Here is a 113,852-nt window from a genome sequence, read left to right as displayed (position 1 = left end):
GCGATGGCCCACCTCATCGAGGAGTACGACCTCGATCAGCTCCTCGTGACGACGCCCGAGGGTCGCTGTCAGGACGCCATCCGGGAGACGGCGGTCGAGGGGGGCCTGCATCCCGAGGCGACGGCCTTCGTCGACCACCGCGAGGGTGCCGCCTGGGTCCACGACAGCGCGGCGGCGACGGAGAAGACCGCCCGCCTGCTGAACGCCAGACGGGAGAGCCTCGATCACGAGCCGATCTCCCGGACGGTGTCCCGCGAGGCGGGCGACGCCGTCGCCGTCGTCGGCGACGCCGAGACGGCCGCGGCCCTCGCCGACACTGCGGACGTGACTCTCGTCGCCAACGGCAGGGACTTCGACGACGCCGACGCCGACCTCGGCGACGTCTCCCTCGCCCGCGGCCGCGTCGTCGACGTCGTCGGCGAGTACGGCGACTTCGAACTCGAACTCCGCGCTCGCGTCACCGAGGACTGCATCTCGTGTATGGACTGCGTGCGCGAGGGCCCGGACGGCATGGTGACGCGCAGCCCGGTCGACATCGACCCCGACGCCCCCGACGGCGAGTGGGCGGACTGCTGTCCCGTCGACGCAATCGACCTCGACGGCGTAACCCGGACGGTCGAGGCGGACCAGGTGATCTTCCCCGGCGCGACCGGGACGGCCCGGGGCGGGCAGATCGGCCTCTACACCGGCCCCGTCGACGGCGCCACCATCGCCGCCGTCGAGGATCTGCTCGGCGGCATCACGAAGCCACAGCATCTCGACCTCGACATGGAGGTGTGTGCCGCCGGCGAGTCGAGTCAGCCGGGCTGTAACGCCTGCGTCGACGCCTGTCCCCACGACGCGGTCGACCGCCCCTACGTCGACGAAGTCGAGTTCGATCCCGTCGCCTGTCAGGACTGTGGCGCCTGTACGAGTTCCTGCCCGACCGGCGCGGTGCAGCTCCGCGACCCGTCGAACGAGCGCATCGCCCGGGAAGTCGAGACGCTCCTCGACCCCGGCACCGACGACGACGGCGGCCTCCTCGGCGGTCTCCGCGGCGGCGACGCCGCCATCGACACGCCCGTCGTCGCCTTCGTCTGCTCGGAACGCGCCGAGGACGCCCTTCGCCGCTACGGCCGCCTCGCCCGCGAGGACGACGACGTCCGCTACCCGCCGATCCTCCCGGTCGGCGTCGACTGCACCGACACCGTCGGCGAGCCCCACGTCATGCACGCCCTCGCGGCCGGGGCGGACGGCGTCGCCATCGTCGGCTGTGGCGGCGACTGCCTCCACTCCGGTCCCGATCCGAAGGCCGAACTCGTCCGCCGACTCGACCGCGCGACCGGTGACCTCGGCCTCGGCGAGCGGGTCACCTTCCTCGCGCCCGACCCTGCCGAGCCGCGGGCGTTCGTCCAGGACCTCTCCCAGTTCGTCGTCGAACTCGATCCGACGCCGGTGCCCGCGGGCGACCACGAGGCGACCGGTACCGTCCGGGAGGACAAACCCAACCCGCCGTTCAACAGCCACGACTGGACGCTGGAGAGCGTTCGCGCCCTCCTCGACCACGTCGAGCCGAACCGGGAGGTGATACGCGGCCTGACGGACTTCGGCTGGATGGAGGTGTCGGACGCCTGCAACCTCACGCCGACCTGTTCGACCCTCTGTCCGACCGACGCCATCCGCCGCACCGACGACGCCGATCTCGAGTTCAACCACGAGGACTGTGTCAACTGCGGCCTCTGCGAGGAGGGGTGTCCGGAGACGGCCATCACCATGCACGACGGTCTCGACCTCTCGAAGCTCCCCGAGAACCGCGAGGGGGAGCGCTGGGAGACGGTGTACGAGGGCGAGATGCGCGCCTGCGTCCGGTGTGGGAAACCGTTCGCCAGCGAGGGGACCGCGGAGCACGTCGCCGGCGAAGTCGGCGAGCTGGTGGAGGGCGTCGCTCCCAAGTCCGAACACAGCGTCTTCGACTACTGCGCCGAGTGTCGTGCCGTACTCCTCTTCGAGGAGGGGGGTCGCTGATGGACGAACAGGCCCTCTACGAGTCGCGACTCGAACTCGTGGACTTTCTGGTCGAGGCGCTCCACGACGCCCCCGACGAGTCGTTCGTCGAACGACTGCTCTCCGGCGACGTTCGGACGCCGGACGGCGAGGTGAACGAGCCGCTCGACCGCGGCTTCGACGCCCTCCGTACCTTCGTCGAGGAACACCAGGAGTACGACGTCTCGGAGGTGCAAGACGCCCTCGAACGGGAGTACACGCGCCTGCTCGTCGGGCCGCGCCCGCCCGTCATCGCCCACGAAACCTACTACCGGGAGGACGCCGACTACCTCGGCGAGGGGGTCGCCGAGGTGGAGGCGAGCTACGGCGCCGCCGGCTGGGCGCCGCCCGAGGAGTATCCCGAGGAGAACGACTTCGTCGTCGTCGAGCTCGCCTTCCTCCGCCACCTGATCGATCAACAGCGCCAGGGCGCCGAGGAGGCCGTCGGCTTCGAGCGCGTCTTCCTCGACGAACACGCGCTGACTTGGGTCGACGCCTTCACCGACGACCTGCGCGAACAGACGAACAGCCGATTCTACATGGCCGTCGCCGACGTCTACGCGGGCACGCTCCAGTTCGAGGACGAACTCGTCGCGGGGCTCCTCTAGTCGCGGCCGGCGAGGACGACCATCCCGACCAGCCCGACGACGAACAGTCCGAGCAGGACGAGCGTCGCCGGCATCGCCAGCGCCATCGCCTGTTCCATCCGAAAGTACCAGCGCCAGGTCTTCGCGAACTCCGCGAGCATGGCGACCGTCGCCGCCCCGAGGACGACGAGCAGGAGACCACCGCCCGAAAGCAGCGTCACCCCGCGCATGAGCCGCGACGGTCCCGGCAGGTCACTCATCGACGACCCTCCGTGCGATCACCAGCAGGGTCGCCGCGGGAAGCAACAGCGCCAACACCCCGGCGACGAAGACGCCGAGGTAGCTGACCGTCGATTCGAGGTGGATCGCCCAGTGCCACGTCCCTTTGATTTCCGCGATGATGCCGACCGTGCCGACCGCCAACAGCGCGAGCACCAGCAGCGTTCCCAGCGCGTACGTCGTCCCACGGAGGTAGGCGAGCGCCCGCACCGCCGGCGCGACGCCCTCCGGGTCGGCGTCGCTCCCGGCCGCCGTGACGGCCTCCGTCTCGCCCGGTTCGGCCTCAGCCATTCTCGTCACCCCCGGTCGACGGGGCGTACGTTCGGTACATATCGTAGACGACGAACGCCGCAACACAGGCTCCGACGAGCAGCAACGGGATCGCGAATCTGAGCGGGAGTGGGCCGTAGGTGGCACCGAAACTCTGGTGCATGGATCGTCTCGTTGTCCCCATTTGGGGGGCTCAGAGACAAATAGTCTCGGGTCGGAGTCGGCGTCGTCCGGGCGGCTTCGAGGCCGTCTACGGAGGCGAGACGCTTATTACGATCCCAGCCGTCGAGCCCACAACGAGATGACATCCCGACGTTCGGCACTCGCACGCCTGGGCGCGGTCGCTGGGACGCTCGGGCTCTCGGGGTGTGCGCAGTTCCTGGGCTCCGCCAGCAGTAGCGGCACCGACCTCCCGCCCAACCCACACGCCGACGCCCTCCCGAACCGACAGTTCGTCCAGAACCCGTACCTCCGCACCGACGACGCGGGCAACGACATGCAGGCCCGGTACCGGCGACTCCTCTTTCTGACCCTCGACGTCGAGCCATCGGCGAGCGCCGCCCGGACGGTCGAACGCGGGATGCGAACCATCGAAGCGGCCTACGACTGGCGCGCCGAGGGCCTGTTCCACGTCCTCGCCTGGGGGACCGACTACTTCCGCCGCATCGGCGAACTGGGCGCCGCCCCCATCTCGAAACCGCAGGTCATCTCCCGGACCGACAATCCCGATCTCCTCGAGTTCGACGCCGTCCTGATCCTCGAAAGCGACGTACCCTCGCAGTTGACGGCCGTCGAGAACGCCATGTTCCGGTCGGGCGGGCCGCTGAACGGCGAACCGGTCGACCACCCCCTCGGCGACGTGTTCCGCATCGCCGAGATCCGAACGGGCTTTCTCGGCGAGGGGTTACCCGCCCGCCACGCCGACGTCGAGGGGATTCCGGCCGGCGCGCTCTCCCAGGACGACCCCACGTTCATGGGGTTCTTCTCCGACCGACAGGGGACGCAGGCGAGCGAGGAGTTCGTCACCATCGACTCCGATCGGTTCGCGGGCGGCACGACGCTCCACGTCTCGCATCTGACACAGAACCTCGATACGTGGTGGGAGGGACTCGACGACGCCGGCCGCGTCGCACGGATGTTCTCGCCGGAGTTCGATCCTTCCGACATCCCCGACTTCGCCGACGACGTCCCCTTCAGCGACGCCGTCCGCGACCACGCCCGGCAGTTCGACGTGGTCGGTCACCACGAGAAAGTCGCGCAGGTGCGCCGCGACGGCGAGCCGATCATCCTCCGTCGGGACTTCAACACGACCGACGGCGACCACGCCGGCGTCCACTTCCTCTCCTTCCAGCGGAAGCTCAAACACTTCCGGGCGACCCGACGCGCGATGAACGGCTGGTACGTGCGCGACGACAGTCAGGCCATCACCGACCGCGAGAACAACGGCATCCTCAATTTCATCGACGTGCAGTCGCGGGCGAACTTCTACGTCCCCCCGCGGGACAAACGCGCCTTCCCGCTGTACTGACCGTCGAAACTACCCGCCGACCGACGACGAAATAGTCCGTTCGCGGCCGACTACAGGTCGTCGGCGTCGATGACGGAGTCCGAGTCCGACGATCCGGTGATGTCTTCGGCCCGGATGTCGCCGTCGGTTTCGCCCTCGTTGATCTCGTGGGGGGCGATGTTGTACTCCCAGACCTCGTGCCCTCTGTACGTGTCGGCGGCGCCGTCGGGTCGCCAACCGAGGTCCCTCTTTGTCATACAATGTCACGCAACGGGTTGGGAGATACTAAAACCTTCGCCGATCCGGCCCCCGCTGGGATCAGACCGGCGGCGCGTTCGGCGGGCGCTCGTCGTCGTCCGTGGAGAATGCGCCGACGAACAGGTCGACGTGGAGCCGGAGCAGCGTCGACTCGTCGAGTCCCGTCTCCGCGGCCTGGTCCGCGAGCCGTTCGGCGAGCGGGTCGCTCGGGGCGTAGTGGAGTTCGCCGGCCTCGGCGTCCACCTCGAACGACACCTCCGTGCGGCCGGAGACGAGGTACTCGATTTCGAGGAGGGCCTGCTCGGCTTTCGTCTCGATGGCCGTCTCCCGGTCCTCCAGCCGGGCTTCGGCCCACTCGTCGGCCGCGTCGACGAACCGCTGGGTCAGGTCGATGGTGAGCGTCAGAACGAGACCCCTTCCCCTTCGAACGCCGGTTCGAATCGGGCGGACTCCCCGCAGGCCGGACAGGTCTCGACGACCGAATCGCGGTCGACCAGACCGAGTCGGGTGAAATGCCCGCACTCGCTACACTCGTACTGCATCGATCACTCCCACGGCTCCGGCGCCGGCTCCGTTTCGCTCAGCTCGCCGTAGAGGACGAGCAGAAGCGCGAGCGCTCCACCGAGGACGGCCAGCCCGACGAGCCCCGAAATCGGCGTCTGTCCCACGCCGCCGCTCGACAGCGGCCCGAGCCGCCCGAACACCTGCAACATCGTCAGGACGACCCAGATCGCCGCTGCGAAGACCCCGAGAGTGACGATTCGTGCCTGTGTGAGCGCGGTTCTGATGCCCATGGTATCTCGTCACACAGATTTGGCGTCGGGAAATAAAAACTTACTCCACGTCGAGGGTCCAGCCCGCCTTCTCCGCCGCCTCTTCGAGCGGAACGAACTCCCAGTCGGCCTCGGCGGCGACGCGTTCGTCCTCGCCGGCGATGCCGACGACGACCATCCGCTTCGCGTAAAACATCGACCGGGGGCCGATTTCGGCGAGCCGCTCCCCCGGACCGGTCCCCGTGCCGCTGAAGAAGTCGGCGTCGACGCCGTTCTGACGCTGGAAGCGGTTGATGACTGGCGTGTCGACCCGGCCGACGATGCCGACCCAGTCCGCCCACGCCCCCGCATCCGAGAAGGCAGAGGCCGGATGCGCCAGCCGTTTGGCGGCCCGGTAGGTCAACGCCATCGTCATGTCGTCGGGGTCCTCGCCGTGGGGCGCCGCGCCGGTGGTGGGCTGACGGCTTTCGTTCTCGCCCTCGCCCCCGCCCTCGTCCGGGACCCCACCCTCGACGGGCTCGCGGTCGCCGGCGTGGGAGCCGCCAGCCCCGCCGCCCTCTATCGGGATACCGACGGGTTTGTCGTCGCTCTGGCGGGGCACCCGTGGCGTCGCGGCGTGGGTCCCGTCGTCACCGTCGCCCTCTTGATCGCCCGCGCCGTCGTCCCCCCACGCCCCGCTCGTCGGACCGGCGTCCGATCCCTCCTCGCGCGCCCCGGCGGTTCCGAAGGGGCCGTCCGGCTCGTCGTCCGGATCGCCCTCGCCCCGCCAGAACCAGTCCCCGCGGTTCGGCTCGTCGTCCGGTTCCTCCTCCTCGGTGTCGATGTCGTCTAGATCGATGCGGTCGGTCATGGTTGTGGTCGGCGGGGTCGCACGCGTCACCGTCCCCTCCCCGAATCGACGGTGACCCCGTGTTACCATCCCGCGCAATAAAATCTGTCGTCGGTCGGCCCCGAAAGGCGCGAATAGTTAACAGTCGGTATCCCGCATAGGTAGCTGTATGTCCGAGACGACCACACGGCTCGAACCCCTCGACCCACGTCCGCTCGCCGACCGAACCTGCCTCGTCACGGGCGCCTCGCGCGGCATCGGCCGGTCCATCGCCCTCGAACTCGCGCGCTGTGGTGCGGACGTGGTCGTGAACTACCGGAGCTCCGACGCCGCGGCCCGCGAAGTCGAGGAGATCATCGAGGCAAACGGCGAGACGGCGATGTGCGCACAGGCCGACGTGTCGGAGCCGGACGACGTGGCCCGCATGGCCGAGGAGATTCACGGCGAACTCGGCGAAGTCGACGTGTTGGTCAACAACGCCGGCATCACCATCGACCGCAAGTTCGCGGAGATGACCCACGAGGACTGGCAGACCGTCATCGACGTCAATCTCGGTGGAACCTTCAATTGCACCAAGGCCTTCTTCGACGACATCCGCGACGCCGAGGCTGGTCGCCTCATCAACATCTCCAGCGTCGTCGGCCAACAGGGAAACTACGGGCAGGCCAACTACGCCACCTCGAAGGGTGGGATGTTCGCGTTCACCCGGACGCTGGCGCTCGAACTCGCCGCGCACGATTCGACGGCCAACTGCGTCGCGCCGGGCTTCGTCAGGACGGACATGCTGGAGAAGGTGCCCGAACGCGTCCAGGAGAAGATTCGGGAGAAGATTCCGCTCAACCGCTTCGCCGACCCCGAGGACATCGTCGGCATGGTCCGCTTCCTCGCCAGCGACCACGCCAGCTACATGACCGGGCAGGTGCTCGGGGTCAACGGCGGGCTGGAGTGGTGACGTGACCGAGCAGCCGCCCACGACCACCGTCGTCGCCGTCGCGGGCAGCCTCCGCGACCACAGCTACACCCGACTCGCGCTCCGTCGCGCCCTCGACGCCGCCGCCGACGCCGGCGCCGAGGTCGATTTGCTCGACCTGCGGGCGTACGACCTGCCGCCCCTCGACCCCGATCTTGACGAGCAAGGCGACAGCACGGCCGTCGCCCGGCGCATCCGCGAGGCCGATGCCGTCCTGCTCGGCACGCCCATGTACCACGGCTCGTACTCCGGCGTGCTGAAGAACGCGCTCGACCACTGCGGGTTCGACGAGTTCGAGGGCAAGACCGTCGGTCTCCTCGGTGTCGCCGGCGGCGCCTTTCCCATCACCGCGCTCGAACACCTGCGTTCGGTCTGTCGCGCCCTCGACGCGTGGGTGTTGCCGCATCAGGCGGCGATTCCGCGGGCGTCGGCCGCCTTCTCGGACGGCGAGTTCGTCGACGAGGGCATCGAGACCCGCGTCGCCACCCTCGGCCGCCGCGCCGTCGAGTACGCGACCATCGAACCCGACCCCCGGACGTTCGAGAGCGACCAGAACGTGGGCGGGTAGAGTTGTACGCACACCGGATCGCCTGACAGCGTGCGTTCCGGTGTGCAGCGACTTACAACGGTTACTCTAGCGGAATCGGAAACCCCTTGCCGACCGCCGCCCCAGACACGCCCGTGACGACGTGGGTCGAGAACCCCCGTGGCGGGCGTGACCGCGGCCCTCGCGGCCTCGCCCGTGCGTGGGTCGAAGTGCTCGTTCGCCCCCGCCGGTTCTTCGAGAACGGCGTCGCGCCCGGCGATCAGGCGCCGGGCCTCGTCTTCGCCGTGGCCGTGGCCGTCGCGTACGCCGTCCTCCTCGCCGTCCTCGACCCCCTCCGATTCCCCGCGACCGGGGCGCTCCGGGCCGCAGTGGTCGTCCTCCTCGTCGCCGTCCTCGTCGCGCCCGCGGTCCTCCACCTCCTCGCGGCGCTCCAGACGCTCGCCCTGATGGTCTTCGTCCGCGACCGGGCGGGCGTCAGCGAGACGGTGCAGGTGCTCGCCTACGCGACGGCGCCGTGTCCCCTCGCCGCCGTGCCGAGTCCCGAACTCCGCGTCGCCTGCTGTCTCTACGGCGCCGCGCTCCTCGTCGTCGGCCTCGTCACCGTCCACCGGACGACGCCCGGCCGGGCGGTCCTCGCGGCGGCCCTCCCGGCCGCGCTCCTCTTCGGCTACGGCTTCGGCGGGTTCGACGCGCTCTTCACCCTGCTCCGGGCCTGGTACATCATCTAGGCCGTCGAGTAGTTTCGACAATCGTTTTAGGGTGGGACTGTTCGATTCGCTCAATGGATTGGATCACCCACGAAGAAGACGTTTGGTTTGATTTCCGCGGTTCCAGCCCGGACCAACTGGTCTCGGGTCGATACTACAAGGGGACGGTCGACGGCTTCGCCGACTTCGGCGTGTTCGTCGACCTCGCGCCCGGCGTGACGGGACTGCTGCACCGAAGCGAACTCGACCGTCGCCTCGAGAGCCTCGATTGGGAGCCCGGCGACACCGTGTTCGTCCAGGTCAAGAACGTTCGCGACAACGGCAACGTCGACCTCTCCTGGTCGATCCGCCAGTCCGGCGACGAGTTCCGCGGGGCGCAGGTGCACGACCCCGACGGCGACGCCGACGGCGAGACCATCGAGTCCGACGACGACGACGACGGACCCGGCCCCGTTCGACAGACGCCGACGCCGGATCACGACGAGGCGCTGAACGGTGACGCCGACGCCGACGCCGACGACGAGTCCGACGTCGACGCCGACGGGACCGACACGACGGATACCGACGCCGCCGACGGGACCGACACGACGGATACCGACGCCGCCGACGGCTCGACGGCAGCGTCCGCCGACGAACCGACCGCCGACCTCGACCGCGTCGACGTCGACTCCCTCGACGACCGCGTCGGCGAGACGGTCCGGCTGGAGGGCGAAATCGTCGGCGTCCGGCAGACCAGCGGCCCGACGGTGTTCGAACTCCGCGACGCCTCCGGCGCCGTCGACTGCGCGGCCTTCGTCGAGGCGGGCGTCCGCGCCTACCCCGACGTCGAGGTCGGGAGCCTCGTCCGCCTCGACGGCGAGGTGGAACGCCGCTACGACGAACTGCAGGTCGAGACCGAGGCGCTCGAAATCCTCGCCGACGACGAGGCGGCCGACGTCGAGCGCCGACTGGCCGACGCCTTGACCGCCGAGGCCCGACCCGAATCCGCGACGACGCTCGTCGACGGAGACGCCGTCGACGCGGTGGCCGAGGACCTCGTCGACGCCGCGGAGACGATCCGGCGGGCCGTCCTCGAATCCCGACCGGTCGTCGTCCGCCACGCCGCGACCACCGACGGCTACGTCGCGGGCGCGGCCATCGAGCGGGCCGTCCTCCCGCTGATCCGCGAGGAACACGCCGCCGCCGACGCCGAGTACCACTATTTCACGCGTCGACCGCTCGAGGAGTCGGTCTACGACATGGACGACGCGACCAACGACGTGACGCGGATGCTCCAGGACCGCGACCGACACGACGAGAAACTGCCGCTCGTCCTCCTCGTGGGGACGGGGAGCACGGTCGAATCCAGCGACGGTCTGGGGCTGCTCGGCATCTACGGCGCCCGGCGCGTCGTCGTCGACGCCGACGTGGCCGACGCCGCGGTGGCCGACGACTGCGAGGCCATCGTCAACCCCGGCCTCGCCGGCGCCGACGCCGCCGATCTCTCGACGGGGACGCTCGCCGCCACCCTCGCCGCGACGGTCGACCCCGACGTGGCCGACGACCTCTCGCACCTCCCCGCCGTCTCCTACTGGGGCGACGCCCCCGAGGCGTACGTCTCCCTCGCTTCCGAGGCGGGCTACGACGCCGACCGCACGCGCGAACTCCGGGAGGCCATCGCGCTGGAGGCGTACTACCAGTCCTACGAGGACAAGCGCGAACTCATCACGGACCTCCTGTTCGACGACGCGGGCGGCCTCGCCGGCCACATCAGCGAGCAGTTCCGCCGGAAACTCGACGCCGAGGTCGACACCGCGACGGCCAACGTCGAGACCCGCGATGAAGGCGACCTGACGGTCGAGGTGCTCGACACGGACGCCTACACCCACCGCTTCGACTTCCCGCCGACGAGCCTCCTACTCGACGAACTCGGTCGCCGCCGCGACGCGGACCTGATCGTCGGCGTCGGCACCGACGAGTGTTACCTCCGCTCGGCGGGCGACCTCGACGTGCGTGGCGTGGCTGGCGACGCCGCCGAACGCGTCGACGACGCCGGTATCACCGCCGCGAGCGTCCGCGACGGCCGCATCGAGTTCCTCTCCGGTCGCCGCGACGCCGCCGTCGACGCCATCGTCGCGGCCGCCGTCGAGCGACTGGCCTGAGTCGGTTCCGCCGCCCCTCGCCTCGGCTCGTACCCCTTGGAGCGATACCCTTAACCCCGCGACCCGACGACACGACGACGATGACCAGCCGGAGGGGCGGATCGTGAGCACGGACGCCGAGACCGAGAGCGAGGCGTTCGAGCGCGTCTGTACGGACCTCGTCGAGCGCATCCTCGACGGCGACCTGGAGCGCGACGACCTCGAATCCGCGAAACTCGACGCCTGCTCGGAGCATTCGGCCGCGAAAGTGCCGAAAAACGCCGACATCCTCCAGCACGCCCCCGACGAACGCCGGGACGAGGTGCAGGCGGTCGTGCAGCGCAAGCCAGTCCGCACCGCCTCGGGCGTCTCGCCCGTCGCCATCATGACCTCGCCGCACATGTGCCCGCACGGGAAGTGTCTCTACTGCCCCGGCGGCCCCGCCTCGGAGTTCGGGAGCGCCCAGAGCTACACGGGCCACGAACCCGCCGCGGCGCGGGGCGAGCAGAACGACTACGACCCGTACGGGCAGGTGACCCTCCGTCTCGAACAGCTGCGCCACATCGGCCACCCCGTCGACAAGGTGGAGCTCATCCTGATGGGTGGCACCATGACGGCCCGCAGCCACGACTACCAGGAGTGGTTCGTCAAGCGGGCGCTCGAAGCCCTGAACGACTACGACACGGACGCGACGCCGAACCCCGCGGAGGGGCGGAGCTTCGCCGAGGACGACCCCGACTTCCGCTACTTGGAGGACGTGATCGCCGAGAACGAGACGGCCGACGTCCGGAACATCGGCACCACCTTCGAGACCAAGCCCGACTGGTGTGATCCCGAACAGATCGACCGGATGCTCCGGCTCGGCGGGACGAAAGTGGAGGTGGGGGTCCAGACCACCTACGAGCGGATCAACCGCGAGATGCACCGCGGCCACGGCGTGCAGGCCTCCGTCGACGCCAACCGTCGCCTCCGCGACGCCGCGTTCAAGGTGGGCTTCCACATGATGCCCGGGCAGCCGGGGATGACCCGCGAGATGTGTCTGGAGGATTTCCGCCAGCTGTTCGAGGACCCCCGGTGGCGTCCAGACTACCTCAAGATCTACCCGACGCTCGTCGTCCGCGGCACCCGCACCTACGACATGTGGCGCCGCGACGACTTCGACCCCCTCGACAACGAGGAAGCCGCGGACCTCGTGGCGGAGGTGATGGGGATGATCCCGAAGTACACCCGACTCCAGCGCGTCCAGCGGGACATCCCCGCCGACCACATCGACGCTGGCGTCTGGAAGTCCAACCTCCGCCAGTTGGCCAGCCAGCGCGCCGAAGAGCGGGGCATCACCCCGCGGGACATCCGCGCCCGCGAGGTGGGCCACAACGACGCCGACCCGGACCCCGAGCGGGTCGAACTCGACGTGTTGACCTACGAGGCCGGCGGCGGGACGGAACACTTCCTCAGCTTCGAGGACCCCGTCTCCGACCTTCTGGTCGGCTTCTGTCGCCTCCGGTTCCCGAACGACCCGGTGCGGCGCGAACTGGCGAACGCGGCGCTGGTGCGCGAACTCCACGTCTACGGGAGCGAGGTGGGCCTCCGCGACGACGACGCGGCCGACTGGCAACACCGCGGCTACGGCCGGCGCCTCCTCACCCGCGCCGAGGAACTCGCGGCCGACGCCGGCTACGACAAGCTGAGCGTCATCAGCGGCATCGGGGTGCGCCGATACTACCGCGAGAAACTCGGCTACCACCAGGACGGCCCGTACGTCTCGAAGCGACTGGAGTGACCGTGTCCACGGAACGGCTCACTTGGGCGCTGCTTCTCGCCGCCGTCCCAGCCGCCGTCGCCGTCGCCCTCAGCCCGCCGAACGTCTACGCGCGGGCCGTCGTCGCCATCGGAGCGGGTGTCGCGGCGTTCCCGGCCGCCTACCTCGTCGCTGGGCTTCGCGCGTGAGCGGACGGTTTCAAGACGCGGCGGAGCCAACTCGACCCGTGAGCGATTCGGACTCGGACTCGGACGCCGACCGCCGACACGACCGCCTCGACCGCCACCCGACGGCGGGGCCGCACAACTCGCTGTGGCACTGGCCGGACGCCAAACACCCGCTGCGGGTAGTCGTCAACTACCTCGCGGTCTGGCTGATCCGCGTCTCCCCCAGCCTGCGGGCGAAAAACTGGCTCCTTCGCCGTCTCGGCGCGACCGTCGACCCCGGCGTCGCGTTCGGCCTGGAGGCGACGCCCGACGTGTTCTGGCCCGAACTCCTGACGATCCGGTCCGACGCCATCGTCGGCTACGACGCGACCCTCCTCTGTCACGAATTCCTGCAGACGGAGTACCGGACCGGCGAGGTGGTCGTCGGCGAACGGGCGATGATCGGCGCGGGGGCCGTCGTCCTCCCCGGCGTCGACATCGGCGCCGACGCGAAGGTGGCGGCCAACTCGCTGGTGACCGAGGACGTGCCGCCGGGAACGACGGTGGCGGGCGTCCCCGCGCGACCGGTCGAGGGCGGCGTGGGCGAGGCGTAGCGCCCGGTCACGCCGTCTCGACGCCGCGAATCTCGAACCGCGCGCCGCCGGCCTCGCTCCGGGTGACATCGACGGTCCAGTCGTGGTCCGCGGCCACCTGTGCGACGATACCGAGTCCGAACCCGGTGGCGTCGTCGTCCGTCGAGTAGCCGGCTTCGAACACCCGTTCGTAGGCGTCCGCCGGGAACCCCGTCCCGTCGTCGGCGACGTAGAAGCCGCGGTCCAGATCACCGACCGTGATAGTCAGGCCCGACCCGCCGTGCTCGACGGCATCATCAGACTGCGTCTGATTGCCCGTGGAACCGTGCTTGACGGCGTCCTCGGGAGCGTGCGACCGAGGGCTCGTCGAGCCGTGCTCGACGGCGTTCTGGACGAGATTCTGTAGCAACTGTTCGAGGCGGCTGTGATCCGCCCGGACCGTCCGCGTCGTCGCGATATCGAGCGTGGCGTCACTCGTTTCGACGGTCTGCCAGCAGTCCTCGACCGCGTCCGCGAGCGACACCGGTTCGACCGTCGTCGTTCGCTCCCCGGTCCGTGCGAGCGTCAACAGGTCGTCGATCAACTCCTGACACCGAGCCAGCGCGTCGCTCGCGTCGTCGAGATGCGGGCTGTCACACTCGGTCGACGCCAGGTCGAGTCGCCCCTGCGCGACGGTCAACGGGCTTCGGAGGTCGTGGCTGACGACGCCCGCGAACTGTTCGAGGAGTTCGTTCTGCCGTTCGAGTTTCGAGCGGTACGCCTCGCGCTCCGTGATGTCCTTCGCGACGCCGAAGACGGCGTTCGGTTCGCCGTCGTCGCTCCCGTCGTGAACCGGCACCTTCGAGGTCAGAAAGATTCGTTCTTCGCCGTCGACGACGATGCGTTCCTCGGTGGTCAACGGCTCCCCCGTCTCGACGACCTGTCGGTCGTTCGCCCGCACCTCGGCCGCCATCGAGGACGGGTGGAGTTCCTCGTCCGTGTGGCCGACCACCTGCGCTTCGGTCAGCCCGAACAGCTCCTCGTAGCGACGGTTGACGAACAGGTACGCCCCGTCTTCGTCTTTCATGAACATGGGCGTCGTCGTGTTCTCCAGGATACTGTCGAGGCGACCCTTCGTCCGTTCGACTTCCCGCTCCCGGCGCTTGCGCTCGGTGATGTCGTGGTGGATGCCGAGCAGCCTCCCGTCGACCACCTGGCCGCGCGCTTCGACCCACACGACGCTCCCGTCCGCGTGGAACATCCGGAACTCGCTCCGGTACGCGTCGCCGGTTTCGAGGGCGTGCTCGGCCGCTCGTTCGACGGTCGGCAGGTCCGCTGGATGGACTCGATCCGCGAAGGCCTCGTAGGTCCCCTCGAACTCGCCGGAATCGAGTCCCATCACGCGCTCGAGCGTCTCGTCCCAAACGAGCGTGTCGGTCTCGGGGTACCACTCCCAGACGCCGGTGTCGGTCGCCTCCATCGCCAGGTCGAGCCGTCGTTCCGTCTCCTCGAGCGTCCGTCGACGCTCCCGCTCCGCCGTGATGTCGGTCAGCGAGAACACGACGCCCTCGAAGGCCCCGTCGCCGTCGAACAGCGGCGCGCCGTTGATTCGGAGCAGCTTCTCGGTCCCGTCCGGCCACTGGATCGTGTGTCGGTCGCCGTAGATTGGTGCCTCGCGCCTGCAGACCTTCGAAAAGGGAAGCTCGGCGTCCGGGATCGGCTCACCGTCTAAGTCCCTGATCCGCCACTCGGGGTCGTTGTACGCCCGGTCCGTGACCGCCGACCGTTCGAGGCCGAGCACCTCCTTGGCTCGCTCGTTGGCGAAGACGAACCGGCCGTCGGTGTCCACCTGGACGATACAGCCGGGGACGGTCTTGAGAATCCCTTCGAGACGCTGGCGCTGGGTTTCGGATTCGGCGTGCGAGCGGTGGGCCTCGACGGCGTTCGAGATACGGTGGGCGAGTATCTCGTAGCGCTCGGTCCCTCGCCCCTTCTGGAGGTAGTCGGTCACGCCGGCGGAGATGGCCTCGCTCGCCACCTCCTCGCTCCCTTTCCCGGTAAAGAGGACGAAGGGCAGGTCGCCGTACCCGTCGCGGACGCGGGTGAGAAAGTCGATCCCGTTGGTCCGATCCATGTCGTAGTCGGAGACGACACAGTCGACGCCGCCGGCAGCCAGTCGATCCAGCCCGGCGTCGACGCTCGTGGCCGTGTCGACGACGAAGCGGTCGTCTTCCCGTTCGAGGAACGTCGCGGTCAGCGCCGCGAAGTCCGCATCGTCGTCGACGTGGAGGACGTGGATCGGCTCCGTCACGGTAAATATTGATAGTGGACGCGCAAAACCGTTCCGAACGAGCGATCACGACCGGATTCGGACGAATCCCTCGGTGAACACCTTGCTGTTCGGGACGACGTACTCCTCCCCGTCGGTCTCGACGTGGGTGACGAACAGGTCCATCTCTTGAACGATGCCGTGGACGTCGCCGACGCGAATCTCGTCGCCGATGGTGTAGGGCTGGTTGAGCAGGAGGTAGGTGCCGACGGCGCCGGCCGAGAGCAGGTGGCGGAAGGCGAGGCCGCCGAGGAAGACGATGGCGAAGACGTAGGCGGCGAGGAGGACGATGAGCGCGCCGGTGGCGACGCCCACTTGTCCGAGGGCGATGAGAGCGGCGAGATAGAAGACGCTGTATTTCGCCATCAGGGGGAGGACGCCGACCTGCGGGAGCTTCACGCCACGGAACCGCTCGGAGACGACCAGTTCCACTTTGTCGCCGAGGAGGACGCCGACGATGAGGACGATGACGGCGAAGAAGAGTTGGGGGAGGAAGCCGGCGACGGCGTTCCAGAACTGGGCGACGTACTCGATTTCGGCGACGGCGACGGCGGCGAAGACGGCGATGCCGAAGACGAAATACCCCGCGATGGCGGCGAGGATGTCGACGGTCGAGGTGCCGAACTCGCGGGCCGTCCGCTCGAAGGCCGTTCCCTCGATGGCGTCGGGGACGCCGATTCGGCGGAGCACCCGTCGGGCGAGCACCCGGGTCAGCCAGCCCAGCACGACCCCGACGACGAGCGTCCCGAACGCGAGCCAGAACCGGATCGGTACCGCCGTGACGGCTTCCCGAATCGTCCCGCTCTGCATCTCAGTACTCCTCCGGATCGATCTCCAGAATCAGGTCCCCGCCCTTGAACGCCCGTACCATCCCGTCCGATTCGGAGAGCACGATGGCGATGGCGTTGGTGTCACGCGTGATCGCCCCACCGGCCATGTGCCGCGCCCCCAGTCCCTTCGGGATGTCGACGCCCTCCGCGGAGGGTTCGAGGTAGCGGTACGCGGAGACGATTTTGCCCGAATCCGAGACGACGAAGGCGCCGTCCAGCCGCGAGAACTCCTTGAGCATCACGTTCACGATGGGGTCGCCGACGTGGACGTGGGATTTCTCGAAGGGATTGTAGCTGAGCGGCCGGGACTTGTTCATCACCTTACCCGCGTCGCCGACGACGAACAGCGCACCCACGGGCTTGCCCTTCTGCCCTTTCTTGCCGAGGTCGATGGCGACTTCGAACACGTCGCGGATGACGCCCGGTTCGGCCCGCGAGTCGGTGAAGAGGTCGTAGATGCCGGAGCGCATCGACTCGTCGACGCGAACCCGAACCAGCGAGTCGGCGTCCCCGCCCTCCTCGAACACCGAGACGGCGCAGGCGACGGTGTCGCCCGCCGCGACGAAGCCGTGTTCCATCGCCCCTTCGACGCCGAACCTGATGCGGTCACGGACGTTGTCGAACTCGAGCGGGAGTTCGACGAAGGAGTCCGCACCGACGCCGTTCTCGTTCGCGATCACCACCCGGGGCACGTCCGCGTCCGCGAATCGCTCGTAGTACGCCGCCGACGGGGAGAACAGAAACAGTCCGTCGACGCCGTCCACGAAGTCACCGAGAGAATCCCGTAACGTCGCCATTGACCAATCGTCGAGACGTGGCGAAATAAAGGTTTGTGGCGCGTCACGCGCCCGTCATGCGCTTCTCGACGCGTATGCCGCTCGCGTCACTCGCGCAGCCGGGTCACGTGCTCGATCCGACGCTCCACCAGGTCCGCTTTGCCGATGTCGTGGCGGATCCGAAGCCCGTCGCCCGCCGCCGACAGCGCGTCCTCGGCGATGGCCTCCGCGTTCGCGATGGTCCCCGCGATACCGACGACGGCGAAGGCCCGCGAGGTGGTCGTGTAGAGACCGTCCTCGCGGGCATCGACGCTCGCGTAGAAGAGGAGGGCGTCGCCGTCGCCCGCCGCTGCCGCCTCGGCGACGCTCCCCTCGTCCACCTCGATCCGCGCGCCGGCTTCGGGGTCGGTCGGGTAGCCCGCCGGCACCGCGTACTTACACACCGTCGCCCGCGCGTCGAAGTCGAGTTCGGGCAGGGGGTCGCCGTCACGCGCCGCCGTCAACACGTCGCGGAAGGGTGTCTCGAGGACCGGCAGCGTGTTCATCGCCTCCGGGTCGCCGAAGCGGGCGTTGAACTCCACCACCCGCACGCCGTCGGCGGTGAGCATGAACTGGCCGTAGAGGACGCCCTTGTAGTCGGGGAGGGCGTCGACGGTCGCCTCCAGGATTTCGACCGCCGCGTCGTAGTCCGCCTCGTCCATGAACGGCAGGGTCGGCCCGGCATCGCTGTAACTCCCCATGCCGCCCGTGTTCGGCCCCTCGTCGCCCTCGTAGGCGCGTTTGTGATCCTGCACCGCGGGCGTCGTCCGCATCCGCCCCGAGGAGCGTCCCTCCTCGCCGGCGACGAACGCCTGTACCGTGAACTCCTCGCCCACCAGTCGCTCCTCGAGGACGACGCGGTCGTAGTCGGACTCGCGGAGGTACGCCTTGGCCTCCGCTTTCGTCACCTGATCGCCGGTGACGCGGACGCCCTTGCCGCCCGTCAAGCCGGCGGGCTTGACGGCCAGGTCGCCGTCGGAGGCGTCGATGTAGTCGCAGGCGGCGTCCATGTCGGTGAACGTCTCGAAGTCGGGACAGCCCGGAATCCCGTGCTCCCGCATGAACCGCCGCTGGTAGGCCTTGTCCGTCTCGATGCGGGCGGCCTCGGCGTCGGGGCCGAAGGTGTAGACGCCGGCGGCGTCGAGGGCGTCGGCGACGCCCGCCGCGAGCGCCGACTCCGGCCCGACGACGGCGAGGCTCGCGTCCACCTCCTCGGCGAAGGCGACGACCCCCTCCACGTCCGTCTCGTCGATGGCCCGCATCTCCGCGGCCAGGTCGGCGATGCCGGGGTTGCGGTTGCTCGCACAGGCGTAGAGTTCACAGTCCGGCGCGACGGCGCGGGCGATGGCGTGTTCCCGGCCGCCCCCGCCGACGAGAAGTACTGTCTCTGACATGGGTGAGAGAGCCCGTGGAAGCGGCCTAAACGTTGCCCTTTACGGCTCGCCCGCTGCCGCGACGCGGATTCCCGACCGCCCCCCGACGGCGGCGTAGAGGCCGACGGCGACCAGCGCGGCGCCGACGCCGCCAAGCGCTAGCGGGAGTTCGTACCCCAGGCCGAGGCGGGTCGCGGGTAGGGTAAACAGCGGCGGGCCGACTGCCTGTGCGCCCAGCACGACGCTCGTCCGCAGGCTCATCACGCCGCCGCGGAACTCGGGGCCGGCGAGCGTCGACAGCGCCGACGCGACGGAGGGGAGCACGAGGCCGTGCCCGACCCCGAAGACGCCGAGGGTGAGGAGGACGCCCGTCGCCGAGGTGGCGGCCCACACGCCGACGAGGCCGGCGGCGTAGCCGACGAAGCCGGCCGTGACGAGACCGAGATTCGACAGGTGGCGGGCGAACCGACCGTTGAGGACGGCGACCACCGCCGCGGGCATCGTCGCGCCCGTCACGAGCGCGCCGACCCGCCCCGACGCCAGTCCGTACGTCCCCTCCAGGAGGAACGGGACGGCGGTCAGGACGCCGCCGAAAAAGAGAACGAAACCGCCGAACGTCGCCCCGTAGACGAGGAGGGCGTCCCGGGCCGGGAGCGACGCCGCCGCGTCACGGAGATACGACCACGATCCCTCGCGATCGGTCGTCCCCTCGACCGGCGGCGGGTCGAGCAGCCAGTACACCGCGGCGGCGACGACGACGCTCGTCCCGTAGAGGTAGAAGGGGGCGTCCCACGAGTAGGCGGCGAGGACCCCGCCGAGTACCGGGCCGGCCGCGGCGCTGAAGGAGATGCCCGCGCTGACGACGCCCATCACCGCGTTGCGTTGCGGGCCGTCGTAGTAGTCGCCGACGAGCGCGAGCGTCAGCGAGGCGAGGATGCTTCCGCCGACGCTCCCCTGGATGGCCCGGAGGGCGAGCACCTGCCACAGGTCGGTCGCCAGCGTCACCGCCAGCCCGGCGCCCCCGTAGACCAGCAGGCACGGGACGACGACCCGCCGCCGGCCGAATCGGTCGGCGTACATCCCCACGATCGGGGCGAGGACGGCCCCCGGGGCGGCGAAGGCGGTGATGACCAACCCGCTCCGCGCGCTCGACACCCCGAACGCGTCGGCGATGGCGGGGAGCGCCGGGCCGACGAGCGTCACGTCGAGCGGCGCCACCGCCGCCGTCGCCAGGAGGAGGTACAGCCGCGGCGACCGCCACGGCACGCCGACGTCTGTGTCCGACATCGGTCGGGGCGAGGACCGGGAGGGTAATCAATCCGGGTGCCCCGCGGTCACGACGAACGCCGTCACTCCGTGCCGTCCTCGTTCGCCGCCGCGTCCAGGCGCTCGTACCGCGACTCGAACTGCGCCTCGCAGGACGGACAGCAGAACTGGTGGACTTCGGCGCCGATCCGTGCCGTCGTCCCCTCGCTCGTCACCGTGTTCCCACACTCGGCACAGGCGAGCGCGAAGCCGGTGCCGCCGACGCTCGGCGTCCACTCGCCCTCGGTGAGGAGCGTCACCTCGTAGTCGGCGACGGCGTCGCCGTCGACGGTACGCGATAGCCACCGCGGCACGTCGCCGTCGGGGACGCGGGCGTAACAGACCACGTCCCCTTCGGCGGTGGTAAAGAGGTGTTCGACCGCCTCGGCGGCACGGAACGCGTCCCGGAGGTCGTCGCCGGCTTCGCGCGCCGGTTCGACGGTCACCAGTACGGGGACGCCCTCCCGCAGTTTCGAGCGGTCGAGATCGAGCGTGAACCGTCGGATGACGCCCAGTTCCTGGAGGCGGTCGACCCGGTCCGACACCGCGGGCGGCGAGAGGTCGACCCGCTCGGCTACCGCCGCCCACGGCCGACGGGCGTCGTCCATCAACGCCCGCAGGATTTCGAGGTCGGTCTCGTCGAGTTCGCGCATACGAGAGCCGAGACCCGGCGAACGCATGTACCTTCGGTTGCGCCCCGTCACGATCCGTCGTCGTCGGACGGCAGAAGGTCGTCGGGCCGCCGGTGGAACCGATCTTTCTCCAGGTGGCTCCGAATCCGCTCGTGGTCCGCTGCCGTGATCCGCGACCGGCCGGTATCGTCGCCGTCGGCCGACACGCGCCCGTCGGCCTCAACGGGTCCCGACTCGCCGGCTTCGACGGCCTTCGATTCGCCGGGCTCCCGCGCTTCCCGCTTCGCGTCGTCGGTCCCCCGAGCGGGCGGGAGCAGGCCGACCGCGACCGCGCCGGCGTGTGCCGTCACGAACAGCGTGGCGGCCACGAGCGCCACGAATCCGACGGTCAAGAGCGTGTTCGAATCCATGCGTCAACGGGGTCCTCGCTACTCCTGTCAGCGTAATCAATCGTGAAGATGTGAAAGCCGAATCACACGATTTAATCCGGGTTAAGCGACGGTAGGCACCCCTTACCGGTCTCGTACGGATTGTTGTAACTGTTTACCGGTGGTTCGCCGAACCGTCTCTGCGAACCACCGGTACTGACTCACAATAACCCGTATCACTCCCGTTCCCGCAACTGCTCGCGGTGCAGGGAGAGGATCAGGTCGGCGAGCATGCCGAACATCAGGAGCTGGACGCCGACGAGGATGGCGAAGGCGGCGACGACGGCGAGCACCTCGTGGGAGATCCCTCGGGTCACCCACTCGACGCCGACGTAGAGGGCGACTAGGAAGCCAGTGGCCGTCGACACCGTGCCGAGGCTCCCGAAGTAGAACAGGGGGTTGTTGGTCTTCGCCCGGCGGTAGAGTTCGAGGAAGATGATCCCGCCGTCACGGATCGGGTGGAGGTTGGTGTTCGACCCCGCGGGTCGCGGGTAGTACGTGATCGGCACCACCGTCGTCGCGATCCCCCGTTTCGCACACTCGACGGCCATCTCCGTCTCGATGCCGAATCCGTCGGCGGTGAGGTGCATCTCCTCGAAGGAGTCGCGGGTGAACGCCCGGTAGCCCGAGAGGATGTCGCCGAATGACTCGCCGTGGATGACGCCGAAGGCGCCGTTGATGAGGCGGTTGCCGATGCGGTTCAGTGCCGTCATCGCGCCCGGACGCATGTCGGCGAAGCGGTTCCCGATGACGTGGTCGGCCTCGCCCGACCACAGGGGTTCGAGCATCGCCTCGGCGTCGTCGGCCTCGTACGTCCCGTCGCCGTCGAGCATGAGGACGTACTCGCTGTCGACGTGTTCTCGGATGGCCTCCCGGACGGCCTGCCCCTTGCCCGTGCCCGACTGCTCGACGACGCGGGCGCCGGCCTCGCTGGCGACCGCTTGGGTGTCGTCGGTCGACCCGCCGTCGATGACGAGGACGTTCCCGTAACCCGCGTCGCGGAAGTCACGGACCACGTCGCCGATGGTCTCCCCCTCGTCGAGGGTGGGAACGAGCACGCAGACGGCGTCGGACGTGGGCATCCTGTGCCTTTCTCGCCGGGGGAGTTCAAAAGGTGTTCCCATCTCCGCCTCCCGTGACTCCGCGGCGTGGCCCGGCGCTTCCGGATTCGTTCGGACCGCCCGTCGCTCCTTCGCAGGGTCGTTTTCCCGCTCGGCGACTCACTCGGAGGTGGTACTGACCTCCTCGTCAGCGTCCACGGACTCCCCGTCCCCCTGCAGTCGGCGCTCCGCCTCCTCGCGGTCCTCGGGGTAGCCCACGTCGATACGCCAGCCGTCCATCCGGATGGCGTCGATGGTGCGCCCGCTCTGTATCAACAGGTCGATGGCGTCGGGGAGTTCGTACTCGCCGCGGTCGGAGGGCTGGACGAGGTGACAGGCGTGGAAGATGGCGGGGGTGAACGTGTAGAAGCCGGTCATCACCAGATTGGAGGGCGGATCGTCCGGCTTCTCGACGACGCGCGTGATCTCACCGTACTCGTTGGTGTCACAGACGCCGTATCTGGAGGCTTCTTCCCAGGGAACCTCCTCGACGAGGAAGGCGGCGTCCGCCCGCTCTTCGGCCTGCCGGTTGATCACGTCGCCGAGGTTCGCCTGGAAGACGTTGTCGCCGAGCATCAGCATGAAGTCGTCGTCGACGTACGGCTCCGCGGTCAGGAGGGCGTGGGCGAGGCCCAACTGCTCGCGCTGGTGGGCGTAGGTGATCGGCACGCCCTCGTAGGCGTCGTCGTAGCGCTCCATGATCTGCTCTTTCTTGTAGCCGACGACGACGACGAACTCCGAGACGCCGATGTCGATGAGCGAGTCGAAGGCGTACTCGATCAGGGGCTTGTCGTCGACTTCGACGAGGACCTTGGGTTTGTCCTCCGTGAGCGGTCGCAGGCGAGTGCCCTTGCCCGCGGCCAGGATGACTGCTTTCATGCCCCTCACTGGTCGGCGAGGTCGCAAATACTTTCGGCTCTACCCAGGGAGGTATGGACCGAGCGGCGGGAGGTTGCGTCTGACGGTCGTTCGGAACTCCGTCGAGAGGCCGAGTAGGCCCACGAAGTACACCGTGGCACCGGCCGCGACGAGGACGAGCACGGTCGCGAAGTTGTGATTCAGGAGGTCGTACGTGTTCTCGACGGTCAGGCCGGCGTAGACGACGGCGGTCATGACGAGGGCGGCCGCGCCCTGGCTGGCGATCTCCCGCCACGGGACGTCGAACGAGATGAGTCTCGACACGTAGTAGTACGCGACGAGCAGGCTGATGGCGGCGGAGCCGGCCGTGGCGGCGGCGGCGCCGAGCCAGCCGTACAGGTAAACCAACGCGACGTTGAGCGAGAGATTGATCCCGACGAACGCCCCGTTGACGCGGAACGCGAGGTCGGGGCGGTCGACGGCGTTGAGGGTGTTCAGCAGTTGGTTCTGGTACCCCATGAACAGGTTCGCGACGATCAGTACGGTGAACACGGCCGTGCCTTTGGGGAACTCGGGGCCGTAGATGCGGAGGATGCGCTCGCCGAGGAGCGCCCCACCGAACAGCCCGGGGATGAGGAGCAGTCCCCCGAACGAGAGCGACTGCTCGACGATGCGGGCGACCGCTTGCGGCTCCTCGGCGGCCGAAATCGCGCTCATTTCGGGGAACAGCGTCGTTCTAATCGTCCCGCTGAACAGGATGAGAAACTGGGCGACGTTCCACGCGACTGCGTAGACGCCGATGAGTCCCGAGGAGACGAAAAAGCCGAGGACGACGACGTCCGTGTAGCTGAACATCTGCGACTGGAGCCCGCCGAGCCACGAGAACTTCGCGAAGTCGCCGAGACGCTCGAAGTGGCGTCGCTCCGGCAGGGAGACGCTCGGAAGCTCCCGAACCACGTAGTACGCGCCGATCACGATGCCCAGGAGGAGCCCGACGGCGTGACCGATGAAGAGACCGGCCGTACTGATCCCCGCCGCGATGAGGGCGATCTGTGTCACTGCCCGGCCGCCGGTTCGGAGCGGAGAGAGGACGCCGCTCACGTGGACCTGATGCAGTCCGACCAGCAGGGCGTTGATCAGACTGTTCAGGAGGACGACGAGCAGGATCAAGACGATGTACCCGGTCACGGGGTAGCCGACGTAGTCGACGACCCGCCCGCGAAACAGGACGATTCCACCGGCGACGACGACGAACATCGCGACGACGACGGCGGTGCCGGCCGCCGCGTACTCCTCCCGTTCGACTCCCTCCGAGACCCGTTTGGAGATGGCGTCCGAGATGCCGACTTTTCCCAGGATCGCGAGCCACGAGACGAGACCCACGGAGAGGTGGTATATTCCGAGCGGCTCGGCGCCGAGCATCCGGGCGATGTACACCGTGGCGGCGAACCCCAACACCGAGGACACGATGCTCGAGCCGAAGTGTACGACAGAAGTCTGTCCGAGTCTCATCTCTGGATGTACGGAACCGTTCGGGACGAAGGTCCGTCGGTGTGGCCTTTACTGCGTCGGTTCGACGCCGGAATCCACGACGTTCTTATCCGAGGAGGGGGTTGCTCGACGTATGAAACACCACCTCGAGCGGGCCAAACACGTCTACCGGACCCGCGGCGTGGAGGAACTCGCGAGGTCGGCTCTCTCCTATCTCCCCATCGAGATCAATAACCTCGTCTTTCGCCTCCGTCACGGCACCGGGACGAAGGTGATGGCGGAAGACTGGGACACGCTGATCCTCCTCGACGCGTGTCGCTACGACATGTTCGCCGAACGGGTCCCGTTCGACGGCGAACTGGAGTCCCGCATCTCGCTTGGCTCGACCAGCGAGGAGTTCCTGGAGCGCAACTTCGCAGACAGAGAGTTTCATGACACGGTCTACGTCAACGCGAACGTCTACTTCCCGAAGCTGGATCTCGACCGAAACGGGACGTTCCACGCGGTCATCGACCTCCTCGACGACTGGGACGAGGACCTCGAAATCGCTCACCCGGAGACGGTCACGGACGCCGCCATCGAGGCACACGAACGCTATCCGAACAAACGGATCATCGTCCACTACATGCAGCCACATCTCCCCTTCATCGGGGAACGAGGGCTCGAACTGCGGGAGCGGGTCGGCCAGCGTAACGCGTGGGTCCCGTTCCGAAACGGGGACCATCCCATCTCGGTGCAGGAACTCTGGGACGGCTACAACGAGAATCTCGACGTCGCGTTCGAGTACGTGGCCGAACTACTGGACGACATCGACGGGAAGGTGGTGCTCTCGTCGGACCACGGGAACATGGTCGACGAGCGACAGGGACCGATCCCGACAAAACGCATGTTCGGCCACCCGTGGGGGGTGTACTCCACGGAACTTGTCAGGGTCCCCTGGTTCGTGGTTCCGTTCGACGAGCGCCGTGCGATCACGACCGAACCCCCGGTCACGAACCGCGGGCAGTCGGACGAACTCGTCGAGGAACGGCTCCGATCCCTCGGCTACCGCGAGTGAGAAGGAGCCGCGGTGAGGTCCCGCCGCTGTCGTCGATCACCCATTTCCCCACGTAACGTCCTCACGCACGACTTCGGCGGGGACGCCGGCGGCCAGCGTGTTCGGCGGCACGTCCGACGTCACCACGCTCCCGCTCGCGACGACACTTCCCCGACGTACCGTGACGCCCTTTTGAATCGAGACGTCGTGGCCGATCCACACGTCGTCCTCGATCCTGATCGGTTCGCTTCGTTCGACCGGCTCCCCGGCGATTCGCATCACGTGCCGGTCGTCGTCGAGGAGTTCGACGTTCCACGCTATCGCGACGCCGTCGCCGATACTGATCTCGTCGCCACACAGGAGCCGCAGGTGGGAGTTGGCGTACGAATCGCCCATGGAAAAATCGCCCTCGACGTGGAGGATCGAGGCGGGGCCGATGTTGGCCAGGTCCTCGCCGGTGTGTGAGACGGACGCGCCCGCCGTCGTCGACACCTTCGAACGGCCGATCCTCGGATGTGACGCGCCACTCCGGCCCATCCCGACCGAGAGCCGACGGTTCACGTCGAACTCCGTCCGTGGCGCGATTTCGGTGATCGTGTTCGAGGTGAACACCAGCGACGTGGCATTCGACGTGTGCCGAAGCGAGTAGTACGCCGACTTGAGCGCTCCCCTCGCCCCCAGATCCTTGAGTTGGCGGAGACGATTCATGCCAGTCATAGCTCGGACGTCGTCCCAGCGTACCGGCGGTAGCCACCGATATATCGTTTTCCATCCACCCGATGATCCCGTCCGCGTGCCGGGCGTCGAGTCACGCTCGGGGTGGCCGTTACTCGGCGTAGCCCAGGGCTGCGAGTCGCTTCTCGACCTCGTCCTCGTCGGGCCGTTCTTCGGACTCGGTAGAGGACGCCTCCCTGACCTCGCGCCGTGACTCCCCGTCTATCACCAGCCACGGTACCTCGCGGAGCGGGGGCGTGCTGAACCCCTCCGAGTGCCCCCAGACGCGCGAGGTGAACGGGAACACCCGCTCGCCGAGCATCTCTCCATGGTCCGCGGTGATGACCGACTTCCCGCCGACGCGTTCGAGGAGGGTCTCCACCTCGTCGAGGGCGATGTCCAGCGACTCCGAGTACGCCGTCCTGACCTCCTCGACCGTCACTTTCTTCTCCTTCACGGCACCCCAAATCTGTAGTCCGTCGCCCTGGTTCCGATACCCGACCAAGTCGACCCGCTCCCGTAACGTCTCGGCCGTTGGCCCGAGGTACGGCCGATGTGGCTGCATGAAGTGGACGAGCAGTCGCTTGTTCGGATACTCCTCGTGGGCCGCTACCGTCGCCTCGACGACGTCCTGTGGGTGGATCGTCCCGATGTCGTCGTCCCACTCGTCGAGGAGGTACTCGATCTTGAAGAACGTGTCCTCGGGGAGCCGCGTCGCGAACGGGTTCGTCGTGATGTATATGGTGTCGTGAAACTCCCGACCGACGAACGTCTCCTGCATGAACTCCCAGCTCATCTTGCCCGGGGACACGACGCGAGTCGGCGTCTCGTCGAACTCGTGTTGGGCCTCGAAGTAATCCGCCCGGCAGGCGTCGAGGATCAAGAGGTTGTCCCAGTCTTGGGCCATCATGTCGATGCTCTCGTCGAGCGTCCGGTCGAGGTAGTACCCGTAACCGTGGTTGAAGGGGAGGCTACCGAGACGGAGTAGTTCGCGGCGAATTAGATGTGGGTTCCGAAGGGCCCGCCGCAGATTATCGAGCGTAAAGTGATTTCGCATGCTCGCCAGTACCGTCGAGTCGGTTAATAACGTTCTGGACGGCGTACGGGCGGTACCTGGGCTGATGTGCCGCCGTGTCAAGCCGCACCGAAGCGACGCTTGGGACGCCCGCCCGCGTTTCGTCGAGCATAGTCGTCGAGGCTGACCGATAAGTTACGCACGGCGCGTACCACTGACTCACACCTTGTATCCGAGTGCTTCGAGTTTGTGGTCCAGTTCTTCGCGAGACATCTTCGATCGATCCGGTTCCTCCACGGTCGGTTCGTGCGTTTCGTGGTCCACTGCGGAGGTTTCGATCCAGGGAACTTTCCGGACCTTGGGGTGTACACTCCCGAGTTTGTGACCGAGAACTCCGTACTCGCCGAACGCTTCACCGTGATCGGCAGTTATCACGACACGCTCTGCATCCAGATTGTTGAGGAGAATCTCTATTTCGTCGAGCACGTACCGTAGATCACTCATATACGCCTCCCAGATCCGATCCGTATCCCCCGTGTCGTAGTAGTAGTTCCACCAGTCGTATTCGTGGTATTTCAACTCGCGGTCCTCCGCTAACGCCTGTGAGAACCACGGCGTGTGTGGCTGATGGTACTGAATCATGAGCCGATCGGGATCCCGTTGGCGGCCGACGGCGATGCCGCGATCGGTCGCGTATCTCGGTGGCGTATTCGCTTCCGTGTGTCCGAACGGGCCCTCCTCTCCGACCGTCTCGAATTTGAACAGATACTCGGCCTTGTCCAACTCGTCGATGTCGACCGAGGGCATCAACCGGAGCGTCTTGAACGGGAGCGGGCGGCTGCTGTCCGTTTCGTGAACCTTCGTATCCAGCACTTCCTGAATGTGGCTCTGGGCCGACAAAAACGCCGTCTCCCGAATCTCTTCGGCGTGTGCCTCGTCGAACGTGCGAGCCAGCCACTCCGCCGACGCACCGCCGGTAGACCAGATGCTATCCACGTCAGTTATGAAGTCGTACTCGTCGGCGACCTCCCGAAGGGCGTCGACCCGTGCCGTGTCCAAGACGATGAGCGCGTCCCACTCTCGATCGAACACGTTGGTACCGATCGTCGAAAAACTGTTCAGCACGATTGCAGGCGTCCGATACACGTAGTCGAGAATGACCTCGTCGACGACCCGGCTGGGATTTCGGATCCCCTTCACGATCTTCTCGACGCTCAGGCCCTGGCCGCTCATTGTGTCAGGATTCGGGTCCCTCTTCTTAAATCGTGTGTAGACGCTGCCGCGTTCGAAGGCGGACAGCGGCGGTCTGATCACGAAGTACGCCCCGTTCCGCCTTCAGCGGAGTGGGACCGATCCCCGAGTGACGAAATCGCCTCCCTTATTATGCCTGCCCGGGCAAACGTCCGAAAGTGACAGTCCGGAGCATGTGGCCACCGACCGACATCTCCTACCGGAAGTTCAGACGGAAGGTGGCGGCCGACGGACTCCGCTCCACGCTCGTCTCGGCCGCCGACTTGGTCTTCCGGAAGAAAGTGGGCCGATCCGTCGTCGACCCCCTACTGGATTCCGGCGTCCTTCGGACCGTCTCCCGCGCCGAGTTAGTTACCCGCGCCCGTCGAACCCACTCTCTCGGTGACGGGGCGGGCACGCTCTCCCCCCCGTTCGTGGCCGACATCGGCCCGGGATACGTACTGCCGACCACGGGGCTGTCCCTCACCGACTCGCTGGAGATCGTCGAGGAGACGGCCGCGGCACCGGACCACGCGCGACAGGCCACGATGGCCTGTCTCTCGCGACAGGCGTTTTTCGGCGACCGGTCGGTCCTGTTCGACATTCTCAGCGGCGATCGGTCGGCCCTCGAATCGGACGCGACGCCGGTCGGAACCGTCCTCCCCCTCTCACCCCGCTATCCGAACTACTACCACTGGCTCGTCGAAACCGTGCCGAAGGTACGGTACGCCGAGGCGTACGAACGGGAAACGGGCGCGGACGTCACCTTGCTCGTCCCCGACGGTGTCCCGCCGTACGCGGACGAGACGCTGGATCTGCTCGACTGGCCGCAGGACAAGATCACACGCGCGGCGGCGCCCGTCTATCGGGCGGAGCAACTCCTCGTGCCGTCCTTTCCCGAGCCACGGATCGACGATTACCGGTGGCTCCGGTCCCGGATACTCGGCGCGCTCTCCGAACGGCCCTCGTCGTCTACCGGCGCCTCCAACGTGTACGTCTCCCGTTCGAACGCCGTCGAACGCCGTGTGGTAAACGAACCGGCGGTCGTGTCGATGCTCCGTGCGTACGGCTTCGAGTCGTACAACCTGGAGGAGCAGTCGGTGGCGACGAACGCTCGACTGTTCGCGGAGGCTGACCTCGTCGTCGCACCACACGGTGCGGGACTGGCCGACATCGTCTTCGCCGAGGACTGTACCGTCGTCGAACTGTTCGGCTCGAAAGTCAAACAACCGTACGAACTCCTCGCGGAGACGCTCGACCTAGAGTACGAACGACTCGTCTGCGAGCCACGGTCGACGGACATCGTCGTCGACGTCGAGGCGTTGGAGGCGATGGTTAGCGATCTGTCGACGGCGTGAGTGCCGGCCGACGATCATTTGTACCCCAGCGCGTCGAGGCGCTGTTCGACCGTTTCCTGGTCGGCCGTCGATCCCCGGTCGATCGGTGGGTCGGCCGTGATCTCGCGGCGGTCGTCGAATGGGACGACGAACCACGGGACCCTGACAAGTCCCGGCGCGTGGACGCCGTAGGGGTGGCCGTACTTCCGTCGCGTCGGGATGGGGCCTAACCGTTCGCCGACGAGATTGCCGTGGTCCGCGGTGATGACCGTCTTGCCGTCGAGTTCGTCGAGCAACGCCTCGACCGATTCGAGGACGACCTCGAGATTCTCGCGGTAGGCGTCCCACACGGTTCCGAGGTCGACGTCCGCCGTCCCGTCCCGGAGGTAGTTCCAAATGCCTTGCTCGCCTTCGCCCGATTCGTCGGACCGCCAGCCGCCACCGACGATCCGTTGGCCGAGTTTCCCGATGAAGGGCGCGTGTGGCTGCATGAAGTGACCGACCAGTCGCTTATCGGGGAAGTCGGCATTGGCTTCTCGGAGCGCGTCGGCCACCGGTTCGGGGGGAATCGTCTGGAGGTTCGGCTCCCAGTCGTCGAGACAGTCGATCACCGCGTGGAACGTATCCCTGTCGAGATTCAACCGGGGAATGTAGGGGTTCGCGTTGACGTAGACCGTATCGTGAAACGTTTTCCCGCCGAAGTTCCGCTCCAGGAACTCCTCGCTGCTCGACCCGAGCGAGATACGGGATTCGAGCGTCCCATCCATGTCGACTGTCTCCTCGAACAGGTCGTATCGACAGCCATCGAGGATCAGGAGGTTGTCCCAATCCTCCGCCATCACGTGGGTTCCGTTCCCGTGGCGAAGGTGAAAGACGGCGTTGTTGAACTCGACCGGTGCGTAGCGCAACGCACTCCCAACGACGGTTCGGAGTCCCCCGCCGGCGTAGATTTCCCTCGCTTTGCGAAGATGGTGGCGCATGGTCGGAGAGTGTTCGGTCGGGGCAATAACCCTGCGGTTCCGGCGCTCGTCGAACCGTCCGCCCCCGTCTGAGCGTCGCGTTTTCGACGTGAACGGCCACCGGTACCCAGGGTTCATATACCGCCCGAATCACCTGCTCTGATGATGGAACGATACACGCTGGAAAATCTGCGGAAGGTGTTGGGCCAACCGGGATACGTCGGTTGGGAGTTACAGCGACTCCTGTTCGACTTGAAACACGGTGGCGACGCCGTCGACGTGATGGACGAGGACTGGGACAACCTCGTCCTCCTCGACGCCTGCCGGTACGACTACTTCGAGACGCAAAACGACATTCCCGGCGAACTCTCACGGGTCGTCTCCCACGGGGGGCGAAGCTGGGAGTTCATGCAGGGCAACTTCGTCGGCGAACAGTTCCACGATACCGTCTACGTGACCGGGAATCCCCACACGGAGAAACTGCGAAGCGACGTGTTTCACGCGGTGGAACCGCTCTATCTGAACGCGTGGGACGACGAACGCGAAACCGTGCTTCCGGGGGATGTCGTCGAGGCGGCGGTGGCGGCCCACGAGGAGTATCCGAACAAGCGGCTGCTCGTCCACTTCATGCAGCCGCATCGGCCCTACTTGGGCGAGACTGGGGAGCGACTACGGGACCAGTTTCAGATCCGCGGATTCAACAGACGCATCGCTCACGACGGGGCTCGAACCGATCAGCCCTCCTTTTCGACGCTCATGGAACGAGGGGAGATACCGATCGATATGACACGACAAGCGTACCGAGAGACGTTGGATATCGTTCTCGATCACACGAAGGAACTCGTCGACGAGCTATCCGGAAAGAGCGTTGTCTCCGCCGACCACGGTGAGATGCTCGGCGAAACGCTGATCCCCGGGACGAGGCCGAAGTTCGGGCACTCACTCGAGTACATTCGCAACGAGACGCTGTACGTGGTGCCGTGGCTCGACGTCCCGGCGGACGACCGCCGGACGATAACCAGCGAGGATCCGATCGAGTTCGAGGGGGGAGATTCGAACACCGTCGAAGAGCGCTTGCAGTTTTTGGGTTACAAATAACTCGGCCCACATCCGGAAGTCGCTGCGAACACCTCCTCGACGCCCGTCCGGCTGCTGGACGGATCGAAAACGCTGTAGCGTTAGGTACTTGTAACAAAACCAGCTTCCTGTTCACCAATGAGCGTTCTTCACCGGGCGTATCGGCTGTTTCAATCGGAGGGTTGGCGCGCCCTCGCAGCCGCCGTAACAAAACGGCTCGTTGGCAAGTTCGATTTTCTCTACCAGCGAATAAAGCCAACGTACAAGTCGTACTCGGTCGGTGACGCGAGCGCCGAGTTCAATATGGCCTACCGCCGGCTCGATCAGCACGACTTCGTGGACGATCTCCGCTCTGAACGACGGCTCATCGAACGCGTTCTGTCGGTCGTCGACGACGACGACGTGTTCTACGACATCGGGGCGAACGTCGGCATCTACTCCTGTCTCGTCGGAACGCAGCTATCCTCGGGGACCGTCGTCGCCTTCGAACCGACCCCCGACGCCTTCGGGATTCTGCAGTCCAACGTCGAACGAAACGATATCGACGCTCGGCTGTTCGACGTGGCGCTCACGAACGAGAACGGGACGGCCCACATGTCCGTCAGAGGACAGACGGGACACGAACTTTCCGATGGTGACGGAGAGACCGTCGATGTCGAGACACGCCGTGCCGACGACTTGGTGACGGAACACGGGCTCCCTTCGCCGGATGTCATCAAGATCGATATCGAGGGAGCGGAATATCTCGCGCTCGATGGGTTCCGCGAGACACTCGCCGACGTGCCGTGTCACCATCTCTTCTGTGAGATACACAGCGAGAAAGTGACCGAAATCGGCGGCTCGGCCGAAGAGGTCGAGGAACTACTTCGAAGCCAGGGGTTCGAACTCGAATATCTCGGTGAGCGACGTGAGAACTACTTCGTCGAGGCGACCCACCCGTCGGTGGCGAAGTGAGATGAACGTCGCCCTCGTCACCCCCCGCTATCCGCCCACCCACGCCGGCGGCGGTGAGATCAGCGCCCGGTTGCTCGCCGAGCAACTGTCCGCCCGAAACTGGATCGACGACGTCACCGTCTACGCCTTCGACGGCGACACGACGGAGACGGTCGGCGGCGTCACCGTCCATCGACTCGGTGCTGTCCCACAGTACCCCTACACGCTCCCGAACGAACTCGCCTACCGCCGGCTCCGCTCCCGCGAACTCGACGCCGACCTCCTGCACGCGTACAACATGCACCTCCACCCGACCGTGGGGCGCCTCGCCGCCGAACGGGGGCTTCCGTCGGTCGCGACGCTGAACGCCTATCCGCTGATCGATTGGGCGGACATCGGGGTGACCCCGTCGTTGCAGCGGCGGCTGTACGAACACACCGTCCTCCGCGTCGAGCGCCCGCGACTGAAACGGCAGATGCGGAACGTCGACGTCTTCCTCCCGCTGAGCGGGGCGGTCGAACGCGTGTACCGCGAGCACGGGTTCGCGGACGCCGACTTCGAAGTGGTGCCGAACATGATCGATCCGACGTTCGACGTGCCGGCCCGCGAGCCGGCCGACGCGGACCGAATCCGGCTGTTGTACGTCGGCTACCTGCGTGATTCGAAGGGGGTCCGCTTCCTCGTCGACGCCATCGAACGGCTCCCCTCGCAGTATACGTTGACGGTCGTCGGTGGCGGGCCCGAGCAGCAGAACTTGATCGAGCGAGCCTCGGACGGCGGCGCCGCGGAGCGAATCACGTTCACCGGGCAGGTTCCGTACGAGGAGGTGGCCCAGGCGTACGCGGACGCGGACGTGTTCGTCCACCCGGGCGTGTGGCCCGAACCGTTCGGACGGACGATTCTGGAGGCGATGCAGGCCGGCCTGCCGGTCGTCGCGACGGCAGTCGGCGGGCCGGCGGAGACCGTTCCACAGTCGAAACTGCTGTGTGACCCGGGCGACCCGGACGCGCTCCGCGAGAGCATCGAGTACGCCGCCGCGAACCGCGAGCGGATCGGATCGGAGAACGAACGGACGGTGCGCCAGGAGTACCATCCCGACGCCGTCGTGCCGCGATTCCGGCGCGTCTACGAGCGCGTCCTCGACCGATACGAATGACGGTCGATGTTGGTCTCTCCGGTACTCGACATCCTCGCCACGGGGTCGTGAACGATATGTGGCTGGGGGCGGGGGAGTTCACTGATGACTGAACGAACCGGCGGGGACGACGCGGGCGAAGAGGGACGGCTCGCCGTCGCCCACTGGGGCGAACACGCCGACGGCGGCGGCGACCGACTCGCCTGGGAACTCGTTCGCGCCTTCGACGCGCCGTTCTACGTCGGGTGGCACGACGACGCCATCGAACCCGACGACATCGACGGGGAACAACTCATCGACGGGCCACTACTGAGTCGAGCGCTCGAGCGCGGCGGCGTGCTCCGGCAGTTCGCGCACCTGCTCGGCTGGCAAGTCGCGTCGCCGCTCCGGCAGTACGACGTGCTCGTCACGAGCGGCAACGAACCCCTGTTTTACGTCCCGCCGGACGACCAGACGTGGGTCGCGTACGTCCACCACACGAACCGCCGCCAGTCGGACCAGATCACCGAGGCCACCGACGGCCGATTCACGGGGCTGAAACTGCTGCTCTACTACGCGATGCGGGTGGCCTACGACCACAACACCCACAAACCCGACCTGTTCGTGGTGAACTCCGAAGTCGTCAAGCGGCGGGTCGTGCGGTACTGGGGGGTGCCGGAGGACAAGGTTCGCGTCGTGTATCCGCCCGTCGAGACGGACGCGTACGATCCCGAAGACGCCGAGACGGGCGACTACTACCTCACCCTGTCGCGGTTGGACTGGCACAAGGATATCGACGGCATCGTCGAGGCGTTCAACCAACTGGACCGGCGGTTGATCGTCGCCGGCGACGGTCCGGAGCGGGAGCGCCTGGAGGCGATGGCCGACGACAACGTCGAGTTCGCCGGGTTCGTCCCCGAAGCCGAGAAGCGGGAACTGCTGGCCGGCGCGAAGGCGTTCGTCTTCAACGCGCGCGACGAGGACTTCGGCATCGCACCGGTCGAAGCGCTAGCTGCCGGAACGCCGTTGCTCGGCGTCGACGAGGGGATGACCCAGTTCCAGGTCGTCCCGGGAAAGAACGGCTACCGTCACACCCGCTCCGGGTCGGGGCCGTCCCTCTCGGAGACGGTCGAGCGCTTCGAGGCCGACGGGGTCGAGTGGTCGCCAACGGAGATCGCCGCGTTCGCCGACCGCTTCTCGGTTGCGGCGTTTCACGAGGGTATGTGCGACGCCGTCGACGCCGCGGTCGAGCGGGCGCGGATCACCCCCTCGTGGTACGAGTCGTACGCGGAGTCGGACGGGGGCGACCGAGACGGCGCCCACAACCCGCCTACGCGTTAGCCTTCTCGACGACGTTCGGCGTCAGCATCGCGTAGAGGTAGCCGAGCCCGACGGCGGCGGTGAACACGAAAATCGAGAGTACCTGCTTCGCCTCGATGGTCGACGGTGACCTGATCAGGCGCCGGAGCCGCCCCGGGACGAAGTAGGTCAACAGCTGACGGAGATACGCACCCTTGTCGTCCGGGGCGTCCGGATACAGCAGGTCCATCACGCGCTTCGAGTAGCCCTGCCAGAACGATCGGAAGACGAGCCACTGGAAGTCCCCACGGTAGTCGAACAGCTTGTGGTGAACGATGGCGTCCTCGGTGAACACCATCCCTCTGCCGTACTCCTCGAGGAGTCGAATCCCGACGGGGGCCTCGTGGGCCTGGAGGTGTTTGTCGCCCTTCCGACCCGTGTTCGGGTCGTAGCCACCGACCGCGAGAAACGCCTCGCGACGGTAGGAGATGTTCGAGCCGTACGTGTTCCGGACCTCCTCGCCGTCCTCGGCGAACCCGGGTTCGACGCAGCCGACGAGCCAGTAGAACTCCGCGGGGAAGAAGTCGGGGCGCTCGGTCTGCCAGTCGGGGCGCACGTCGCCGCCGACGGCGACGGCGTCGGTGTCCTCGTAGACGTCGACCAGGCGTTCGATCCAGTCCGGTTCGGCGACGGCGTCGTCGTCGAGCATCGCGACGATGTCGCCGGAGGCGAGTTCGGCGCCCTTGGTCCGGGAGTAAGAGATGCCGCGATTCTCCTCGTTGCAGTGACAGACGACGTTCTCGCGGCCACAGAAGTCCGCCTGCACCCGGTCGTACACGTCCGGGTTTCCGTCGACGACGAGGACGACTTCCAGCGGCTCGTGCGTCTGTGCGAGGACGCTCTCGACGGCCTCGGTGAACGCCTCGTATCGCTCCATCGCGTACGTACAGACGACGACCGACACCTGCATCGACCCGACGTACCGCCGAGTCGCGAATAAGCGTTTTCGTTGCCGACGCCCCCGCGTTCGCCCGTGGAAATTCCTTGCGGCCGTCGGGAGATAACAAGGTTTATGGCCATAATCCAAGTCCGTTCGCCCAATGAGCGACGATCAGAGACAGGGGTCCTCGTCGGTCGTAGACCTCTTTTTCGATTGGTATCACGTCCCCGCCCTCGTCCTCGTCGTTGCCGCGATGCTCGCCATCCGTCTCCAGCAGTACGGCTCCTTCGTTCGGGACGGTGCGGTGTACTTCTCCGGCAACGACGCCTGGTACCATCTCCGCCAGGTCGAGTACGCGGTGCGACACTGGCCGTTCACGATGTCGTACGATCCGTGGACGAACTTCCCGTACGGGACCAACGCCGCCCAGTTCGGGACGCTGTACGACCAGCTCGTCGCGACGGCGGCGCTCGTCGTCGGTCTCGGGAGCCCGTCCTCGACCACCGTCGCGAAGACGCTGCTCGTCGCGCCGGCGGTGTTCGGCGCGCTGATCGCGATTCCCGTCTACGCCGTCGGGAAGCGACTCGCTGGACGCGTCGCCGGCCTCTTCGGTGCTACCGTCCTCCTGCTCCTTCCGGGGCAGTTCCTCCAGCGTGGCCTCGTCGGGTTCGCCGACCACAACATCGCCGAGCCGTTCTTCCAGGGGCTCGCCGTCCTCGGACTGATGGTCGCGCTGGCGGTTTCCCGTCGCGAGACGCCGGTCTGGGAACTCGTCCTCGACCGGGACACCGACGCGCTCCGCCGACCGCTCCTCTGGAGCGCGCTCGCCGGCGTCGCCGTCGCGGTCTACATGTGGGTGTGGCCGCCGGGCGTCCTGCTCGTCGGCGTCTTCGGCGTCTACCTCGTCTACCAGCTCACCAGCGACTACGTCACCGGGGACTCCCCCGAACCGGTCGCGTTCGTCGGCGTCGTGTCGATGGTCGTCGCCGCCCTGTTGATGCTCGTACAGTTCGAGGAGGGCACCCTCAGCCCGACCGACTTCGGCTTCCTCCAGCCTCTCCTCGCCTTCGGCGTCGCCGCCGGCGCGGCGTTCATGGCGGGGCTGGCCCGACTGTTCGACCGGCGTGACCTCGACCGCACCTACTACCCGGTCGCCGTCGTCGGCCTGATCGGTGTCGTCGCCGGCGTCGTCGCCGTTGCCCTCCCGTCGCTGTTCGACAGCATCGCCTCCGACGCCCTCAGCTTCATCGGCTTCAGCTCCGGCGCGGGGCTCCGGACCATCTCCGAGGCCCAGCCGTATCTCTCGCCGTCCGCCCTCCAACAGAACGCGATGACGGCCACGGGTCGCATCATGTCCGACTACGGCTTCACGCTCTTTACCGGCGTCGTGGCGGTCATCTGGCTCGTCGCGAAGCCACTGGTGCGTGACGGCGAGACGGAGCGGGTCGGGTACGCCGTCGGCTCGCTCGCGCTCCTCGGCCTGTTGTTCCTCGTCCCGGGGCCGTTCCGGGCCGTCGGCGACGCCGTCGGCGTCGTCTCGGAACTCGTCGGCGTCGCGCTCGTGGCCGCCATCCTGTTCGGCGCCGTCCTTCAGACGAACTACGACGCAGAGAAGCTCCTGTTCGTGATCTGGGCGGCGTTCATGACCTCGGCCGCGTTCACCCAGATTCGCTTCCACTACTACCTCGCGCCGGTCGTCGCCGTCGCCAACGCCTATCTGGTCGGACAGATCCTCTCGTATCTCGACCTGCGGGTGTCGTCGGTGGCGGCGCTCCGTGACATCCAGGGATACCAGGTGCTCGCGGTGCTCGCGGCCGCCATGCTGATCGTCACGCCGGTGTTGCTCGTCCCGATGGGCGTTCGGAACACCGGGAACCCCCAGTTCGACCAGAGTCAGACCGCGTGGGAGTCGGCCCAGTCGACCGGTCCCGGCGCCGTCACCGAGTGGGACGGCTCGCTCCAGTGGATGGAGTCGAACACGCCCGCACCCGGGACGCTCGGCGGCGCGGACAACGAGATGGAGTACTACGGTAGCTACGATCTGACGAACGATTACGACTATCCGGCAGGGGCGTACGGCGTCCAGTCGTGGTGGGACTACGGCCACTGGATCACCGTCCGTGGCGAACGCATCCCGAACGCCAACCCGTTCCAGCAGGGGGCGACCGACGCGGCGAACTACCTGCTGGCACCCAACGAGTCCACGGCACAGGACGCGCTCGGCGAACGGGACGCCGAGGCCGGAGGCACCCGATACGTGATGGTTGACTGGCAGATGGCCCACCCGCAGTCGAAGTTCAGCGCGCCGGTCGTCTTCTACGACCAGTCGAACGTCTCGTCGTCGGACTTCTACAACCCCGTCTACGCCAGCAACCTCCGCGGGAACTTCTACCTGCGGAGCCAGCGCTACTACGAGAGCCTGATGGTGCGGCTGTACGCGTACCACGGCAGCGCCATGGAACCCGAACCGGTCGTCGTCGACTGGGAGCAGCGCCGCGCCCAGACCCAGAGCGGTGAGACGATCACGATCCGTGCCGGACCGCAGGACGGCCGGATCGTCAGACAGTTCGAGAACGTCTCCGCGGCCCAGGAGTACGTCGCGGAGGACGGCACCGCCCAGGTCGGTGGCATCGGCCACTACCCCGCCGAACGGGTGCCGGCACTCGAACACTACCGGCTGGTACAGGTGAGCGAGTCGTCCGCGAACGCGTCCTCGAGCTACCAGTCGGCGACGCGTCGCACCTTCGCGGTGACGGGCGTCCCGCCGTCGGCACAGACGCTCTACGAGCCGTCGTTCGTGAAGTCCTTCGAGAAGGTGCCGGGAGCGACGGTCACGGCCAGCGGTCTGCCGGCGAACGTCACTGTCCGAGCCTCAGTTCCGGTGCGCGTCCCGACGACCAACGAAACGTTCCGGTACACGCAGGAGGCGCGAACGACCGAGGACGGCGAGCTATCGATGACGCTCCCCTACGCCACGACGGGCTACGACGAGTACGGCCCGTCGAACGGGTACACGAACGTGAGCGTCCGGGCGGTCGGCCCGTACACCATCCAGTCGCCGCTCCTCAACGACAACGGCTCGCTCGCGCAGTACCAGACGGAGGTCCAGATCGACGAAGGTCGGGTCAACGGCGACGTCGATGGCGCACGGAACGTGACGCTGGAGCGGACGAACCCGTTCCAGAACCTCTCGCTCGGCGGCGGTAACGAATCCGGATCGCTCGAACCGGTCGAGCCGGTGACTGCGTCGGCGGACGACGACTCGGATGGGACACCTAGCCCGACCGTCGACGACGGTCCGGCCACTCAGCGTGCCCTCACCGCGGCCGCCGTCGCCCGCAACTAACGCCCGATGGCCCTCCGCTCCCTGTCGGTCGTCTACCTGAAAGGCGTCTGCATGGGGGCGGCCGACGCAGTCCCCGGCGTCTCGGGCGGGACCATCGCGCTCATCACGGGCATCTACGAGCGACTGATCGGCGCCGTCACCGCCGTCACGCCGGCCCGAATCGTCGAGGTGCTCGCCGCGCCGCTTCCCGGACGCCGGAACGACGCGCGGACGGCCTTTCTCGCCGTCGACGGCCCGTTTCTCCTCGCCCTCGGCGCCGGGATTCTCTCGGCCGTCCTGATCGCGACGCGTCTCCTCCACGTCGCGCTCGAATCGGAACCCGTCGTCACCTTCGGCTTCTTTTTCGGCCTCATCGCCGCGTCGGCCGTCGTCCTCCGGAGACAGGCGTCGCTCGACACGCCGGGTCGGATCGGCGCCGCCGTCGCCGGCTTTCTCCTCGCCTTCCTCTCGGCCGGCCGCGCGGCCGCGGCGCTCCCCTCCTCGCCGCTCGTCACCGTCGCCGTCGGCGCCGTCGCCATCAGCGCCATGGTCCTCCCCGGCATCTCGGGGTCGCTCATCCTCGTCATTCTCGGCCAGTACGAGTTCCTCGTCGCCGAGTTGACGGCCTTCGTCGACGGCCTCCTCGAACTCCTCGTCGGCGGGTCGGTCGAGGCGATCCTCGACCCCGCGACGACGGTCGTCGCCTTCCTCGTCGGCGCCGTCGTCGGCCTCTTCACCGTCGCCCACGCCGTCCGCTGGGCGCTCGTGCGCTATCGCTACGCGACGCTCTCCTTTCTCGTGAGCCTGGTCGTCGGCGGCCTGCGCGCACCGGTGGTGAAGGCCGCCGAGGAACTCCCCGCCGGGTGGACGGCCGACGCACTCCTCGCGTTCGGCCTCGCGGCCGTCGTCGGCGCCGTCCTCGTCGGCGTCCTCGAACACTACACCGACAGCATCGAGATTTGAGCCTTACTCCCGCGGCACGGCGAGGTTCCGGACGCCGGCGCCACACGCCGGACAGGTCGTCAGCCGGTCCTCGCTTACCACCCGGTGTGTACAGGTTCGGCACTCGTAGTACCCTCGACCCGGCGTGTACGGGTCTATGAGATTGTGTCTCATTCTTACGACGTTCGTACACCGTTCACCCAGATGATTGTTTCGGGCGTCGAGGGATCGGCCTGAGCGATGATCATACGGTTTATTGTAGTCTTCACCGGTGGGTCGCCGAGACGGTCCGGCACACAGCTACGATAATCCGTATCAGTCGGTCAGGTGGGCAACCGAGACGAACGTCTCCGGGCGGCGTTCGGCGCGGTCGACGACGAAGCCCGCGTCGGTCTGGAGGGCGACGGCGTCGTCGAGGGCGTACGTCTCGTCGCGGGGTGGCCCGGCCTCGCCCGCGCCATCGCGGTCCCAGTCGACGGTGATCAGGCGGCCGCCCGGCCGGAGGACCCGCGCCACCTCCCGCAACGCCGCCCCGTCCGCGAACTCGTGGAACGTCATCGTCGAGACGGCGGCGTCGAGTTCGTCCGCGCCGAACGGCAGGTCGGCGGCGTCGGCCTCGACGAGTTCGACGTTCGCGGGCACGCCCTTCTCGCGGTAGTGATCGTGCATCACGGACTGCACGTCGACGGCGTACACCGTCCCGGCGTGGGGAGCGATGTCGTCGGTGTAGAAGCCGGTGCCGCTCCCCAGGTCGGCGAGACGCATCTCCGCGTGGGGCGCGACGAGGCCGTGGAGTTCCTCGCGCGAACAGTAGCGATACCGCTCGGCGGCGTCCTCGAGCGCCGTCGCCCGGTCGCTGTCGAACGTATGAAAGCCCATGTGTTCCCCTGCCGCCGCGGCGACATAAGTGCCGCGCGGCCATGAGACAGGGTTAAATCCCCGCCCGACGCTATCGTCGGGTATGGGCGTCACGATCAGGAAGCCGACCGCTCGGCAGTGTGAGGACTGCGGCCGGCGGGAGGTCTGGAACGACGCGACGGGTACCTGGCAGGTCGCGCGCGACGACGACGGCGAACGCGTCGTCGGCAGGGTGTACTGCATCCACGAGTGGGACATCAACGGCACGTTCGTCCCCATCGAGATGGACGGGACGGACGCGGTCGACGTATAGGTCGAATGCCCGACTCCGACGCCGACGCGCCGGTGACCGCCTACGTCACCGCCCCCCGCGACGCGGCGGCCGACCTCGCGAGCCGACTCGTCGACGCGCGACTGGCCGCCTGCGTCAACGTCGTCGACTGCACGTCGACGTACCGCTGGGACGACGCCGTCCACGAGGACGAGGAGGCTATTCTCTTCGCGAAGACGACGGCCGACCGCTATCCGGCGCTGGCGGAGCGCCTCGCCGGCTGGCACCCCCACGACGTGCCCTGTATCGAACGGATCGACGCCGCGGACGCCCACGGCCCGTTCGCGGCGTGGTGTGCCGGGGCCGTCGTCGACGCGGAGTGATCAGTCCGCGTACCGCGGATGTGACTCTCCGACGAGCCGTCTGAATCCCCCGACGACGGCGCCGTGGACGGCGACGAGGACGACGACGCTCACCACGATGATCCCGACCTGCCACGGCGTCGGGAGGAGGCCGAGCGAGACGATGAGCGTCGTCGCACACGCCGGCGCGTGGTTGGTGTCGGTGGCGATCATCCCCCAACTCGTCAGGACGATGGAGCCGACGCCGCTGGCGACGAGGTGGAGGCCGGCTATCGATCCGGGCGCCGGCGTCGCCGTCAGCGTCACGCCCGCGCCGAGGAACGTGTACGCGAGGAGGCCGGCGACGCCGCCGATGGCGTGGCTCGCCACGACGCGGTACAGTCGGTCCCGACTCCCCCGTCGCTCGAACGCGAGGAGGAAGGCCGAAGGGCCGAGACTCGGGAAGACGAAGGGCTGACCGCTGAGCCACGCGACGGTGCCGAGGACGGTGAAGAGGACGCCCGCGTACAGGCTCGTCCCGAGGCGGCGCCGATTCATCACCGCAGCGACGCCAGCGCTTCGAGCGTCCCGTCCATGTGTGCGCCCTCGGTGACGTGGTCCGCGGCGGCCCGTGCCCGGTCGTCCGCGTTCGCGACGGCGAAGGACTCGCCGACCGCCTCGAACGTCGACACGTCGTTCTCGCTGTCGCCGACGGCGACGAAGTCGGCGGGGTCGTAGCCGAGCGTCTCCGCGGCCGAGCGCACCCCGTCGCCCTTCTCGACGCCCGGCGTCACGAGGTGGTAGGCGTAGCCCGTATCCACCACGTCGACGCCGAACTCCGCGGCGGCGCTCCGGAGGAGCGATTCGTCGGCGTCGAGGCTGACCGCCACCTCCGTCTCCCGCCACCGGTTGACGGTGTCGGCGGCGCCCCAGCCCAGGTCACCGCCGCGGTCGACGAACGCCTCGGCGGCCGCCCGCGGTCGGTCGGCGTCGACCGTCACCCGCACCTCGTCGTCGACGTAGACGACGCCCCCGTGTTCGGCGATCACCCGTTCGGGAATCTGGAGGAAGTGACAGAGCGCGACCGGATACGGGAACGCCTTGCCCGTCGCGAGGACGACCGGCGCGTCCCACGCCGGCAACGCCTCGAAGACTCGGGGGTCGATTCCGCCCGACGCCCGCGTCAGCGTCCCGTCGATGTCGAGTACGAGCGGCGGCACCATATCCGATCCAGCGGCGCGGGGGTGATAAACGGCGCGTCACGGGGCGAGCGGCGGGCCGGCGTGCCACCGAGCCCGCTCTACGCCACCACCGACGCCGTGAAGTGACCCGCTCCCGCATCCTCGGCCATGCAGACGACCGTCCTCGTGATCGGCGGCGGCGCGACGGGCGTCGGCGTCGCCCGCGACCTGGCGCTCCGGGGCGTCGAGGTTACGCTCGTCGACCGGGGTGCCCTCGCCGCCGGCACCACCGGCCGCTCGCACGGTGTCCTCCACAGCGGCGCCCGGTACGCCGAGGCCGACCCCTCGGACGCGGCCGCCTGTCTCGCCGAGAATCGGGTGCTTCGGGAGGTCGCCCCGGCCTGTCTCGACGAGACGGGCGGCTACTTCCTCCAACTCGCTGGCGACGACCCAGACTACTTCGAGCGCAAGCGCGCGGCCTGTGCCGACCTGGGGATGTCCGTCGAGACGCTCTCGGGCGCCGAACTCCGGGAACGCGTCCCCGAAGCGACCCCCGCCGTCGAGCGCGCCCTCGCCGTCCCGGACGCCGTCGTCTCCCCGTCGCGGCTCGTCGTCGCCAACGCCGCCGCCGCCAGCGAGGCGGGGGCGACGATACACACGCACGCGCCGGTCGAGGGCATCCGCGTCGCGGACGGTGCCGTCACGGGCGTCGACGTGGGCGGGACCCTCGACGCGACGATTCGCGCCGACGCCGTCGTGAACGCGACCGGCCCGTGGGCCGGGCGGTGTGCGGCGCTCGCGGGCGTCTCGGTACCCATGCGGCCGACCCGTGGCGTGATGGTCGGCGTCGAGAATCCCGGCGTCGACGCCGTGCTGAACCGGTGTCGCCCGCCCGCCGACGGCGACATCGTCGTCCCGCGGGGCGACGAGGCGGTCCTCGGCACCACGAGCGTCGCCGTCGACGACCCCGACGACTTCGAGCGGAGCGAGGCGGAAGTCGCACGGACCGTCGCGGAGTGTGCCGCGATGTGTCCCGCGGTCGACCGGCCGGTTCGGCGAACCTACTGGGGCGTCCGCCCGCTCTACGCGCCGGACGAGGACGGACGGGACGGTCGGGCCATCTCCAGGGGGTTCGCGCTCCTCGATCACGCTGCTGAGGATGCGGCTGGCTTCCTCACTATCGTCGGCGGGAAACTCACCACCTACCGGAAGATGGCCGAGGCGACGGCCGACCGGGTGTGTGATCGTCTCGGCGTCTCGGCTGCCTGCCGGACCGCCGACCGTCCGCTCCCCGGCGCCGACGACCCCGCCGAACTCGACGCGCTGTGTGCGGCGTTCGGCGTCGACGCGCCGGCCGACGGTCGGGGCGCGGACGCGTGACGGCCGCTCACCAGCGGACCGTGTAGAGACACCGGTCGTCGCCCCGGCGGCGACAGGTCCCGCCGCGTTCCTCGACGAAGACGAACGACTCGACCGGCGAGTGTTCCTTCGCGACGGCCCGGATCAGCCCCCGGTCGAACGGGCAAGGGTAGGGGTTCCGGCACTCCACCCGGCCGCGCCCCTCGTCGACCCGCTCGAAGCGGTAGTGGCCGATGTCGCCGCCGCGGTGGTTGCGGTGGTAGGCGTCGTCGATGGATCGCAGTCCCGCCGCGACGCCCGAGATGCCGTCCGGCCACCGGGCGACGGACGGAATCCGCTCGCCCAGCCGGTCCAAGACGTGCGGTCCGAACTCCTCGGCAATCGTCGCCAGCACGTCGAGTTCGGCCGCCTGCGCGTACCAGTCGTCGGGGTCCGGGTCGGCGATGCCCTTCTCGGCGAGCGCCGTCCGTACCGCCTCGCGGTGAGCGTCGCGGAACTGCTCGATCCCCTCCTCGATGGCGACGATGACTCTCCCGCGGGCCTCCACCCCCGTCTCGAACGGTTCGTACTGGGCCATGTCCGGTGTCGTCTCTCGGAATTAGTTGTTCGGTAGACAAAAGCGTTCGTCCGCCGGGCGTCAGGATCGGTCGCGGTCCCGCCGCACCGTCTCGCCCGGTTCGGTCCGCGCACCGGTTCCGAGCACGACGCCCGCGTTCAGCGCCGTGTCGATGCCCGTTTTCACCGCGTCGCCACAGACGACGCCGAACTTGCGCCGCCCCGTCGACGACGACTCGCCTTTCACCCGGACGCGCACGGCCGCGTCGTCGTGGCGGAGGTTGGCGACGGTCGTTCCGGCGCCGAAGTTCACGTCGCGCCCGAGGACGCTGTCGCCGACGTAGGAGAGGTGGCCGACCGTCGCGCCCGCCATCAGCACGCTGTTTTTTATCTCTACTGCGTGCCCCACGTTCGCCCCCTCGCCGAGCAGCGTCGCGCCGCGGACGTACGCGTTCGGGCCGACGCTCGCGCCCGCCCGGACGAGCGCCGGGCCCTCGATCACGACGCCGGCGTCGACCGTCGCACCGTCCTCGACGACGACCGACCCGCGTAGGTCGGCGTCGGGGTGTACGTCGCCGTCGAGCCGGCGCTCCAGGTCACCCAGTTTCCACTCGGTGGCGGCGAGCAGTTCCCAGGGCCGGCCCACGTCCAGCCAGCGCTCCACCGCGACGGCGCGCACGTCGACGGCGTCGCAGGCGCGTTCCAACACGTCCGTGAGTTCGTACTCGCCGCGGTCGCTCTCGCCTACGTCCAGCCAGTCCCGCGCCGCCGCGGGGAAGACGTACGCGCCAGCGTTGACGAGGTTCGAGGTCGGGTTCGCGGGCTTCTCGACGACGCTCCGAACGTGGCCGTCCGCGTCGGTCTCCAGCACCCCGTAGTTCTCGGGGTCGTCGACGCGGGCGGCGCCGACAGCGGGGCCGGCGTCGTAGAGCGCGGCGAGCGAGTCGCGGTCGTACAGGACGTCGCCGTTCAGGACCGCGAAGGGCGCGTCCTCGAGTTCGTCGCGCGCGGCGCGGACGGCGTTGGCGGTGCCGCGCTGGCGCTCCTGGACGGCGAAGGTCACGTCCCGGTCGTCGAGGGCCTGACGGACGGCGTCGGCGGCGTACCCCACGACGACGACGACGCGTTCGGCGCCCGCGCGGCGGGCGCCGTCGACGACGTGTTCGACGAGCGTCCGGTCCGCGACGGGGAGGGTCGGTTTCGGGCGGCGGTCGGTGAGCGGGCGCATCCGCGTCCCCTCGCCGGCCGCGAGCACGACGGTCTGCATATCGGGACGACGGCGAGCGCCGACAAAGCCGTTGTCCCTACTCGGCGACGAGGACCGCCCACCAGCCGTCGACGGCCCCGTCGAACATGTGTTCGGGGACGAGCGGTGCGGGGACGGGCTGGAAGCCGCCGTCGCGCATCGCTCCGATACCGGTGTAGCGCTGGACCGGCCGGCCGGCGAAGTCGACGACCCGAATCCGCTTGTCGTCGTCGCGGCGGTAGGCGTACGGGAACTGTGCGCGCTGAGGGCAGTCGAGCGTGTCGACGCCGTCGAGACGGGCTACCACCTCGCCGTCGGCGCGCAGTTCGAGCCACGACCCCGAGACCGCAGTCTCGGCGTCGACGTCGGCGTCCCCACCCTCACCGTCGACGATCAGCCCCACCGGCTCGCGGGCCGTCGTCGACTCCTGCCACTCCAGTGTCGTCCCGGCCGGGACGGCGGCGTACCCGCCCTCGGCGAGTGCCACGCGGTCCGGCCCGGCGAAAAACCGCCGCCCCTCCGTATCGGCGGCGCGGACGCCGACGGGCGGGGCGAGGATCGCCTCGATTCGGTCGGCCGTCTCGCGGTCGGGCGCGACGAACAGGGCCGCGCGGCCGTTGTTCCGGTCGTTCCACAGCCGCGAGAGCACGAGCGTCGGCTCGGGGTCACGAATCGACTCGATGGCGACCGTCCGGCCGCTCGACAGCAGCGCCGACACCGATGGCGCCCCGTCGGCCGGCGTCGCTCGCCTCGGCTCGAACGGCCGCGCATCGTCGGGCGACGGCACGGCGTTCGCGGGCCGGGCGACCCCTGGCGGCTCCCCGCGGTCGTCCGACCGGGTGACGGTCAACCCCTCCCGTCGACAGCGCGCGACTCCGGTCTCGAACAGGGCGTCGGTCATCACCTCCGGTAGGGCACGGCCGACCAAGTGGGTTTCTCCGTCGGCGGCGGTTGACGCGGCGAGACGCCGACGTTCACTCCACCGTCACGCTTTTCGCCAGATTCCGGGGCTTGTCGATGGCCCGATCCAGCCGCGCGGCCATGTGGTAGGCGACGAGCTGGAGCTGGACGTTCGCCAGCAGCGGCGTCAGCCGCTCGTCCGTCCGCGGAATCTTCAGGACGTGATCGGCGTACTGGCCGGCCTCGGCGGCGCCGTCGGTGACGACGACCACCGGCGCGTCCCGCGCCTCGACTTCCTTGACGTTGCCGAGGGTCTTGCGGGCCGCCTCGCCGTCGCCCGTGATCACCGCGAAGACGGGCGTGTTCGCCGTGACGAGCGCCAGCGGGCCGTGTTTCAACTCGCCCGCCGCGAACCCCTCGGCGTGTTCGTAGGTTATCTCCTTGAACTTCAGCGCGCCCTCCAGCGCGACGGGGTAGTCGAGGCCGCGGCCGAGAAAGAAGAAGGCGTCGGCGTCGACGAACTCCTCGACGACCGCCGCGGCGTTCGACTCGTCGAGGACCGCCTGCACGTCGCTCGGCACGCCCCGAAGCTCGTCGACCAGATCGCGCCGCCGCTCGACGCCGCGGTCCGCCAGCCGGGCGGTGAGCAGGTTCAGCCCCACGAGCTGTGAGGAGAAGGTCTTGGTCGCGGCGACGCCGATTTCCGGCCCGGCGCGGATGTAGACGACGTGGTCGCTCTCGCGGGCGGCGGTGCTGCCGACGACGTTCGTGAGCGCGAGCGTCTCGGCGCCCCGACCCCCCGCCTCGCGGAGCGCGCTCAGCGTGTCCGCCGTCTCGCCGCTCTGTGTCACCCCGACCACGAGGTCGTCCCCCGAGACGGGCGCCGGCGCAGTCGCGTACTCGTGGGCGTAGTACGCGTTCGCCGGGATACCGGCCGCCCGCAGGAGCTGGGCGCCGTAGAGCGCGGCGTGATACGAGGTGCCACAGGCGACGAACTGCACCGTCTCCGGAGCCCCCAGGTCGTCGAGTTCCTCGACCGTGATCCGGCCGTCGAGTTCGTCCACCCGGCCGCTGATGCACTGCCGGAGGGAGACGGGTTGCTCGTGGATCTCTTTCAGCATGTAGTGGTCGTAGCCGCTCTTGCCGGTCTGTTCGGCCTCCCACTCGACCGTCCGGATTTCCTTCTCGACTGTCGCGCCGTCGGCGTCGGTGACCGTCCACCCCTGATCGTCGAGGCGGACGAACTCGTCGTCGTCGAGGTAGGCCACGTCGCGGGTGCGTTCGAGGAACGCGGGCACGTCGCTGGCGACGAACGACTCGCCGTCGCCCACCCCGAGGACGAGCGGCGAGTCGTGCCGCACGGCGAAGAGGGCGTCCGTCCCCGCGACGACGACGGCGAGGGCGTAACTCCCCGCCAGCCGGTCGGTCGCTGCCCGGACCGCCGCCTCGGGGTCGAGACCCCCGCGGAGTTCGCGGGCGATCAGGTGCGGGACGACTTCGGTGTCCGTCTCCGAGGCGAAGGTCACGCCCTCGCGTTCGAGTTCGTCACGGAGTTCGCGGTAGTTCTCGATGATCCCGTTGTGGACGACGGCGACGCGGCCACGCTCGTCGGTGTGTGGGTGGGCGTTGTCGTCCGTCGGCGGCCCGTGCGTGCTCCAGCGGGTGTGGGCGATGCCCACCGGGCCGGCGACGGAGGCGTCGTCGAGTGCGGCCTCCAGCGCGTCGAGTTGGCCGGCGCGCTTCTCGACGCGGAGGCCGTCGCCGCCGACGGCGACGCCCGCGGAGTCGTAGCCGCGGTACTCGAGGTTCGAGAGGCCGTCGAGGAGAACGGAAAGCGTCTCGTCGGCGTCGCCGACGTAGCCGATGATGCCACACATCAGCGCCGCACCTCCGCGCTCTCGGGGACGACCCCGTCGGCGTACGCCCCCGTCGCGACGCGCGCGTCCGGCCCGATCAGGGTGCCGGGCGCGACGGTGGCGCCGCCACCGACCGTCGCGCGGTCGGCGGCGATACAGCCGAGTCGCCGCCCCTCGTGGACCGTCGTCCCCACGCGCACGTCCGCCTCGCCGCCCGGAATCGTCGCCCCGGGGCCGACGGTCACGCCCTGGCCGGTCACCGCGTCGACCACCGTCGCGTTCGCCCCGACGCGGGTGTCGATGTCGAGCACCGACCCCTCGACGACGGCGCCGGCGTCGACGGTCGTGTTCCGGCCGAGCGCGGTGTCTGGACCGACGACGGCGCCGGGGCCGATGGCCGCGTCGGGGCCGACGACGACCGGCGCCCGGAGCGTGGCGTCGTCGTGGACGCTCGCCGTCTCGTCGACGTAGACGCCCCGCGAGCGTTCGGGTTCGTCGACGTGCCCGATGGCAAGCAGGTCGCGCGCGACCGTCAGCAGGTCCCACGGATACGTGGCGGTCGACCACAGGCCCTCGACGCGGACGCCCCGGACGGCGTTGCCCCCGCGGATCTGGTCCGCGATGGCGTCGGTCAGGTAGAGTTCGCCCGCCCGCCGCCCCGTCGATTCGATGTCGGCGAAGAGGGAGGGACCACAGGCGTAGATGCCGGCGTTCAAGAGGCGGTAGGAGTCGTCGTCCGGGCGTTCGACGAGTTCGACGATCCGGTCGCCGTCGAGGCTGACGGCGCCGTACTCGGCCGCTCGGTCGCTCTCGACGACGCCGAGTGTCGCCGCGTCGGTCGCCGAGTGGGCGTCCATCACCGACTCGACCATTCCGGCGGTCACCACCTCGTCGCCGTTGACGACGAGGAAGTCCGCGTCGATGGCGTCGCGGGCCTGGAGCACCGCGTGCCCGGTGCCCAACTGCTTCTCTTGAACGTGGTACGTGACGGTGCGACCGCGGTACGTCGGGCCGACGTAATCTTGCACCCGGTCGCGCTGGTAGCCGACGACGAGGTGGAGGTCGTCGACGCCGGCGTCGATCAGCGCGTCGAGGACGTAGGAGAGGATCGGTCGGTTCGCGGCCGGCAGCAACGGTTTCGGCCGGTGTTTCGTCAGCGGCCGGAGCCGCGTTCCCTCGCCGGCCGCGAGCACTACCGCGGAGTCGAGTCGCATGGATCTGTATTCACAATGACGACTAATAAGCTCCCGTGCGCCCCGGGACGTGTCGATCCGAATCCTCTTTGCCCCGGCACCCCGCCAACGCTACACATGAAGATCGGTATCGTCGGTAGTGGGTACGTGGGAACGACAATCGCGGCCTGTTTCGCCGATTTGGGTCACGAGGTGATGAACGTCGACGTCGACGAGTCGGTCGTCACGGCGCTGAACGACGGTGAGGCACCGATCGACGAACCCGGTCTCGACGACCTGCTCGACCGCTACGCCGGGGAGACGCTCTACGCGACGACCGAGTACGAGGACCTCGTCGATTTCGCTCCCGACGCCATCTTCCTCGCGCTCCCCACGCCCGCACAGGAGGACGGGAGCATCGACACCGCGATCATCGAGGCCGGCGCCGAATCCCTGGGCCGCATCCTCGCCGACGTCGACGGCTATCCGACCGTCGTCGTCAAGAGCACCGTCGTCCCCGGAACGACCGAGGAAATCGTCGGCCCGATCCTCGAACGCGAATCCGGCGGCGAGGTCGGCGTCGACTTCGGCCTCGCGATGAACCCCGAGTTCCTGCGGGAGGGAAGCGCCGTTTCCGACTTCACCGACCCCGACAAACTCGTCTTCGGAACGAGCGACGACCGCGCCCGCGAGACGCTCGAAGCGGTGTACGCTCCCCTCACCGACGACCGCGAGGTACCCGTCGTCGACACCGGCGTCCGCGAGGCGGAACTGATCAAGTACGCCAACAACGCCTTCCTCGCCGCGAAGGTGAGCCTCATCAACGAAATCGGGAACATCTGCAAGGCGTACGGCGTCGACGCCTACGAGGTGGCCGACGCCATCGGTCTCGACGACCGCATCGGCGAGCAGTTCCTCCGTAGCGGCGTCGGCTGGGGCGGGAGCTGCTTCCCCAAGGACGTCGACGCCCTCGTCGCCGCCGCCCGCGACGCGGGCTACGACCCGCAGCTCCTGCAGGCCGCCATCGACGTCAACGACCGCCAGCCCGAGCGCATGCTCGACCTGATGGACGACCACGTCGACGTCGAGGGGGAGCGCGTGGCCGTCCTCGGCCTCGCGTTCAAACCCGGCACCGACGACATCCGCAACTCGCGGGCCATCCCGATCATCGAGGGGCTGCAAGCGCGCGGCGCGGAGGTCATCGCCTACGACCCCAGCGACGGCGCGAAGGCCGCGATGCGCGAGCGCTTCCCCGACGTGGAGTATCTGGCCGGTCCGTCGCCGACGCTCTCCGGCGCCCACGCCGCCCTGATCGTCACGGACTGGCCGGAGTTCGCCGACCTCGATCTGGAGTTCGATCTGATGTCGAACTCGGTCGTGATCGACGGCCGACGGATCGTCGACCGCCGCGAGGGCATCACGTACGAAGGGCTTACGTGGTAGGTGGAGCGTTCCTCGGGCCTGCTCGAAGCCAGCGCCGGTGAGCGTGTCAGACGGGTATATATACTCTCCGCGCGTATATAGACGTAATTCTCAGCGGACCGCACCTCGGAGCCGCTGTCGGGGCTGGGCGACGATTCTTTGAGAAGCTATAGGAGCCTTCGAAACTGTTTGCACGCCCGCTCGCAGTCTTGCGACCGGGTGTGTACTGACTTTCAATGGTTACTACAGGAGAGCACAATGTCAACAACTACACAACCGCAAGCGAAGCAACCTGTACACGGCATCGATGTGGCGGCCCACGAGGAGTTCCTCACCTACGCCGAGGAGAACCCGGAAGCCGTCCAGTTCGTCCTGAGCGCGGTCGGTACCGACGAGGGTCGCGTGCTGCACACTCGCTCGCAGACACAGTCGTACATGCTCGGCGGGCAGGAGTACGACCGCGTCGCTCGTGGGTACACCCAGCACTTCGGCGGCCACAAAGAAGTCGAGGAGGCCGTCGGATTCGTCGATCCGACCGACAGGGAGGAGGCCATCGAGGTCGCCCTGGCTTCCCTGACCGCCTGCATCAACGGGGCAATCTCGCTGAGTGCGGTACAGGCCGGCGTCGACATCGACGAACTCGAGACGACGGTTTCGGTCGACTTCGATCCGTCGGTCTTCCTCGGGCTGGAAGCGCCCCGGGACGCCGACGGGACCCCGACGGACATGTACGGTGACCTCCGGATCGACATTCAGGTCAGTGGCGAGGATCTCGACGACGACATCCTCGATCGAGTCGGCGAGTGGGTCACCCGCTCGCCCGTCTACAATCTGATGGCACTCGGACACGGGGGCACCCCGCAGGTGTCCCGGATGTCCGGCCGGCCGAACTGAGCAGTCACAACGACTGTCTCTACCCGATTTTTGCACCACCTCGTCGTCGCTTCCTCGCTCACGAGCCGTCCACGACCGAAGCAGTGGCCGCCCCCCGATGCGACGGCGTCAGTAACGCCGTCAGGCCGCCCGCTGTTCCGCTTCCAGCCGCTCGATGCCGATGGTGACTGCGACGCCCTCCACGTCCCACTCCTCGACGAGGCCGTCGGCGTCGGCGTCGAACGCCGCCGTCCGCGTCTCCTCCGCGATCAGGTCGCGGTGGTCGTCGACGAAGCCGGCCACCCGGTCGTCGTCGACGTCGATCCGCGTGCGGATGCGCTCGTCGACGTCCAGGTCGAGTCGTTTGCGCATCTCCTGAATCCGCCGCACCACGTCACGGGCGTACCCCTCCGCCTCGATGTCGTCGGTCAGCGACGTGTCGACGTAGACGGTGCCGCCCGTTCGGTCGCCGTCGAGGGTCAGATCGAAGTCGGCGCTCGCGACGTTCTCCGGTGGCTCCGCGCGGAAGGACACCATCTCCTCGGTCAACTCGTACTCCTCGCCGTCGACGGTGACGACGAAGTCGTCGGCGTCGAGGTCCTCGCGGCGCAGTCCCTCGACGACCGTCATGACCTCCTGGGCGTCGGCGCCGAAGGCGGGACCGATCATCCCCATCTCGGGGTCCGCGATTTCGACCAGTTCGTCGAACGCCTCGACCACCTCGACCGCTCGGGTGTTCACCCGGTCGGCGAACAGGTCGGTGAGCGAGCGGATCGACGCGGCCACGTCGTCGTCTTCGGATTCGACGATCACCCGCGGGACGGGCCAGCGGAGCTTGCGACCCCCTTGCTGGCGGGCGTTCGCGGCCGCCTCCTCCACCGCGCGGAGGACGGCCACGTCCGCTTCGAGGTCGGGGTCGTGCAGGTCGTCCTCGACCGTCGGATAGGCTAGCTGGTGGACCGTCGTCGCCTCGCCGTCGAGGATCTGGTACATCTCCTCGGCGAGGTAGGGGGTGACGGGTGCGAGCAGGCGGATCGTCTCGTCGAGCACCGTCGCGAGCGTGGCGTACGCGCCACGCTTCGACGCCGAGTCGGCCTCCTCCCACATCCGCTCGCGGATGGCCTTCACGTAGAAGCGGGAGACGTCCTCGGTGACGAACTCGAGGACGGCGTTCAGCGCGTCGTGGACGGCGTAGTCGTCCCACGCCTCGCTCGCCTCGGCCTTCACCGACTGGAGCCGGGAGAGCACCCACTCGTCGACGACGGTCAGTTCCCCGTCGTCCAAGCTCGCCTCGGCGGGGTCGTAGTCGTCCAGCGTCATGTACTGCAGCGGGAACCGGAAGACGTTCCAGAAGATGTTGAGCGTCGACTGCGTCTCGCCGAGGCCCTCCCACTCGAAGGAGAGGTCGACGCCGTGTTGGTCGTGGCTCATGAGGTAGGCCCGCAGGGGGTCGCGGCCGAAGCGGTCGATGGCCTCCTGCGGCGTGACGATGTTGCCGAGCGACTTCGACATCTTCCGGCCCTCGCTGTCGTTGGCGAAGCCGTGCATGACGACCTCGTCGTACGGAATCTCGCCGAGGGCGGCGGTTCCCATCCCCAACTGCGACCAGAACCAGCCGCGTGTCTGGTCGTGGGCCTCGACGATGAGGTCGGCGGGCCACAGTTCCTCGAACGCCTCCGTTTCGCCCGGATAGTCGAGGGTGCCCCACGTCGCCACCGAGGAGTCGATCCACACGTCGAATACGTCCGGGACGCGCTCGTAGGTAGTGCCGTCCTCGGTGATGGTGATCGGGTCGACGCTCGGGCGGTGGAGGTCGACCGTCTCCGGGTCCACGTCTTGGTCCGCTCGCTCGGCGAGTTCTTGACGCGTCCCGACGACGAGGATGTCCTCGGCGCTCGGGTCCGGGTCGTCCTCGGGCACCCAGACGGGCAGCGGGATGCCCCAGTAGCGCTGGCGGGAGACGTTCCAGTCCGGCGCGTCCGCGACGAAGTTCTTGAACCGGTTGTCCCGCGCCCACCCCGGGTGCCACTCGCTGTCCTCGATGTTTTCCAGTAACTCGTCTTTCACGTCCGTGACCGTGATGAACCACTGGTCGGTCGCGAGATAGACGATGTCGGTGTCGCACCGCCAGCACTGCCCGTAGCGGTGACTGGTGGTGCCCGACGCCAGCAGGTGGCCGTTCGCGTCGAGGTCCGCGATGATGTCGTCGTTGGCGTCGCGGACGAACTGGCCGGCGTAGTCGCCGGCCTCCTCGGTGAAGGTGCCGTCGCCGGCGACGGGCGAGAAGACGGGGAGGCCGAGCTCCTGCCCGCGTTCGAAGTCCACCTCACCGTGACCCGGCGCGGAGTGGACCAGCCCCGTCCGGTCGGCCTCGACGTAGTCGGCGGCGTACACCTGCCCGACCCCCTCGCCGTCGGCGTGGTCGGGCACCTCCGCGGCGAGCGGGTGGTCGTAGCGCCAGCCGAGCAGTTCCTCGCCCGACAGTTCCGCGACCACCTCGTAGTCCTCGTACCGGCCCTCGCGGAGGACGTCCTCGACGCAGGGCTCGGCGACGTAGAGCGTCTCCGTCTCGCCGCCCTTCTCGGCTTCGACCGCCTGATACGTCATGTCGGCGTCGACGGCGACGAACTCGTTTGCGGGGATGGTCCACGGCGTCGTCGTCCAGATGACCAGAGAGCCGTCCCGATCCGTGAGGGGGAACTTGACGTAGATGGAGGGGGACTCGATTTCGTGGTACTCCACCTCGTTGTCGGCGATGGCCGTCTCACACCGGGGACACTGGTTGATCGCCCGCTTCCCGCGCTCGACGAGGCCGTTCTCGTGGACCCGCTTGAACGCCCACCACGTCGCCTCCATGTACTCGGGGGAGACGGTGCGGTACGGATCGTCCCAGTCCATCCACGCGCCGATGGACTGGAAGTCCTCGTCCATCTTCGCCCTGTTTTCCTCCGCGAACGACTTGCACTCCTCGATGAAGGCCTCCATCCCGTACTCCTCGATGTCCTTCTTGGAGTCGAAGCCGAGTTCCTCCTCGACTTTCACCTCGATGGGGAGGCCGTGCATGTCGTAGCCGGGGCGGTCGGTCACGTCGAACCCCGACATCCGCTTGTAGCGGAGGATGGCGTCTTTCAGCGTCTTGTTCCACGCCGTGCCGAGGTGCATCTGTCCGCTCGTGTACGGCGGGCCGTCGACGAAGAAGAAGGGCGGGTCGTCCGCGTGGGCCTCCTTCGCCGCCTCGTAGGCGTCGTGGTCGTCCCAGTACGCGTTCACCGAGGACTCCACGTCCTCCGGGGTGTACTGGTCGCTGACGTCGTCGGCGTCGTCCATACCCGACCCAATCCCCGCGCGTATATCAAAACGGTGGTCGCGCGATCCGACGAGAACGCCGGATACCGACCGTCGACCGACGGACGCCCGGTCGCCGCCGGGGTCCCGACTTCCGTCGGAGGCGGTCGCCTCCCGATCCGCGAACGCCCCTCGGATCACGCTATCGCACGCCGTCCACCGTAACCGTCGGCTGCCCTCACGGCCCTCCAAACGGGTCTCCGCGTACCCCCCTCGACGCACAAAAATGTCATTGGATAAAAATTAAAGAATCTATAACTGTTGTTCGAACGTATGGTGCGGGCGGACGGACGGGGCGGGGACACGTCAACGCCGGAGTGGACGACGGTGGTGGCAGTTGCGTTGGCGATTGCGACGACTATCGCACCGGTCGCCGGGGGTACGACGGTGTCGGCGGCCGGCGATGCGAGGGTGGCCGGCGGGGGAACAGGGACGGGAATCGACACCGATGGAAGCATCACCCCGGGCGGATCGGGGCCGGCGGCTCCCTCCGGCCCGCCGTCGAGGGGTGCCACGGGGAGCGTGGTCGCCGGTGGCGACGAGCGACGGCGGGCGATCGACGGCCGCTCGCTCGCCGACACCGAGTTACTCGAGGGCTACGCCTGGACGACGGCGACCGAGGGCAACGCCGACGCGACGGTACGCAATCGGACGGCGCTGGATCTTCGGGTGTACCGCTGTTCGTACGCCAACGCGACTGCCTCACTGGGGTCGGTCTCGGGCACCCTCCGCTGGTCGGCGCTGACCAACGTCACGGTCACCGGCGACTACTGGGAGACGCCGTTCATCGAGGTTCGCGAGGACGGACGGGAAGTCGCTGCGTTCTCGTTCGAGAAGCGATCCGGGACCATCGTCAGGGGTACCGAGGGGAGCGTCGACGTCGACGGCAACGTCACCGTCACCGTCGGCATCGATCCGTCCGACCCCTGTAGCAACGCCGACCACGAGGACACGTACTTCAGCCTCCGGGGTCTGTCGTTCTCCGTCGGCCCGGAGAACGAGACGGGAACGATCGTCGTCGACGACGACGGCGGACCCGGGGCGGACTACACCGCCATCCAGCCGGCCGTCGACGCCGCCGCTCCCGGTGCGGTCGTCGAGGTTCGCGAGGGGACCTACCGGGAGTCCATCAGGGTGAACGAGTCGATCACGATCCGCGGGCCGAACGCCGTCGTCGACGGCACGAACCTCGGCGACACGCCGGGACTGCTGATCACCGGGGACGACGCCGCGCCGACGGTCGAGGGACTGACCGTCGACGGACACCGGAACAGCGGCATCTTGGTTCGCGGGCCGGTCGGGGCGTTCCGGTTGCGAGACGTCACCGTCACCAACACGACACGCGGGGACCTCGAGTTCGACGGACACGCGATCAAAGTAACCGGCGCCAGCAGTAACTGGTCGATCACCGACTCCACGGTTCGAAACAACGAGGGTGCGGGGATTTCGGTCAATACGGAGGGTGGGTGGCGGATCGAGAACACGACCGTCCGGAACAACGGGGACGACGGGATCGAAGTCGAAGGCAGTGTCCGCACGTTGACTGGTTCGACGAACGTCTCGACCGCCAGCGAGGGCGTCGGTTCCTGGACGATCAGCGGCGTCACCGTGGCGGACAACAGACTCGTCGGCATCAGCGTTGACGACTCCTCCGCGAACTGGACGATACGGGATGTCACCGTGACGGACACCTATGCGATCATCGTCGGCGAATCGCTCGGCGACTGGACGGTTCGCGACTCGGTGATCGACGCCGATGATAGAGGTCTGAATGTCTTTCGTGCCGCCGGCGACTGGACGGTCCGGGACGTGCGGATCGCCTCCAACCGTACCGCCGTCGGGATCAGAAGGGTCGGGGAAGCTGGACCCGTCGTGACGGGGAACTGGACGATCCGAGACGCCCGAATCACCGCCGGTCGCGTGGGCATCTCGATGGATACCCGCTTCCCGAGAGATTCCCAGTCCGTCCCCGGTAACTGGACCGTCCGCAACGCCTCTATCGAGGCCGGAAGGATCGGCATCGACGCGAGTCGGCTCGGCAGAAACGGAACGGTTCGGGGCAGTTCGATCGAGGCGGGGGGCGTCGGTCTGAACGCCGTCCGCACCGGCGGCGACTGGACACTCGACGACTCGAGGGTCACGGACGCGGGGAGGGCCGTCGCGGCTCGAAACGCGACCGGGAACTGGACCGTTCGCGAGAGCATCCTGCGAAACTACATCGCCGGCGTGGTCGCGACGAACACGACCGGCCGATGGAATATCGAGCGGAGTGTGCTCGACGCGCGTTTCTTCGACGGCGACGACGCCACCGTCGATATCGCTGGCGGCACCGGCGGTCCGACGGGCGACGCCACGCGCAACTGGTGGGGCGGCACCCCTGAAAGCCCGGATTCGCCCGACTGCCAGGGCAACGTGGACTGTTCGGCGCCCTTAGAGGAGCCGCCGGCCGTGGGTTCGTTGAACGTCGCGGTGACCGACGCCGACGCCGATCCCGGCACCTCCGAGCAGATCACCGTCCAGTTGACCAATGGGAACTCCCGTCCGGTCCGTGATCTCCGGTTGAACCTGTCGGAGATGCCCGCCGGATGGAACGTCACCCGCTTCTACGGTGGGGCCGGCACCTGGGACCGGGAGAGTAGAGTCTGGACGCTCGACCGACTCGACGCGGGCGCGACGACCGAGCCCGCGGTTGCCGTGTCGGTGCCTGCCGACGCGGCGTCGCGGCGCTACTCCGTGGTCGGAAGCCTCACCGCCGACGGCCGGATCGTCGATACCGTCACCGCCGACGTGGTCGTCGACCGAGTGAACGCGGACAACGCCACCCTAGATCTCGCGCTCGCCGGTGGGTCGGTTCGGGCGGGCAACGAGACCACCGTCGGCGCCCTCGTCACCAACATCGAGAATCGAACCGTCACGGGCGATCTCGGACTACGGGTGACCGAGGTACCGTCGTCTTGGTCGGTGTCACCGACCGTCGCCGACGGCGGCTCCTGGACCGCTCGGAACTGGTCGATCGAGTCGATCGCCACCGGTCGGTCGAAGGCGCCCCGATTTTCGGTCGCGGTTCCCGCAGGTACCACCAGCGGCACGTACTTCGTTCGTGCGAGGGCCTACGCCGGCGGCCGCCCAGTCGACAGTGCGGTCGCCGTCGTCACCGTTACCGACGGCAACGGTCCGCCCGACGCGCTGTTCCGGGTCGAGGGAATCACCAGCGGTAACCAATCCGCGACACGGACGCGGACGCAGGCGATCGCCGTCCCACCGAGAACTGTCAGACTGAACGCCAGCTCGTCGACGGACAGTGATCCGGACGGCTCGATACGGAGCTACGAGTGGGATACGGACGGGGACGGTGACACGGACGCGACGGGTCGGACGGTCCCGTACGAACCGCCCCCGCAAGGTAACGGGACGGTGTCGTTGACCGTGACCGACGACGAGGGCGCGACGGACACGAGGACGCAGTCGATCGGCGTGTCGAGAAACAGGCCGCCCGCGGCCGTCGCCGACGTCTCGGCCGAGACGATCGGCACCGGCGTTCCGGTACAGTTCGTCGCGAACGAGGATCTGGCGCGTGAGGATCTCGAAACACGCGTCATCAGGTACGAGTGGGACGTCGGCGACGACGGGGACGTAGACCACACCGGCCGAAGCTTCGAGCGGTCGTTCGACAGCCCGGGGACGTACGACGTGCGGCTGACGACCGTCGACACCGGGGGTGCCGAAGGGACGGCGGTCGTGACCGTCGAGGTGGTCCCCGGTAATCGGACTCCGGAGGCCGACTTTTCGGTCATCCCGGCGGACAGGCAAGATCGGATCGGTGATCTGCGATCGGCGCTGACCACGAGCGACGGGGAGGAGTTCCTCATCGACGAGACGCTGGCGTTCAGAAGCGAGTCGTCAGCCCCCGGTAACAGGACCATCGTCAATCATGCGTGGCGACTCGGCGACGGCTCCGAGAAGAGTGGTCGACCGGTGTATCACGCGTACTCGTTCTCCGGCACGTACGAGGTTACGCTGACCGTGACGGATACCACGGGTGTCTCCGACACGGTCACGAAGGAGGTAGAGATAAGCCAGCGCGAGGAACCCCGGATCGTGGCGCTCGAACGGAGTCGCGGCGGCCGAACGCTCGAAAACGTCGAACTCTACGAAAACTTCACCGCAGTCGTTTCGTCCGACGAGCCCGTCGACCGCGTCGAGTTCCGACTGGAGGACTCGAACCGGCGATTCCTGGAAACAGTCAGATCGAGCGACGGGCGGGACTACACCGCCCGGTTCAACCTCGGCCGGCTCGAAGACGACGCCACCATCGAGGCGACCGTGTATCAAACCGACGGCGATACCCACTCAGTCACTCGTCGCGTCGACGTGCTGTCGGTGCCCGACTGGTTGCTGACGTTCGCTCGATTCGGGAATCTCACGGTGTCTGAGCAACCCGGAACCGGCTACACGCTCGTCAGATACAGTCGATATTTCCCAGACCGAAGCGGTTTTGAGACGACGGTGAACGCGCCGGTTCCGGTCGTCGGCGGCAAACAGAACATCAGCGCCCGGGGGCGGGTCGCGGTCCTGTACGTGATGGACATCGGCCGACTCGACGTCGCCGGCGGCGGCCGACTGAAGGGGAAGGTACTCGGTCGCTCCGCCAAGGGTCGCGTCACGGTCGGTGGCACGGCCAACCTCCCGCCGCCGAGGTGGGAGTTCCAGCGGGCACGGGTCGAGTTCACCGGGACGATCAGGGCGCTCTCGAAGACGTTCTCGGTGTCCAACAGCTACGGCCCACGGGCCACGGTCAAGGTCGGCCCGAAGCTGACGATCGTGATCGTCGTCGATCTCACCGGCGACGACACGGAGGTGGTCGGGCGGTACATAGAGCCAGCACTGGATGCCGACGGGAAATTCACCGGTGCGGACGTAACCGTGGCCTCGCTCAGTGGGACGGCAGACGGGGAACTGGCTGGCCGGATCAGCATCCCGGAACTGAATCCGTCGGCTCGGGCACTACTTCGCGCCGATCCGGATCTCGTGATCGGATCCGGCTGGGCAAAAACGGAGGTGTGCTGTGCGCCCGTCGAATACTCCGACATGATCGCGCTGCGTGCGGGATCGCAGATCCCGGGTCAGCCGCCCGTCGAAACCGACGAGCAGTCGGGTGATCGTGCCGTCAGCCAGCCTTCGTCCGTGCTGGGCTCACGGGTCGACGGGCGGCGTCTCACGGCCGACCGGGTGAGCGACCGGCTGCCGTCCGTCGCGGATCTGGGCGCCGGATACGTCGTGGTCTGGAGCCGGCAGGATCCCTCGAAACCCGCGCCCGTCGGATCGGAGGTGTACGCCACTCGCGTCACCGAAACCGAGGACGACGGCCGACCACCCCGGGCCCGACTCACCGACGACCGGCGGTTCGACTCGTTCCCGTCGGTCGCCGGCCAGCCGGAGAGCGGCGACGCGTTCGCCGCGTGGGTTCGCAGCGACGACGTGCTGACCGAGGCGGACAGGGCGAACGCGTCGCAGCTGCTCGAACGGTTCGAAATCGCCTACGCACCGACGCGCGCCGACGGTTGGGCCGCCCCGACGCTAGCTACCGACAACCGTGTCGCCGACCTTCCGCCGACTGTCGTGGGCGACGACGGTCGCTACCTCGTCGCGTGGACACAGGATGTCGACCGGAACCTCACCACTCGCGACGACCGGCGGGTTCGATACGCCGTCTACGACGACGGCTCGCTCGGGTCGATCCGGACGATCGACGACGCCACGGCCGTCGACGCGAACGCCGGCGGCGGGTTCGTGTTGGCCTACCGCACCGACAACGAAAGCATCGTCCGTGCCCGACTCGACGACGGGACGCTGGAGACGACCGACAGCTACCCGGCCGAGGGGCCGCGGTCGATCGCGGCTGGGCCACGGGGCGTCGCGTGGGTCGAAACCGGATCGTGGGGGACGATCCGGTACGCCCGTAACGGGACGATCAGTCGGGTTCCGAACGGAAACGTGACCGATGTCTCCGACGTCGAACTCTTCGCCGACGGTGGCCGTCCGGTCGTCACGTACCGGGCGATACCGAACGGATCGCTGAACGCGACGCTGTACTACCGACGGCTGGCGGCTCCTCAAACGTGGACCGGGAGCTCGATTGCCGGCGGGCGCGAGGCGAACGCAACCATCCGCGAGGTAGCTGTCGCGTCCGACGCCGAGGGATTCCTGACCGCGTTTACCGCCGGAGACGCCCGCGGACGGATCGCCCCGGATGTGTTCGCCACCAGCCACGCCTATCGACCGGATCTGACCGTGACGGCTCGAGCGGAGACGGACGACCGCCCGGATGCCGGCGGACGCGTCACGCTGACGTACACCGTCGAAAACACGGGCGCCCGACCGGCGGACAGTGCGACGCTAGCAGTCGAGGGGCGTCGCGGGACGCTGGCCACGCGCCGGATCCCGCGACTGGATCCCAGCGAGCAGGTGACGAGAAACGTCACCGTCGCTCGCGACGGAACGGGCACCCTCTCGATCGAGGTCGATCCCGGGAACGGGATCGTCGAACGCAACGAATCCAACAACAACGCGACGGTAGTGTTCGCACGGCCGGACCTGTTCGTCGGCCGAATCGACGAACGCCGCGACGACGAACTACTCGTCGACGTCGAGATCGTAAACGGTGGTTCGGTCGCCACCCGGAACGTCACCGTCCGGCTCTCGAGGGAGAACGATAGCTGGACGGAGACGATTCCGTACGTCGGGCCCAATCGGACGGCGACGGCACGGATCGGCGTCGAACTCGCGGCGGAGACCAACACGTCGTCCAAGACGCTCCCGACGAACGGATCCTCGGTGGTGCGTGTCGCGGTCGATCCGAACGACCGGATCGACGAAGCCGACGAACGCAACAACGACCGAGTCGGGGTGGTTCTCCACCCCGATATCGGCGTGGTCGCGCCCACGATTCGCGCCTACGAGGATCCGCAGGGAAGCCGCATCGAGTTCGCCCTCCGGAACGGTGATACCGGAAGCGGCCCCGTCCGGGTGACGACGACAATCGGGAACGCGAGCCGAACGTACGTCGTGTCGGTTCCGCCGGCCGACGACGCCGACGGCGCCCGGTACCGCCCGGTGTCGCTCGCGGCCCCGGAATCGGCCGAAACGGCGGATGCGGCCGTGAGCGTTCGGACGGCGCCCGTCGACGGCGTCGATGCCGCCCCGTTCGACGACATCGGTAGCGCAAGTCCGTCGATCGAACCGGCGTCGAACGCCAGTGCGACCCCACTCGCGATCGCCAACGCCACCGGTCGGATCGTCGACGGGAACCTCGGACTCACGCTCACGCTGAACAACACCGGCTCGCTGACCACCGGCGAGGTAGTTACCGTGCGCCAGAACGGGACGGTCCGCGCGCGACGGCCGGTGGCGATTGCACCGGGGGCCCGGACGGTCACGCTCCGAACGAACGTGACGCCATCGAACGGATCGTACACCGTCACGACCGCCGCGGACACGGCCACGATCGAGGTGTCGTCCCCGACGCCACCGTCGGTAATGGCGACGCTACCGTTCGACACGAACAACGTGGGGGCGCCGATCCGGATCGACGTCGAAGCGACCGACAACGACCGCGTACGGGAGATCCGACTCGTTGCCCCGGACGGAACGTCGGTCGACACGCTGTCGTGTGGGACCGCGACCTGCGAGGGGAGCGTCTCGACGACTCCCGCCGAGTCATCCTGGAACGACTCGACCGGCGGGTACGACAACCGGTCCTACCGCGTCGTCGCGGTCGACGACGAGGGTGCGACCGATTCGACGACCGTCCAAACCGAGGTGTCTATCGCGGGCGACGTGAACGGCGACGGCGTGGTCGACATCTTCGATGCGGTGATGGTTGGACGGGCGTGGCAGGCTACCCGTGGTGACGACGGCTACGCGGACGCGGCCGACCTGAACAACGACGGCGTGATCGACATCTTCGACGCGGTAGCGATCGGCCGGAACTGGCAGGATCGGGCGGGCGTCTGACTCACAGTCGCCGGCCGCCGCGTCATACGGATTATTGTACGTCAGTACCGGTGGTTCGCCGAGACAGTCCGGCGAACCACGGGTATACGGTAACAGTAATCCGTATCAGGCGCTGTCGACCGCCCCGTCCTCGATGGCCACAATCAGGACGTTCCGCATGGCTGCCCGGAGATTCTGCGAGAAGGTCGCGCTCGAAATGCCGAGCATCTCGGCGATCTCCTCGCCGGTGTGTGCCCGTGGCCGCTCGAAGTAGCCGTGGCGGTAAGCCGTCCGGAGCACTTCCCACTGCCGGTCGGTCACCTGTTCCCGGAGCACCTCTCGGACGCCCCAGGGGGAGAACGACGGCATCGACGCGTCGAGTTGCCGGTGGGCGACGAGGCTCGTGTTCGGGTGCGTCTCGAGGACGGCGCCGACCACCGCCGTGGAGTCGGTACCCCGCGGCACCTGTGCGGTCACGCGGCCGTCGCCGTCGGTCGCTGCGAGCGACTCCGGAATCCCGCCCGCGCCCTCGATGGTCTCGACGATACAGCGTCCCGAGACGGCCAGCCGAAACAGGACGCCGTTCTGTCCCTCGTGGACGATCCGGGCGGAGTCGATACCGGTGGTGGCGTCCGCACGCTCCCGAATCGCCGTCCGCGAGCACTCCCGCCCGGAGAAAAATTCGATCAGCGTCCCGTCCGCGAGGTGAATCATCTCCTCGAGCTGGACCCGACAGGACTCCCGCTCCGACAGGCCGACGAAGAAGTACGCCGGATCGGTGATCTCGAACTCGACTTCGATGAGTCCGTCCGCAGTACGGTCGGTGGGCTTGGATGTCGATGACATTGGTGAACGGGGGCCGCGGGCGCCGTGTGGTCACCGTCTTTGGTGCCGACGGTCAAGTGCACGATGGCGAATATTTTAGGCGCCGCCGAGCGCCGATTCGGGCCATCGTCCCGAGTCGTTCCCGTTCCGGCGCTCACGGCGGGCCCGCCGCCGCCGAACCGTTCCGTTGACGGATGGATTTTATGTATCGTCGGCGCCGACGTGGCGGCATGGCTACTCCGGGACCGGCGCCGACGACCACCCTCGGGGACGTGTTGGGTGCGTTCCGGCGGCTGGACGATCCGGCGACGCCGCTCACCGCCAGCGACGTGGCGGCCGAGGTGGACTGTTCGCGCCGCACCGCGTTCGGCAAGTTGGAGACGCTCGCTGACGACGGCGTTTTGCGGACCAAGAAGGTCGGCGCCCGCGGACGGGTGTGGTGGCGGCCGGCGGGTGATCCCGTCGGCGCCGCCGGGATGGTCACCGTCGTCGTCGACGCGTCGGGCGCTGTCGTCCGCGCCAACGACCGGGCGAGGAGACTGGGTATCGACGTGGACACCCCGGCGCAGTCGGCGATGCAGGGGACGGCGGACGGTCCGCTAGAGCGAGCCGTTCGGACGGGGGAGCCGGTGACCGGCGAACGGATCCGACTCCCGACGGCGGGCGGCGGCCACGTCCGTCTCGCCGCTGCCGTCGACCCGCGCACGGACGCGGACGGCGACGTCACCCGCGTCGTCGTCACGGGCGTGGACGTTACCCGGAAGGCCGCACGGCTACAGCGACTGGAGCGCGGGCGCGACGACCTTCGGTCCGAACTCGACGCGGTGTTGGACCGGGTGACCGACGCCTTCTACGCCCTCGACGAGGAGTGGCGGTTCACCCACGTCAACGAGCGGGCGGCGGAGATCCTTCAGCGGACCGAAGCGTCGCTGCTCGGCGAACGTCTCTGGACGGAGTTTCCCGAGGCGGCCGAGGGCGCCGTCTGGGAGCGGTTCCACGAGGCGATGGAGACACAGGAGGCGGTGACGTTCGAACTGTTCTACGATCCGCTCGACGTCTGGGCCGAAGTCACCGCCTACCCCTCCGAAACGGGACTCTCCGTCTACTTCAGGGACGTCACCGAGCGGAAGGAACGCGAGCGGGCGCTCGAAGCGAGCGAGGCGCGGTACCGGACGCTGGCGGAGACGGCGACGGACCCCATCCTCACCGCCGACGACGAGGGCACGATTCGGTTCGCGAATCCGGCCGTCGAGGACGTGTTCGGGTACGACCCGGACGAACTGGTCGGCGAGTCGCTGGCGACGCTGATGCCCGACGTGTCCCGGATCCGTCGGGAGGGATTCGGCCGATTCCTCGACTCCCACGCCCGATGGACCGACCCGTCGGGCGTCGAACTGTCGGGTGTCCGAACTGACGGGCAGGAAATCGACCTCCGCGTCTCGTTCTCGGACTGGACCCTCGACGGCGACCGGCGGTTCACGGGCATCGTTCGGGACGTGACCGAGCAACGGGAACGGGAGCGCGAACTCGCCGCCCAGCGCGAACAGCTTGCCACCCTGAACCAGCTCAACGGCGTCGTCCAGCGGATCACCCACGCCGTGATCGAATCCTCGACCCGGGACGACATCGAGGCGCTGCTCTGTGAGCGGCTCGCGGCGTCCGACGCCTACCGGTTCGCGTGGATAGGGTCCATCGAACGCGAGAGCACCGGCCTGCGGGTCAGGGCGACGGCGGGCGTCGACGACGACTTCGACGCCGGGACGATCACGGCCGGCGCCGACCTGTCGGGTGACGACCCGATACGCCGGGCGATCCGAACCGGCACGATGGGGACGGCACGCCGTCTCGACGACCGGGTCGCCGACGCCGACTGGCTGCGGCACGCGCTCCGGAACGGGGCGCGGTCGGTGGCCGCCATCCCCATCGCGTACGACGACACGCTTCAGGGGGTATTGGTGCTCGGCTCGGAGCGGCCGACGGCGTTCGACCCGGACGAACGCGCCGTCGTCGGCCACCTTGGCGAAATCGTCGGTCACGCCCTGACCGCCATCGAGCACAAGCGAGCGCTGACGAGCGAGAGCGTCGTCGAACTGCAGCTCCGTGTCACCGACCTGTTCGATTCGACCGTGGATTCGGTCCGATTCGACGGGGCCGTCCCCGCGGGCGACGGAACCTTCCTCACGTACGGCACGGTGCCCGAAGCGGCCCCCGAGACGCCGGCGTCGATCGCCGAGGCGCTGCCACACGCCGAGGGGGTCACCGTCCTCGACACCGACGACGGCCACACGCGGTTCGAAATCCCGCTCTCGGAACCGCCGACTACCTCCCTCATCGCCTCGTACGGCGGCCGCGTCGAGTCGGCCATCGCCGAGGACGGCGACTACGAGATGGTCGTCCACCTCCCGCGCGAGGCGGACGTGCGGGGACTCGTCCGGTCCGTTCGGACGCGGTACCCCGCCACCGAAGTCGTCGCCCAGCGGCGGACGACGGCCCCGAAGCGGCCGATCCGGCGCGTCGAGTCCGTCTTCGACCAGGACTTGACCGAACGCCAACAGACCGTCCTCGAAGTGGCCTTCTTCGCGGGCTTTTTCTCGTGGCCACGTGAGCGCACGGGCGAGGAGGTGGCCGACTCCCTCGGCATCTCGCCGCCGACCTTCCACCAGCACGTCCGCGCCGGCGAGCGCAAACTCATGCGCGCGCTCTTCGCCGACGACGCCAGGCGTCCGTGGTCGTGAGCCACGTGGGAAAAAGTGGACGAGGGGGTCGTCCAGAGGCGCCCGGAAGGGGGTGCCGCACGGGGAAAGGGGGGTTCCCCAGTGGACGTTACGTCTCGTAGGGGGAAAATCATCTACCTCGACACGTAGGCTGGGGTCGGTGAACTGGACGTGGTCCCACCGGTACGGCCCCGAACACCTTTATCGCCGTCCTCGCCGAAGGTGGGGTATGGCACTGGACGTCGAGGTCCCCCCACCGCCCGAACTGGAGCGGATCGACCCGAACGAGTACGAGGACGCCGACGTGGTCGGGGATACGGACTACAAGCGCGACGAAATCGAGGCGCTGCTCCGCGACGGCGCGTGGGCGGAGGCGTTCACCGAGTGGGCCGAAGAGACGGACATGGACGAACGGACGTTCGACATCGTCACGGATCTGGAGATGCTCCGGAGGTTCGACTTCTTCTGGGACTCCTTCGCCGAGCGCGTCGGCTACCACGCGCCGGGCATCCCCGAGGACTGGAAGGAACGCGAGTACCACCCCGAACTGGACTCGTGGGGGACCGTCTCGTCGATCAACGCGGGGCTGACCGAACTCGGACAGATCGTCTGTGACGTGTTGCTCGACGACTACATCGACTGGGAGACGGAGTACGAAGCGCCGGACGACCTGCCGGACTTCGAGTAGGCGCCCCAGTCACCCGTGGGGGACGGAGAGGTGGACGATGCTCCCCCCGCCGTCCGCCTCGGCGACGTCGAACCGACCGCCGGCCTTGGTGACGACCCAGTACATCAGCCAGAGACCGAGTCGATCCGCGTGATTCAGGGGCGTCTCACCCCGTTCGAGCACCTGAATCTCTTGGTCCGGAATGCCGGGGCCGTCGTCCTCGATTTCGATGTCGATCCAGCCCTCCCGCTTCTCGATCCGGACGTCGACCGACGGCGACCCCGACTCGTTGTGCTTGAGGCCGTTTTCGATCGCCTCCTCGATGGCGGCGAGCGTCCCGGTCGTCCCGACCGTACAGGAGTCGTCGGGGAGCGACGCCGTGATCGTCGCCTCCGGGTACCGGTCCTCGAACATGTCGATCAGTCCGACGACGTGGTCGGTCAGGTCGACGGGGCGATCCGACGTGCCGACGTTCGAGATGATCCGTTCGGTCTCCTGTACCGACTCCGCCAGCCCCATCAGATCGAGCGCCGAGTCGGTGATCGTCCCGAGCGACGCCGGGGCGTCGTCCTCGTCGAACTCCTCGCGGAGCAGCGCCACGTGGCCCTCGATGACGTTCATCTTGTTTTTGAGGTTGTGGCTGAGGACGCGGTTCAACACTTCGAGCCGTCGCTCCCTGATCTTCCGGTCGGTGATCTCCGTCTGGAACCCGACGAAGTTCGTGACGCGCCCCTCGTCGTCGCGGACGGGCGCGATATCGAGTTTCTGCCACATCCGCTCGCCGTTCTTGCGGTAGTTCACGATGTCGACGGCCACCGGTCGTTCGGCGTCGATCCGCTCCCGCAGGGCCCGCCGCGTCTCGGGGTCGGTGTCCTCGCCCTGCAGGAACCGGCAGTTCCGGCCGAGCGACTCCGAGCGCTCGTAGCCGGTCAACGACTCGAACCGGTCGTTGACGTACACCATCGGGTTGTCCGCCTGGTCCGGGTCGGTGATCGTGATGCCGACGGGCGCCTCGTCCATCGCCCGCTCTTTCAGCCGAAGGTCCGCGACCGTCTCTTCGAGTTCCCGCGACCGCTCCTCCAGTTCGACGGCCGTTCGGCGGCGCTCGATCAGGTTCCCGACGCGGGTCCGCAGCTCGGCTTTCCCGACCGGCAGTTCGATCACGTCGTCGACGTACTCCCAGGGTTTGCCGTCCAGCGCGTCGGCGGCTACAGGGGGGACCAACAACACGAACGGGAGGAAGACGGTCGTCCGCTCGCGGGTCCGCTCGATGGCGTCCGTGACGTGGCCGAACTCGGTGTGATCGAGCACACAGCAGTCGAACGGCGTCCCCAGCGCGGCCGGATCGGTCGTCGTCTCGATCCGGTACCGGTCGCCGAGCGCCTCGGCCAGCAGTTCGCGGTTCCGTCCGGACTGCATGAAAAGCAGGACACGTGGCTCGTCGACGGCGGCGGGTGTCCCGTTGCCGTGCCCGGACGGCTCGTCACGATTCACTTCGTTTGACATTTGTTGCCCGGATAAGCGTCTTGGTTCCGCTAGTGAGTGCCCGGGCAAGTAACTGTTCTCCCCGTGTAATACGCCGGATGACAGGTTACTCGGCAATTTATGTGGGTGACGACCGAACCGGGTTTCAACATGGCCTCGGCGACGACGAGTCGACTCTCGACGGGGATCGAGGGTCTCGACGAGATTCTGTACGGCGGATTCCTGCCTCAGCGGAACTACCTGGTGAAGGGAACGGCGGGGTCCGGGAAGACCATCCTCGGTCTCCACTTCCTGCAGGCGGGGGTCGACGCCGGCGACCCCGTGCTGTTCATCAACGTCGAGGAGGACCTCGACGACCTCACGGCCAACGCCGACGCGCTCGGATTCGACACCGACGCCATCGACTTCCTCGATCTGAGCCCGACCGCCGACGTGTTCGTCGAGGACCGGACGTACGACGTGTTCGACGCGGCCGAAGTCGAACAGGAGCCGCTCCGCGAGGCAATCGTCGACCGGGTCGAGGCCCTCGAACCGACCCGGGTCGTCGTCGACCCGCTGACGCAGTTCCGATATCTCTCGACGGACGACTACCAGTTCCGCAAGCAGGTCGTCGGCCTGCTGCGCTTTCTCGGACAGCGGGGGGCGACCGTCGTCTTCACCGCACAGGACGCCCGGAACCAGCCGACCGAGGAACTCGAGTTCGTCGCCGACGGGACGATTCGACTGGAGTCGGCCCCGTACGGCTCGACGGTGCAGGTGCCGAAGTTCCGCGGATCGCGGGTCAAAAGCGGGGACCACGCCTACCGCATCACTGACGACGGAATGGCCGTCTTCCCGGCGCTGGCGCCGAGCGACCACCACGGGACGTTCACGACCGAACCCGTCTCCTCGGGCGTCGTCGAAGTCGACGAACTCCTCGACGGCGGCATCGAACGCGGGACGGTCAGCGTCATCAGCGGGCCGACGGGCGTCGGGAAGACGACGCTCGGCACTCAGTTCATGAACGCGGCCGCGGACCGCGGCGAGCGCTCGGTCGTCTACCTGTTCGAGGAGAGCAAGTCGACGTTTCTGGCCCGCTCCGAGGCCATCGGCATCCCCGTCGAGCGGATGACCGACCGCGGCACGCTCGACGTTCGGGAGATGAACGCGCTGGAACTGTCGCCCCAGGAGTTCGCACGGATCGTCCGGGAGGACGTGGAGAAACACGACGCGGAAATCGTGATGGTCGACGGTATCGCGGGGTACCGGCTGACGCTCCACGGCGAGACGGACATGGTACTCAAGCGGCTCCACGCGCTGGGGCGCTATCTCAAGAACATGGGCGTGACCACCATCCTCGTCGACGAAACCGACAGCCCGACGGGACCGTTCACTGCGACCCAGGAGAACATCAGCTATCTGGCCGACAACATCGTCTTCCTTCGCCATCTCGAACTCCGCGGCGAACTCCGGAAGGCCATCGGCGTCCTCAAAAAGCGCACGGGCGACTTCGAGCGGACGCTCCGCGAGTTCGAGATCACGACCGACGGCATCGTCGTCGGCGACCCCCTCACGGGAGTACAGGGGATTCTGACCGGGAGGCCGGACCTCCTCGACGACGAGTGACGGCCGCTCGGCCTCAGCTCCCGGAATCCTCCATCCGCTCGACGAGCCGTTCCAGCTGGGCCGCCCGCTCGTCGAGGGCGGCGTCGCGGAGACGGCGTTCACCCTCCGTCGGGCAGTCGAGGTCGGGGACGGGCGTCGGATCGCCGTCGTCGTCGACGGCGACGAACGTGAAAAACGAGGAAGTGGTGGCGCGTTCGGTGTCGGTTCGGGGGTTCTCCGCGCGCACCTCGACGGTCACGTCGAGGCTCGTCCGTCCCGTGTCGTAGACGTACGCCTCGACCACCACCACCTCGCCGAGGTCGATGGGGCGTTTGAAGTCGACGTGTTCCATCGACGCCGTGACCACGCCCTCGTTGGCGAAGCGCATGGCCGCGATGGCGCCACAGACATCCATCCAGTGGAGGACCACCCCCCCGAGCGCCCGTCCGTGCGTGTTCGTGTCGTTCGGGAGGACGATTTCGGTCATCTCGGTGTGGGACTCCGCGAGCGTCGCCGGCTCCGCTGTCATGGGTGACCGGTTGCTCCCGGGGGTGAAAAGTGCCGGCTATCGCGTCCCGGTCCCTATCGTTCGTCGTCGAAGTCGTCGATCCGTTCGGGTTCGAACTCGTCCTCGTCGCGGCCGGCCCGGTCGAGGACGCCGTCGGAGACGGTGATCGGGCAGTCGACGCGGACCGCGAGCGCGATGGCGTCGCTCGGGCGGGCGTCGAAGACGAACTTCCGGGCCTCCCCGTCGTCGTACCGCTCCACGTCGACTTTGGCGTAGAACGTGCCGTCGGCGAGGTCGTCGATCCGGATGCCGTCGACGGCGCCGCCGAACTCGGTGAGCATCTCGACCAGCAGGTCGTGGGTGAGCGGCCGCTCGAACGGCTCGCCCGAGAGCCCGAGCTGGATCGCCCGCGCCTGATCGGCCGTGATGACGATGGGGAGGTACTCCTCGCGGGCGGCCAACAGGACCGCCGGCACGTTCGAACCGTCCTCGCTCGTGCCCACCCCGATGCCGGTCACCTCGGCGGTGTGCTCCATGGGAGTGATTTGGTGCGGGGAGTATGAATAGCTACGGGGCCATCGACCCGCTACCGACGCACGTACCACGCGACGCCGACGACGGCGAGGACGAGGGCCCCCCCGAGGAAAAAGAGGAGGCCGGGCGGCAGCCCCGCGCCTGCGGCGTCGGCGGCCGTCGGGGCCGCTTCGGTACTCATCGTCCCCATGCCGCCACCGTCGCCACCGCCGGCGTCGGCGCCGCCCGTCTGTGCGCCGAACGGCGGTCCCTCGACGTACCACTGGACGAGGAGGCTCGCGACGCCGAGGAGACCGACGGCGCCGAGGAGGTTCTTGAGCGCACTCTCCAGGCCACGGCTCTCCTCTTCGGCCCCGGCGAAGACGACCAACGGCCGGTCGGCGGGGGCGTAGCGGTTCATCTCTCTTCCCTTCTCGGAGTAGACGGTGTCGGCCACCTCGATCAACCCCGCGTCTTCGAGGTTGCCGAGGTGGTACTGGGCGTTCTGGAGGGAGGTGTCGACCCGCTCTGCGACGTTCGCGGGCGTGTCCGGTTCCTCGTGGAGGGTCGCGAGCACCTCGCGGGCGGTGTCGGAGGAGAGCGCCGACAGCAGGTCGTCGGCGTCCTCGCTGTCGAGGCCGATGACACGTGGGTCGGCCTCCTCCGCCGCGGGGGCGTCGGGACGCGAGGGCAGCAAGTCTGCCATACGCCCCCTACGACGGGGTGGGGTACAAACTTTCGGCTCCTGCACGGTAGTGTTGAGATAAGCATTCGAAACTGGGACCACCTCGAAAGCCCCCGGCGTCTCGGCTCCCGGGACTCGCTGCGCTCCTCACTGCGTTGCGGTGCTTGCGTCGTCCGGGTACGCCGAGACGCCGGCCCCTTTCAGTCCCGCCCGGCGGCGGCCGTCTGGCAAGCCGATGCGGGCGGGACTGAAAGGGGCGCCTCGTCATCGGGCGGCTTCGCCGCCCGATTGCCCGAGGGAGCTTCGCTCCCTCGCTGCTGGAGGAAGGCGGCCGACGCAAGGACCGCAGGCCGAAGGCCGAGGACCGCAGCGAGGCCCCCGACTCCAGCGGGGCGGGGCTTTCGAGGTGTCTCTAATCCAATCGCGCTAATCGCAACAGTACCCTGCGCTCGGTCTCGTACGGATCAGTGTCCCTGTTCACCGGTGGTTCGCCGAGACAGTCCGATGGCGGACGATAATCCGTCTCAGTCGTCGGCCGGCACCGCACCGGACGACTCGACGCCAATCGTCCCGACGAGTTCGGTGTGCGGGTACGGCATCCCGATCCCCTCCGCGTCGAATCGGGTCTTGACGGCCTCGACGAACGCCGCCCGTGTGCCGCCGGCGCTCGTCTCCCGGGGGTCGATCCAGACTCGGCCGTTGAGGACGACGGCGGAGTCGCCGAGCGCCGTCACCGGCGCGGACGGTTCGGGGTCGGCCAACACGCCGTCGACGGCCGCGCCCTCCTCGACGATGCAGCGCCGGGCGTCCTCGATGTCGGCGTCGTACTCGATGCCGAAGTCGCAGTCGACCCGGAGCGTCTCGTTGGCGACCGGGTTCTTCACCACCGCGCTCCCCAGATCACGGTTGGGGACGGTGAGCTGTTCGTTCCCGAAGGTGTCGAGTTTCGTGACGCGAAGCTGGATTTCGCGGACGATGCCGCCGTTGCCGCTCCACTCGATGTAGTCGCCCACCTCGAACGGCTCGTCCTTGATGATGAACACGCCGGCGACGAAGTTGGCGATGAGGTCCTGTGCGGCGAAGCCAACCGCGAGCGCGAGGGCGCCGGTCAGGGTGGCGAAGGCGGTGAGGATGGCGCCGAACCCCGCGATGGTGGCCCCGAGCGCGAACGCGCCGAACAGCGCGAACAGGCCCGCGAGACTCGATCCGAGGCTCACGATGGCGGGCGAGAACTCCCGCGCGCCGAGTGCCCGCTTCGTCACCCTGACCAGCACCGACCGGCCGACGAGGTAGATGACGACGAACGCGACGACGAAGACGAGGACCGTCACGGCGAACGCGACGAGGGCGTCGCCGTATCTCGCGATGATCTCACTTCCACTGGTCGGTATCCCCTGTTGCAGCGCTACGGAATCCATGCTTCGTTCACGACGGCAGATAATATAAAATCACCAACATCATGGGCGACCCCTCTCCTCTGCTCACGACGACGATATCGGCCGATCTGAATGCTTCGCTCAGAGCCGTTATCTCCCGATTTCGGGCGTTTGAAGCCGTGTGAACGGCTCACAGCGAAAACGGATAAGTGGTTGGAGGCCCAACGAACGAGTGCAATGAGCACTCAGGAATCAGTCCGACAGCAGGCCGACGAAGTCGAAGCCACCGAGGCGCTCCGGCTCGACCAGGAGAAGACCGAACAGCTCGTCGAGGCGCTCAACACCGACCTCGCCGCGACGTACGTCCTCTACCATCAGCTGAAAAAGCACCACTGGAACGTCGAGGGCGCGGAGTTCCTCTCGATCCACGAGTTCCTCGGCGAGGCGGCCGAGGACGCCGAGGAGGCGGCCGACGAAATCGCGGAGCGCGCCCAGGCGCTCGGCGGCGTCCCCCTCGCCGGCGGCAAGCGCCTCGAAGAGAACGCCCCCGTCTCCCCCGAGGGCGACGATGTCTACGACATCCGGACCTCGCTCCACAACGACATGGAGATGTACGGCGACATCATCGAGACGGTCCGCGACCACGTCGAACTCGCCGAGGGCCTCGGCGACCACGCCACCGCCGAGATGCTCCGCCAGAACCTCGTGACGATGGAAGAGCACGCCCACCACATCGAGCACTACCTCGAAGACGACACGCTCGTCCTCGACTCGGCGACCAACTGACGACCGTCGATCCTGCTGACGGGCGGTTCACCGGCCGTCTCTCGCGTTTTTCTTTCGCTTCGTCCCCGCCAGCGGCGCCTACTCGACGACCAGCACCCGCAGGTCGTTGACGTTCGTCCCCGTCGCCCCGGTGCTGATGACGACCCCCCGTTCGCCGAGGTAGCCGTAGGCGTCGCTGTTCCCGAGCGCCGCCCGGGCCTCGCGGGCGTCGTCCACGGTGTCGGCGTCGACGAGGGCGCCCGCGAAGTCGCTGCTGCCGTCCTTGCCGTCGGTGTCGACGCAGGCGAGCGTCGCCCCGTCGGGGAGTTCGATGGCCGCCGCCAGCGCGAACTCGGCGTTCGGGCCGCCCACGCCGTCGCCGCGGACGGTGACCGTCGCCTCCCCGCCGGAGAGGACGACGGCCGGCGCCTCGAGGGGATTCCCCGTCGCCTCGACTTCCTCAGCGACGGCGACGTGGGTCAGCGCCGCCTCTCGCGCCTCGCCCCGGACCGACGAGGAGAGGACGCAGGGGTCGTACCCCCGGTCGGCGGCCACTTCCCGTGCGGCGTCGATGGCGGTGAAGCCGTCCGCGAGGACGTGGTTCGTCACCCGGTCGAAGACGGGGTCGTCGGCCCGCGGCGTCTCGGGCAGGTCGCCCGCCGCGCCGGCTTCCAGCCGCTCGCGGACCGCCTCGGGCGGGTCGACGCCGTACCGCTCCAGCGCGTCGAGGGCGTCCGCGTACGTCGACTCGTCGGGGGCGGTCGGGCCGCTGGCGATGACGCTCAGATCGTTGCCGACCACGTCGCTGAACATGAGGCCGACCACCGTCGCGGGCGCGGCGAGTTCGGCGAGGCCGCCCCCTTTGAGCGTCGAGAGGTGTTTGCGGACGGCGTTGAGCGCGCCGATTTCGGCCCCGGCGTCGAGGAGCGCGTCGGTCGTCGTCTGCAGGTCCGAGAGGGTGATGCCCTCCGCGGGCGCGGGAAGCAGGGCACTCCCCCCGCCGGTGACGATAGCGAGGACGAGCGTTCGCTCGTCGGCGTCGGCGACGAGTTCGTGGATGCGGTCGGTTCCCTCCACTCCCTCCTCGCTGGGAACGGGGTGGTGGCCGCGCAGGCGCTCGATGCGGTGGTCCTCGCGCTCGCTCGGGTCGGGCGTCACGACGGCGCCCGCGGCGATGCGGTCGCCGAGGACCGTCTCAAGCGCGTCCGCGACGCCGTCCGCGGCCTTCCCGCCGCCGACGGCGACGATCCGATCCACGCCAGAGAGGTCGTAGGTGGCGTCGGCGACGTGGAGTCGGTCGCCGTCGAGGCGGACCGAATCGGCGACGACGCGGTCCGGTCGTGCGGCGTCGATGCCGGCCCGGACGCAGGCCAGTGCCGTCTCCCGCGCGCGGGTCGATGCCAGCGCGGCTTCGTTCTCGATGGAGACCATACCCCGCCTCTCTCCGACAAGGGTAAAAAGCGTGCCCCAGTAGCGACCGGTGATGAGTGACGCCGCCGCCTCGACCGAGGGCGAGGGTCGTGTCCGCGTCGTGGGCACGGCCCACGTCTCCGCCGAGAGCGTGCGAGAGGTCGAGGAGGTGATCGAGGCCGACCGGCCGGACGTGGTCGCCGTCGAACTCGACGAGGGGCGCTACCGACAGATGCAGGGCGAGACGCCCGACGACATCGAACCCGGCGACCTGCTCCGGGGCAACACCGTCTTTCAGTTTCTGGCCTACTGGATGCTCTCCTACGTCCAGTCGCGGCTGGGCGAGAAGTTCGACATCCAGCCCGGCGCCGACATGCTCGCGGCCGTCGAGACGGCCGAGGACCTCGGCATCGGCGTGGCGCTGGTCGACCGCGACATCCAGACGACCATCCAGCGGTTCTGGGCGCGAATGGGTGTTCTGGAGAAGTTCCGCCTCGTCGGCGGCCTCGCCTTCGGGCTCACGGACGCCCGCGGCCTCGGCCTCGCGCTCGGCGTCTTCGTCGGCGTCGTCCTCGGTCCCCTGCTGGGCCTCTTTGGCCCCTCGCTCGGCCTCTCGACGCCCATCCTGGCCCGCGTGACGGGCGGCGTCCTGCTCGCTATCGCCGTCGGATTCGTCGTCCACACGCTCGCGGACGCCGTCGACGCCCTCGGTCCCGACGACCGCCTGTTCGCCGCCGCGGGCGTCGGCGTCGCGGCCGGCCTGATCGGCGGCGTCGGTCTCGGCCTCGCCGACGGCGTCGTCGCCTCGCTCGGCACGTTCGTCGCCCGCATCGTCGGCAGCCTCACGCTCGGCCTCGCCGGCGGCGTGACCGTCGGCCTCGTCGTCGGCTTCCTCGCCGACCGTGCCGGCTACGGCGCGACGGCCGACGAGGAGTTCGACGAGTTCGACGTCGCGGAACTCACCGACGCCGACGTGGTGAGCGTCATGATGGAGGAGTTCCGCACCTTCAGCCCCGCCGGCGCCCGCGCCCTGATCGACGAACGCGACGCCTACATCGCCCACGAACTCGTGCGACTGCGCGACGCCGGCCACCACGTCGTCGCCGTCGTCGGCGCGGGCCACCGGGAGGGCATCGAGGGCTACCTCGACGCGCCGGAGACGCTCCCGCCGTGGGAGTCGCTCGTCGGCACCGACTCGGGCGGTGGCGTCCCGTGGCTGAAGGCCGCGGGCGTCCTCGTCTCGCTCGGCTTCGTCGCCTTCTTCGTCCTCCTCGCGATGGCGGGGGTCCGCGACGGCTTCCTCCTTCGGCTCTTTGCCGCGTGGTTCGTCGTCAACGGCGTCTTCGCGGCCGGCCTCGCCCGCCTCGCGGGCGCGCGCTGGGACTCGACGCTCGTCGGCGGCCTCGTCGCGTGGATGACCTCCGTCAACCCACTGCTCGCCCCGGGGTGGTTCACCGGCTACGTCGAACTCCGACACACCGCGGTCAACGTGAGCGACATCGGGACGCTCAACGAACTCTTGAGCGACGAGGAGACGCCGATCCGGACGCTGATCGGGCAGATGTTCGACGTGCCACTCTTCAGGCTCATCATGGTCGTCGCGATGACGAACATCGGGAGCATGATCGCGAGCCTCCTCTTTGCGGTGTACGTCCTTCCCCTCTTCGCCACCGAAATCGGCGGCGTCGAGGGCGTCTCGCGACTCATGCTCGAAGGGGCGAGAAACAGCGCCGAACTCCTCTGGAGGACCGTCGCGTGAACCTGACGTTCAGTTCCCGCGAACTGCAGGACCTGGCCATCGCGTGGGTGGCCCTCGGCGTCGCCTTCGCCATCTTCTTCGCCGGCGGTGGAAGCCGCGCCCTCTCGATGCTCGTCGACCAGGGACTGATCCAGCCCCTCGTCGTCTCGCTGGTCACCGCCGGCCTCGGCTTTCTGCTCCACGAACTCGCCCACAAGGTGGTCGCGGTCCGGTTCGATCAGATCGCCGAGTTCCGCGCCGACTACGGCATGCTCTTTATCGCCGTCGTGAGCGCCATGGTCGGCTTCCTCTTTGCCGCGCCGGGGGCCGTCCACCACCGCGGCCGGCTCACGGCGCGGGAACACGGCCTCATCGCCCTCGCCGGGCCGGTGACGAACGGGCTGCTCGCCCTGGTTTTCGCCCCGATTTACGTCACCGGCCTCCTCGTCGGGTCGCCGCTGCTCTCCCTGCTCGGCGGCCGGGGCGTCGCCATCAACCTCTTTCTGGCGGCGTTCAACCTCATCCCGTTCGGGGCGCTCGACGGGAAGACCGTCCTCGACTGGAGCAAGGCGGTGTTCGCCCTCACGTTCGTCCCCGCCGCCGCCGTCACGGTGTTCGTGGTGTTCGTGTTGGGCATCGGATTCTAGCGAACCACGGTCACCGTCGCCTCGGCCCGTCGGAGTACCCGTTCCGCGACGCTCCCGAGGACGAGTCGTTCGAGACCACGACGGCCGTGACTCCCCAGGACGACGTGGTCGACGTCGTTGGCCGCGACGTAGCGGACGATTTCCCGCCCCGGGTTGCCGACGGCCGTCGCCGTCCGAAGCGAGACGTCCGTCTCGGCCGCCCGCGCCCGTGCCCGGTCGAACAGATCCTCGGTGGCTTCCATCTCGGATTCGTACCACCGCTCCGCCTCGATTGGCCCCCCGACCTCCGACTCGTAGATGGCGTCGAGTGGATCGACGACGTGGAGGACGACCACCTCGGCGTCCGACCACTCGTCGAGAGCGTGTTCGAGTGCCCGCGTCGCGAGCGGTGAGTCGTCGAGCGGCACCAGCACGCGTGTCAACATAAGAATCAGTTGGCGCCGCTGACGTATATAGCTCGGCGCCAAGGCTACGGTACCCGCCGTGCAAGCCGACGTATGCTCGATACGCTTCTCGGCGACGACGTGACCGATCGGGGCCGGTATCTCCCCGAAATCATCTACGGCGCCAACGACGGCATCGTCACCACGTTCGCCGTCGTCGCGGGCGTGGCCGGCGCCGCTCTCGACCCCGCCATCGTGCTCGTCCTCGGCGCCGCGAACCTCTTCGCCGACGGCTTCTCGATGGGCATGAGCAACTTCCTGAGTCGCCGGTCGGAGGCGGACTACCACGACGCACAGGGCGCCGCGGTCGACGACGACGGCAAGCCACCCGCCTCGACGGCGCTGGTCACCTTCGTCGCGTTCGTCGTCGTCGGCGGGTTTCCCCTCCTGCCGTACCTGCTGGTCGTGGAGCCGCTCTTTCCCGCCTCGGTGGCCGTCACCGGCCTCACTTTCTTCGTCGTCGGCGCGAGTCGGTCGCTCGTGACCGACCGAGGGTGGCTGCTCAACGGCGGAGAGATGTTCGCCGTGGGGATGGCCGCCGCGACGGTGGCGTACGTCGTCGGCGACGTGCTCGCGTCGGTGGCGTAGGTTCCGAAGGCTTTTGCTGACTGACCGGTCAGTTAGAGTGTGACCGGCGATCCGCCCTCCACCCCGACCGACGACATCATGTGCGCGACGTATCGCGCCCTCTGTCGGCACGGCTACGCCGACCTGACGATGCAGGACATCGCCGACGAGTGGGCAAAGAGCAAGGCCGCCCTCCACTACCACTACGACACCAAGCGCGGCCTCCTCCTCGCGTTTCTGGATCACCTCTTCGAGTCCTACACCGAACGCGTCGCCGACCCGGCCGAGGGGACGCCCCACGAGCGCCTCCACGCCCTCCTCGCCGCCGCCCTCGACCCACCGCGCGCGGACGCGACCCGCGAACTCCGCACGGCGCTGTTCGAGGTCAAGGCGCAGGCCCCCCACGACGACGCCTTCCGCGAGCGACTGGAGCGGTTCGACCGCTACCTCCAGGCCGAGATTCGCGGCGTCGTCGGGGCCGGCGTCGAGGCCGGTGCATTCCGGGCCGACGTCGACTCGGACGAAATCGCGACGTTGCTGGTGACGCTCGTCAACGGCGCCCACTCCCGACGGATCGTCCTCGGCGACGACGCGGGCGTGCCCGAGGCCATCCGGTCGTTCGTCGACGACCACCTCGTCGAGGAGGCGACAGCTGACCGATGAAGATCTCCGACGTCTTCAAGTCCCGCGACGAGTTCGATCTGACCGCCGGCGACGTGGGGAAACCCCTGTTCTATCTCTCCCTCCCCATCGTCGTCACGAACCTGCTCCAGACGGCGTACAACCTCGCCGACACCTTCTGGATCGGGCAGTACAGCACGAACGCCCTCGCCGCCATCAGTTTCGCCTTCCCGATGGTCTTTCTCATCATCTCGCTCGGGATGGGACTGGCGGTGGCCGGGAGCATCCTCGTCGCCCAGCACACCGGTGCGGACCAGGAGGGCGAGGCGGAGTACGCCGCCTCCCAGACCGTCGGCTTCGCCGCCGTCGCCGCCGTCGTTCTCGGCACCGTCGCCTACTTCCTCGTCGGCGACGTCCTCGCGCTGCTTGGTGCGTCCGAGGACGTCCTCCCCCTCGCCACGGCGTACATGGAGATCATCTCGCTGGGCATCTTCTTCATGTTCGGCTTCTTCGTCTTCATCTCGCTCATGCGGGGGTACGGCGACACCATCACGCCGATGCTCGTCATGCTCGGCTCCGTCGCCCTCAACGTCGTTCTCGACCCCTTCCTCATCTTCGGGTGGTGGATCTTCCCGCGGTGGGGCATCGAAGGCGCCGCCATCGCCACCGTCTTCTCCCGCGGCCTCGCTCTCGCCGTCGGCCTCTGGATCATGCTCTCCGGCCGGCGCGGCGTTCGCATCCGCCCCCGCGACATCGTTCCGGACCTGAACTACGGCCGGCGACTCGTCCGCATCGGCGTCCCCGCGTCCGTCGAGGGGACGGGACAGGCCGTCGCCATCAACCTCCTCATGTTCATCGTCGGCACCTTCTCGACCCCCGTCGTGGCGGCGTTCGGCATCGGCGTCCGCGTGTTCTCGGTCATCTTCCTCCCCGCCATCGCCGTCGCCCGCGGGGTGGAGACGATGTCCGGCCAGAACATCGGTGCCGGCAAGCCCGACCGGGCGGCGCTGACCGCCCGCGTCGCCGCCAAGACGACGTTCGTCGTCCTCGCCGCTGCAGGCGTGGTCACGTTCTTCTTCGCCGACCCCATCGTCGCCCTGTTCACGAACGACCGGGCCGTCGTCGAGGTGGGGGCGACCTTCCTCCGCTACGTCGCGCCCTCCTTCGGCTTCATCGGCATCATGCGCTCGTACAACGGCGGGTTCCGCGGCGCCGGCAAGACGCTCACCGCCGCCGCCATCGCCGTCTCGATGCTCGGCCTGATCCGCCTCCCCATCGCGTGGGTCGCCTCCGGGTTCATGGGGCCGCCCGGCATCTGGCTCTCCTTTTTCGTCTCGAACGTCGCCGGCGCCGTCATCGCGTACGTCTGGTTCGGGCGTGGGAGCTGGCGATCGGCGGACGTTCGCGGATCGTCGGTCGACGTGGCCGACGAACCGGCGACCGACTGATCGGCCGAACCCCGGCGCGAAGGCCTAAGTGACCCTTCGCCGTACGACCGTTCATGTCAACGAATCCAGGGCGCGATCCGACGTTCCACATCTCGAACGACGCCTCCCCCTCGACAACCGTCGTCGCCGGCTTCTCGGCGTTCGGCCTCGCCGGCCTCACGGCCGTCGATTTCCTCGTCGACCACCTCGAACTGGAGGAGACCGGCCACCTCACCGCCGAGTACCTGCCGTCGATCACGCCGTTCGAGGCGGGGCGTCCCCGACACCACTCGCGATTTTTCTCCCGGCCGGACCTCGATCTGACCGTCTTCGTCAACGAACTGTTCCTGCCGACGCCGGTGGCCGATTCCTTCGCCGACACCCTGCTCTCGTGGACCGACGAACACGACGTCGCGGAGATTCTGGTGCTCTCGGGCATCCCCTACGCCCACGGCCCCGACGAACACGACACGTTCTACGTCGCCTCCGACGACTACCGCGAGCGACGACTCGCCGACGCCGACATCCGACCCATGGGACGGGGCTTTCTCGACGGGATCAACGGGTCGTTGATGTACCGCGGCATCGAATCCGACCTTCGGACGGCGCTGTTCATCACCCCCGTCCACGCACAGGTGCCGGACGTGCCCGCTGCCATCCGCCTCGTCGAGACGTTCGACCGGGTGTACGACTTCGGCATCGACGCCGGCCCTCTCGAGGAGTTCGCCCGGACGGTCGAACAGTACTACCAGGACCTCGCTGCGCGCCTCGAAACGGTCGCCAATAAGCAGATGCCGGAGGATCGGATGTACATGTGATCAGAGCCACCCCTCGCTCCGGAAATACTGGAGCATGACCGTCGCGGTGAGCGCCATCCCGACGAGGACGGCGGGGTAGCCGAAGCGCCACCCGAGTTCGGGCATGTTGTACGGGCCACCCCCGAAGTTCATGCCGTAGACGCCGACGACGAAAGTCAGCGGCAGGATGATGGTCGCGACGACGGTCAGGCGCTTCATCACCTCGTTGGTCGACTGCGAGAGCGTGTTGAGGTAGATGTCGCGCGCGCCACTCGCCAGGTCGCGATACGTCTCGACCAGTTCGACGTGCTGGATCAGATGGTCGTACACGTCGCGGTAGTACTTCTCCGTCGACGCCTGGACGTAGTCGGCATCGCCGCGTGCGAGGACGCTCACGGCGTCACGGGTCGGCCAGACGATCCGCCGGATCGACAGGAGTTCGCGACGGAGGCTGTTGAGTATCTCCAACGTCTCGGTGTCCGGATCGTCGATGATCCGGTCTTCGACCGCCTCGATATCGCGACCGATCTCGTCGAGGATGGCGAAATACTCGTCGACGACGGCGTCGAGGACGCGGTAGGCGGTGAAGTCGGCGTCGCGCTGGAGGAGCCGTGGCTCCTCGCGGTGCACCCGCTCCCACACCGTCTCGACGGCCGCCGTCTCCTCGACCGCGAGCGTGACGATCCAGTCGTGGCCGAAGAAGAGGCCGACCGGTTGGTCGCGAATCTCCTCCTCGAACGTCGTCTCACCACCGCGCAGGCGGGCGGTCTTGACGAGGACGAACGTGTGATCCGGAAACAGTTCGACCTTCGGGCTGACGTTGCTCCGCACGTCCTCGATTTCGAGCGTGTGGAGGCCGAACCCCGCACTCAGTCGCTCGAGTTCGTCGTCGGTTACGTCCGAGGCGCGCGTCCAAGTCGTGCCGGTCGCCGTGCGCGCGGCCCGGAGCGACTCGGCGTCGGTGGATTCGCGCGTCTCGACCCGATCACCGTCGTAGACGAGCGTGCGGACGGTCACGCGCCCGCCCCCCGACCGTCGCCGATGGCTGCGAGCGTGATGCCGACCATGATCGCCGTGAGCGAGAACGCCCGCCCAGGGTAGGCCACGAAGACGCCGCCGGCGTAGCCACAGACGCCGACGACGGTGAGGCCGGCGCCGACGGTGAACGTCCGATCCATGCTTTCCCTTCCCACGGCGCCGACAAATATCTCCCCGTCGATGCGGTGTGCTTTTGCGTCCGGCCGACGGGGTGTCGCGCATGAACGACGAGGACGAAAGCGAGGAACTCACCTACGCGGCGACGGGCGTCGACATCGCGGAGAGCGAGGCGGCGACGGCCGCCCTCGTCGGTGCCGTCGGCGAGAGCGCGGGCGACTACGCGGGTCTCCTCGACATCGGCGACCGCTATCTCGGCCTGGCGACCGACGGCGTCGGGACGAAACTCCTCGTCGCCGAGGCGCTGTCCGACTACTCGACGGTCGGCATCGACTGCATCGCGATGAACGCCAACGACCTCGTGGCGGCGGGGGTCCGGCCGGTCGCCTTCGTCGACTACCTCGCGGTCGACGAACCCGACGAACGCTTCGCCGAACAGATCGGCGAGGGGCTCGCCGAAGGGGCCGAGCGCGCGGGCATCGAACTCGTCGGTGGCGAGACGGCGGTCATGCCCGAAGTGGTCAAGGGACTCGACCTCGCGGGCACCTGTGCCGGCCTCGCCGCGAAGGACGCACTCTTTCCCGGCCGTGCCGACGTGGGCGACGCGCTCGTCGGGGTGCCGTCCTCGGGGATCCACTCCAACGGATTGACGCTGGCGCGGACGGCCGTCACGCGCGAGGACGACTACACCGACCCCTGTCCGTTCGGCGACTACGACACCCTCGGCGAGGCGCTGCTCGAACCGACGCGCATCTACACCGACCTCCTCGATCCGATGCGGGAACACGGCGTCAACGCGGCGGCCCACGTCACGGGCGGCGGGTGGACCAACCTCGACCGGCTCGGCGATCACCGGTACGCCATCGACGATCCATTCGATCCCCAGCCGGTGTTCGACTACGTCCAGGAGGCGGGCAACGTCTCGGACGAGGAGATGCACCGGACGTTCAACATGGGGACCGGCTTCGTCGCGGCGCTCTCCCTGTCGGACGCCGAGGCGCTGGCGGAGGCGGTGGACGGCCGGATCATCGGCCACGTCGAGGACGGCGACGGCGTCTCGATCCGCGGGCTGGAGCTGTAGCGGGCAGGCGTCCGAGGCGACGCCGGAACGGGCTGGACGCACGGCGGCGAACCGGTTCCGGGTGGGGTGTCAGATCACGCGAGCGAGTGGCCGCGTCCCCGCTCAAAAACCTCAGGAGAGTTCGGCCGCGATGTCCGCTTCGGTGATGATGCCGACGGCTTCGCCACCCTCGGTGACGATGACGGCCTTGTAGTAGTCGAGCAGGTTGCTGATCTTGTCGACGGAGTCCTCGCGCGAGACGGTGGGGAACTGCTCGCTCATGATCTCCGCGACGGCCTTCTGCCCGACGTTTTCCCCCGCACGGCGGATGTCGCTGTAACTGATCGAGCCGACGGGCAGTCCGCTCTGCAGGACGGGGAGCTGTGAGAAGGCCGCGTCCTCCATCTGCCGTTCGGCGTCCGCGACGGAGTCGTCCGGTGCGACGCTGACCAGCTCCTCGTTCATCAGGTCCTCGGCCCGGACGACGCCGCCCTCGGCCTCGTCGAGCGCCGCCACGATGCGGCGCAACGTCGAGAGGCGCGGATCGACGTCCCCGCCTTCGATCCGTGCGATCAGCGGCTGCGAGACGCCCGCCATCTCGGCGAGGGCGCTCTGGGTGAGATCCAGCGAGGTCCGCCGCTCCCGCAGGTCCTGTGGCGTGGGTAGTTCCATGCGGCATAATAACTATAGGTTATTAAAATCACTTTCGGCCCTTGCCCCAAGACTTATGTAAAATCTGACGCGATTTCCCCGCCGTATGCCCGAGTGCCAGAACTGTGGTGCGTTCGTCACCCGTGACTACGCCCGGGTGTTTACGCCGGACGGCGTGGACGAACCCCGCGTATGCCCCCGCTGTGAAGATATGGTCCGCGACGGCGCGGACGTCCGTACTGCCCGCTCTCCGCGAAACTCCTGATTGCGAACTGGAAGGGGCGGGATTCGAACCACGCGAAGCCGTGTGCCGACCGAGAATCGGTCGACTCCCTCGCCGGCTACCCGGTCCGCGTCGACGCGGAGGCCGGCGACCGGCGAGAACGCTCTACCACTGAGCCACCCTTCCACCTCGCTCGTACGCCGACGAGTCACTAATACGCGTTGGTGGTCGGCACGGCCGTCGTAACGGTGTATCGGTGGTTCGCCACGACGGTCCGGCGAACCATCGGCACTAACTGACGATAACCCGCATCAGTCCCCAGGGCGCAACGCGATCGTGACGACGCTTCCCCGTGGGTCCCGCCGTTCGAACGACACGGTGCCGCCCGCGGCGGTGACGGTCCAGTGGACCAGCCAGAGGCCGAGGCCGCTCCCGTGTTTCAGCGACGTCTCGCTTCCCTCCCGTAACGCCTCCAGTTCGGCTTCGGGGATACCGGGACCGTCGTCCGCAACGTGAAGTCGGGTGTAGTCGTCCGGCTCCGACACCGACTCGACGGTCACTTTCACCCACGGCCGCTCGGCGTCGTTGTGTTCGACCGCGTTTTCGAGGAGGCTTTCGACGCTGATCGTGAGCAGCCTGGGATGGGGAACGAGCACCGTCGTCCCCGTGGGGAGTTCCGTCTCCACCGTCGCTTCGGGGTGAGCGGTTCGGATATCCTCCACGACTGGCGTAACGTGCGCACCGAGGTCGACGGATTCGTTCGGTCGCCCGACGTAGTCGGCCGTCTCGACCAGAAGTCGAACCTGCTCGCCCAACTCGACCAGTTCGTCTGCCGTCGTCGTGATCCGTTCGCCGATCACCCGCACGTCCTCCGTCTCGTGTTCGGCGAGTTCGTCCGCCCACCCCGTGATCACGTTCATCCGGTTCCGGAGGTCGTGACGCAACACCCGGTTGGCGACTTTCAGCCGCTGTTGGTACGTGTGCCGATCCGTGACGTCCCTGAACTGGAGGACGTAGCCGACGGTCCGCCCGTGATCGTCGGACAGGGTCGAGTGGGTCACGTCGTAGGTGCGTTGCTGGCCCTCGACGACGATCGTCAGTGTCGTCCCCGACACCGATTCGAGGTCGAACTCGTCGGCGGGGAAGTGTTCGGCGATCGGATCGCCCTCGATCGGCCCGCCGAGAATCCGCTCCGCGGACGGATTCGCCGTCACGGCACGCAGATTCTGGTCGAGGACGACGAACCCGTCGTCGGCGTCGGCGACGATCTGTTTCCGAGCGACTGGGACGCGTTCGAGGAGGTCGAACCGGAACAGCGCCAGCCCGAAACACGGGCCGGTGATGACGAACGCGAAGGGGGTGTAGTCGAGCGAGGGGATCACGCCCGGATCGATGCCGAGCGCGAACGTCGTGTTCGCTACGAGCGGCGGAATCGCGCCGACCAACAGCAGTCCGGCCTGTGTCCGATAGAGCGTCGACCGCACTACCGAGAACAGAAGGAGGCCGAAGCCGACGGGCGTCACGACGTACGTGTACGCGAGGTGGAGCAGGTACGCCGGGCCGAACGTGAACTCGACCGCGTGGAGCGAGCCGTAAGTCACGAGCGCCGGATCGCTCCAGACCAACCCGTGTGTCGGATTCGTGAGCGTCAGCAGGCCGAACACGAGCGGATCGACGATCATGACCGCTCGGATCGCCGGCGTGAGCCACGCGTCCCGATTCGTATACTGGACCGCAAACAGGAACCAGAGGGAGGGGACGAGGCCGCCGATGGCGAGTGCCGACCGCTGCCAGACGAGCTGGGCGTCGAGCGTCGTGAACCCGAGGCCGACGGCGTAGCAGAGCGCCCACCCCCCCATCGCCGTGATGAGGGCGAGAAACGCCATCGCGGCGGGCTGGGACCGGTGTTCTCGTCCCACGGCGGCGATGATGAAAAACAGGCCGGCGGCCACGACGCCGACGACGGTGTACAGTGTCGGGTCCCAGGCCACTCGTGTGGATGGGACGAATCGTTACAAAAAGGCTCCGGCGGGGAAGTCGCCTACTGGAAGCCGATCCGGCCGCCGCCACCACGGCTGGCGAAGCTCTCGCCCCCACCGCCCTTGAACTGTTCTTCGATCTGTTCGTAGTAGTCCATGATGTCGTCCGTGATCGTCGGCCGGACGTTCTCCATGGCCTGCCGGAAGTGTCGCATCTCGACTTCTTCGGCCCCCTCGTCCTCGCGGAGTGCGACCATCGCCGCCTCGCGGGCGATGCTCTCCAGGTCGGAGCCGACGTAGCCGTCGGTGATCTCGGCGATCTCCCGGAGGCTAACGTCGGGGGCGAGCGGCGAGTGCTGCGTGTGGATCTTCAGGATCTGCTCGCGACCCTCCTGCTCGGGTTCGCCGATGAACACGAGGCGGTCGAACCGGCCAGACCGGAGTAGGGCGGGGTCGATCATATCCGGCCGGTTGGTCGCGCCGATGACCATGACGTTGCCCATCTCCTCCAGCCCGTCGAGTTCGGTCAGAAGCTGGTTGACGACGCGCTCGGAGACGTTGTTACCCACTTCGTTGCCCCGCGACGGCGCGAGCGAGTCGAGTTCGTCGAAGAAGATGACCGTCGGGGCCACCTGCCGGGCCTTCCGGAACGTCTGCCGGATGGCCTTCTCGCTCTCGCCGACCCACTTCGACAGCAACTGCGGGCCGCGCACGCTGATGAAGTTGGCGTTGGTCTCGTTGGCCACCGCCTTCGCCATCAGCGTCTTCCCGGTCCCCGGTGGCCCGTACAGGAGGACGCCCTTCGGGGGTTCGATCCCCATGCGGTCGAACTTCTCCGGCGAGGAGAGCGGCCACTCGACGGCCTCCTTGACCATCTCTTTGGGCTCGTCGAGGCCGCCCACGTCGTCCCACGTGATCTTCGGGAGTTCGACCAGCACCTCCCGCATCGCGGAGGGCTCTACCTCGCCGAGCGCGCCGCCGAAGTCGTCGCGCTTGACGATCATCCGGTCGATGAGGCTCGGCGGGATGTCCTCCTCGTCCAGATCGATCTCGGGGAGGTACCGCCGGAGCGCCTTCATCGCGGCCTCCTTCGTCAGGCTCTCGATGTCGGCGCCGACGAAGCCGTGGGTCTCGTCCGCGAGGTGATCGAGGCTCACGTCGTCGGAAAGCGGCATACCGCGCGTGTGAATCTGGAGGATCTCTTTCCGTCCTTCCTCGTCCGGAACGCCGATTTCGATTTCGCGGTCGAACCGCCCCGGTCGACGGAGCGCGGGATCCACGGAATCCACCCGATTGGTCGCCGCGATGACGATGACCTGCCCCCGGGTTTCGAGGCCGTCCATCATCGTCAGCAGTTGGGCGACGACCCGGCGTTCGACCTCGCCGGTCACGTCCTCACGCTTGGGCGCGATGGAGTCGAGTTCGTCGATGAAGATGATCGACGGCGACTCGTCTTTGGCGTCCTCGAAAATTTCGCGCAACTGCTGTTCGGACTCGCCGTAGTACTTCGAGATGATCTCCGGCCCCGCGATGGAGAAGAAGGACGCGGAGGTTTCGTTGGCGACCGCTTTGGCCAGCAGGGTCTTCCCGGTCCCCGGCGGCCCGTGCAGGAGGACGCCCTGCGGGGGTTCGATCCCCAACTTCTTGAAGATCTGCGGGTGCTTCATCGGGAGTTCGACCATCTCCCGGACGCGCTGGATCTCGTTTTGCAGGCCGCCGATGTCCTCGTACGTGATGCCGCCGCCGGTCTTCTCGAAGCCCGAGATGGGCTCCTCACGCAGTTCGACCTCGGTGTCCTCCGTCACGAGACAGACGCCCTCCGGTTCCGTCTCGACGGCGATCAGCGGGATGGCCTGTCCCGGCGACCGCATGAACGGGTGGTTCGTACTCGACATCACCGGGACGATGTCGCGTTCGACCACCGGCCGCTTGAGGATCTGCCGTTTCACCATGCCGGCGGCGTCGGAGCCGAACTGGACGCTCGCCTCCTCCGGCGGCGCGAGGACGAGTTTCTCGGCTTTCGTCGCCTCCGCCTTCCGGATGGTGACGCGCTCGCCGATGCCCACGTCCGCGTTCTGCCGGGTGAACCCGTCGATGCGGACCGTGTCGGTGTTCCAGTCCTGTCGGTCGGCACGCCACACCTTCGCCGCCGTCCGATCGGCCCCCTCGATCTCGATGATGTCACCTGGCGACAGCTTCAGGTGCAGGAGCGTGTCGGGGTCCAATCGGGCGATGCCACGCCCCGAGTCGTTCGGGTACGCTTTCGCCACTTCGAGTTGCACTTCGTTCATGATATACCCGCGAGGATGGTGAAACTTCCGTGGTGGGGCGGGATAAGTTTGTTGTCCCGTCCCGTGGTCGTCGATCGTGTCATGTCGTAGCATACGCCCAGGGCGTACAAACCCCTACCGATCCCGGCCGGATCGTCCGCTGGCGGTCGCAAGCCGTTTGCCCGTCGAGAGCGAGCGACCCGTATGAAGACGCTCGCGTTCGACGGCCGCATGGGAGCGAGCGGCGACATGGTCTGTGCGGCGCTCGTCGCCGCCGGTGCCGACCCCGCCGTTCTCGCCCCCGTCGAGGACGCCCTCGACGTGCGCTACGCCGTCGGCTCGACGACTAAAGCTGGCATCGCGGCGACGACGGTCGACGTGGTACTCGACGAGGGGGACGAGGACCACAGTCACGACCACTCACACGGCCACGACCACGACCACTCACACGGCCACGACCACGACCACTCACACGGCCACGACCACACCCACGCCGAAGGTCACGGTCCCAATCGAACCTACGCCGAGGTCGTCTCGCTCGTCGAGAGTCTCGACCTCCCTGCCGAGGTCGAACGCGACGCCCTCGCCGTCTTCCGCCGACTCGGCGAGGCGGAGGCGGCGGTCCACGGCACCGATCTCGACGACACGCACTTCCACGAAGTGGGGGCCGACGACGCCATCGCGGACGTGGTCGGGGCCTGCCTCCTGCTCGCGGATCTCGGCGCCGAACGCGTCGTGACGGCGCCGGTGTCGGCCGGCGGCGGCACGGTCGCGATGAGCCACGGCACCTACCCCGTCCCCGCGCCCGCGGTCGCGGAGATCGCGGCCGACGCCGACTGGTCGCTCCGTGGCGGCCCGGTCGACCGCGAACTCCTGACGCCGACGGGGGCGGCCCTCCTCGCCGAACTCGCCGAAGGCGTCGCGGAACTCCCCGCCATCGACGTCGACGCCGTCGGCTACGGCGCCGGCGACGCCGACGTGCCCGACCATCCGAACGTCCTCCGCGTCCTCGTCGGCGACGGGACCGGCGGCCTGCGACGGGAGACCATCTCCGTCCTGGAGACGAACGTCGACGACGTGACTCCCGAGGTACTGGGGAGCTTACAGGAGACGCTCGCGGAGGCGGGCGCGCGTGACGTGTCCATCGTCCCGACGACGATGAAGAAGTCACGGCCGGGCCACCTCGTGAAGGTGGTCGTCGACCCCGCGGACGCGGGCGCCGTCGCCCGCCGCCTCGCCGAGGAGACGGGGACGCTCGGCGTGCGCGAGGGAGGTGCCCGCCACCGCTGGGTCGCGAATCGGGGCTTCGAGACGGCGACGCTGACCGTCGAGGGCGAGGCGTACGACGTGGCGGTCAAGGTCGGGAGCGACGCCGACGGCGCCGTCTACGACGTGAGCGCGGAGTACGACGACGCGCTGGCGGTCGCCCGCGAGACCGACCTCTCGGTGCGCGAGGTGATGCGGCGGGCGGAAGCACTCGTCGACGGCCCGGAGTAACGGTTTCATGTCCCGGCAGCGAGACGCGACCATGGACCGTGAGCGCTACGCCTCGGGCACCGAGTGGGAGTCGACGGTCGGCTACTCGCGGGCGATTCGTGCCGGCAACGAGATACACGTTTCCGGAACCACCGCGACGGACGACGACGGGCAGGTCGTCGCCCCCGGCGACCCCCACGCGCAGACGGTGCGAGCCATCGAGAACGTCGAAACGGCGCTCTCGGCGCTCGACGCCGCCCTCTCGGACGTGGTGCGGACCCGCCTGTTCGTCACCGATATCGACGACTGGGAGGCAATCGGACGCGCCCACGGCGACGCTTTCGCCGACGTGCGGCCGGCGACGACGATGGTGCAGGTCGAGCGACTGATCGATCCCGAGATGCTCGTGGAGGTGGAGGCGGTCGCGCGGGACTAGTCCCGGTGTTCGTCCAGCGCTTCCTCGACGGTGAGGTCGCCGGCGGCGACCCGGCGGGCCAACCCCTCGTCGATGGTGCGGTCGTCGGTCGACAGCTGTCGGGAGCGGTCCTTGATTCGCTGGAGTTCGCCCGCCGTGGGATCGACCTCCCGGGAGTCGATCCGTTCCCCCTCCAGCCGGGCGATGTTGACCGCGGCGAGCACGTCGCCCATCCCCCGTGCGCCGGTACCGAGGTAGGGGGTCGTCCCCGTTTCGTCGACGAGTTCGACCGTCACGTCGTCGAGGTCGTTCACCAGTCGGGCGCCCTGAAGGCGCGCGCCGTCGCCGATCCGGACGAGCGGATCGACCGCGTCGGCCACCTCCCGCCGAATCGTCTCCACGGCGTCGCCGAGGGGCACTTGGAACGCGGCGACGACCGTCTCGCCGGCGAGGACGGCGATTCCCGGCCGGACCCCGGGATCGACGCCGACGACCGTTCGGCCCTCGCCGCCCCGCAGGAGCGCCAGCGCCTCGTCGACGGCACGGCGGGCGTCGGCGGCCGTCGCGGTGACGCGGTCCGTCTCCCCGTCCCCGACCGCGTCGTCGTCCGGCGAGGCGATCACGGCCGACGCTTCCACGGGGAGGTCGTCGCCGGGGTCGACGGTGGTGAACGCCACCCCGCGGTCCCGGAGCAGCGCGACGACTTCGTGGTACAGCTCGAAATCGGCGGTGGCGACGACGATCACGGTCGGGGTTGGCCCCCATAGCGGTAAAACGTGTCGTGCAGGGGTGCCGTAGGTCGCTCGGGTGGACGGATCGCTGGTAGCCACGGACGGAAGACGGACCGCCGGCGACCGCGACCTGACGGAACTGCGAACAGCCGGCGACCGCGACCTAACGGTCGCGGTCGCGGTGTCGAGGGTTTATGACCGACACCGACCGAGGGGGAGTGTGCCCGAGTCAGAGCCAGTGCCCACCGGCTGTCCCCCGCTCGACGACCTGCTGGGCGGCGGGTTCGAGCGCGGCACCGTCACGCAGGTGTACGGCCCGCCCGCCGCCGGCAAGACGAACCTCGCGCTCTCGGCGGCCGTGCAGGCGGCCGTCGGCGGGGGGACGGCGGTCTACATCGACACGGAAGGCCTCTCGGTCGACCGGTTCCGACAGCTCTCGGCGGCGGCGAGCGACGGCGAGGACCTCGACGCCATCACCTCCCGGATCGTCGTCAGCGAGGCCCACGACTTCGCCGAACAGGAGGAGGCGGTCCGCGACGCCGCCGACTTCGCGCCGCGGGCGGAGTTGATCGTCCTCGACAGCGCGACGGGCTTTTACCGGCTCGAACGCCACGACGACGACGAGGGCGAGACGCTCCGTCGGGTGGGACGGCAGGTGACGCATCTCCTCTCGCTCGCCCGGAAACACGACCTCGCGGCGGTGGTGACGAATCAGGTGTTCACCGACCCCGAGGGCGACCGGTCGCGGGCGCTCGGGGGTCACACGCTCGAACACTGGACGGGGACGGTCCTGCGGCTGGATCGCTTCCGGGGCGGGAATCGGCGAGCGACGCTGGAGAAACATCGGTCGAAACCCGCCGGCGAGACGGCGACGTTCCGCATCACCGGCGAGGGACTGGCCGCGGGCGAGGAAACGTTATAGTTCGCCGAGCTTCCGGAGGAGCTGGCCCCGGTACTGTTCGTCGGCGATGAGTCCCTTCAGTTCGAGGACGTTGCGTTCGAGCGTGTCGGCGGCGATGTTGAACGCGTGGTCGGCGCCGTAGCCTTCTCCGGAGCCGGCGACCTGGCCGCGGTTCGTGCGCAGGCGAATCTGACACTGGATCAGCGGGGTGCCGCGGAGCTTCTCCTTGTGCTCGTGGAATCGGACGTGGGCGTGGTGGACCTGCATCTCCTGGTACTTGTCGGCCACCTCGGTGATGCCCTGCACGATCTCCTCGCGGCTGATTGTGTCCAGCAGGGCGACGTTGGTGATCTGGACGTCCATCTGCCCCTCCTCGGTGAAGGTGAGGGCACGGAGCACGTCGGTCTTGGTGAGGACGCCGCCGACCCGGTCGTCGTCCCCCTCGTCCGTGACGACGAGTCCCGACACGTCGTTGTCGAGCATCTGCCGGACCGCCTCCTCGACGGTCGCGTCGTCGTCCGTCGTCAGCACCGGACTGGTCATCAGATCGTAGACGGGGAGGTCGAGCATCCGGTCGATGTCGCCGCGGCGGTCGCCGCGACCCTGTCGGTCGGCGTCGCGGACGACGAACTCGACGATGTCGTGGGTCGTGAGGACGCCGACGAGGGTGTCGTCCTCGTCGACGACGGGGAGTCGGGAGATGCCGTGTTCGCGCAGTCGGTTGATCGCCTGCCCGACGTGGGCCTTCTCGCCGATGGTCACCACGTCCGCCGTCTCGATCTGTTCGACGGTCAGCGCGTCGAGGCTGTCGAGGACGGCCGTCAGGATGGCGTCGGCCGTAATGATCCCCCAGAGGTTCTCGCCCTCGTAGACGGGGGCGACCTTCGTGTTGCCCTCGACGAGGACGCGGGCCACCTCGCGAACGTCCTCCGTGCGGTCGACGCGGGGGGCGGATTTCATCAGCACGCCGGCCTTGGTGTCGTCCTCGATCCGTGAGCGAACCAGGTCGCGTTCCCCGATCACGCCGGCGTACTCGCCGTCTCGCGTGACGATGAGACCCTTGGGATTCTCGCGGTCGAAGATAGAGCGGACCTTCCCCAGCCGCTCGTCCGCGTCGACTTCGATGTACTCGGAGGTCGCAATCTCGGCAATATCCATAGCTACACGGTGGTCATCCGGTGGCTTGAAAGTTGTTTCTTCACCGCTGCCGTCGTGTGAAGGGGTGACAGTCCCCCGGTAACGTTTGCGCGGAGGTCTACGCCTTTGCGTCGAATCCGCCAGGGGCAAGTGATAACCCGGCCGACCGTCCCCATCGTCGCGAACCGGTGGTTACTCCAGCGCGTCGCTCGCCCCGCCCTGACGCTCGTGGGCGTCGTCGTCGCCGGGTTCGTCCTCGTTTGGGGCGTCGGCGTCGTCGACGCGGCGTTCTGGCTGCTCGATCCGTCGAGCATCGCGATCCACCACCGGACCGCGTCGGGGCCGGTCCAGCGCGTCAAGGCGTTCGCCATCGTCGTCCGCGTGGCGCTCGTCGTGGCTGTACTCTGGACGGGCGAGACGGCGCTGACGGCGGCGTTCGGCGGGCAGATCAAGGAGGAACTCAGACGCGTGGAAGACCAACGAGAACGGACGTCGATCAGCGAGCACACCATCATCTGTGGCTACGGGATGTTCGGCCGAACGGTCGCGCGAGCGCGGCCGCGTGATCGTCGTCGTCGAACACGGCCCTGCGCAGTACGTCGTCGAACACGGCCCTGCGCAGTACGTCGTCGAACACGGCCCTGCGCAGTACGAACGCGTCCTCGACGCCGACCTCTTTGGCGTCGACGGGGACGCGCGACGCCGGCATCGACCGCGCCGACACGCTCGTCGCCGCCATCGACGACTCGAACGTGAACGTTCAGATCGCCCTCCTCGCGACGCAGTTGGCGCCGGACCTGACCGTGATCGTCCGCGTCGGCGACGAAACCTACGAGTCGGTCGCCCGCCACGCCGGCGCCGACGACGTGATGATCCCCGAAGTCTCCGGCGGGGAACGCGTCTCGGAGCAGTGGTGACGGGACGTGTGCCGTGGGGGTTACGGTGGCTGCGCTGGTCGTCCGTTCGACGTTTCGAACACCGCAGTAGCAGTCGCTCGGGGTTGGTAGAGAGACGGGGTAGGTCAGTCAACGGGACCACACGTGGAGTACACGTGGGCTGAAAGGGGTTGCCTGACCGTGCCGTCTACCTCCCTTTCCCGGCAGCGCTACAAAACCCCTCCGGTCCGGAGCTCCGGGATGGACCGGCTTCCGACTCTACGACGCCCACGAGCCCGTGCGTCGCATGACGATCCGACATCCCCGTTCTCGGGTCCGCTCTGCCGATACGCTCCCCCAAACGATTATTTAGTATCCGGAAGTGCTCTCGCTTATGGACCTCGCCAAGCTGATTGGTGATCTCGTAAGCGTGCTTGCGTTCTTGCTCGTCGTGGGGGCCATCGCGTTGTTCGTCATCACCCAGGTGCTGCCCGTTTTCTAACGGGTGGCAAGCGTCCGAATGCTCGGTATCGTTCCGGCGTCGGTGTCGACGAGGTGGTCGGGACCACCGTCACGGACTTCGGGTGGATCATGTAGATCGAGGGAAGACAGCCGTCGATTACTTCCGCAGATTCGTCACGGTGAGAGATGATTCGAGCACGTCCGTCTGAAAATCCCCATCAGAGACGACGAGTTCGTCGCCCGTCGAGCGGGCAGTCGCGGCGATCAGGGCGTCGGGCGTCGAGAGCCGAACGCCGTCGCTCATCGTTTGGTCCTGAAGCCGTGCCGCTTCGAGCGCGATCCCCTCGGTGAGGTCGAGGGCTTGCACGCCGCCAAAGTCTCCACGCACGTCCCGTACGTCGGTCGCCCCCGAGCCGAGTTTGCCGTCGATGACTTCGTAGACACAGAGCGTCGAGGTGAAGAAGGGTTCCCGGCCGTCGAGATAGTCGATGACGTCCTCGACGCCGCCGAGGTAGTCGATGATCGCCGACGAGTCGAGAAACGTCATCGGTCGTCCCAGTTCTCTCGGGACTTGCGGACGCGCTCTTTCGCCCGTTCCGCCTCGTCGGTCGACCACGCACCGGCCTCGATTGGCTCTTCGTCGGCCGCGATACGCGTCAAGAACTCGTCCCACGTCTCGTCGTCACGCTTCAGGTCGTCGAGCAGGTCCTTCGTCGACGAATCGACCGGGATCGACGTTCGGCTCATACAAATTTATAATGAATTCATACGTAAGTAGCTTTGTCAGCTACAGCCCTTCCACTCTCTGACGCTCCTCCGCTTCCGGTGAGAACGTCCCCTCGCCACGCGCCGGACACGGCTCCTCGTCGTCTCCGATACGGCCACCACAGAAGCCACAGAGCGGTGTCGGTAGATCCGAGTGATCCGGCTCACGCCGACCACCCCTGTCTTAAGGAGGTTGGAAACGGAGGGCGATTAGCCCGTATAAAGGAATGGGTTGGGGCAGATTTGAACTGCCGGCCTCCTCCATGTCAAGGAGGTGTCATAACCAGACTAGACCACCAACCCGGTCGTGACGTGCTTTCGAACGCATCCAAACGTATCCCCGGGCACTAATTGAACCTTTCGGAACGGGCCTTCGGAGGGCGATTCCGGGGGAGTTATTAGCCGGTATCGTCGCCAGCGACGAGATTCGTCTCGCCGTAGCGTGATCCGTCTTCGCCGCGGCGTTCCGACGACAGGTTTAAGACGATGTATAGATTTGTTCATCGTAACCCGAACTCATACACTGGTGTTCATCCATGCAGGATTATATCGAACGCGTCACCGACGGCGAGGACCTGACCGGCGAGGAGGCACGGGACGCGGCCCGCGCCGTCTTCGAGGAGGCGACCGAGGCACAGATCGGGGCGTTGCTGACGGCGCTCCGGGCGAAAGGCGAGACGGAGACGGAGATCGCCGGCTTCGCGCAGGGGATGCGCGACGCGGCGCGGACCATCTCGCCCGACCGGTCGCCGCTGGTCGACACCTGCGGCACTGGCGGCGACGACTACGACACGATCAACGTCTCGACGACGAGCGCCATCGTCGTCGCGGGCGCGGGCGTCGCCGTCGCCAAACACGGTAACTACTCCGTCTCCTCCTCCTCGGGGAGCGCGGACGTCCTCGAAGTCGCCGGCGTGAACGTCGAGGCCGAACCGCCGTCGGTCGAGGAAGCGATCGAGCGCGACGGCATCGGCTTCATGCTCGCCCCCGTCTTCCACCCCGCGATGAAGGCGGTCATCGGCCCGCGGAAGGAACTCGGGATGCGGACGGTGTTCAACGTGCTCGGGCCGCTGACGAACCCCGCCGGCGCGGACGCACAGGTGGTCGGCGTCTACGACCCCGACCTCGTGCCCGTCCTCGCCCGTGCGCTCGCGCAGATGGACGTCGAGCGAGCGATGGTCGTCCACGGCTCCGGCATGGACGAGATCGCGCTCCACGACGCGACGACCGTCGCGGAAGTCGACGGCGACGAAGTGACGGAGTATACGCTGACGCCGGCGGATATGGGCCTGGATCGAGCGCCCATCGAGGCCGTCGCGGGCGGCGGCCCCGAGGCGAACGCCGCCGACCTCCGCGGCATCGTCGAGGGCGACGTGACGGGGGCGAAACGCGACATCATCCTCGCGAACGCGGGCGCGGCGATCTACGTCGCCGGCGCGGCCGACGACCTGCAGTCGGGCGTCGACGCGGCCCGCGAGGCCATCGACTCGGGAACCGCCGTCGCCAAACTCGACGACCTGCGGGGTGCCTGATGGTCCGGTCGAAGATCTGCGGGGTGACGAACGAGGCGGACCTCCGGGCGGTGGCCGAGTCGGGTGCCGACGCCGTCGGGATCATCACCGAGGTGTCGGTCGACACGCCCCGCGAAGTCCCGCCCGACCGCGCCGCCGACCTCGTCGCGGCCGCGCCGCCTTTCCTCTCCACGGTCTTGGTGTCGATGCCCGACACCGCGACCCGGGCGGTCGAACTCGCCGGCGCCGTCGCTCCGGACGCCATCCAGTTACACGGCGGGTTCGACGACGAGGACGTCCGGTACGTCCGCCGCGAGGCGCGCGCGGACGTGATCACCGCCGTCGACGCGACCGACCCCGATCGGGTTCGCAGCTACGACGGCGTCGCCGACGCCATCCTCCTCGACTCGACGACCGAGGACGGTGCGGGCGGCACGGGCGAGACCCACGACTGGGACGCGGCGCGCGCCCTCGTCGACGCCTGTACGACCCCGGTCGTCCTCGCCGGCGGGCTGACCCCGGAAAACGTCGCCGAGGCGGTACGAACGGTCGATCCGTACGCCGTCGACGTCTCCAGCGGCGTCGAGCGGGCCGGCGGCGAGAAGGACCACGACGCGGTCGCGTCGTTCGTTCGTAACGCGGCGTCGGAGGTGTCGGCGTGATAGACAGTGTTCGAACGACCGATGGGGTGATCGCGTGACCCCCGACCGCGACCGCGCCGCGTTCGTCGACCTGTTCGGGGGCGACAAACCGGTGGTCGCCCGCCTCGCCGTCACGCTCGACGTCGAGTCGACGCCGCTCTCGGCGTACGCCGCCCTCGACGACCACAGCGACTACGGGTTCCTGCTGGAGAGCGCGGAGAAGACGCCCTCCAGCGACCCCGAGGGCGCGTTCACCGCCGACGGCGAGGGTGCGGACCGACACGCCCGATTCTCCTTCGTCGGCTACGACCCCGACGCCGTCGTCTCGGTGACGGGGAGCGAGGTGACCGTCCAGTCCCTCGGCGGCCCGGCCGCCGACCTGGTCGCAGCGACGGCCGGCACGGACGACGAGGGGGCCGCGACCCCTCGGGCAACCGGCGAAGCCGGTGACGACCCCGACGCGGACGTTCTCGACGCCCTCCGCACGACGCTGCCGGACCTCGAACGGGTGGGCTTTCCCGACGCCGACCGACAGCACCTCGACGGCGGCCTCGTCGGCTTCCTCGCCTACGACGCCGTCTACGACCTGTGGCTCGACGAGGTTGGAGTGGAGCGACCCGAACCGATCGTCCCGGACGCGGAGTTCGTCCTGACGACCCGGACGCTCGCGTTCGACCACGCCGAGGACGCCATCCAACTGATCTTCACGCCCGTCGTCGACCCCGACGCCGACCCCGGTTCGACCTACGACGCCCTCCTCGACGAAGCGCGTGACGTGGAGCGGGCGCTCGCCGAGGCCGGCGACCCGGAGACGGGTGGGTTCGTCCGCGCCGGCGAGACGGTCGGTCCGCGCGAGGAGTACGAGGACGCGGTGCGGGCGGCGAAAGAACACGTCCTCGACGGCGACATCTACCAGGGCGTCATCTCGCGGAAACGCGAGCTGACGGGCGATATCGACCCGCTCGGTCTCTACGAGTCGCTGCGGGCGGTCAACCCCTCGCCGTACATGTACCTCCTGCGCCACGGCGACCGCTCCATCGTGGGTGCGAGCCCCGAGACGCTGGTGTCGGTGGGCGGCGAGCGCGTCGTCTCGAACCCCATCGCCGGCACCTGTCCGCGCGGGACGAGCCCCGTCGAGGACCGCCGACTCGCGGGCGAGATGCTCGCCGACGGGAAGGAACGCGCCGAGCACACGATGCTCGTCGACCTGGCACGCAACGACGTGCGCCGGGTGTCCGACCCCGGCTCCGTCCGCGTCGAGGAGTTCATGAACGTGCTCAAATACTCCCACGTCCAGCACATCGAGTCGACGGTGACGGGGCGGCTGGCGACGGGCGCGACTCCCGGCGCGGGCGGCGACCGGTCGCCGCCGTTCGACGCCTTCGACGCCACGCGCGCAACCTTCCCGGCGGGGACGCTCACCGGCGCACCGAAGGTGCGGGCCATGGAGATCATCGACCGACTGGAGCGGGACCCACGGGGCGTCTACGGCGGCGGCGTCGGCTACTACTCCTGGAACGGCGACGCCGAGTTCGCCATCGTCATCCGGACGGCGACGATAGCGAGCGGCGATCCGGACCGCATCACGGTGCAAGCGGGCGCGGGCATCGTCGCGGACAGCGACCCCGCGAGCGAGTACGAGGAGACCGAACAGAAGATGGGCGGCGTCCTCGACGCCATCGAGCGCATAGAGTCGCCGACGCCGGAGGCCCACCGATGAAGGTCCTCGTCGTCGACAACTTCGACTCGTTCACGTACAACCTCGTCGAGTACATCTCGGAGCATCCCGACCCGTTGACGGGCGATCCGATAGCGGTCGAGGTGCTGAAAAACACCGCGACGCTGGAGGAGGTGCGGGCCGTCGACCCGGACGCCATCGTCATCAGCCCCGGCCCGGGCCACCCGAAAAACGACCGCGACGTGGGCGTGACGAACGCGGTGTTGCGGGAGGTCAGCACGACGGTACCGACCCTCGGCGTCTGTCTCGGCCTCGAAGCTGCCGTCTACGCCTACGGCGGGACTGTGGGCCACGCGCCCGAACCGATCCACGGCAAGGCCTACCCCGTCGACCACGACGGCGAGGGCGTCTTCGCCGGGCTGGCACAGGGCTTTCGCGCCGGCCGCTACCACTCGCTCGTCGCCACCGAAGTCCCCGACTGCTTCGAGGTGTCGGCGACGACGGCCCACGACGACACGGACCTCGTCATGGGGGTTCGTCACCGCGAGTACCCCATCGAGTGCGTCCAGTTCCACCCCGAGAGCGTGCTGACGGCCGTCGGCCACGACGTCATCGACAACTTCCTGCGCGCGGCGCGGACGCCGGACGCGACGGCCTAGGCGAGAAAGAGCGACGCGAGAAGGAGGAGGCCGACGACGAGGGCCGCGATGGTCACCAGCCGCCACGCGATTTTCAGGACGATGCGGCCGACGACGACGACGAGGCCGATGGCGACGATGACGAGCAGTAACTGTCCGAGGGGTCCACTGAGGGCACCTCCCAACTGCAGGAGCACCTGCGGCGTGAGCGACATATCCGAGCCGACTCCCAGCGGACGCATAAGTCTGTGGGCGGGTATCGGTCACTGTGGCCGTTCTACCGGTATATCAGTATCTGGAGATGTAACGGTGGGGCGGTTCCCGCGGTGGCGGACACGCTACGTTCGTCGGTGACACGTGTCCCCGTCGACTGGGGAATCGCCCTCACAACTGACCCCCCTTTCGTTCCACTGGATTTCCGAATGCTGTCTGCCGATTTCGTCCGTCAAATTTCACTTTCGCTCCGATCTACATAGCGTTATATGCGTCGGGCGGCGATGAGTGAGACGTGTAGCGGCGCCACGCCGCCTGCGATCAACGCAAGTAGACAGGAATCGGATAGATTGGCAACCGGAACCCAAGCCTTTACAGCGCCGATTCCACTTACAGGAACCGTCACGGACGAACCGATTCGAGTCAGCGACCGGGCCGCGTGTACCCCCCTGGGGTGGGGAGAGACGGGCCGCGAACCGACCACCACGACGACTAACACATGAGTACGCACGACATCGAGACCGACGAACTGGAACTGCCGATCAAGCGGACCGACGGGGAGACGCTGGAAGACCGACTCACCGCCAACGCTTACCACAACATCCTCCCGGCGCGCTATCTTCGAAAGGACGCGAACGGGGACCTGATCGAGGACCCGGAGGACCTCTTCCCGCGCGTCGCGAAAAACATCGCCCTCGCCGAGGCGGTGTTCGAGGCGCGCAAGCGGGACGTAGAGATCACGGTCACGCCCGAGCAGTTGAAGCCGGATCATCCCCGACGCGACGAACTCGCCGCCGAGGTGTTTGGCACGGGGACGACCGCCGACGCCGACGCCGAGACGACGCTCTCCGTCTACAACGTCAACAAGTTCGCCTACGAGACGGTCGTTCCGGACCTCCCCGAGGAGGTCCGGGCCGTCGTCGAGGAGACACGCGAGGAGTTCGAGACGCTGATGGGCGAGCTCTCTTTCATGCCAAACTCGCCCACCCTGATGAACGCGGGCGACGAACTCCAGCAGCTGTCGGCCTGTTTCGTCGACTCGCCCGAGGACGACATCGACGACATCCACCAGACGGCCAAGGAGGCCGCACAGGTGTTCCAGTCCGGCGGCGGCATGGGCTATGCCTTCTGGCGACTCCGACCGTACGGCGACGCGGTCGGCTCGACCGGCGGCATCGCGTCGGGACCGATCACCTTCATGCGCACGTTCGACCAGATGTGCGAGACCATCGCGCAGGGCGGCGCCCGCCGGGGCGCCCAGATGGGCGTCATGCGCATTTCGCATCCGGACGTGATCCAGTTCATCCACGCGAAAAACAAGGACGTCTCGCTGGCGCACACCCTTCGCCTGAACGACCCCGACGACTTCACGCACAACTCCTTCGCGGCGGCCTTGGAAGAGGCCCGCGAACTCATCGACGACGAGGGGCGCGTGCCGAAACACCTCCGCAACGCCGTCGAGGGCCACCTCTCCAACTTCAACATCTCCGTCGGCGTCACGGACGAGTTCATGGAAGCGCTGCAGGCGGGCGAGGACTTCACGTTCACCAACCCGCGGACGGGCGAGGCGCACATTGCGACCCCCGAAACGAAGGAGCTCTACGAGATGTTCGGCCTCGGCGAGTACGTCGAGGTGGGCGAGGAACTCTCGATGCCCGCCGAGGTCATCTGGGAGGACATCGTCGAGGGCGCTCACGAGAACGGCGAACCCGGCGTCATCTACCTCGAACGCGTGAACAAACAGCACTCCTTCGACGTGGAGGCGCAGCCGGACCACCGCATCCTCGCGACCAACCCCTGTGGCGAACAGCCGCTGGAGGAGTACGAGGCCTGCAACCTCGGTCACATCAACCTCTCGACGCTCGCGGACCTCGACGCGCCGGACTGGCGGGTCTGGGCCGACGAACACGCCGACGCGTACGACTCGGAGGCAGCAGCAGTCGAGGCGTTCCTCGAGGACGCCATCGACTGGGACGCCTTCGACCACCGCATCGACTACGGCACGCGATTTTTGGAAAACGTCGTCACGATGTCGGACTTCCCGGTCGACGAGATCGAGCGGAAAGTTCGGGAGATGCGAAAGATCGGCCTCGGCGTCATGGGGCTGGCCCAGCTGTACGTCCAGCTCGGCATCCGCTACGGCAGCGACACGGGCAACGAGGTGGCCCGCCAGCTGATGACCCACATCAACCACGAGTCGAAGTGGGCCTCCCACGAGCTCGCCGAGGAACGGGGGGCCTTCGAGGACTGGGACGACTCGAAGTACGCCGACCCCACCCGCTACCGCGAGTGGTTCGAACACCACACGGGCGAGGACGCCGACGAGTGGGCGGACGGCTTCCCGATCCGCAACCACAACACGACCACCATCGCCCCGACGGGCACCACGTCGATGGTCGGCAACACCACCGGCGGCTGTGAGCCGATTTACAACGTCGCCTACTACAAGAACGTCTCCGACGACGTGCAGGGCGACGAGATGCTCGTCGAGTTCGACGACTACTTCCTGCGGACGCTGGAGGCGAACGACGTCGACGTCGACGCGGTCAAACGGGAGGCCCAAGAGCAGATGGCCGAGAACGCCTTCGACGGCGTCGAGGGACTCGACACCGTCCCGGACGCCATCGGCGAACTGTTCGTCGTCACCGGCGACCTCTCCGGGAAACAACACGCCGCGGTCCAGTGTGCGTGTCAGGAGGGCGTCGACTCCGCCATCTCGAAGACCTGCAACTTCCCCAACAGCGCCTCCATCGAGGACATGGACGAGGTGTACCGATACATCTACGAACACGGCGGGAAGGGCGTCACCGTCTACCGCGACGGCACGCGCTCGAAGCAGGTGTTGACCACCCGCGCACAGAACGCGGAGTTCGCGGACGAGAGCGAGGCGGCCGAAACCATCGTCGAACAGATCGAGGAGGTCTTCGGCGGTATCGAGGGCTTCCTCGACAACGAGGACGTGCGCGCCGCCCTCGATTCCGAACTGGAGGATCTGCTCGCGGCCGCCGACGGCGAACGCGAACTCGGTACGAAGCGCCCGCGGCCTGACGTGCTCCACGGCGTCACCCAGCGCATCGACACCGGGTACGGGAAACTCTACGTCAACATCAACGAGGACGAGGCGGGCCGACCGTTCGAACTGTTCGCCAACATCGGCAACTCGGGCGGCTTCACCGCCTCCTTCACCGAGGCGCTGGCGAAGACCATCTCGACGGCGCTGCGCTCGGGCGTCGACCCGCGCGAAATCGCCTCCGAACTGCAGGGCATCCGCTCGCCCAAGGTGGCCTGGGACAAGGGCGAACAGATCAACTCCATCCCCGACGCCGTCGGGACGGCCATGCGTCGCTACCTCGACGACGAAATCGACCGACCATACCCCAAACAGCAGAACCTGACGGAACTCGAGGAGGCCGAAGCGAAGGCGATGAACGACGGTCCCGAGGCCGACGGCGGCGCGACGACTGCCGCGGCCACGGACACCGACGACACCGCCGACCTGCTCGCGGCCGGCGAGAGCCCCGAATGCCCCGACTGCGGGTCGATGAGCCTCTACTACTCCGAGGGCTGCAAGACCTGCGAGTCGTGTGGTTGGTCGGAGTGCTGACCGGCTGACCGCCTCCGCTCCCCGTTCGTTTTTTTTTCGCGTTCGATACGTGTCCGACACCCGATTCAAAACTTCCCGATCAGCCGCCCGAAACGTTTCGATCCGGTCATCGCTCGACCGACCGGCGGAACAGTCATGTCGATGTAGTATTTATATAAAGGTATGTCTGCTCGGTGTCCCCGGTGCGAGACGGCGATGCACCGCCGTCACTGCAAGTACGTCTGTCCGAACCACGGGGTCGTCTTCGACTGCAGCGATACGTTCTGGTGACATGACGGATTACGATACAGCTACGATCATCACTGGTCGGTCGGCGGAGGGGGGGACACGATGGTGAGCGACGACGGCGTCGCCCGGGGAAAGGAAATCCAGCGACGGACTGGGAAGACGTTTCATCTCGCAACCCGACTGCTACCCGCCCGCGTCCGCGAGGCGACGTACGTTCTCTACGCCTTCTTCCGAGTGGCGGACGAAGTCGTCGACGACGCCGAGGGCGTTCCGCCCGCCGAGCAGCGTACGGAACTCGAACGGCTCCGCGCGGCGGCGCTGGGCGAGGAATCGACCGACGACCCCGTGCTCGCCGCCTTCGCGGAGCTCCGCGAGACGTACGACATCCCCGACGCGGACGTGAACACCTTCGTCGACGCGATGTTGACCGACGTGACCAAGAGCCGCTACGAGACGTTCGCGGAACTGCGGGCGTACATGGACGGCTCGGCGGCCGCGGTGGGGCGGATGATGACGGCGGTGATGGAGCCCGAGGAGCCGGAGCGGGCGCTCCCCCACGCGACGGTGCTCGGTGAGGCGTTCCAGCTCTCGAATTTCCTGCGTGACGTGCGCGAGGACATCGTCGAGCGTGACCGCATCTATCTCCCACGGGAGACGCTCGACGAGTACGGAGTCCGCGAGGCGGACCTCCGAAACTTCGAGGTGACCGAGGGCTTTCGCGAGGCGATGGAGCGCGAACTCCGGCGGACCGAGGCGCTCTACCGCGAGGGCGTCGCCGGCATCGAGTATCTCCCGAAGGACTGCCAGTTCCCGGTGCTCGTGGCCGCCGTCCTCTACGCCGACCACCACCGGCTGATCCGCGAGCGCGACTACGACGTGCTCTCCGAGACGCCGTCGATAGCGACGACCCGAAAGCTCGCGCTCGTGGCGCGGACGCGCTGGCACTGGCTCTGGAACCACGACCCCGAAACCGTCTTCCTGCGGGTGAGCTGTGTCCCGGAGGTGCCCGGCGACGTGGACCCCGACCACGGCCGCGACCCGAACCGCGGGGTCGGTCGCCGCCTCCTTCGCGGGGCGGTCGAGGGTCTCCGGCGGCTGACTTAGACCCAGCGCGGCCGCGTCGGCACGTCGAAGCGGTTCGTCCGAACCAGCCCGAGGCCGAAGAGGCCGCCGACGGCCGCCGCCCCCCAGTTACCGAAGTAGACGTTGACCGCGCTCCAGAGCAGGACGAAACTCACCAGATCGTCGAGCGCGAACTCACAGGTTTCGAGACGGTCGAGCAGCGCCGCCCGGTCGAGGACGGCGTCGAGGACGAGCACCGTCACCGTCGCCGAGAGCACCCACCCCGCGAAGTTCGAGAGCGGGACGCCGTAGACGGCGCCGCCGCCGGCGTAGGCCCAGAACCCCAGCGCGACGGCGCCGGGATCGAGCACGAGGTCCATGGCGACGACGGTTCCGATCACGGCCGGCAGGCGCACCCACGTCGCCCGCGCCCGCGGGCCGAGGAGGAGCAGACAGAGGAGGTAGGCGTTGCAGACGAGCGGCAGGAAGAAGACGGGGAGACCGACGGGGACGCCCGCGACGGTCGGCCCGAGGTCGATGGCGTAGTGGAAGTCGCCGTAGGGCCACCCGGTTCGCAGGCCGACGAACTCGATGGCGTAGGCGTAGCCGGCGAGGACGGCGACCCCGACGGCCGCCGTCCGGTCGATCAGCGGCGCGATGCCGACGAGCAGCGGCGAGCGCATGACGAGCGTCCCCAGCAGGATGAGGAGGGGGTCGAACGCGAGCGGCGGCGGCAGGAGTCCCTCCGCGCTCGCGACGAGGAGGACGGCGCCGACGACTGGGAAGACGACGGCGATGGTGAACCGGTTCTCGCGGACGAGGGCGTCGAGGCGGGCCTGGACGGCCGCCCGGTCGCCGCGGCGGGTCGCAGGCGTGGCGGCGGCGTTCGCACTCGCACCGCCGCCGTCGCCGTCGCCGCCGCCGGGATCAGCCATGCACCAGCCTCCAGAGCCCGCCCATCGTGATGAGCGCTCCGACGACGGTGTTGACCGCGGGGAACCACCAGTACGCCCGGTCGGCCGCCACCGACGACCGGGCGACGAGGACGACGCCGACGGGATAACAGCCGATCAGGGCGCCCAGCCGAACGTCGAGCAGGCCGAACGCGACGGCGGCGAGCGCCCAGCAGGCGGCGCAGTAGGCGTACGTCCGCCGTTCGCCCAGTTTCGTCGCCGTCGTCTCGATGCCCGCCCGCCGATCCGGTTCGATGTCGGGAATCGCGGAGAAGGTGTGCATCGCCATCGTCCACAGCCACCCGCCGGCGACGGCCAGCAGTGGCGGATGGCGGCCGGCGACGGCGGCGTAGGCCGCGGCACCGGGCAGGACGTACAGGCCGTTCGAGAGCGAGTCGAGCGGCGGGCGCGTCTTCAGCCGGAGCGGTGGCGCGCTGTAGGCGACGCCGAGTGCGAGGAAGCCGGCGAGCCACGGCCACGTGAGCGGCGGCGTCAGCGCGACGGGGGCGAGAGCGAGGCCGCCACAGACGACGACGGCGACGGGGACGAGTCGGTCGCCGCCGTAGCGCACCTCGCGGCCCTCCTTTTTCGGATTCTCCGCGTCCACGTCGACGTCGAACACGTCGTTGACGCCGTAGAGCAGGACGTTCGCGGGGAGAAGGAAGTACGCGAAGAGGGTGAGCGTCGTCGGGGTGAAGAGGTCGGCCGTCGAGGCGGCGGCGTAGACGACGCCGACCGCCACGGGGCCGGCGAGGTAGAGCCAGAACCGTGGGCGCGACAGCTTCAGGAGGTACCGCGCCGCGGCCGCCGTCATCGTCGTTCTTTCGCCATCCGCTCGGCCGTCAGGCGGCCGCTGATGAGACACATCGGGACGCCGATGCCGGGCGTGGTGTACGATCCCGTGAAGTAGAGCCCGTCCACCTCGGTCGAGGCGTGTGGCGGGCGGAACAGCGAGGTCTGTCGGAGGGTGTGTGCGAGGCCCAGTGCCGTCCCCTGCGTGCTGTTGTACCGGTCGGCGAACTCGGAGACCGAGAAGGTTTCCTCGAAGACGATGCGGTCCCGGAGGTCGACGCCCGTGTGTTCGGCGATGTCGTCGAGGAGGAGATCACGAAACTCCTCGCGGCGCTCCGTGCCGTCGTCGAGTCCGGGGGCGATGGGGACGAGGGCGAAGAGGTTGCTGTGGCCCTCGGGGGCGACGGTGTCGTCCGTCTCCGAGGGGACACAGAGGTAGTAGGCGGGGTCCTCGGGCCACTCCGGGTCGTCGCCGAAGATGGTGTCGAAGTGGTCGTCCCAGTCGGTGGGGAGGACGAGCGTGTGGTGGGCGAGGGGGTCCACGTCGCCCTCGACACCGAGATAGAGGAGAAAGGCGGAGGGGGCGTAGGTGCGGGAGTCCCAGTAGTCGGCGTCGTACTGGCGGTCCTCGGGGACGAGGAGGTCCTGTTCGGTGTGGGCGTAGTCGGCGTCGGAGACCACCTCGTCGGGGAAGAACTCGCGGCCGTCCGCCGTGCGGACGGCGAAGCCGCCCTCCTGCCCTCTGATCTCCGCGACCGGGTGGTCCGTGTGGAAGGTGACGCCCAGTTCCTCGGCCATCGCGACGATGCCGTCGACGACGCCGCCCATCCCCTCCTCGGGGTAGTAGACGCCGAGTTCGAAGTCGACGTGACTCATGAGGTTGTAGAGCGCGGGCGTGTTGTTCGGCGCGCCGCCGAGGAAGACGAGGGAGTACTGGACGATCTGTTGGAGCTTCGGGTGATCGAAGTAGTCCTCGACGTGGTCCTGCATCGTCCCCAGCAGGGAGAGCCCGTTGGCGTACCGCACCACGTCGAGGTCGACGAAGTCGCGCAGGCGGGCGCGGTCCTCGTAGACGAAATGTTCCATGCCCACGTCGTAGGTGTAGGCGGCCTGCTCCAGATAGTCGTCGAGCGCCTCGCCGGCGCCGGGTTCGTAGGAATCGAACGTCTCGCGATTTTCGGCCAGGTCGGGGACCAGATCCACTTGATCGCCGTCCTTGAAGAAGATGCGGTAGTGGGGGTCGAGGCGTTCGAGGCCGTAGTACTGCGAGGGCTCGCGCCCGAAGTCGCCGAAGAAGTCCTCGAACACGTCGGGCATGAGATACCAGGAGGGGCCCATGTCGAACCGGAAGCCGTCGGCGTAGCGCCGGCTGGCACGGCCGCCGAGTTGTTCGTTTTTCTCCAGTACCGTCACGTCCGCACCGGCGTCGGCGAGATAACAGGCCGTCGAGAGGCCGCCGAATCCGCTGCCGACGACGACGACCGACCGCCCGTCGGCCGCCCCGGTCGGCGGGTTACCGTTCATGTCCTCCCGTAGGGACGTGAGCCGTATATACTGCCCGCCGGCGGGGCGACGTACTCGCCCGTCGGCGCCGCGGCCGTCACTCCGATAGCTGCCCGTTCACCACCTTCGCGGCGACGAGGACGGGGTCCCAGACGGGGCTAAAGGGCGGCGCGTACGCCAGGTCGAGGCGTTCGAGTTCGGCGACCGTCAGGTCGGCCTCGATGGCCGTCGCGAGCGTGTCGATGCGGACGGCCGCGCGGTCCCGGCCGACGATGGACCCGCCGAGGGTCCGCCCGGTCGTCCGGTCCGCGACGAGGGTGACGGTCGTCTCCTCGTTGCCGGGGTAGTAGCCCGACCGCGACCCCGCGGTGATCGTCTCGCTGACGGGGTCGAAGCCGGCGTCCGCGGCCGCCGACTCGTCGACGAGGCCGACCCGCCCGCATTCGAGGTCGAAGGCCTTCACCACCGCCGTCCCGGCCACGTCGCCGACGGGTGTGGGGTCGCCGGCGACGGTCGACCCGATGGCTCGCCCCGCGCGGTTCGCCGTCAGACCGAGGGGCACCCACGTCTCCGCGCCCGTCACTGCGTGGCGTGCGGTCGCCACGTCGCCCGCGGCGTAGACGGCCGGCAGGCTCGTCCGGCCGTAGTCGTCGGTTTTGATCGCGCCGCTCGGCCCCCGGTCGACGCCCGTCCCGTCGAGGAGGGCCGTGTTGGGGCGGATGCCGACACCGAGTATCGCCACGTCGACCGGGCGCTCGTCGCCGTCGATGCGCAGGGCCGCGACGCGTTCGTCGCCGACGAGTGCGTCGACTTCGGTGTCGGTGTGGACCGTGACACCGTGGTCGCGGAGGGTCGATTCGACCCGCTCGCCGACCGCCGCGCCGAAGGGGGTGAGGAGGTGGGCGGAGCGCTGGTAGAGGTGGACGTCGACGCCGCGGGCAGAGAGCGCTTCGGCCATCTCGACGCCGACGTAGCCGCCGCCGACGATGGCGGCCCGCTCCGGCGGTTCGAGCGCGGCGTTGTGGTCGACGCGGTCGCGGTCGACGGGACCGTCGCCGAGGCGGGCCGGGTCGTAGTCGTCGGGCGCGGCGAGGTAGGCGTCGATGGCCGCGGCATCGTCGAGGCCGTGGAGGCTGAAGACCCCGTCGAGGGAGCGGTCGAACGGCCCGGCCGCCGCGCTGGCGCCCGTCGCGACGAGCAACTCCGCGTACGGCTGTTCGAATCGCTCGCCGTCGGCGCGGACGGTGACGGTCCGGTCCTCGGCGTCGACCGAGACGACTTCGTGACCGCGACGCAGGTCGATGCCGCGCGCTTCGGCCTCGGCCGGCGAGAGCGAGAGCAGGTCGGTCAGCCGGTCGACCGACCCCTCGACGAAGTAGGGCGTCCCGCAGTGGGCGTAGGAGATCCACTGCCCCTTCTCGAAGACGATCACTTCGCGGTCGCTCTCGCGTCTGCACTTGCTCGCGGCGCTCAGTCCGGCGGCGTCGCCGCCGACCACGACGAACGGGTCCATACGACTCCTTCACCGACCGCCGACAAAAGCGTACGTCGCGTTCGCGTCACGGGTGCAGATGCGCTACTCGCGATACAGGAAGTACGCGAGCAGCCCCGCGAGCGCCGTCTCGGACGCGAGCGCGAGCGTCTCGACGGGACCGGCGACGACGTGGGCACCCAGAGACGCGAGCGTCGAGCCGCCGTGGTGGGTGCCGGGGCCGACGAAAAAGAGTGGCCGGTGGCCGCTCGCGTGCCACGCGAAGTAGCCGACGACGTAGACGACCATCAGGGCGACGCCGCCGACGTAGAGCGGCCGACGGTCCGCGCCGGCGACGGCGGCCAGCAACCCGCCGACGAGGGCGAGTCCCGAGACGACGAAGAGCGGCCACCGCAGGTCGGGCGGGAAGACGATGCCCGCGCTCAGGTAGGTCAGCCAGTTACTGACGCCGAGTGCGAGATGGAGGACGGCGACGAGAACGACCAGATGCGCCGCGACGACGTGGAGCGGATCGAACGCACGAACGTTCATCTCCACGCTCGGGGATGGACGGATAAAAACGGTCAGAAATCGGTCGGGGCGCTGTAGGGCGTCGTCGTCGATCCGCGCCGGAGCGATCCGGCGAGAATCTCAGGCGCGTTACGATACCCCTATCAGAACCGGCCACGGCGCCGGAACAGGCGCGTCAGGAACCGCTCGACGGGACCGGGAGTGGCGGAAACCGAGACGCCCGGGAGGTAGTACTGGTCGTCCGACTGTTGCTTGGATGCAGGTGTCTTGCTCATGTATCCGATTGGGAGCCCGAAAGAATTAAAAATTCCGAAGTAAAGTTTCCAAATAGCAAATTAACATCCGTTATTGACGAAGGTTCACACACTTCACGGCCGTCCCGTCCGTGGGTTCATGCGGCTTCCGACCCAACGGAGCGTATGGATGGAACGAACGTCGTCGTCACGGGTGCGAGTCGGGGAATCGGTGCGAGCGTCGTGCGGGCGTTCGCCGACGCGGGCGCCACCGTCACCTGCTGTGCCCGGACGCTGGAGGAGTTGGAGTCGGTCGTCGAGTCCGCTGCCGGGTCGGTGACGCCGGTTCGGGCCGACGTTCGCGACGAGTTCGACGTGGAACGGCTGATGGAGACGGCCGCGAGCGAGGGAGCCATCGACGCCGTGGTGGCGAACGCCGCCGTCAACCACGGCCCGCCCGGCGAGAGTCCGCTGGCGGAGGAGTCGTACACGCGCTTCGACGACACGATGCGGACGAACCTCCGCGGCGTCTTCGCGACGGTCCGGGAGGCGCTCCCGCATCTCGCACCGGACGCCCGTATCCTCGTTCCCTCGGGGAGCGTCGCGCGCGAGTCGACGCCGGGAATGGGCGCCTACGCCGTCTCGAAGGCGGGCGCCGAGGCGCTGGTTCGGGGCTTCGCGGCCGACATCGACGGGTCAGTCGCCGTCGTCGATCCCGGCTACGTCGCCACGGACCTCAGCGGCGGCAAGGGCCGCGACCCGGACGATGTCGCGCTGATGTTCGTGTGGGCGGCCCGCGACGCCGAGGACGTGAACGGCGAGATTCTGGACTTGCGCGCGTGGAAGTCGGCTACCCGGTAGCCGAACCGAACGTATTATTAATTGCTACCGTATCGTTGTTAATATGAGTCGACCTTCCGTCGCCGGTCTGGCCGCGGCCGGCGCCCTGATCCTCCTCTCCGGCCTCGCGGCGACCGTCGGCGCGTGGAAACTTCTCAGTATCTCGTGGGTCGCCTTCGCCGCGATGGCACTTGGGATTCCGCTCGGGCGACGTACCCTCGGCGACCGGTCGTGGGCGCTCGTGTGGGGCTACGGCCTCGCCGCCGGGGCGATGATCACCAGCGCCGCCGTCTTCCTCGTCCCGCAGGCCATCGCCCACGACGCCAACTTCGGCGGCTTCGGCGTCGCGCTCGGCCTGCTGGTGGGCTTTGCCGGCCACACCGTCGGGCACCGCCTCGCCCACTACGACTTGCCCTTGGATCGCACCGTCGCCGAACTCTCGGCACACGCCTTCTCGGCGGGGCTGATCATCGGCATCGTCTACGGCAACATGCCGAGCCTCGGGCCGATCCTCGGCCTCGCCATCGTCTCCCACAAGGGGCCGGCGGGCTACGCGGCCGCCCGGCGCCTCGTCTCGAACGACCGCGATCCGACCGTCCTCCTCCTGCCCGCGGCGGGCGTCGGCATCGCGGCCATCGTCTCTAGCCTGATCCAGCTCCCGGCCGCCCCCGCGGTCCGTGGCGTCGTCTTCGGCTTCGCCGCCGGCATCTTCCTCCACGTCGCCATGGACTTCCTGCCGCGATGCGAGATCGGGAGCGACGTACACGAACTCCTGACGGTCACCGGCGACGCCCACGACCTGCTGGACCAACTCCGGGTCCACGCCGTCCTCAGCACGGGGCTCGGCGGCATCGCCGTGTTTCTCGCGTGGGTGGCCGTCACCTAGCCGTACAGCCGTCGGAGCTGGTACGAGATGCCGAGCCCCGCCGCGAGCAGGACGACGAGGTTGAAGGCCGCCTGAAACAGCGACCGGTACTCCGGCTCGATCCACGTCCGGATGGCGTTCGAGACGCTGAGATACAGTTGGATCACGGCGACGAAGGCGAGGATGCCGAGGACGAGCAACACGGCGTAGTTGGCGTACCGCCGGACGCGCTCGCCGCGACCTTCGTCTTCGTCCGCGTCGGTAGCGGTACTCTCACTCTCGGGGGTGGTGTCGGTCTCACTCATTGGCTCGTCCTCCGTGCGAGCAGGGCCGCGGCGAGGAGCGCGACGACGGCGACGCCGACGCCGAAGCCGGGCGCCGACCCGCCGGCGGCGGGTTCGCCCGTCGCCTCCGGCAC

108 protein-coding genes and 2 tRNA genes (2 of these 110 only partly in view) are annotated in these 113,852 nt (G+C 68.2%); 49 read left to right on the top strand and 61 right to left on the bottom strand.

Annotated elements, in window-relative coordinates; genetic code table 11:
* Both DU484_RS15555 and DU484_RS15550 read left to right on the top strand, forming a co-directional pair.
* Positions 1-2,004 carry the 3' portion of a hydrogenase iron-sulfur subunit gene (locus tag DU484_RS15555; RefSeq protein ID WP_114606383.1) on the top strand. Its footprint begins 129 nt before the window's first position, so only the last 2,004 of its 2,133 coding nucleotides appear in the window; its start codon lies beyond the left edge, outside the window; the stop codon is at positions 2,002-2,004.
* Positions 2,004-2,630, top strand: a complete 627-nt coding sequence (locus DU484_RS15550; protein ID WP_114606382.1) for a TorD/DmsD family molecular chaperone — start codon at positions 2,004-2,006, stop codon at positions 2,628-2,630. The genes DU484_RS15555 and DU484_RS15550 overlap by 1 nt, the downstream gene beginning before the upstream one ends.
* Here DU484_RS15550 and DU484_RS15545 read toward each other — a convergent pair.
* Positions 2,627-2,869 carry a hypothetical protein gene (locus DU484_RS15545; RefSeq protein WP_157969378.1) on the bottom strand — a complete coding sequence of 81 codons (243 nt, stop codon included), beginning with the start codon at positions 2,867-2,869 and terminating at the stop codon, positions 2,627-2,629. The genes DU484_RS15550 and DU484_RS15545 overlap by 4 nt on opposite strands.
* Entirely contained in the window at positions 2,862-3,179 is a 318-nt protein-coding gene (locus tag DU484_RS15540; RefSeq protein ID WP_222844859.1) for a hypothetical protein, read from the bottom strand. Before DU484_RS15540 ends, DU484_RS15545 begins: the two co-directional genes overlap by 8 nt.
* A 280-nt stretch (positions 3,180-3,459) precedes the next feature.
* On the opposite strand from DU484_RS15540, the gene DU484_RS15535 reads away from it, so the two are divergent.
* Positions 3,460-4,686, top strand: coding sequence for a DUF7405 family protein (locus DU484_RS15535; protein WP_114586851.1), 1,227 nt, complete (start codon positions 3,460-3,462; stop codon positions 4,684-4,686).
* A gap of 50 nt (positions 4,687-4,736) precedes the next feature.
* Here DU484_RS15535 and DU484_RS15530 read toward each other — a convergent pair whose 3' ends face one another.
* From DU484_RS15530 to DU484_RS15515, 4 genes are all read right to left on the bottom strand, one after another.
* Positions 4,737-4,922: a hypothetical protein gene (locus DU484_RS15530; RefSeq protein WP_114586850.1), complete on the bottom strand. Its 186-nt coding sequence runs from the start codon at positions 4,920-4,922 to the stop codon at positions 4,737-4,739.
* 61 nt (positions 4,923-4,983) lie between these two features.
* Positions 4,984-5,445: a hypothetical protein gene (locus DU484_RS15525; protein WP_245957257.1), complete on the bottom strand. Its 462-nt coding sequence runs from the start codon at positions 5,443-5,445 to the stop codon at positions 4,984-4,986.
* Between the two features lie 23 nt (positions 5,446-5,468).
* Positions 5,469-5,717, bottom strand: a complete 249-nt coding sequence (locus DU484_RS15520; RefSeq protein WP_114606381.1) for a hypothetical protein — start codon at positions 5,715-5,717, stop codon at positions 5,469-5,471.
* Between the two features lie 40 nt (positions 5,718-5,757).
* Positions 5,758-6,546 carry a DUF7124 domain-containing protein gene (locus tag DU484_RS15515; protein ID WP_114606812.1) on the bottom strand — a complete coding sequence of 263 codons (789 nt, stop codon included), beginning with the start codon at positions 6,544-6,546 and terminating at the stop codon, positions 5,758-5,760.
* A 148-nt stretch (positions 6,547-6,694) separates the two neighbouring features.
* Between DU484_RS15515 and fabG the strand changes: the two genes are divergently transcribed.
* From fabG to DU484_RS15485, 7 genes are all read left to right on the top strand, one after another.
* Positions 6,695-7,477 carry a 3-oxoacyl-[acyl-carrier-protein] reductase gene (gene fabG / locus DU484_RS15510; RefSeq protein WP_114586847.1) on the top strand — a complete coding sequence of 261 codons (783 nt, stop codon included), beginning with the start codon at positions 6,695-6,697 and terminating at the stop codon, positions 7,475-7,477.
* Between the two features lies 1 nt (position 7,478).
* Entirely contained in the window at positions 7,479-8,063 is a 585-nt protein-coding gene (locus tag DU484_RS15505; RefSeq protein ID WP_114586846.1) for an NADPH-dependent FMN reductase, read from the top strand.
* 113 nt (positions 8,064-8,176) lie between these two features.
* Complete coding sequence (locus DU484_RS15500) at positions 8,177-8,770, top strand: YIP1 family protein (RefSeq protein ID WP_114606811.1); 594 nt, start codon at positions 8,177-8,179, stop codon at positions 8,768-8,770.
* A 53-nt stretch (positions 8,771-8,823) separates the two neighbouring features.
* Positions 8,824-10,890 (top strand): DHH family phosphoesterase, encoded by a 2,067-nt coding sequence (locus tag DU484_RS15495; protein ID WP_114606380.1) that lies wholly within the window; start codon positions 8,824-8,826, stop codon positions 10,888-10,890.
* 103 nt (positions 10,891-10,993) lie between these two features.
* Positions 10,994-12,649 (top strand): tRNA uridine(34) 5-carboxymethylaminomethyl modification radical SAM/GNAT enzyme Elp3, encoded by a 1,656-nt coding sequence (locus DU484_RS15490; RefSeq protein WP_114606379.1) that lies wholly within the window; start codon positions 10,994-10,996, stop codon positions 12,647-12,649.
* 2 nt (positions 12,650-12,651) lie between these two features.
* Positions 12,652-12,816 carry a hypothetical protein gene (locus DU484_RS19630; protein WP_157969377.1) on the top strand — a complete coding sequence of 55 codons (165 nt, stop codon included), beginning with the start codon at positions 12,652-12,654 and terminating at the stop codon, positions 12,814-12,816.
* A 38-nt stretch (positions 12,817-12,854) separates the two neighbouring features.
* Positions 12,855-13,388: an acyltransferase gene (locus DU484_RS15485; protein ID WP_114606378.1), complete on the top strand. Its 534-nt coding sequence runs from the start codon at positions 12,855-12,857 to the stop codon at positions 13,386-13,388.
* A gap of 7 nt (positions 13,389-13,395) precedes the next feature.
* On the opposite strand, the gene DU484_RS15480 is transcribed toward DU484_RS15485, so the two are convergent.
* The 10 genes from DU484_RS15480 to DU484_RS15435 form a co-directional block, all read right to left on the bottom strand.
* A complete protein-coding gene (locus DU484_RS15480; RefSeq protein WP_222844858.1) occupies positions 13,396-15,657 on the bottom strand; it encodes a hybrid sensor histidine kinase/response regulator in 2,262 nt (753 codons plus the stop codon).
* Positions 15,658-15,702: 45 nt separating this feature from the next.
* Positions 15,703-16,485 (bottom strand): mechanosensitive ion channel domain-containing protein, encoded by a 783-nt coding sequence (locus DU484_RS15475; protein WP_114586841.1) that lies wholly within the window; start codon positions 16,483-16,485, stop codon positions 15,703-15,705.
* A gap of 1 nt (position 16,486) precedes the next feature.
* The gene (gene dacZ, locus DU484_RS15470; protein ID WP_114606376.1) at positions 16,487-17,302 is read right to left on the bottom strand and encodes a diadenylate cyclase; all 816 of its coding nucleotides are present in this window, start codon (positions 17,300-17,302) and stop codon (positions 16,487-16,489) included.
* An 86-nt stretch (positions 17,303-17,388) separates the two neighbouring features.
* Positions 17,389-18,714, bottom strand: coding sequence for a phosphoribosylamine--glycine ligase (purD, locus tag DU484_RS15465; protein WP_114586839.1), 1,326 nt, complete (start codon positions 18,712-18,714; stop codon positions 17,389-17,391).
* Between the two features lie 39 nt (positions 18,715-18,753).
* A complete protein-coding gene (locus tag DU484_RS15460) occupies positions 18,754-19,980 on the bottom strand; it encodes an MFS transporter (protein ID WP_114586838.1) in 1,227 nt (408 codons plus the stop codon).
* 62 nt (positions 19,981-20,042) lie between these two features.
* Positions 20,043-20,651 carry an AsnC family transcriptional regulator gene (locus DU484_RS15455; protein ID WP_114586837.1) on the bottom strand — a complete coding sequence of 203 codons (609 nt, stop codon included), beginning with the start codon at positions 20,649-20,651 and terminating at the stop codon, positions 20,043-20,045.
* 47 nt (positions 20,652-20,698) lie between these two features.
* Positions 20,699-21,040, bottom strand: a complete 342-nt coding sequence (locus DU484_RS15450) for a hypothetical protein (RefSeq protein WP_114586836.1) — start codon at positions 21,038-21,040, stop codon at positions 20,699-20,701.
* Between the two features lie 194 nt (positions 21,041-21,234).
* Positions 21,235-22,140, bottom strand: coding sequence for an S-layer glycoprotein N-glycosyltransferase AglJ (aglJ, locus tag DU484_RS15445; RefSeq protein ID WP_114586835.1), 906 nt, complete (start codon positions 22,138-22,140; stop codon positions 21,235-21,237).
* Positions 22,141-22,278: 138 nt separating this feature from the next.
* Positions 22,279-23,037, bottom strand: a complete 759-nt coding sequence (gene aglF / locus DU484_RS15440) for a UTP--glucose-1-phosphate uridylyltransferase AglF (RefSeq protein WP_114586834.1) — start codon at positions 23,035-23,037, stop codon at positions 22,279-22,281.
* A 39-nt stretch (positions 23,038-23,076) separates the two neighbouring features.
* Positions 23,077-24,528, bottom strand: coding sequence for an oligosaccharide flippase family protein (locus tag DU484_RS15435; protein WP_114606375.1), 1,452 nt, complete (start codon positions 24,526-24,528; stop codon positions 23,077-23,079).
* Between the two features lie 112 nt (positions 24,529-24,640).
* On the opposite strand from DU484_RS15435, the gene DU484_RS15430 reads away from it, so the two are divergent.
* Positions 24,641-25,564, top strand: a complete 924-nt coding sequence (locus DU484_RS15430) for an alkaline phosphatase family protein (protein WP_262342803.1) — start codon at positions 24,641-24,643, stop codon at positions 25,562-25,564.
* 36 nt (positions 25,565-25,600) lie between these two features.
* On the opposite strand, the gene DU484_RS15425 is transcribed toward DU484_RS15430, so the two are convergent.
* The 3 genes from DU484_RS15425 to DU484_RS20510 form a co-directional block, all read right to left on the bottom strand.
* Positions 25,601-26,251 (bottom strand): acyltransferase, encoded by a 651-nt coding sequence (locus DU484_RS15425; RefSeq protein WP_157969376.1) that lies wholly within the window; start codon positions 26,249-26,251, stop codon positions 25,601-25,603.
* 118 nt (positions 26,252-26,369) lie between these two features.
* Entirely contained in the window at positions 26,370-27,314 is a 945-nt protein-coding gene (locus DU484_RS15420; RefSeq protein ID WP_245957254.1) for an alkaline phosphatase family protein, read from the bottom strand.
* A gap of 177 nt (positions 27,315-27,491) precedes the next feature.
* Entirely contained in the window at positions 27,492-28,586 is a 1,095-nt protein-coding gene (locus DU484_RS20510) for an alkaline phosphatase family protein (protein ID WP_262342802.1), read from the bottom strand.
* Positions 28,587-28,681: 95 nt separating this feature from the next.
* Between DU484_RS20510 and DU484_RS15410 the strand changes: the two genes are divergently transcribed.
* Positions 28,682-29,860, top strand: a complete 1,179-nt coding sequence (locus DU484_RS15410) for a glycosyltransferase family 61 protein (protein WP_222844857.1) — start codon at positions 28,682-28,684, stop codon at positions 29,858-29,860.
* 14 nt (positions 29,861-29,874) lie between these two features.
* Here the strand turns inward: DU484_RS15410 and DU484_RS15405 are convergent, their stop codons facing one another.
* On the bottom strand, positions 29,875-30,819 hold the full coding sequence (locus DU484_RS15405; protein ID WP_114606374.1) for a hypothetical protein: 945 nt from the start codon (positions 30,817-30,819) through the stop codon (positions 29,875-29,877).
* A 141-nt stretch (positions 30,820-30,960) separates the two neighbouring features.
* Here DU484_RS15405 and DU484_RS15400 point away from each other — a divergent pair, with 141 nt between their 5' ends.
* The 4 genes from DU484_RS15400 to DU484_RS15385 all read left to right on the top strand — a co-directional run bounded on the left by DU484_RS15400 (position 30,961) and on the right by DU484_RS15385 (position 35,263).
* Complete coding sequence (locus DU484_RS15400; RefSeq protein ID WP_114586830.1) at positions 30,961-31,896, top strand: hypothetical protein; 936 nt, start codon at positions 30,961-30,963, stop codon at positions 31,894-31,896.
* A 117-nt stretch (positions 31,897-32,013) separates the two neighbouring features.
* Complete coding sequence (locus DU484_RS15395) at positions 32,014-32,829, top strand: FkbM family methyltransferase (RefSeq protein ID WP_114586829.1); 816 nt, start codon at positions 32,014-32,016, stop codon at positions 32,827-32,829.
* A gap of 1 nt (position 32,830) precedes the next feature.
* Positions 32,831-33,964, top strand: coding sequence for a glycosyltransferase family 4 protein (locus DU484_RS15390; protein ID WP_114606373.1), 1,134 nt, complete (start codon positions 32,831-32,833; stop codon positions 33,962-33,964).
* Between the two features lie 84 nt (positions 33,965-34,048).
* Positions 34,049-35,263, top strand: a complete 1,215-nt coding sequence (locus DU484_RS15385) for a glycosyltransferase (protein ID WP_114606372.1) — start codon at positions 34,049-34,051, stop codon at positions 35,261-35,263.
* Here the strand turns inward: DU484_RS15385 and aglG are convergent.
* Entirely contained in the window at positions 35,253-36,191 is a 939-nt protein-coding gene (gene aglG, locus DU484_RS15380) for a glucosyl-dolichyl phosphate glucuronosyltransferase (RefSeq protein WP_114606371.1), read from the bottom strand. The two genes, DU484_RS15385 and aglG, sit on opposite strands and share 11 nt — an antisense overlap.
* 130 nt (positions 36,192-36,321) lie before the next feature.
* On the opposite strand from aglG, the gene DU484_RS15375 reads away from it, so the two are divergent.
* Positions 36,322-39,507 carry an oligosaccharyl transferase, archaeosortase A system-associated gene (locus DU484_RS15375; protein ID WP_114586825.1) on the top strand — a complete coding sequence of 1,062 codons (3,186 nt, stop codon included), beginning with the start codon at positions 36,322-36,324 and terminating at the stop codon, positions 39,505-39,507.
* A gap of 6 nt (positions 39,508-39,513) precedes the next feature.
* The gene (locus tag DU484_RS15370; RefSeq protein WP_114586824.1) at positions 39,514-40,449 is read left to right on the top strand and encodes a DUF368 domain-containing protein; all 936 of its coding nucleotides are present in this window, start codon (positions 39,514-39,516) and stop codon (positions 40,447-40,449) included.
* A 3-nt stretch (positions 40,450-40,452) separates the two neighbouring features.
* Here DU484_RS15370 and DU484_RS15365 read toward each other — a convergent pair whose 3' ends face one another.
* Complete coding sequence (locus tag DU484_RS15365; protein WP_114586823.1) at positions 40,453-40,602, bottom strand: rubrerythrin-like domain-containing protein; 150 nt, start codon at positions 40,600-40,602, stop codon at positions 40,453-40,455.
* A 141-nt stretch (positions 40,603-40,743) separates the two neighbouring features.
* Positions 40,744-41,307, bottom strand: a complete 564-nt coding sequence (locus tag DU484_RS15360; protein ID WP_114586822.1) for a class I SAM-dependent methyltransferase — start codon at positions 41,305-41,307, stop codon at positions 40,744-40,746.
* Between the two features lie 82 nt (positions 41,308-41,389).
* Between DU484_RS15360 and DU484_RS15355 the strand changes: the two genes are divergently transcribed.
* Both DU484_RS15355 and cutA read left to right on the top strand, forming a co-directional pair.
* The gene (locus DU484_RS15355; protein WP_114586821.1) at positions 41,390-41,599 is read left to right on the top strand and encodes an HEWD family protein; all 210 of its coding nucleotides are present in this window, start codon (positions 41,390-41,392) and stop codon (positions 41,597-41,599) included.
* 5 nt (positions 41,600-41,604) lie between these two features.
* Positions 41,605-41,940: a divalent-cation tolerance protein CutA gene (cutA, locus tag DU484_RS15350; RefSeq protein ID WP_114586820.1), complete on the top strand. Its 336-nt coding sequence runs from the start codon at positions 41,605-41,607 to the stop codon at positions 41,938-41,940.
* Here the strand turns inward: cutA and DU484_RS15345 are convergent, their stop codons facing one another.
* A complete protein-coding gene (locus tag DU484_RS15345) occupies positions 41,941-42,456 on the bottom strand; it encodes an HPP family protein (RefSeq protein ID WP_114586819.1) in 516 nt (171 codons plus the stop codon). It lies immediately after the preceding gene.
* The gene (locus DU484_RS15340) at positions 42,456-43,121 is read right to left on the bottom strand and encodes a phosphoglycolate phosphatase (RefSeq protein WP_114586818.1); all 666 of its coding nucleotides are present in this window, start codon (positions 43,119-43,121) and stop codon (positions 42,456-42,458) included. Before DU484_RS15340 ends, DU484_RS15345 begins: the two co-directional genes overlap by 1 nt.
* 126 nt (positions 43,122-43,247) lie before the next feature.
* Here DU484_RS15340 and DU484_RS15335 point away from each other — a divergent pair, with 126 nt between their 5' ends.
* A complete protein-coding gene (locus tag DU484_RS15335; RefSeq protein ID WP_114586817.1) occupies positions 43,248-44,459 on the top strand; it encodes an FAD-dependent oxidoreductase in 1,212 nt (403 codons plus the stop codon).
* Positions 44,460-44,466: 7 nt separating this feature from the next.
* Here DU484_RS15335 and DU484_RS15330 read toward each other — a convergent pair whose 3' ends face one another.
* The 5 genes from DU484_RS15330 to DU484_RS15310 all read right to left on the bottom strand — a co-directional run bounded on the left by DU484_RS15330 (position 44,467) and on the right by DU484_RS15310 (position 50,209).
* The gene (locus tag DU484_RS15330) at positions 44,467-45,015 is read right to left on the bottom strand and encodes a hypothetical protein (RefSeq protein WP_114606370.1); all 549 of its coding nucleotides are present in this window, start codon (positions 45,013-45,015) and stop codon (positions 44,467-44,469) included.
* A gap of 60 nt (positions 45,016-45,075) precedes the next feature.
* Positions 45,076-46,260 (bottom strand): bifunctional sugar-1-phosphate nucleotidylyltransferase/acetyltransferase, encoded by a 1,185-nt coding sequence (gene glmU / locus DU484_RS15325; RefSeq protein WP_114606369.1) that lies wholly within the window; start codon positions 46,258-46,260, stop codon positions 45,076-45,078.
* 37 nt (positions 46,261-46,297) lie between these two features.
* Positions 46,298-47,140, bottom strand: coding sequence for a hypothetical protein (locus DU484_RS15320; RefSeq protein WP_114606368.1), 843 nt, complete (start codon positions 47,138-47,140; stop codon positions 46,298-46,300).
* A gap of 73 nt (positions 47,141-47,213) precedes the next feature.
* Positions 47,214-49,016, bottom strand: coding sequence for a glutamine--fructose-6-phosphate transaminase (isomerizing) (gene glmS / locus DU484_RS15315; RefSeq protein WP_114606367.1), 1,803 nt, complete (start codon positions 49,014-49,016; stop codon positions 47,214-47,216).
* Positions 49,016-50,209, bottom strand: coding sequence for a sugar phosphate nucleotidyltransferase (locus DU484_RS15310; RefSeq protein ID WP_114586812.1), 1,194 nt, complete (start codon positions 50,207-50,209; stop codon positions 49,016-49,018). The genes glmS and DU484_RS15310 overlap by 1 nt, the downstream gene beginning before the upstream one ends.
* 96 nt (positions 50,210-50,305) lie before the next feature.
* Between DU484_RS15310 and aglM the strand changes: the two genes are divergently transcribed.
* Positions 50,306-51,610 (top strand): UDP-glucose 6-dehydrogenase AglM, encoded by a 1,305-nt coding sequence (gene aglM, locus DU484_RS15305; RefSeq protein WP_114606366.1) that lies wholly within the window; start codon positions 50,306-50,308, stop codon positions 51,608-51,610.
* A 237-nt stretch (positions 51,611-51,847) separates the two neighbouring features.
* Positions 51,848-52,483 carry an OsmC family protein gene (locus DU484_RS15300; protein ID WP_114606365.1) on the top strand — a complete coding sequence of 212 codons (636 nt, stop codon included), beginning with the start codon at positions 51,848-51,850 and terminating at the stop codon, positions 52,481-52,483.
* Between the two features lie 120 nt (positions 52,484-52,603).
* Here DU484_RS15300 and ileS read toward each other — a convergent pair whose 3' ends face one another.
* Positions 52,604-55,789, bottom strand: coding sequence for an isoleucine--tRNA ligase (gene ileS / locus DU484_RS15295; protein WP_114606364.1), 3,186 nt, complete (start codon positions 55,787-55,789; stop codon positions 52,604-52,606).
* A gap of 291 nt (positions 55,790-56,080) precedes the next feature.
* Here ileS and DU484_RS15290 point away from each other — a divergent pair, with 291 nt between their 5' ends.
* On the top strand, positions 56,081-63,820 hold the full coding sequence (locus tag DU484_RS15290; RefSeq protein WP_157969582.1) for a PKD domain-containing protein: 7,740 nt from the start codon (positions 56,081-56,083) through the stop codon (positions 63,818-63,820).
* 105 nt (positions 63,821-63,925) lie between these two features.
* Here DU484_RS15290 and DU484_RS15285 read toward each other — a convergent pair whose 3' ends face one another.
* Positions 63,926-64,645, bottom strand: a complete 720-nt coding sequence (locus DU484_RS15285; RefSeq protein ID WP_114606362.1) for a bacterio-opsin activator domain-containing protein — start codon at positions 64,643-64,645, stop codon at positions 63,926-63,928.
* A 209-nt stretch (positions 64,646-64,854) separates the two neighbouring features.
* On the opposite strand from DU484_RS15285, the gene DU484_RS15280 reads away from it, so the two are divergent.
* A complete protein-coding gene (locus DU484_RS15280) occupies positions 64,855-67,359 on the top strand; it encodes a bacterio-opsin activator domain-containing protein (protein WP_187347713.1) in 2,505 nt (834 codons plus the stop codon).
* Between the two features lie 208 nt (positions 67,360-67,567).
* Positions 67,568-68,026: a hypothetical protein gene (locus DU484_RS15275; RefSeq protein WP_114606360.1), complete on the top strand. Its 459-nt coding sequence runs from the start codon at positions 67,568-67,570 to the stop codon at positions 68,024-68,026.
* 9 nt (positions 68,027-68,035) lie between these two features.
* Here DU484_RS15275 and DU484_RS15270 read toward each other — a convergent pair whose 3' ends face one another.
* Positions 68,036-69,511: a PAS domain-containing protein gene (locus DU484_RS15270; RefSeq protein WP_114606359.1), complete on the bottom strand. Its 1,476-nt coding sequence runs from the start codon at positions 69,509-69,511 to the stop codon at positions 68,036-68,038.
* 129 nt (positions 69,512-69,640) lie between these two features.
* On the opposite strand from DU484_RS15270, the gene DU484_RS15265 reads away from it, so the two are divergent.
* Entirely contained in the window at positions 69,641-71,095 is a 1,455-nt protein-coding gene (locus tag DU484_RS15265; protein WP_114587288.1) for an ATPase domain-containing protein, read from the top strand.
* Between the two features lie 13 nt (positions 71,096-71,108).
* Here DU484_RS15265 and DU484_RS15260 read toward each other — a convergent pair whose 3' ends face one another.
* The 4 genes from DU484_RS15260 to DU484_RS15245 form a co-directional block, all read right to left on the bottom strand.
* A complete protein-coding gene (locus DU484_RS15260) occupies positions 71,109-71,603 on the bottom strand; it encodes an acyl-CoA thioesterase (protein WP_114586803.1) in 495 nt (164 codons plus the stop codon).
* Positions 71,604-71,656: 53 nt separating this feature from the next.
* Complete coding sequence (locus tag DU484_RS15255) at positions 71,657-72,118, bottom strand: bifunctional nuclease family protein (protein ID WP_114586802.1); 462 nt, start codon at positions 72,116-72,118, stop codon at positions 71,657-71,659.
* A 50-nt stretch (positions 72,119-72,168) separates the two neighbouring features.
* Positions 72,169-72,801 (bottom strand): ArsR/SmtB family transcription factor, encoded by a 633-nt coding sequence (locus tag DU484_RS15250; RefSeq protein WP_114606358.1) that lies wholly within the window; start codon positions 72,799-72,801, stop codon positions 72,169-72,171.
* A gap of 503 nt (positions 72,802-73,304) precedes the next feature.
* A complete protein-coding gene (locus DU484_RS15245) occupies positions 73,305-74,198 on the bottom strand; it encodes a mechanosensitive ion channel family protein (RefSeq protein ID WP_114606357.1) in 894 nt (297 codons plus the stop codon).
* Positions 74,199-74,393: 195 nt separating this feature from the next.
* Here DU484_RS15245 and dpsA point away from each other — a divergent pair, with 195 nt between their 5' ends.
* A complete protein-coding gene (dpsA, locus tag DU484_RS15240; protein WP_114586800.1) occupies positions 74,394-74,942 on the top strand; it encodes a DNA starvation/stationary phase protection protein DpsA in 549 nt (182 codons plus the stop codon).
* Positions 74,943-75,020: 78 nt separating this feature from the next.
* On the opposite strand, the gene DU484_RS15235 is transcribed toward dpsA, so the two are convergent.
* Positions 75,021-76,343: a glycerate kinase type-2 family protein gene (locus tag DU484_RS15235; RefSeq protein ID WP_394338765.1), complete on the bottom strand. Its 1,323-nt coding sequence runs from the start codon at positions 76,341-76,343 to the stop codon at positions 75,021-75,023.
* Between the two features lie 61 nt (positions 76,344-76,404).
* Between DU484_RS15235 and DU484_RS15230 the strand changes: the two genes are divergently transcribed.
* Both DU484_RS15230 and DU484_RS15225 read left to right on the top strand, forming a co-directional pair.
* Positions 76,405-78,090, top strand: a complete 1,686-nt coding sequence (locus tag DU484_RS15230) for a TraB/GumN family protein (protein WP_114586798.1) — start codon at positions 76,405-76,407, stop codon at positions 78,088-78,090.
* Positions 78,087-78,716, top strand: coding sequence for a zinc metalloprotease (locus tag DU484_RS15225; protein WP_114586797.1), 630 nt, complete (start codon positions 78,087-78,089; stop codon positions 78,714-78,716). The genes DU484_RS15230 and DU484_RS15225 overlap by 4 nt, the downstream gene beginning before the upstream one ends.
* On the opposite strand, the gene DU484_RS15220 is transcribed toward DU484_RS15225, so the two are convergent.
* Positions 78,713-79,141: a universal stress protein gene (locus DU484_RS15220; protein WP_114586796.1), complete on the bottom strand. Its 429-nt coding sequence runs from the start codon at positions 79,139-79,141 to the stop codon at positions 78,713-78,715. The two genes, DU484_RS15225 and DU484_RS15220, sit on opposite strands and share 4 nt — an antisense overlap.
* A 72-nt stretch (positions 79,142-79,213) precedes the next feature.
* Between DU484_RS15220 and DU484_RS15215 the strand changes: the two genes are divergently transcribed.
* From DU484_RS15215 to DU484_RS15200, 4 genes are read left to right on the top strand one after another with little or no spacing between them, the layout of a single operon-like run.
* Entirely contained in the window at positions 79,214-79,747 is a 534-nt protein-coding gene (locus tag DU484_RS15215; protein WP_114586795.1) for a VIT1/CCC1 transporter family protein, read from the top strand.
* Positions 79,748-79,786: 39 nt separating this feature from the next.
* Entirely contained in the window at positions 79,787-80,389 is a 603-nt protein-coding gene (locus DU484_RS15210) for a TetR/AcrR family transcriptional regulator (RefSeq protein WP_245957252.1), read from the top strand.
* On the top strand, positions 80,386-81,795 hold the full coding sequence (locus tag DU484_RS15205) for an MATE family efflux transporter (protein ID WP_114606356.1): 1,410 nt from the start codon (positions 80,386-80,388) through the stop codon (positions 81,793-81,795). Before DU484_RS15210 ends, DU484_RS15205 begins: the two co-directional genes overlap by 4 nt.
* A gap of 53 nt (positions 81,796-81,848) precedes the next feature.
* On the top strand, positions 81,849-82,592 hold the full coding sequence (locus DU484_RS15200; protein ID WP_114586793.1) for a proteasome assembly chaperone family protein: 744 nt from the start codon (positions 81,849-81,851) through the stop codon (positions 82,590-82,592).
* Here DU484_RS15200 and corA read toward each other — a convergent pair whose 3' ends face one another.
* Together corA and DU484_RS20065 are read right to left on the bottom strand one after the other, a co-directional pair.
* Complete coding sequence (corA, locus tag DU484_RS15195) at positions 82,593-83,588, bottom strand: magnesium/cobalt transporter CorA (protein ID WP_114586792.1); 996 nt, start codon at positions 83,586-83,588, stop codon at positions 82,593-82,595.
* Entirely contained in the window at positions 83,585-83,749 is a 165-nt protein-coding gene (locus DU484_RS20065) for a hypothetical protein (RefSeq protein ID WP_187347712.1), read from the bottom strand. Before DU484_RS20065 ends, corA begins: the two co-directional genes overlap by 4 nt.
* Positions 83,750-83,829: 80 nt before the next feature.
* Here DU484_RS20065 and purM point away from each other — a divergent pair, with 80 nt between their 5' ends.
* Positions 83,830-84,807, top strand: a complete 978-nt coding sequence (gene purM, locus DU484_RS15190) for a phosphoribosylformylglycinamidine cyclo-ligase (RefSeq protein WP_114606355.1) — start codon at positions 83,830-83,832, stop codon at positions 84,805-84,807.
* 111 nt (positions 84,808-84,918) lie between these two features.
* On the opposite strand, the gene DU484_RS15185 is transcribed toward purM, so the two are convergent.
* Positions 84,919-85,458 carry a CBS domain-containing protein gene (locus DU484_RS15185; protein WP_114586790.1) on the bottom strand — a complete coding sequence of 180 codons (540 nt, stop codon included), beginning with the start codon at positions 85,456-85,458 and terminating at the stop codon, positions 84,919-84,921.
* Positions 85,459-85,543: 85 nt separating this feature from the next.
* Between DU484_RS15185 and DU484_RS20830 the strand changes: the two genes are divergently transcribed.
* Positions 85,544-85,702 carry a DUF7563 family protein gene (locus DU484_RS20830; protein WP_449271734.1) on the top strand — a complete coding sequence of 53 codons (159 nt, stop codon included), beginning with the start codon at positions 85,544-85,546 and terminating at the stop codon, positions 85,700-85,702.
* 8 nt (positions 85,703-85,710) lie between these two features.
* On the opposite strand, the gene DU484_RS19625 is transcribed toward DU484_RS20830, so the two are convergent.
* From DU484_RS19625 to DU484_RS15170, 3 genes are all read right to left on the bottom strand, one after another.
* Positions 85,711-85,846: transfer RNA gene (locus DU484_RS19625), tRNA-Glu, on the bottom strand.
* A 125-nt stretch (positions 85,847-85,971) separates the two neighbouring features.
* Entirely contained in the window at positions 85,972-87,651 is a 1,680-nt protein-coding gene (locus DU484_RS15175) for a histidine kinase N-terminal 7TM domain-containing protein (RefSeq protein ID WP_114606354.1), read from the bottom strand.
* A 50-nt stretch (positions 87,652-87,701) separates the two neighbouring features.
* Positions 87,702-89,930, bottom strand: a complete 2,229-nt coding sequence (locus tag DU484_RS15170; protein WP_114586788.1) for a CDC48 family AAA ATPase — start codon at positions 89,928-89,930, stop codon at positions 87,702-87,704.
* A 183-nt stretch (positions 89,931-90,113) separates the two neighbouring features.
* On the opposite strand from DU484_RS15170, the gene larC reads away from it, so the two are divergent.
* Both larC and DU484_RS15160 read left to right on the top strand, forming a co-directional pair.
* Positions 90,114-91,406 (top strand): nickel pincer cofactor biosynthesis protein LarC, encoded by a 1,293-nt coding sequence (larC, locus tag DU484_RS15165; protein ID WP_114606353.1) that lies wholly within the window; start codon positions 90,114-90,116, stop codon positions 91,404-91,406.
* A 31-nt stretch (positions 91,407-91,437) separates the two neighbouring features.
* Positions 91,438-91,821, top strand: coding sequence for a RidA family protein (locus DU484_RS15160; protein ID WP_114586786.1), 384 nt, complete (start codon positions 91,438-91,440; stop codon positions 91,819-91,821).
* On the opposite strand, the gene DU484_RS15155 is transcribed toward DU484_RS15160, so the two are convergent.
* Positions 91,818-92,546 carry a hypothetical protein gene (locus DU484_RS15155; RefSeq protein ID WP_114606352.1) on the bottom strand — a complete coding sequence of 243 codons (729 nt, stop codon included), beginning with the start codon at positions 92,544-92,546 and terminating at the stop codon, positions 91,818-91,820. The genes DU484_RS15160 and DU484_RS15155 overlap by 4 nt on opposite strands.
* A 205-nt stretch (positions 92,547-92,751) precedes the next feature.
* Between DU484_RS15155 and radB the strand changes: the two genes are divergently transcribed.
* Positions 92,752-93,453, top strand: coding sequence for a DNA repair and recombination protein RadB (gene radB / locus DU484_RS15150; RefSeq protein ID WP_114587286.1), 702 nt, complete (start codon positions 92,752-92,754; stop codon positions 93,451-93,453).
* Here the strand turns inward: radB and DU484_RS15145 are convergent.
* The 3 genes from DU484_RS15145 to DU484_RS20500 form a co-directional block, all read right to left on the bottom strand.
* Positions 93,448-94,590, bottom strand: a complete 1,143-nt coding sequence (locus DU484_RS15145; RefSeq protein WP_114586784.1) for a CBS domain-containing protein — start codon at positions 94,588-94,590, stop codon at positions 93,448-93,450. The genes radB and DU484_RS15145 overlap by 6 nt on opposite strands.
* A gap of 171 nt (positions 94,591-94,761) precedes the next feature.
* Positions 94,762-95,049 (bottom strand): hypothetical protein, encoded by a 288-nt coding sequence (locus DU484_RS20505; protein ID WP_157969581.1) that lies wholly within the window; start codon positions 95,047-95,049, stop codon positions 94,762-94,764.
* Between the two features lie 31 nt (positions 95,050-95,080).
* Positions 95,081-95,308, bottom strand: coding sequence for a hypothetical protein (locus tag DU484_RS20500; protein ID WP_262342800.1), 228 nt, complete (start codon positions 95,306-95,308; stop codon positions 95,081-95,083).
* Positions 95,309-95,321: 13 nt separating this feature from the next.
* On the opposite strand from DU484_RS20500, the gene DU484_RS20495 reads away from it, so the two are divergent.
* Entirely contained in the window at positions 95,322-95,486 is a 165-nt protein-coding gene (locus DU484_RS20495; protein ID WP_262342799.1) for an NAD-binding protein, read from the top strand.
* Positions 95,487-96,063: 577 nt separating this feature from the next.
* On the opposite strand, the gene DU484_RS15130 is transcribed toward DU484_RS20495, so the two are convergent.
* The 3 genes from DU484_RS15130 to DU484_RS15120 form a co-directional block, all read right to left on the bottom strand.
* The gene (locus tag DU484_RS15130; RefSeq protein WP_114606349.1) at positions 96,064-96,453 is read right to left on the bottom strand and encodes a PIN domain-containing protein; all 390 of its coding nucleotides are present in this window, start codon (positions 96,451-96,453) and stop codon (positions 96,064-96,066) included.
* Entirely contained in the window at positions 96,450-96,653 is a 204-nt protein-coding gene (locus DU484_RS15125; protein ID WP_114586782.1) for a hypothetical protein, read from the bottom strand. The genes DU484_RS15130 and DU484_RS15125 overlap by 4 nt, the downstream gene beginning before the upstream one ends.
* A gap of 246 nt (positions 96,654-96,899) precedes the next feature.
* Positions 96,900-96,974 (bottom strand) — tRNA-Val (locus DU484_RS15120).
* Between the two features lie 233 nt (positions 96,975-97,207).
* Here DU484_RS15120 and trpD point away from each other — a divergent pair.
* From trpD to trpG, 4 genes are read left to right on the top strand one after another with little or no spacing between them, the layout of a single operon-like run.
* Complete coding sequence (gene trpD, locus DU484_RS15115) at positions 97,208-98,203, top strand: anthranilate phosphoribosyltransferase (RefSeq protein ID WP_114606348.1); 996 nt, start codon at positions 97,208-97,210, stop codon at positions 98,201-98,203.
* Entirely contained in the window at positions 98,203-98,844 is a 642-nt protein-coding gene (locus DU484_RS15110; protein WP_114606347.1) for a phosphoribosylanthranilate isomerase, read from the top strand. The genes trpD and DU484_RS15110 overlap by 1 nt, the downstream gene beginning before the upstream one ends.
* 34 nt (positions 98,845-98,878) lie before the next feature.
* Positions 98,879-100,543, top strand: coding sequence for an anthranilate synthase component I (trpE, locus tag DU484_RS15105; RefSeq protein ID WP_114586779.1), 1,665 nt, complete (start codon positions 98,879-98,881; stop codon positions 100,541-100,543).
* On the top strand, positions 100,540-101,160 hold the full coding sequence (gene trpG / locus DU484_RS15100) for an anthranilate synthase component II (RefSeq protein ID WP_114586778.1): 621 nt from the start codon (positions 100,540-100,542) through the stop codon (positions 101,158-101,160). The genes trpE and trpG overlap by 4 nt, the downstream gene beginning before the upstream one ends.
* Here trpG and DU484_RS15095 read toward each other — a convergent pair.
* On the bottom strand, positions 101,157-101,354 hold the full coding sequence (locus DU484_RS15095; RefSeq protein ID WP_114586777.1) for a hypothetical protein: 198 nt from the start codon (positions 101,352-101,354) through the stop codon (positions 101,157-101,159). The two genes, trpG and DU484_RS15095, sit on opposite strands and share 4 nt — an antisense overlap.
* Before the next feature lie 497 nt (positions 101,355-101,851).
* On the opposite strand from DU484_RS15095, the gene DU484_RS15090 reads away from it, so the two are divergent.
* The 3 genes from DU484_RS15090 (at position 101,852) to DU484_RS15085 (ending at position 106,288) form a co-directional block, all read left to right on the top strand.
* Positions 101,852-104,956: an adenosylcobalamin-dependent ribonucleoside-diphosphate reductase gene (locus DU484_RS15090; protein ID WP_114606346.1), complete on the top strand. Its 3,105-nt coding sequence runs from the start codon at positions 101,852-101,854 to the stop codon at positions 104,954-104,956.
* A 162-nt stretch (positions 104,957-105,118) separates the two neighbouring features.
* Positions 105,119-105,226 carry an HVO_2523 family zinc finger protein gene (locus tag DU484_RS20630; protein WP_316043095.1) on the top strand — a complete coding sequence of 36 codons (108 nt, stop codon included), beginning with the start codon at positions 105,119-105,121 and terminating at the stop codon, positions 105,224-105,226.
* 60 nt (positions 105,227-105,286) lie between these two features.
* Positions 105,287-106,288, top strand: a complete 1,002-nt coding sequence (locus DU484_RS15085; protein WP_114606345.1) for a phytoene/squalene synthase family protein — start codon at positions 105,287-105,289, stop codon at positions 106,286-106,288.
* Here DU484_RS15085 and cruF read toward each other — a convergent pair.
* The 6 genes from cruF to DU484_RS20490 all read right to left on the bottom strand — a co-directional run bounded on the left by cruF (position 106,285) and on the right by DU484_RS20490 (position 111,771).
* Complete coding sequence (gene cruF / locus DU484_RS15080; RefSeq protein WP_114586774.1) at positions 106,285-107,181, bottom strand: bisanhydrobacterioruberin hydratase; 897 nt, start codon at positions 107,179-107,181, stop codon at positions 106,285-106,287. The two genes, DU484_RS15085 and cruF, sit on opposite strands and share 4 nt — an antisense overlap.
* Positions 107,174-108,013 (bottom strand): prenyltransferase, encoded by an 840-nt coding sequence (locus DU484_RS15075; RefSeq protein WP_114586773.1) that lies wholly within the window; start codon positions 108,011-108,013, stop codon positions 107,174-107,176. Before DU484_RS15075 ends, cruF begins: the two co-directional genes overlap by 8 nt.
* Positions 108,010-109,515 carry a phytoene desaturase family protein gene (locus DU484_RS15070; protein WP_114586772.1) on the bottom strand — a complete coding sequence of 502 codons (1,506 nt, stop codon included), beginning with the start codon at positions 109,513-109,515 and terminating at the stop codon, positions 108,010-108,012. The genes DU484_RS15075 and DU484_RS15070 overlap by 4 nt, the downstream gene beginning before the upstream one ends.
* Before the next feature lie 76 nt (positions 109,516-109,591).
* A complete protein-coding gene (locus DU484_RS15065) occupies positions 109,592-111,007 on the bottom strand; it encodes an FAD-dependent oxidoreductase (RefSeq protein ID WP_114606344.1) in 1,416 nt (471 codons plus the stop codon).
* Positions 111,008-111,070: 63 nt separating this feature from the next.
* Positions 111,071-111,517, bottom strand: a complete 447-nt coding sequence (locus DU484_RS15060; protein WP_114586770.1) for a hypothetical protein — start codon at positions 111,515-111,517, stop codon at positions 111,071-111,073.
* Between the two features lie 122 nt (positions 111,518-111,639).
* Positions 111,640-111,771, bottom strand: a complete 132-nt coding sequence (locus DU484_RS20490) for a hypothetical protein (protein WP_262342798.1) — start codon at positions 111,769-111,771, stop codon at positions 111,640-111,642.
* A 144-nt stretch (positions 111,772-111,915) separates the two neighbouring features.
* On the opposite strand from DU484_RS20490, the gene DU484_RS15055 reads away from it, so the two are divergent.
* Positions 111,916-112,590, top strand: a complete 675-nt coding sequence (locus DU484_RS15055; RefSeq protein WP_114606343.1) for an SDR family oxidoreductase — start codon at positions 111,916-111,918, stop codon at positions 112,588-112,590.
* A gap of 43 nt (positions 112,591-112,633) precedes the next feature.
* On the top strand, positions 112,634-113,455 hold the full coding sequence (locus DU484_RS15050; protein ID WP_114606342.1) for a ZIP family metal transporter: 822 nt from the start codon (positions 112,634-112,636) through the stop codon (positions 113,453-113,455).
* On the opposite strand, the gene DU484_RS15045 is transcribed toward DU484_RS15050, so the two are convergent.
* Together DU484_RS15045 and DU484_RS15040 are read right to left on the bottom strand one after the other, a co-directional pair.
* Positions 113,452-113,739 carry a hypothetical protein gene (locus DU484_RS15045; RefSeq protein WP_114586767.1) on the bottom strand — a complete coding sequence of 96 codons (288 nt, stop codon included), beginning with the start codon at positions 113,737-113,739 and terminating at the stop codon, positions 113,452-113,454. The genes DU484_RS15050 and DU484_RS15045 overlap by 4 nt on opposite strands.
* Positions 113,736-113,852, bottom strand: partial view of a DUF7490 domain-containing protein gene (locus DU484_RS15040; RefSeq protein ID WP_114586766.1) — the 3' portion only. The gene runs 897 nt beyond the window's last position; the window shows 117 of its 1,014 coding nt (coding positions 898-1,014); its start codon lies off the right edge, out of view — the gene reads right to left on this strand; the stop codon is at positions 113,736-113,738. The genes DU484_RS15045 and DU484_RS15040 overlap by 4 nt, the downstream gene beginning before the upstream one ends.

It is taken from the genome of Haloplanus rubicundus (assembly GCF_003342675.1).
Taxonomy (GTDB): Archaea; Halobacteriota; Halobacteria; order Halobacteriales; family Haloferacaceae; genus Haloplanus; species Haloplanus rubicundus.
This window is presented reverse-complemented; position numbering and strand designations above follow the sequence as displayed.

Excerpts from the sequence above, each read along its gene's own strand:
- DU484_RS15455 (WP_114586837.1), bottom strand. The coding sequence starts at position 20,651 with ATGCGCGAACTCGACGAGACCGACCTCGAAATCCTGCGGGCGTTGATG.
- DU484_RS15255 (WP_114586802.1), bottom strand. The coding sequence starts at position 72,118 with ATGGAGCACACCGCCGAGGTGACCGGCATCGGGGTGGGCACGAGCGAG.
- DU484_RS15420 (WP_245957254.1), bottom strand. The coding sequence starts at position 27,314 with ATGCGAAATCACTTTACGCTCGATAATCTGCGGCGGGCCCTTCGGAAC.
- DU484_RS15290 (WP_157969582.1), top strand. The coding sequence starts at position 56,081 with ATGGTGCGGGCGGACGGACGGGGCGGGGACACGTCAACGCCGGAGTGG.
- DU484_RS15520 (WP_114606381.1), bottom strand. The coding sequence starts at position 5,717 with ATGGGCATCAGAACCGCGCTCACACAGGCACGAATCGTCACTCTCGGG.
- DU484_RS15090 (WP_114606346.1), top strand. The coding sequence starts at position 101,852 with ATGAGTACGCACGACATCGAGACCGACGAACTGGAACTGCCGATCAAG.
- DU484_RS15095 (WP_114586777.1), bottom strand. The coding sequence starts at position 101,354 with ATGTCGCTCACGCCGCAGGTGCTCCTGCAGTTGGGAGGTGCCCTCAGT.
- DU484_RS15245 (WP_114606357.1), bottom strand. The coding sequence starts at position 74,198 with ATGGATTCCGTAGCGCTGCAACAGGGGATACCGACCAGTGGAAGTGAG.
- DU484_RS15330 (WP_114606370.1), bottom strand. The coding sequence starts at position 45,015 with ATGGCCCAGTACGAACCGTTCGAGACGGGGGTGGAGGCCCGCGGGAGA.
- trpD (WP_114606348.1), top strand. The coding sequence starts at position 97,208 with ATGCAGGATTATATCGAACGCGTCACCGACGGCGAGGACCTGACCGGC.
- DU484_RS15320 (WP_114606368.1), bottom strand. The coding sequence starts at position 47,140 with ATGACCGACGCCCTGTTCGAGACCGGAGTCGCGCGCTGTCGACGGGAG.
- DU484_RS15475 (WP_114586841.1), bottom strand. The coding sequence starts at position 16,485 with ATGCAGAGCGGGACGATTCGGGAAGCCGTCACGGCGGTACCGATCCGG.
- DU484_RS20500 (WP_262342800.1), bottom strand. The coding sequence starts at position 95,308 with ATGGCGGCGACGAGCGTGTCGGCGCGGTCGATGCCGGCGTCGCGCGTC.
- dacZ (WP_114606376.1), bottom strand. The coding sequence starts at position 17,302 with ATGGCGACGTTACGGGATTCTCTCGGTGACTTCGTGGACGGCGTCGAC.
- DU484_RS15055 (WP_114606343.1), top strand. The coding sequence starts at position 111,916 with ATGGATGGAACGAACGTCGTCGTCACGGGTGCGAGTCGGGGAATCGGT.
- purM (WP_114606355.1), top strand. The coding sequence starts at position 83,830 with ATGAACGACGAGGACGAAAGCGAGGAACTCACCTACGCGGCGACGGGC.
- cruF (WP_114586774.1), bottom strand. The coding sequence starts at position 107,181 with ATGGCTGATCCCGGCGGCGGCGACGGCGACGGCGGCGGTGCGAGTGCG.
- DU484_RS15050 (WP_114606342.1), top strand. The coding sequence starts at position 112,634 with ATGAGTCGACCTTCCGTCGCCGGTCTGGCCGCGGCCGGCGCCCTGATC.
- DU484_RS20065 (WP_187347712.1), bottom strand. The coding sequence starts at position 83,749 with ATGGATCGGACGTTCACCGTCGGCGCCGGCCTCACCGTCGTCGGCGTC.
- DU484_RS15265 (WP_114587288.1), top strand. The coding sequence starts at position 69,641 with ATGGCCTCGGCGACGACGAGTCGACTCTCGACGGGGATCGAGGGTCTC.
- DU484_RS15270 (WP_114606359.1), bottom strand. The coding sequence starts at position 69,511 with ATGTCAAACGAAGTGAATCGTGACGAGCCGTCCGGGCACGGCAACGGG.
- DU484_RS15460 (WP_114586838.1), bottom strand. The coding sequence starts at position 19,980 with ATGTCGGACACAGACGTCGGCGTGCCGTGGCGGTCGCCGCGGCTGTAC.
- DU484_RS15220 (WP_114586796.1), bottom strand. The coding sequence starts at position 79,141 with ATGTTGACACGCGTGCTGGTGCCGCTCGACGACTCACCGCTCGCGACG.
- DU484_RS15515 (WP_114606812.1), bottom strand. The coding sequence starts at position 6,546 with ATGACCGACCGCATCGATCTAGACGACATCGACACCGAGGAGGAGGAA.
- purD (WP_114586839.1), bottom strand. The coding sequence starts at position 18,714 with ATGTCAGAGACAGTACTTCTCGTCGGCGGGGGCGGCCGGGAACACGCC.
- DU484_RS20830 (WP_449271734.1), top strand. The coding sequence starts at position 85,544 with ATGCCCGAGTGCCAGAACTGTGGTGCGTTCGTCACCCGTGACTACGCC.
- DU484_RS15550 (WP_114606382.1), top strand. The coding sequence starts at position 2,004 with ATGGACGAACAGGCCCTCTACGAGTCGCGACTCGAACTCGTGGACTTT.
- DU484_RS15400 (WP_114586830.1), top strand. The coding sequence starts at position 30,961 with ATGATGGAACGATACACGCTGGAAAATCTGCGGAAGGTGTTGGGCCAA.
- DU484_RS15280 (WP_187347713.1), top strand. The coding sequence starts at position 64,855 with ATGGCTACTCCGGGACCGGCGCCGACGACCACCCTCGGGGACGTGTTG.
- DU484_RS15260 (WP_114586803.1), bottom strand. The coding sequence starts at position 71,603 with ATGACAGCGGAGCCGGCGACGCTCGCGGAGTCCCACACCGAGATGACC.
- DU484_RS20490 (WP_262342798.1), bottom strand. The coding sequence starts at position 111,771 with ATGAGCAAGACACCTGCATCCAAGCAACAGTCGGACGACCAGTACTAC.
- DU484_RS15285 (WP_114606362.1), bottom strand. The coding sequence starts at position 64,645 with ATGTCATCGACATCCAAGCCCACCGACCGTACTGCGGACGGACTCATC.
- DU484_RS15075 (WP_114586773.1), bottom strand. The coding sequence starts at position 108,013 with ATGACGGCGGCCGCGGCGCGGTACCTCCTGAAGCTGTCGCGCCCACGG.
- DU484_RS15535 (WP_114586851.1), top strand. The coding sequence starts at position 3,460 with ATGACATCCCGACGTTCGGCACTCGCACGCCTGGGCGCGGTCGCTGGG.
- DU484_RS15300 (WP_114606365.1), top strand. The coding sequence starts at position 51,848 with ATGTCAACAACTACACAACCGCAAGCGAAGCAACCTGTACACGGCATC.
- cutA (WP_114586820.1), top strand. The coding sequence starts at position 41,605 with ATGCCCGACTCCGACGCCGACGCGCCGGTGACCGCCTACGTCACCGCC.
- DU484_RS15425 (WP_157969376.1), bottom strand. The coding sequence starts at position 26,251 with ATGAATCGTCTCCGCCAACTCAAGGATCTGGGGGCGAGGGGAGCGCTC.
- DU484_RS15495 (WP_114606380.1), top strand. The coding sequence starts at position 8,824 with ATGGATTGGATCACCCACGAAGAAGACGTTTGGTTTGATTTCCGCGGT.
- DU484_RS15340 (WP_114586818.1), bottom strand. The coding sequence starts at position 43,121 with ATGGTGCCGCCGCTCGTACTCGACATCGACGGGACGCTGACGCGGGCG.
- DU484_RS15345 (WP_114586819.1), bottom strand. The coding sequence starts at position 42,456 with ATGAATCGGCGCCGCCTCGGGACGAGCCTGTACGCGGGCGTCCTCTTC.
- DU484_RS15205 (WP_114606356.1), top strand. The coding sequence starts at position 80,386 with ATGAAGATCTCCGACGTCTTCAAGTCCCGCGACGAGTTCGATCTGACC.
- DU484_RS15185 (WP_114586790.1), bottom strand. The coding sequence starts at position 85,458 with ATGGAACTACCCACGCCACAGGACCTGCGGGAGCGGCGGACCTCGCTG.
- DU484_RS15065 (WP_114606344.1), bottom strand. The coding sequence starts at position 111,007 with ATGGACCCGTTCGTCGTGGTCGGCGGCGACGCCGCCGGACTGAGCGCC.
- DU484_RS15395 (WP_114586829.1), top strand. The coding sequence starts at position 32,014 with ATGAGCGTTCTTCACCGGGCGTATCGGCTGTTTCAATCGGAGGGTTGG.
- DU484_RS15200 (WP_114586793.1), top strand. The coding sequence starts at position 81,849 with ATGTCAACGAATCCAGGGCGCGATCCGACGTTCCACATCTCGAACGAC.
- DU484_RS15045 (WP_114586767.1), bottom strand. The coding sequence starts at position 113,739 with ATGAGTGAGACCGACACCACCCCCGAGAGTGAGAGTACCGCTACCGAC.
- DU484_RS15215 (WP_114586795.1), top strand. The coding sequence starts at position 79,214 with ATGCTCGATACGCTTCTCGGCGACGACGTGACCGATCGGGGCCGGTAT.
- DU484_RS15160 (WP_114586786.1), top strand. The coding sequence starts at position 91,438 with ATGGACCGTGAGCGCTACGCCTCGGGCACCGAGTGGGAGTCGACGGTC.
- DU484_RS15365 (WP_114586823.1), bottom strand. The coding sequence starts at position 40,602 with ATGAGACACAATCTCATAGACCCGTACACGCCGGGTCGAGGGTACTAC.
- DU484_RS15390 (WP_114606373.1), top strand. The coding sequence starts at position 32,831 with ATGAACGTCGCCCTCGTCACCCCCCGCTATCCGCCCACCCACGCCGGC.
- DU484_RS15545 (WP_157969378.1), bottom strand. The coding sequence starts at position 2,869 with ATGAGTGACCTGCCGGGACCGTCGCGGCTCATGCGCGGGGTGACGCTG.
- DU484_RS15250 (WP_114606358.1), bottom strand. The coding sequence starts at position 72,801 with ATGGCAGACTTGCTGCCCTCGCGTCCCGACGCCCCCGCGGCGGAGGAG.
- aglJ (WP_114586835.1), bottom strand. The coding sequence starts at position 22,140 with ATGCCCACGTCCGACGCCGTCTGCGTGCTCGTTCCCACCCTCGACGAG.
- DU484_RS15435 (WP_114606375.1), bottom strand. The coding sequence starts at position 24,528 with ATGAGACTCGGACAGACTTCTGTCGTACACTTCGGCTCGAGCATCGTG.
- aglM (WP_114606366.1), top strand. The coding sequence starts at position 50,306 with ATGAAGATCGGTATCGTCGGTAGTGGGTACGTGGGAACGACAATCGCG.
- DU484_RS15060 (WP_114586770.1), bottom strand. The coding sequence starts at position 111,517 with ATGAACGTTCGTGCGTTCGATCCGCTCCACGTCGTCGCGGCGCATCTG.
- DU484_RS15130 (WP_114606349.1), bottom strand. The coding sequence starts at position 96,453 with ATGACGTTTCTCGACTCGTCGGCGATCATCGACTACCTCGGCGGCGTC.
- DU484_RS15540 (WP_222844859.1), bottom strand. The coding sequence starts at position 3,179 with ATGGCTGAGGCCGAACCGGGCGAGACGGAGGCCGTCACGGCGGCCGGG.
- DU484_RS15405 (WP_114606374.1), bottom strand. The coding sequence starts at position 30,819 with ATGCGCCACCATCTTCGCAAAGCGAGGGAAATCTACGCCGGCGGGGGA.
- DU484_RS15530 (WP_114586850.1), bottom strand. The coding sequence starts at position 4,922 with ATGACAAAGAGGGACCTCGGTTGGCGACCCGACGGCGCCGCCGACACG.
- DU484_RS15310 (WP_114586812.1), bottom strand. The coding sequence starts at position 50,209 with ATGCGACTCGACTCCGCGGTAGTGCTCGCGGCCGGCGAGGGAACGCGG.
- DU484_RS15085 (WP_114606345.1), top strand. The coding sequence starts at position 105,287 with ATGGTGAGCGACGACGGCGTCGCCCGGGGAAAGGAAATCCAGCGACGG.
- ileS (WP_114606364.1), bottom strand. The coding sequence starts at position 55,789 with ATGGACGACGCCGACGACGTCAGCGACCAGTACACCCCGGAGGACGTG.
- larC (WP_114606353.1), top strand. The coding sequence starts at position 90,114 with ATGAAGACGCTCGCGTTCGACGGCCGCATGGGAGCGAGCGGCGACATG.
- glmU (WP_114606369.1), bottom strand. The coding sequence starts at position 46,260 with ATGCAGACCGTCGTGCTCGCGGCCGGCGAGGGGACGCGGATGCGCCCG.
- DU484_RS15170 (WP_114586788.1), bottom strand. The coding sequence starts at position 89,930 with ATGAACGAAGTGCAACTCGAAGTGGCGAAAGCGTACCCGAACGACTCG.
- DU484_RS15145 (WP_114586784.1), bottom strand. The coding sequence starts at position 94,590 with ATGGATATTGCCGAGATTGCGACCTCCGAGTACATCGAAGTCGACGCG.
- DU484_RS15335 (WP_114586817.1), top strand. The coding sequence starts at position 43,248 with ATGCAGACGACCGTCCTCGTGATCGGCGGCGGCGCGACGGGCGTCGGC.
- DU484_RS15430 (WP_262342803.1), top strand. The coding sequence starts at position 24,641 with ATGAAACACCACCTCGAGCGGGCCAAACACGTCTACCGGACCCGCGGC.
- DU484_RS15370 (WP_114586824.1), top strand. The coding sequence starts at position 39,514 with ATGGCCCTCCGCTCCCTGTCGGTCGTCTACCTGAAAGGCGTCTGCATG.
- dpsA (WP_114586800.1), top strand. The coding sequence starts at position 74,394 with ATGAGCACTCAGGAATCAGTCCGACAGCAGGCCGACGAAGTCGAAGCC.
- glmS (WP_114606367.1), bottom strand. The coding sequence starts at position 49,016 with ATGTGTGGCATCATCGGCTACGTCGGCGACGCCGACGAGACGCTTTCC.
- trpG (WP_114586778.1), top strand. The coding sequence starts at position 100,540 with ATGAAGGTCCTCGTCGTCGACAACTTCGACTCGTTCACGTACAACCTC.
- DU484_RS15385 (WP_114606372.1), top strand. The coding sequence starts at position 34,049 with ATGACTGAACGAACCGGCGGGGACGACGCGGGCGAAGAGGGACGGCTC.
- fabG (WP_114586847.1), top strand. The coding sequence starts at position 6,695 with ATGTCCGAGACGACCACACGGCTCGAACCCCTCGACCCACGTCCGCTC.
- DU484_RS15110 (WP_114606347.1), top strand. The coding sequence starts at position 98,203 with ATGGTCCGGTCGAAGATCTGCGGGGTGACGAACGAGGCGGACCTCCGG.
- DU484_RS15450 (WP_114586836.1), bottom strand. The coding sequence starts at position 21,040 with ATGGATTCGAACACGCTCTTGACCGTCGGATTCGTGGCGCTCGTGGCC.
- DU484_RS15275 (WP_114606360.1), top strand. The coding sequence starts at position 67,568 with ATGGCACTGGACGTCGAGGTCCCCCCACCGCCCGAACTGGAGCGGATC.
- DU484_RS15360 (WP_114586822.1), bottom strand. The coding sequence starts at position 41,307 with ATGGGCTTTCATACGTTCGACAGCGACCGGGCGACGGCGCTCGAGGAC.
- aglF (WP_114586834.1), bottom strand. The coding sequence starts at position 23,037 with ATGAAAGCAGTCATCCTGGCCGCGGGCAAGGGCACTCGCCTGCGACCG.
- DU484_RS15355 (WP_114586821.1), top strand. The coding sequence starts at position 41,390 with ATGGGCGTCACGATCAGGAAGCCGACCGCTCGGCAGTGTGAGGACTGC.
- DU484_RS15070 (WP_114586772.1), bottom strand. The coding sequence starts at position 109,515 with ATGAACGGTAACCCGCCGACCGGGGCGGCCGACGGGCGGTCGGTCGTC.
- aglG (WP_114606371.1), bottom strand. The coding sequence starts at position 36,191 with ATGCAGGTGTCGGTCGTCGTCTGTACGTACGCGATGGAGCGATACGAG.
- DU484_RS15375 (WP_114586825.1), top strand. The coding sequence starts at position 36,322 with ATGAGCGACGATCAGAGACAGGGGTCCTCGTCGGTCGTAGACCTCTTT.
- DU484_RS15230 (WP_114586798.1), top strand. The coding sequence starts at position 76,405 with ATGAGTGACGCCGCCGCCTCGACCGAGGGCGAGGGTCGTGTCCGCGTC.
- DU484_RS20630 (WP_316043095.1), top strand. The coding sequence starts at position 105,119 with ATGTCTGCTCGGTGTCCCCGGTGCGAGACGGCGATGCACCGCCGTCAC.
- DU484_RS15125 (WP_114586782.1), bottom strand. The coding sequence starts at position 96,653 with ATGAGCCGAACGTCGATCCCGGTCGATTCGTCGACGAAGGACCTGCTC.